The organism is Desulfofustis glycolicus DSM 9705, assembly GCF_900130015.1.
Classification (GTDB): Bacteria; Desulfobacterota; Desulfobulbia; order Desulfobulbales; family Desulfocapsaceae; genus Desulfofustis; species Desulfofustis glycolicus.
On sequence record NZ_FQXS01000021.1, the window covers coordinates 1 to 95121 of the forward strand.

The 95121-nt window shown below is 59.9% G+C and carries 79 protein-coding genes and 1 tRNA gene; 49 read left to right on the forward strand and 31 right to left on the reverse strand.

Annotation, left to right across the window (positions count from 1 at the left end; all coding sequences use genetic code 11):
* Window positions 1-332: 332 nt before the first annotated feature.
* Entirely contained in the window at window positions 333-2981 is a 2649-nt protein-coding gene (locus BUC26_RS15650) for a glycosyltransferase family 39 protein (RefSeq protein WP_073377514.1), read from the forward strand.
* A gap of 59 nt (window positions 2982-3040) precedes the next feature.
* Here the strand turns inward: BUC26_RS15650 and BUC26_RS15655 are convergent, their stop codons facing one another.
* The 3 genes from BUC26_RS15655 to BUC26_RS15665 form a co-directional block, all read right to left on the reverse strand.
* Entirely contained in the window at window positions 3041-5026 is a 1986-nt protein-coding gene (locus tag BUC26_RS15655; RefSeq protein ID WP_073377516.1) for a methyl-accepting chemotaxis protein, read from the reverse strand.
* Window positions 5027-5348: 322 nt separating this feature from the next.
* Window positions 5349-7301: a DUF2207 domain-containing protein gene (locus tag BUC26_RS15660; protein WP_073377518.1), complete on the reverse strand. Its 1953-nt coding sequence runs from the start codon at window positions 7299-7301 to the stop codon at window positions 5349-5351.
* Window positions 7302-7327: 26 nt separating this feature from the next.
* Complete coding sequence (locus BUC26_RS15665) at window positions 7328-8734, reverse strand: class II fumarate hydratase (protein WP_073377520.1); 1407 nt, start codon at window positions 8732-8734, stop codon at window positions 7328-7330.
* A gap of 455 nt (window positions 8735-9189) precedes the next feature.
* Here BUC26_RS15665 and BUC26_RS15670 point away from each other — a divergent pair, with 455 nt between their 5' ends.
* Entirely contained in the window at window positions 9190-9711 is a 522-nt protein-coding gene (locus BUC26_RS15670) for a DNA-deoxyinosine glycosylase (protein ID WP_073377521.1), read from the forward strand.
* An 82-nt stretch (window positions 9712-9793) separates the two neighbouring features.
* Here BUC26_RS15670 and BUC26_RS15675 read toward each other — a convergent pair whose 3' ends face one another.
* Window positions 9794-10168, reverse strand: coding sequence for a desulfoferrodoxin (locus BUC26_RS15675; protein ID WP_073377523.1), 375 nt, complete (start codon window positions 10166-10168; stop codon window positions 9794-9796).
* A 380-nt stretch (window positions 10169-10548) separates the two neighbouring features.
* Between BUC26_RS15675 and BUC26_RS15680 the strand changes: the two genes are divergently transcribed.
* The 8 genes from BUC26_RS15680 to BUC26_RS23450 all read left to right on the forward strand — a co-directional run bounded on the left by BUC26_RS15680 (window position 10549) and on the right by BUC26_RS23450 (window position 16337).
* Window positions 10549-11082 (forward strand): DOMON domain-containing protein, encoded by a 534-nt coding sequence (locus BUC26_RS15680; RefSeq protein WP_073377524.1) that lies wholly within the window; start codon window positions 10549-10551, stop codon window positions 11080-11082.
* Between the two features lie 21 nt (window positions 11083-11103).
* Window positions 11104-11892 (forward strand): SCO family protein, encoded by a 789-nt coding sequence (locus BUC26_RS15685; RefSeq protein ID WP_143166042.1) that lies wholly within the window; start codon window positions 11104-11106, stop codon window positions 11890-11892.
* A gap of 9 nt (window positions 11893-11901) precedes the next feature.
* A complete protein-coding gene (locus tag BUC26_RS15690; RefSeq protein ID WP_208609809.1) occupies window positions 11902-13569 on the forward strand; it encodes a cytochrome c oxidase subunit I in 1668 nt (555 codons plus the stop codon).
* Window positions 13570-13572: 3 nt separating this feature from the next.
* Window positions 13573-14169 (forward strand): cytochrome c oxidase subunit 3 family protein, encoded by a 597-nt coding sequence (locus BUC26_RS15695; protein WP_073377527.1) that lies wholly within the window; start codon window positions 13573-13575, stop codon window positions 14167-14169.
* 20 nt (window positions 14170-14189) lie between these two features.
* Window positions 14190-14474: a cytochrome C oxidase subunit IV family protein gene (locus tag BUC26_RS15700; RefSeq protein ID WP_073377529.1), complete on the forward strand. Its 285-nt coding sequence runs from the start codon at window positions 14190-14192 to the stop codon at window positions 14472-14474.
* 24 nt (window positions 14475-14498) lie between these two features.
* The gene (gene coxB, locus BUC26_RS15705; RefSeq protein ID WP_073377531.1) at window positions 14499-15092 is read left to right on the forward strand and encodes a cytochrome c oxidase subunit II; all 594 of its coding nucleotides are present in this window, start codon (window positions 14499-14501) and stop codon (window positions 15090-15092) included.
* Window positions 15089-15997 carry a UbiA family prenyltransferase gene (locus BUC26_RS15710; RefSeq protein WP_073377533.1) on the forward strand — a complete coding sequence of 303 codons (909 nt, stop codon included), beginning with the start codon at window positions 15089-15091 and terminating at the stop codon, window positions 15995-15997. The genes coxB and BUC26_RS15710 overlap by 4 nt, the downstream gene beginning before the upstream one ends.
* Before the next feature lie 169 nt (window positions 15998-16166).
* Window positions 16167-16337 carry a hypothetical protein gene (locus BUC26_RS23450; protein WP_153307088.1) on the forward strand — a complete coding sequence of 57 codons (171 nt, stop codon included), beginning with the start codon at window positions 16167-16169 and terminating at the stop codon, window positions 16335-16337.
* 4 nt (window positions 16338-16341) lie between these two features.
* On the opposite strand, the gene BUC26_RS15715 is transcribed toward BUC26_RS23450, so the two are convergent.
* The 7 genes from BUC26_RS15715 to mnmA form a co-directional block, all read right to left on the reverse strand.
* Complete coding sequence (locus BUC26_RS15715) at window positions 16342-17001, reverse strand: hypothetical protein (RefSeq protein ID WP_073377534.1); 660 nt, start codon at window positions 16999-17001, stop codon at window positions 16342-16344.
* Between the two features lie 260 nt (window positions 17002-17261).
* Entirely contained in the window at window positions 17262-17423 is a 162-nt protein-coding gene (locus BUC26_RS15720; protein ID WP_073377535.1) for a rubredoxin, read from the reverse strand.
* Window positions 17424-17575: 152 nt separating this feature from the next.
* On the reverse strand, window positions 17576-18976 hold the full coding sequence (locus tag BUC26_RS15725; RefSeq protein ID WP_073377537.1) for an NAD(P)/FAD-dependent oxidoreductase: 1401 nt from the start codon (window positions 18974-18976) through the stop codon (window positions 17576-17578).
* Window positions 18977-19257: 281 nt separating this feature from the next.
* Window positions 19258-20292 (reverse strand): recombinase RecA, encoded by a 1035-nt coding sequence (gene recA / locus BUC26_RS15730; protein WP_073377539.1) that lies wholly within the window; start codon window positions 20290-20292, stop codon window positions 19258-19260.
* 231 nt (window positions 20293-20523) lie between these two features.
* Window positions 20524-21798 carry a CinA family nicotinamide mononucleotide deamidase-related protein gene (locus BUC26_RS15735; protein ID WP_073377541.1) on the reverse strand — a complete coding sequence of 425 codons (1275 nt, stop codon included), beginning with the start codon at window positions 21796-21798 and terminating at the stop codon, window positions 20524-20526.
* Window positions 21795-23129: a tRNA (N(6)-L-threonylcarbamoyladenosine(37)-C(2))-methylthiotransferase MtaB gene (mtaB, locus tag BUC26_RS15740; RefSeq protein WP_073377542.1), complete on the reverse strand. Its 1335-nt coding sequence runs from the start codon at window positions 23127-23129 to the stop codon at window positions 21795-21797. The genes BUC26_RS15735 and mtaB overlap by 4 nt, the downstream gene beginning before the upstream one ends.
* On the reverse strand, window positions 23126-24193 hold the full coding sequence (gene mnmA, locus BUC26_RS15745) for a tRNA 2-thiouridine(34) synthase MnmA (protein WP_073377543.1): 1068 nt from the start codon (window positions 24191-24193) through the stop codon (window positions 23126-23128). Before mnmA ends, mtaB begins: the two co-directional genes overlap by 4 nt.
* Before the next feature lie 194 nt (window positions 24194-24387).
* Here mnmA and BUC26_RS15750 point away from each other — a divergent pair, with 194 nt between their 5' ends.
* Complete coding sequence (locus BUC26_RS15750; RefSeq protein ID WP_073377545.1) at window positions 24388-25683, forward strand: peptidase U32 family protein; 1296 nt, start codon at window positions 24388-24390, stop codon at window positions 25681-25683.
* Window positions 25684-25882: 199 nt separating this feature from the next.
* Here BUC26_RS15750 and BUC26_RS15755 read toward each other — a convergent pair whose 3' ends face one another.
* Together BUC26_RS15755 and BUC26_RS15760 are read right to left on the reverse strand one after the other, a co-directional pair.
* Window positions 25883-27397: a fumarate hydratase gene (locus BUC26_RS15755; protein ID WP_073377546.1), complete on the reverse strand. Its 1515-nt coding sequence runs from the start codon at window positions 27395-27397 to the stop codon at window positions 25883-25885.
* Between the two features lie 2 nt (window positions 27398-27399).
* Window positions 27400-28248: an LbetaH domain-containing protein gene (locus BUC26_RS15760; protein ID WP_073377547.1), complete on the reverse strand. Its 849-nt coding sequence runs from the start codon at window positions 28246-28248 to the stop codon at window positions 27400-27402.
* A gap of 376 nt (window positions 28249-28624) precedes the next feature.
* On the opposite strand from BUC26_RS15760, the gene lon reads away from it, so the two are divergent.
* The 5 genes from lon (at window position 28625) to hflX (ending at window position 37856) form a co-directional block, all read left to right on the forward strand.
* Window positions 28625-31024 carry an endopeptidase La gene (gene lon / locus BUC26_RS15765; protein WP_084540703.1) on the forward strand — a complete coding sequence of 800 codons (2400 nt, stop codon included), beginning with the start codon at window positions 28625-28627 and terminating at the stop codon, window positions 31022-31024.
* Between the two features lie 68 nt (window positions 31025-31092).
* Window positions 31093-32100, forward strand: coding sequence for an endolytic transglycosylase MltG (gene mltG, locus BUC26_RS15770; protein ID WP_073377549.1), 1008 nt, complete (start codon window positions 31093-31095; stop codon window positions 32098-32100).
* Window positions 32101-32692: 592 nt separating this feature from the next.
* Window positions 32693-34339, forward strand: a complete 1647-nt coding sequence (locus BUC26_RS15775) for an NAD+ synthase (protein WP_073377550.1) — start codon at window positions 32693-32695, stop codon at window positions 34337-34339.
* An 11-nt stretch (window positions 34340-34350) separates the two neighbouring features.
* Window positions 34351-36219 (forward strand): hypothetical protein, encoded by a 1869-nt coding sequence (locus tag BUC26_RS15780; protein ID WP_208609810.1) that lies wholly within the window; start codon window positions 34351-34353, stop codon window positions 36217-36219.
* A 26-nt stretch (window positions 36220-36245) separates the two neighbouring features.
* On the forward strand, window positions 36246-37856 hold the full coding sequence (hflX, locus tag BUC26_RS15785) for a GTPase HflX (protein ID WP_084540704.1): 1611 nt from the start codon (window positions 36246-36248) through the stop codon (window positions 37854-37856).
* 30 nt (window positions 37857-37886) lie between these two features.
* Here the strand turns inward: hflX and BUC26_RS15790 are convergent, their stop codons facing one another.
* From BUC26_RS15790 to pyrE, 3 genes are all read right to left on the reverse strand, one after another.
* The gene (locus tag BUC26_RS15790) at window positions 37887-38360 is read right to left on the reverse strand and encodes a PilZ domain-containing protein (protein WP_073377555.1); all 474 of its coding nucleotides are present in this window, start codon (window positions 38358-38360) and stop codon (window positions 37887-37889) included.
* A 134-nt stretch (window positions 38361-38494) separates the two neighbouring features.
* The gene (locus BUC26_RS23805) at window positions 38495-38665 is read right to left on the reverse strand and encodes a dual CXXC motif small (seleno)protein (RefSeq protein ID WP_167369266.1); all 171 of its coding nucleotides are present in this window, start codon (window positions 38663-38665) and stop codon (window positions 38495-38497) included.
* The gene (gene pyrE, locus BUC26_RS15795) at window positions 38662-39219 is read right to left on the reverse strand and encodes an orotate phosphoribosyltransferase (protein ID WP_073377556.1); all 558 of its coding nucleotides are present in this window, start codon (window positions 39217-39219) and stop codon (window positions 38662-38664) included. Before pyrE ends, BUC26_RS23805 begins: the two co-directional genes overlap by 4 nt.
* 199 nt (window positions 39220-39418) lie before the next feature.
* On the opposite strand from pyrE, the gene glmS reads away from it, so the two are divergent.
* From glmS to der, 8 genes are all read left to right on the forward strand, one after another.
* Window positions 39419-41260, forward strand: a complete 1842-nt coding sequence (glmS, locus tag BUC26_RS15800) for a glutamine--fructose-6-phosphate transaminase (isomerizing) (protein WP_073377557.1) — start codon at window positions 39419-39421, stop codon at window positions 41258-41260.
* A gap of 24 nt (window positions 41261-41284) precedes the next feature.
* Complete coding sequence (locus BUC26_RS15805) at window positions 41285-42454, forward strand: exo-beta-N-acetylmuramidase NamZ family protein (RefSeq protein ID WP_073377559.1); 1170 nt, start codon at window positions 41285-41287, stop codon at window positions 42452-42454.
* 20 nt (window positions 42455-42474) lie between these two features.
* Window positions 42475-43515, forward strand: a complete 1041-nt coding sequence (gene lpxD / locus BUC26_RS15810) for a UDP-3-O-(3-hydroxymyristoyl)glucosamine N-acyltransferase (protein WP_073377560.1) — start codon at window positions 42475-42477, stop codon at window positions 43513-43515.
* Window positions 43516-43764: 249 nt separating this feature from the next.
* The gene (gene fabZ / locus BUC26_RS15815) at window positions 43765-44217 is read left to right on the forward strand and encodes a 3-hydroxyacyl-ACP dehydratase FabZ (protein WP_073377562.1); all 453 of its coding nucleotides are present in this window, start codon (window positions 43765-43767) and stop codon (window positions 44215-44217) included.
* A gap of 63 nt (window positions 44218-44280) precedes the next feature.
* Complete coding sequence (lpxA, locus tag BUC26_RS15820) at window positions 44281-45078, forward strand: acyl-ACP--UDP-N-acetylglucosamine O-acyltransferase (RefSeq protein ID WP_073377563.1); 798 nt, start codon at window positions 44281-44283, stop codon at window positions 45076-45078.
* Between the two features lie 5 nt (window positions 45079-45083).
* Window positions 45084-45932 carry an LpxI family protein gene (locus BUC26_RS15825; RefSeq protein ID WP_073377614.1) on the forward strand — a complete coding sequence of 283 codons (849 nt, stop codon included), beginning with the start codon at window positions 45084-45086 and terminating at the stop codon, window positions 45930-45932.
* 45 nt (window positions 45933-45977) lie between these two features.
* Window positions 45978-47957: a sugar phosphate nucleotidyltransferase gene (locus BUC26_RS15830; protein WP_073377564.1), complete on the forward strand. Its 1980-nt coding sequence runs from the start codon at window positions 45978-45980 to the stop codon at window positions 47955-47957.
* A 48-nt stretch (window positions 47958-48005) separates the two neighbouring features.
* Complete coding sequence (der, locus tag BUC26_RS15835) at window positions 48006-49355, forward strand: ribosome biogenesis GTPase Der (RefSeq protein ID WP_073377566.1); 1350 nt, start codon at window positions 48006-48008, stop codon at window positions 49353-49355.
* 403 nt (window positions 49356-49758) lie between these two features.
* Here der and BUC26_RS15840 read toward each other — a convergent pair whose 3' ends face one another.
* The 3 genes from BUC26_RS15840 to ftsY all read right to left on the reverse strand — a co-directional run bounded on the left by BUC26_RS15840 (window position 49759) and on the right by ftsY (window position 53020).
* Window positions 49759-50943, reverse strand: a complete 1185-nt coding sequence (locus BUC26_RS15840; RefSeq protein ID WP_073377567.1) for a pyridoxal phosphate-dependent aminotransferase — start codon at window positions 50941-50943, stop codon at window positions 49759-49761.
* A gap of 62 nt (window positions 50944-51005) precedes the next feature.
* Window positions 51006-51842, reverse strand: a complete 837-nt coding sequence (locus BUC26_RS24440) for a J domain-containing protein (protein WP_279626306.1) — start codon at window positions 51840-51842, stop codon at window positions 51006-51008.
* Window positions 51839-53020: a signal recognition particle-docking protein FtsY gene (ftsY, locus tag BUC26_RS15850; RefSeq protein ID WP_073377569.1), complete on the reverse strand. Its 1182-nt coding sequence runs from the start codon at window positions 53018-53020 to the stop codon at window positions 51839-51841. The genes BUC26_RS24440 and ftsY overlap by 4 nt, the downstream gene beginning before the upstream one ends.
* Before the next feature lie 298 nt (window positions 53021-53318).
* Between ftsY and BUC26_RS15855 the strand changes: the two genes are divergently transcribed.
* The 3 genes from BUC26_RS15855 (at window position 53319) to selB (ending at window position 57080) form a co-directional block, all read left to right on the forward strand.
* The gene (locus BUC26_RS15855; RefSeq protein WP_073377570.1) at window positions 53319-54275 is read left to right on the forward strand and encodes an Mrp/NBP35 family ATP-binding protein; all 957 of its coding nucleotides are present in this window, start codon (window positions 53319-53321) and stop codon (window positions 54273-54275) included.
* A gap of 233 nt (window positions 54276-54508) precedes the next feature.
* Window positions 54509-55138 carry an MBL fold metallo-hydrolase gene (locus BUC26_RS15860; protein ID WP_073377571.1) on the forward strand — a complete coding sequence of 210 codons (630 nt, stop codon included), beginning with the start codon at window positions 54509-54511 and terminating at the stop codon, window positions 55136-55138.
* Between the two features lie 10 nt (window positions 55139-55148).
* A complete protein-coding gene (selB, locus tag BUC26_RS15865) occupies window positions 55149-57080 on the forward strand; it encodes a selenocysteine-specific translation elongation factor (protein WP_073377573.1) in 1932 nt (643 codons plus the stop codon).
* Window positions 57081-57105: 25 nt separating this feature from the next.
* Here selB and tilS read toward each other — a convergent pair whose 3' ends face one another.
* On the reverse strand, window positions 57106-58506 hold the full coding sequence (tilS, locus tag BUC26_RS15870) for a tRNA lysidine(34) synthetase TilS (protein WP_073377574.1): 1401 nt from the start codon (window positions 58504-58506) through the stop codon (window positions 57106-57108).
* Between the two features lie 147 nt (window positions 58507-58653).
* Between tilS and BUC26_RS15875 the strand changes: the two genes are divergently transcribed.
* Both BUC26_RS15875 and BUC26_RS15880 read left to right on the forward strand, forming a co-directional pair.
* Window positions 58654-59055, forward strand: coding sequence for a response regulator (locus BUC26_RS15875; RefSeq protein ID WP_084540705.1), 402 nt, complete (start codon window positions 58654-58656; stop codon window positions 59053-59055).
* A 3-nt stretch (window positions 59056-59058) separates the two neighbouring features.
* Window positions 59059-59391 carry an Hpt domain-containing protein gene (locus tag BUC26_RS15880; RefSeq protein WP_073377575.1) on the forward strand — a complete coding sequence of 111 codons (333 nt, stop codon included), beginning with the start codon at window positions 59059-59061 and terminating at the stop codon, window positions 59389-59391.
* A gap of 237 nt (window positions 59392-59628) precedes the next feature.
* Here the strand turns inward: BUC26_RS15880 and BUC26_RS15885 are convergent, their stop codons facing one another.
* Both BUC26_RS15885 and BUC26_RS15890 read right to left on the reverse strand, forming a co-directional pair.
* A complete protein-coding gene (locus BUC26_RS15885) occupies window positions 59629-61080 on the reverse strand; it encodes a UDP-N-acetylmuramate--L-alanine ligase (protein WP_279626307.1) in 1452 nt (483 codons plus the stop codon).
* Complete coding sequence (locus tag BUC26_RS15890; protein WP_073377577.1) at window positions 61073-61258, reverse strand: hypothetical protein; 186 nt, start codon at window positions 61256-61258, stop codon at window positions 61073-61075. The genes BUC26_RS15885 and BUC26_RS15890 overlap by 8 nt, the downstream gene beginning before the upstream one ends.
* 490 nt (window positions 61259-61748) lie before the next feature.
* Here BUC26_RS15890 and BUC26_RS15895 point away from each other — a divergent pair, with 490 nt between their 5' ends.
* The 7 genes from BUC26_RS15895 (at window position 61749) to BUC26_RS15925 (ending at window position 72393) form a co-directional block, all read left to right on the forward strand.
* Window positions 61749-62408, forward strand: coding sequence for a GntR family transcriptional regulator (locus tag BUC26_RS15895; RefSeq protein WP_073377578.1), 660 nt, complete (start codon window positions 61749-61751; stop codon window positions 62406-62408).
* Window positions 62409-62570: 162 nt separating this feature from the next.
* Window positions 62571-65045, forward strand: coding sequence for a PAS domain S-box protein (locus tag BUC26_RS15900; RefSeq protein ID WP_073377580.1), 2475 nt, complete (start codon window positions 62571-62573; stop codon window positions 65043-65045).
* 255 nt (window positions 65046-65300) lie between these two features.
* On the forward strand, window positions 65301-66500 hold the full coding sequence (locus BUC26_RS15905) for a TolC family protein (RefSeq protein WP_073377581.1): 1200 nt from the start codon (window positions 65301-65303) through the stop codon (window positions 66498-66500).
* A complete protein-coding gene (locus tag BUC26_RS15910) occupies window positions 66497-68005 on the forward strand; it encodes an efflux RND transporter periplasmic adaptor subunit (protein WP_073377583.1) in 1509 nt (502 codons plus the stop codon). Before BUC26_RS15905 ends, BUC26_RS15910 begins: the two co-directional genes overlap by 4 nt.
* Window positions 68002-71133, forward strand: coding sequence for an efflux RND transporter permease subunit (locus BUC26_RS15915; protein ID WP_073377584.1), 3132 nt, complete (start codon window positions 68002-68004; stop codon window positions 71131-71133). The genes BUC26_RS15910 and BUC26_RS15915 overlap by 4 nt, the downstream gene beginning before the upstream one ends.
* Window positions 71130-71504 (forward strand): copper-binding protein, encoded by a 375-nt coding sequence (locus tag BUC26_RS15920; protein WP_073377586.1) that lies wholly within the window; start codon window positions 71130-71132, stop codon window positions 71502-71504. The genes BUC26_RS15915 and BUC26_RS15920 overlap by 4 nt, the downstream gene beginning before the upstream one ends.
* Before the next feature lie 49 nt (window positions 71505-71553).
* Entirely contained in the window at window positions 71554-72393 is an 840-nt protein-coding gene (locus tag BUC26_RS15925; RefSeq protein WP_073377587.1) for an REP-associated tyrosine transposase, read from the forward strand.
* Here the strand turns inward: BUC26_RS15925 and BUC26_RS15930 are convergent.
* The 5 genes from BUC26_RS15930 to cysS form a co-directional block, all read right to left on the reverse strand.
* Window positions 72350-73990 carry a B12-binding domain-containing radical SAM protein gene (locus tag BUC26_RS15930; RefSeq protein ID WP_073377588.1) on the reverse strand — a complete coding sequence of 547 codons (1641 nt, stop codon included), beginning with the start codon at window positions 73988-73990 and terminating at the stop codon, window positions 72350-72352. The genes BUC26_RS15925 and BUC26_RS15930 overlap by 44 nt on opposite strands.
* Window positions 73991-74070: 80 nt before the next feature.
* The gene (locus BUC26_RS23455) at window positions 74071-74241 is read right to left on the reverse strand and encodes a hypothetical protein (protein WP_153307089.1); all 171 of its coding nucleotides are present in this window, start codon (window positions 74239-74241) and stop codon (window positions 74071-74073) included.
* 256 nt (window positions 74242-74497) lie between these two features.
* Window positions 74498-74571, reverse strand: a tRNA-Gln gene (locus BUC26_RS15935).
* 135 nt (window positions 74572-74706) lie between these two features.
* A complete protein-coding gene (gene amrB / locus BUC26_RS15940) occupies window positions 74707-75510 on the reverse strand; it encodes an AmmeMemoRadiSam system protein B (RefSeq protein ID WP_073377590.1) in 804 nt (267 codons plus the stop codon).
* A gap of 19 nt (window positions 75511-75529) precedes the next feature.
* Window positions 75530-77017 (reverse strand): cysteine--tRNA ligase, encoded by a 1488-nt coding sequence (gene cysS, locus BUC26_RS15945; protein ID WP_073377591.1) that lies wholly within the window; start codon window positions 77015-77017, stop codon window positions 75530-75532.
* Between the two features lie 142 nt (window positions 77018-77159).
* On the opposite strand from cysS, the gene BUC26_RS15950 reads away from it, so the two are divergent.
* Window positions 77160-78719, forward strand: a complete 1560-nt coding sequence (locus BUC26_RS15950; RefSeq protein WP_073377592.1) for an AmpG family muropeptide MFS transporter — start codon at window positions 77160-77162, stop codon at window positions 78717-78719.
* A gap of 50 nt (window positions 78720-78769) precedes the next feature.
* On the opposite strand, the gene BUC26_RS15955 is transcribed toward BUC26_RS15950, so the two are convergent.
* Both BUC26_RS15955 and BUC26_RS15960 read right to left on the reverse strand, forming a co-directional pair.
* Window positions 78770-79357 carry a nitroreductase family protein gene (locus BUC26_RS15955; protein WP_073377594.1) on the reverse strand — a complete coding sequence of 196 codons (588 nt, stop codon included), beginning with the start codon at window positions 79355-79357 and terminating at the stop codon, window positions 78770-78772.
* A gap of 50 nt (window positions 79358-79407) precedes the next feature.
* On the reverse strand, window positions 79408-83007 hold the full coding sequence (locus BUC26_RS15960) for a DUF748 domain-containing protein (protein WP_073377595.1): 3600 nt from the start codon (window positions 83005-83007) through the stop codon (window positions 79408-79410).
* A 355-nt stretch (window positions 83008-83362) separates the two neighbouring features.
* Here BUC26_RS15960 and cdaA point away from each other — a divergent pair, with 355 nt between their 5' ends.
* The 6 genes from cdaA to BUC26_RS15985 are packed head-to-tail and all read left to right on the forward strand — an operon-like array spanning window position 83363 to window position 87225.
* Window positions 83363-84157, forward strand: coding sequence for a diadenylate cyclase CdaA (gene cdaA / locus BUC26_RS15965; RefSeq protein ID WP_073377596.1), 795 nt, complete (start codon window positions 83363-83365; stop codon window positions 84155-84157).
* A complete protein-coding gene (locus tag BUC26_RS15970; protein ID WP_073377598.1) occupies window positions 84154-85188 on the forward strand; it encodes a CdaR family protein in 1035 nt (344 codons plus the stop codon). The genes cdaA and BUC26_RS15970 overlap by 4 nt, the downstream gene beginning before the upstream one ends.
* Window positions 85189-85203: 15 nt before the next feature.
* A complete protein-coding gene (glmM, locus tag BUC26_RS15975; protein ID WP_073377599.1) occupies window positions 85204-86556 on the forward strand; it encodes a phosphoglucosamine mutase in 1353 nt (450 codons plus the stop codon).
* Between the two features lie 5 nt (window positions 86557-86561).
* The gene (locus tag BUC26_RS15980; RefSeq protein ID WP_073377601.1) at window positions 86562-86867 is read left to right on the forward strand and encodes a nucleotidyltransferase family protein; all 306 of its coding nucleotides are present in this window, start codon (window positions 86562-86564) and stop codon (window positions 86865-86867) included.
* A complete protein-coding gene (locus BUC26_RS23905) occupies window positions 86864-87010 on the forward strand; it encodes a ribonuclease HepT family protein (protein WP_161949870.1) in 147 nt (48 codons plus the stop codon). The genes BUC26_RS15980 and BUC26_RS23905 overlap by 4 nt, the downstream gene beginning before the upstream one ends.
* A 20-nt stretch (window positions 87011-87030) precedes the next feature.
* The gene (locus BUC26_RS15985; protein WP_244155873.1) at window positions 87031-87225 is read left to right on the forward strand and encodes a HepT-like ribonuclease domain-containing protein; all 195 of its coding nucleotides are present in this window, start codon (window positions 87031-87033) and stop codon (window positions 87223-87225) included.
* Window positions 87226-87297: 72 nt separating this feature from the next.
* On the opposite strand, the gene BUC26_RS15990 is transcribed toward BUC26_RS15985, so the two are convergent.
* Window positions 87298-87624, reverse strand: coding sequence for a type II toxin-antitoxin system RelE/ParE family toxin (locus BUC26_RS15990; protein ID WP_073377602.1), 327 nt, complete (start codon window positions 87622-87624; stop codon window positions 87298-87300).
* Complete coding sequence (locus BUC26_RS15995; RefSeq protein ID WP_073377603.1) at window positions 87624-87899, reverse strand: type II toxin-antitoxin system Phd/YefM family antitoxin; 276 nt, start codon at window positions 87897-87899, stop codon at window positions 87624-87626. Before BUC26_RS15995 ends, BUC26_RS15990 begins: the two co-directional genes overlap by 1 nt.
* Before the next feature lie 83 nt (window positions 87900-87982).
* Between BUC26_RS15995 and BUC26_RS24550 the strand changes: the two genes are divergently transcribed.
* The 6 genes from BUC26_RS24550 to BUC26_RS16025 all read left to right on the forward strand — a co-directional run bounded on the left by BUC26_RS24550 (window position 87983) and on the right by BUC26_RS16025 (window position 94966).
* Window positions 87983-88183: a DUF4143 domain-containing protein gene (locus BUC26_RS24550; RefSeq protein ID WP_425267085.1), complete on the forward strand. Its 201-nt coding sequence runs from the start codon at window positions 87983-87985 to the stop codon at window positions 88181-88183.
* 202 nt (window positions 88184-88385) lie between these two features.
* Window positions 88386-88808, forward strand: coding sequence for a nucleotidyltransferase domain-containing protein (locus BUC26_RS16005; protein WP_073377605.1), 423 nt, complete (start codon window positions 88386-88388; stop codon window positions 88806-88808).
* Entirely contained in the window at window positions 88805-89221 is a 417-nt protein-coding gene (hepT, locus tag BUC26_RS16010; protein ID WP_073377606.1) for a type VII toxin-antitoxin system HepT family RNase toxin, read from the forward strand. Before BUC26_RS16005 ends, hepT begins: the two co-directional genes overlap by 4 nt.
* A gap of 35 nt (window positions 89222-89256) precedes the next feature.
* Window positions 89257-90414, forward strand: coding sequence for an efflux RND transporter periplasmic adaptor subunit (locus tag BUC26_RS16015; RefSeq protein ID WP_073377607.1), 1158 nt, complete (start codon window positions 89257-89259; stop codon window positions 90412-90414).
* A gap of 11 nt (window positions 90415-90425) precedes the next feature.
* Window positions 90426-93572, forward strand: a complete 3147-nt coding sequence (locus tag BUC26_RS16020; RefSeq protein WP_073377609.1) for an efflux RND transporter permease subunit — start codon at window positions 90426-90428, stop codon at window positions 93570-93572.
* Window positions 93566-94966 (forward strand): efflux transporter outer membrane subunit, encoded by a 1401-nt coding sequence (locus tag BUC26_RS16025; RefSeq protein ID WP_073377610.1) that lies wholly within the window; start codon window positions 93566-93568, stop codon window positions 94964-94966. The genes BUC26_RS16020 and BUC26_RS16025 overlap by 7 nt, the downstream gene beginning before the upstream one ends.
* Window positions 94967-95121 lie beyond the last annotated feature (155 nt).

Sequence of the window (95121 nt, forward strand, 5' to 3'; positions counted from 1 at the left end):
AACTTTCTCTTCTTTCCTTCACTCATCTTTTCCTGTTCCTCGGGATTGCGTCTAGCTTAAACTACTGTCTTAAAACTGGGGTCCACTATACTATGCTTGCGTCACGGCCGTCTTTCTGTTATTGAAGCTGGGTTCTGTTCATGTCTTTCGGGTGACATAGTTCGGACATTATGGCGGCGCCACGAGGGGCCGCCGCAAAATATTCAGGCTCCTGCGCAGCGCCGTATTGGCGAAACGTGCGGCAATCACTTTGTCGCCTGCAACGAATCATCCAGCTGTCGATGCGCGGTACGGGCCGAGACATCACGCGCACGTGAGATACTATATAAAAAATGGTCGGAATCTCCATCATCATTCCCACCAGGAATGAAGCAGACAATATCGACCCGCTGATGCAGCGGCTGCTCCGTGTCGTGCTGCCTGTCGATGTCGAGCGGGAAATCGTTTTTATCGACGACAGTTCGAGCGATGCGACCAGAGAGCGGATACGCGCCTGGAGCGGTCGGGCGGCGGTTCGCTTGATCTGCCGTGACAATGACGGTTGTCTTGCAAGTGCCGTGGTGGCTGGTGCCGGCGCGGCGGCCCATGAGCTGGCCGTGGTGATGGATGCCGACCTGAGCCACCCCCCAGAAAGCATCCCCGATCTGCTGCAACCGCTGCTGGACGGGACCCATGAGATGGTGATCGGCAGCCGCTATGTCGAGGGCGGCAGTATTCCGCAGTGGCCTCTGGCACGCAAGATCGCATCGCGGCTGGCCGGTCTGCCGGCCCGACTGTTTACCGCGGTCAATGACCCGATGGCCGGATTTTTTGCGGTCTCTCGCCAGCGTTTGGCCCGGACCAGGCCCGATGTGCCTGGCTTCAAGATCGGTTTCGAGCTGTTGGCCACCGCTGAAGACGAGGTTCGGGTCTGTGAGGTGCCGATCGTTTTTCGCGATCGCTTCGAGGGATTTTCCAAGATGAACAAACAGATCATCTTCGATTATCTCAAACAACTGGTGCACCTGGCGGGGGGTGGCACCCCGCGCTCCATGAGCTGGCGATTCGGCCTGACGGTCGGCTGTAGTGCCGCCCTCGACTGGCTGATCTTTGCCGTATTGCTCCATCTCGGCCTGAAACCGGAAACGGCACACCTGGTGGCGTTGGCCGGAGCCTCTGTGGCGACAATGACCGGATTGGCTCTACTTCGGGCCAACGGCAGTCATGTTGCTGTGTCGGCGGGGCGATGGCTGCCCGTCGCGCTGGTGTCTATGATCTGGGCGATCGGCATGCAGGGGGCGGTGTTCGAGCATGTCGAGCCCCGTATTTGGGCCGGCCCGCTTACCGCTTTTCTTCCGGCCGCGGTTATCGGCAGCATCTGTTTTGTGCTGCCGATGTCGATCGTCTGGTCAGCAGGGATTGGTCGGATGGCACAAGGGGTGCGCCTGCGGTTCGGCATTGTCGGCGCAGTGTCGGCAGTGCTTCTGTTGCGGCTCGTCTATCTCGGTCTGCCGGAACTGATGGAGCAGGAGGCCTACTATTGGGTTTACGCACAGCATCCGTCTCTGAGTTATCTTGATCACCCGCCTCTGGTCACCCTGCTGATCTGGCTGGGCACCGCGCTGTTCGGTACCTCGGAGTTCGGGGTGAGGATCGGAGCTTTTGTCTGCTGGTTTGTCACCGCGTTTTTCGTCCATCGTCTGACTTCGCGCATCTGCGGCAGAAGGGCCGCCCTCGGCGCCCTGCTGCTCGTCGGCATCCTGCCGTTTTATTTCGGCATCGGCTTGACGATGACGCCTGATGCACCGTTGCATGCGGCCTGGGCGGCACTGCTCTATTTCCTTTACCGGGTCCTTGTCGAAAACCGCTCTGATGCGTGGCTGGGCGTCGGTTTCAGTCTCGGCCTCGGACTATTGTCCAAATATACCGTCGTGTTGCTCGGACCGGCGGCCTGCTGCTTTATGCTCATCGATCGACGGGCCCGGCGCTGGTTCGTCCGGGGCGAACCGCTTGGTGCCTTGTTGCTCGCCCTCGTCCTTTTTCTGCCGGTTTTGCTGTGGAACTACCAGCACGACTGGGCGTCCTTCCTGTTCCAGAGCCACGACCGGCTGGCCGACAAACCGTTTTTCACCACCGACCGTCTGCTCGGTTATGTCGCGGTCAACTTGACCCCGGCCGGCTTGGTCGGGCTCTTTTTGTTCTGGACCAGGGGCAGGCTCCTGCTGGCTGCGGTCGATGAACCGGAAACTGCACGGTCGGACGGCCAGGGAGCGATGCGCAGCCGTTACCTGTTTCTCTGGCTTATGGTCACGCTGCCGTTTGTCGTCTTTCTCTTTTTCAGCTTGACCCGGGAGGTCAAGCTGAACTGGACTTCTCCGTTGTGGCTGGCCGTGCTCCCGTTGCTCGGGGCCATCGTTGCCGCCCCTTCGCCTGTAGGTGCCACTGGCCGCTTCATGACCGGTTTGCAGCGGCTCTGGCATTATACGGCGATGGTCTTGGTCGTGGTGTACGCGATTGGTTTGCACTACGTCGTTCTTGGTTTACCGTCACTACCGCACCCATCACGACCGTTTCTCAGCGGCTGGCAGGAATTCGCCCGCCAGATAGAAGAAATCGTTGATACGGTTGCAGCGGAAACCGGCAGAAGACCTTTAGTGGTCGGTATGGATCCCTATCAGATCAGTAGCGGTCTCGCTTTCTATCGCAGCAAAAACGCGGCGGGGACGACGGACAGCAGCCGAAGGCGGCTCGTTGAGGAGACGGTCGGCTGGCATCTATTTACCTGGGACGGGTTGATGTACGAATATTGGACCGATCCGCAGGAGGCGGTCGGTCGGGATATTCTGGTGGTGGCTTCGAGCCGGATCAGGGTTGAATTTCCCTATTTTCGCAACCGTATGGTCGGCATGGGAGCCATCCACGAACTGCCGGTAACCAAGGACGGGCAAGTTCTGCGTACCATGTATTACCGGCTGCTCCAGGGGTACCGTCTGGAGCTCTGAGGTTGCATCGTCGTGTCCGATGTGTTTGTCCGATCGACAGCGCCTGCTTGAACGGTTGATCAGACGGTAAAACGCTCGACCATCCGGGTAAGCCGCGCCGACAGTTGGCTCAGTTGCTCGGCACTTGTTTCGACCACTTCACACTGACTCGACATCATCTGGGATGCGTTGTTCACCTCGCTGATATCCTTTGTTATTTCAGCAGACACCTGAGAACTTTGGGCAACATGCTCGTTGATTTCGGAGATGCCGGCGGAGGTCTCCGCCACTTTGCCGGCGATCTCCGTAGTCGCTGCCTGCTGTTCGTTGACGGCGGTGCTGATCGTGTTGATGACGTCATTTATCTTGTGTATGATATCGGATATCTGAGAAATATCGGCAACGGTCTCACCGGTTGTCTGCTGCATGGTCTCGATTTGTCGCTTGATATCGACGGTTGCTGCAGCGGTCTGCCCGGCCAGTTCCTTGATCTCGTTGGCAACCACGGCAAATCCCTTGCCCGCCTCGCCGGCACGGGCGGCCTCGATGGTGGCGTTGAGTGCCAGCAGGTTGGTCTGCTCCGATATCTCGGTGATGGTTTCTGTTACCTTACCGATCTGAACGGCGGCGCTGTTGAGAGAATCCATCCGCCGGCTGGTCTGCTCGGCGGCGGCAACCGCAGTTTCGGCAATATCTCTGGCCGATTCGGCGTTATCGGAGATGTGCTGCACGGTACCGCTCAACTGTTCCGTTGCGGCGGCGACCAGATGGGTATTCTGGGCCGACTGCTCCATGGAACCGGCAACGGATTGCATATTGGTACTCATTTCTTCGGCGGCGGCGGCCACGGTACCTGCTTTTGCCGAGGTCTCCTCGGCGCCGCCGGTCAGCTGCCTGGCCGTTTCTTTAAGGCCCTCCGATGATTGAGCTAACACTCCGGTGTCATTGATGATATCGGTAAGCATGGTCCTCAGGTCAGCGACCATGGAGTTGAGCGCCTCGGCCATGGCACCGATTTCGTCGCGCTGCGCGATGGACAGCGATTGGGTGAAATCACCGGTGGCCATGGTCCCGGCAAAACGAGCGGTGCGCAGAATAGGTCCGGTTATCGCCTTGGTGAGCAGAAAGGCGCAGCCGGCACCGAAGATCAGCGCCGCTCCGGCGATCATCAGGACGGTCAAACGGGCTCGGCGGCCCTGGCTGAAGAGATTCCCGCCGAGTTCGTCCTGCCGTTTTGTTGCAGTGCTGCGGATATCATCGAGTTGACCACCAATGGCCGGAGTCAGCCTGCCGAGCAGATCGGCGACCAGGTCGTCGCGATGCTGGACGAGAGCAGCTACCTCGTCGAAGGCGGCGAGGTAGGCGGCGGCACGTTCCGTCACAGCACGGTTGCGGGCCAGCATCGACTCGTCAAATACCAGTTTACTGATCTTTCTTGTTTCTTCGGCAAGTTGGGCAAAGTGGTCGCGGCAGCTTTGGGCATCCTCGTCCCTGCTGTATTGAAGAAAATTCAGAGCGTCGATCTGGCCGTTGAGTAGGTTGCGCAGGGCCATGCCGGCCAGATAGGTGGCAACATCGTCACGGTCGCGGCGGCCCTGATCCATCATTGCGGCAAGGTTTTCCGCCATCTCCGGGCCGAGGACATGGAGACGGTCGTCGACCAGCTCGATGTAGCCGGCTCTCAGGGCAATCAGTTGGTCGGTAGTCTCACGATACTGGGCGGTATTTTGTTGCAGCGACTGCAACCGTTCACGTTCGGCCTGGTCCTGGGCTGACTGCAGGGCCCGGTCGAGGGCCGCAGTGATGGCCGTGGCCGCTTCCCGGTGCGCCTGCGTTGCCGTATCACTGCCGGAAATGATGAAATCCTTGATCGTTGCATCGGCCTGGCTCAATTCCTGGCGCAATTGCGCGGTCAGCGTCGTTTCCTCGGTAAAAAGCCGATATTGCTGAAGCCCGGAGAGAATCGAGGTCAGTCCCTGCCAGCTGGTGAAACTAACAACCACTAAGAGAAGCAGCACCAGGCCGAAACCGCCGCCGATCTTGACCACTAGACTGAGATTGTTCATGCCGTTAAACTCCCGTCAAAGACGACCGGCAGGCAAAATGATACCGGCAGTCGTTACCGTTGATGGAGAACGCATGGGTGCGCGTTTTCCGGGAAGGTCGCACAAAGTGATATGATTCTACGATTATTTTCCGGAAAAAGTCAAATCGGTTAGCGCCGGATAGCGTTGTTACGTCTTCTCGCTGAGGTTTCGGTGACGAGAATCACTTCCCCGGCGTTGGTCGGCTGAGGTGGAGGTGGGGACTGCGTCCGCAGGGTCGGTGGGGTGGAGATTCAGGCACTATAGGTGGCGGGCAGAAGGATCGCGCCCGGCCACCGGAGTGTTACCAGCCGCCGCCGCCACCGCCGCCTGATGAGCCGCCGCCACTGCCGCCACCGGAGGATGATGAGGATGCGCTGCCCAGAGCAGTGGCCGCCGCGGCCCAGGAACCACTCGCACCGGCGCCGCCGAAGCGGCCGCCGCCGCCGCTGAAGCCGGTGGCCGCTGATGCCGCATTGTCGGCCGCGGAAACCGTTGACGGCGCGGTTGCCGAGAATGATCTGACCCAACGATCGACCTCCGGGGCAAGCCCGAAGGCAACCAGGTACGGAAACCATTCATCGCGCAGCGCCGGTGCTGTTGTCCGCAGTTGGCGTTGAAAGAAGAGGCGCGCGGCGGCAAGGTTACGGCACAACTCGATGCCGTCGTGACTGTCCCGATTTCTGGCCATCAGCAGGACCATGTCGATCAGGCCGCCGTAGAGCAGTGCCAGGGCGACGGTCAGCAGACTGGAGATCGGTTGCCGGCCAAGCAGCAGATACGCGGCAGGCGGCAGCAGCAGCGTCGCGATGAGCAGCAGAGCCCGCCAGGGCAACCGGTCAGAGCGGTTGCGATAGGTTGTGGCCGCGGCCAGGCCGATAATTAGTGTGCCGACCCCGGCGACTGTCCCGATGACGGTGGTGCCAAGCTCGTTGCGATGTATGATTCCATTGACCAGGAGCAGCAGTAGTGCCGACAGCATCGCCGCCAGGGGAAGGAGCCAGCGGTAGCCGGACTGCTCTTTTCCGCTTTGGGTCAGCCGCTTGACCCGTTGTTCCAGCCGGTCGCGGATCGTTTCCACCGGTTTGAACGCCTGGCCCTGTTGCCGGTAATGGGCACGGATCTGCCGACTGTCCGTTTTGTCGCCGTTGATGAACAGGGAGTCGATCAAGGTCCGTTCGTAGCCGTGCAATGTCGATCGCGGCTGGAGCAACGTCAAGTGAAGCGTGTTCTGGCCGGGAATGCGCCAGCCAATAAGCGGCAGTCTGACCGGCTCCAGGCGGCTGCTCAGTTTGTTTGCCAGCACCAACCGGGCAAGTATGGCTGCCACTTCGGCGGTGGCGGTGCTCTTGTCCCAGGCTGCCCCGACAGTTTCCGGGAGCAGGTGGAAGACGTGGCGTTCGAGCCAGGCCTGATCGATTTTCGTTTGGTCGGGAAGCGGGGTGAAGCGATCCCTCGCTGATTCATGGCGGAGAAACGAACGGGTTGCGCCGGCCAGCAGGAGCAGCAGGAACAGAGTAGAGCCGAAGCGGAGCCAAGCCGGGGCGGGTGCAGCCGTGTCGGCATCGGGCCGGGAAGAGGTGGCCGGCCGAAAGGCCGCTGCTGGAGTGCCGGTGCGATAACGGAGTTCGGTGCGAACGATAACGCTCTGCCCGGGAGCCAGATCACGGCGGTTCATAACGAGCGGCAGTCCTTCTTGCTCCCAGCCGTCGTCTGCGTTGAGTTCCAGTGAAAATGTAACGATACGGCCGGAACGGTCGGAAAAAGCGTAATCATGGTTGAGCAGAAAACGACGATCTCCAGCTGCCATGATGACGCCGGATAGCGTGTAATCGATCAGGTAGGTCAGGCGTTGGCCGTTAAACGGCGGGTCGTCGGGTAATCTGCTGCGCCACCTGAGTCGCCGGTCGCCCTGCCAGTTGTAGTGGTTGACCCGGTCCAGGGAGCCTTTTTTGAGCGGGACGAGGGTACCCGTGGCGTCGAGTCGATAGAGCCCGTTGAGTTGCAAGCTTTGTCCGGGCCGCACCGCGAAGATACGTTCGCCTCCGTTCCAGTCACCGGTGAAGACCATCGTATGGGTCTCCCTGACATGCAACCGGCCGTCATTGTCGAGCCGGGCCCGGACCGTCAGATCCTGCCAAAAGAGCGATCCGTCCACGCCGGCAACCGGAAGGGATGTCAGTATCAGTCCGGCGGCGAGCAGGATGCCGGCCAGAAGACGGCAGAGTCTTTCGTTGCCGTTGTGGCAACGGGCCATTGGGCCTCTGTACCGGTTGCCCGGCATCATCTTTCGCGACGCTTCGCGCTGTCGTCGGTCGGCGGGGCGCCGCCGTCGGCGAGCAAGACCGGGTCGAGCAGCCGCTCGAGCAGTTCCGGGGCGAGGTCGGTCATTTCCCGGGCTACATCGAGGATGGTGCGCTGCTGCTGTCTGGCCGTTTTGGCAATGGCGGCTGCGGGCAGATAGCCGATATAGGGAGCCAGCGCGGTGACCAGGATCGGGTTTTTCGCCAGAGGTTCGAGAAGCCGCTCCTCCCGCACCGTTAAGTCGGCAATGGCCTTTTCACCGAGGTCGCGGGCCGCGCCGCCGATCAGTGCGACGCTTTCGAGTACATCGGCGGCGGCCAACGGCAACATGGTGTTGAGCTGAAAATTGCCGGACTGGGCGGCGATGGTGATTGAGGCGTCGTTGCCGATGACCCGGGCGGCGGCCATGCAGACCGCTTCGGCAATGACCGGGTTGACCTTGTCCGGCATGATCGATGAGCCGGGTTGCAGGGCCGGCAAAGAGATTTCACCGAGGCCGCTGCCGGGGCCGGAATTCATCCAACGCAGGTCATTGGCGATTTTCATCAGGGTTGCGGCGCAGGTCTTCAACTGGCCCGAGGTCTCCAGGACCGTGTCGAGGCAGCTCAGTCCCAGATAGTTCGATGTCATCGCCTGCACGTCGAGGCCGGTCAGGTGGGCGAGGTGAAAACGGGCCCGCTCGGCAAAGCGGGGATGGCAATTGACGCCGCTGCCGACGGCCGTCCCGCCGAGGGGCAGCCGTAGTAAATGCTGCAAAGATGCCTGCAGGCGGACGATGTTGTCGTCGATTTGTGCGGCCCAGCCGCCGAGTTCCTGCTCTAACCTGATCGGCAGCGCGTCCATCAGGTGGGTACGGCCGGTCTTGACGACGTGCTGGTATTGTCGGCCCTTGGCGCGGATGGTTGCGGCCAGCTCGGTCAATGCCGGCAGGGCCTGCTCGGTGATAGCCTGGGCGGCGGCGACGTGGAGTGTTGCCGGGATCACGTCGTTGGAACTCTGGCTCATGTTGATCTGATCGTTCGCGGAGCAGTCCCTGCCGCTGCGGCGGACGATGGTCGCGAGCACCTCGTTGGCGTTCATGTTACTGCTGGTGCCGGAGCCGGTTTGCAGGATCGGCACCGGGAAATGGGGTGTCAGGTCGCCGGCGAGCAGGGTCTCGACCGCGCCTATGATGGCGTCGGCCGTCTCTGCATCGAGCAGACCCAAGTCGCGATTGGCCGCTGCCGCGGCCTGCTTGATCCGCAGCAGGGCCCGGAGAAACCGGGGCGGCAGCGGCTTTGCGGATATCGTGAAATTGTTCAGCGCCCGCTGAGTCTGGGCACCATACAATGCGCCGGCCGGTACTTCGACCGATCCCATCGAATCGGTTTCCGTTCTGGTTTTCATGGTGTTCATCCGGATCGTTATAGATTGATTCTCGTCTCAACGAATCCCCATGACTGCCAGCCATGAGAGTTTTTTTATATGAAAACCAGTTCCACAGGCTGAACTCCCCGGGCTGGTTGATCCTCCCTCCGGCTGCTGCGCTAGGCCCTGATCGGCTGGGCTCCGAGACCGGCAGACAGGCCATGGATGGCCTGGCCGCCGGTGGCGGAGGTCCTGTCCGCCCCGCCGGGCTTTCACGAGGCAGCCTCCGAGAGAATCAACCAGCCCATCCGAACACTATGCCGATTTTCATGCTTCGTTGTGACTACGAGCCATGAAGGTTATATAATAACCAGAATCTGGCGATTTTCAGCGGACAATTCGCTGCAGACGGAAAAAGTGCGGAAGGAGCCCGGCCGTGGTGACAACCGCTCGCGGATGGTGGGGAGGTGTCGGTGTCGGCAGAAGCAGCGAGTGTGAACAAAAAGACCGAATCGCCGCGTTGCTTTCCACCGGTGGCCGATGAGCGCTCTCGGGTCTTGATTCTCGGATCGTTTCCCGGGGTACGTTCGCTGGCGCAGCAAGAGTATTACGCCCACCCGAGAAACGCGTTCTGGCCGATCATGGGTGACCTGCTCGGCTTTGATCCACACGCCCCTTATGGTGAGCGTCTGCAGGCGTTACTCGATCGAGGAGTGGCCTTGTGGGATGTGCTGCACTGCTGCGAGCGGGTCGGCAGCCTCGATGCGGCGATCGATCCGGCATCGGTTCGAGTCAATGATTTCGACGGTTTGTTTAAGACGCACCGTTTCTTGCATGCCGTATGTTTCAACGGCAGGCGGGCTGAGGTGGAATATGTCAAAGCGGTCAGGCCGATTCACTTGGCGCTGCCGTCGATTCCGGAACTGGTGTGTCTGCCGTCGACCAGTCCGGCCATGGCATCGCTACGCTATCACGACAAACGTGACGCCTGGCGGGTTATCTGCGATTATCTCTGATGTGCGGGGCAGGGGCAGGACGTGGGACGGGCCGTCAGGCGGGCGGCAGCGCTCGCCTGACGGGATATGGGAAAGATATGTATCAGCTCTTCCAGAGACCGTGCAGGTTACAGTATTCGCGTACGGTGACCGTGTCGGCTTCAACCGGGAAAAAGGCCTTCGGTTCCTGGCCGGGCTTGAGAAAGACTTTGTAGCTGGTACCGTTGGTGTTGAGTTCGATCCACTCGATATAATGCTTTTCTTCCATCGGATGCGGTACCGAGCCGACGACGACTTCCCAGCCGCCGGATACTTTGGTGGCCACCGGTACATGCTTTTCCTGCGCGGCATCGACGGTGTTTTCACTCATCAATACCATATCCTGGCCGCAGCAGACGAGAGCCCCGTCTCCACCGGTCATCACTTCGACGATATTGCCGCAGACTTTACACTTATAAACTTCGAGTCGTTTTGCCATGATGGTTCCTCCTTCATTGTTTACGATAACGAGCCACCCGACAGGTTACAACGACGGGTTGAATATGTATCGGGACCGTCGGTCGGCATGACTCACGGGAAATGGAACGGGATGCCTTGTCTGTAAGGCGAATGGTTATTATTACTCTTATTATTGTAGCAAATTAAAATTTTCTGTCAACAAGTTATTGAACTGATTGTGAAACAATGGTTATCTGAAGAGGGCAACAATTACTTGAATTACCAATAGGACGTTGATTTTCGACAGGATCCTCAGCGACTCGGCATTGACTTTGCTGCGGTCGTGTCTGATAGATTAGCACAATAGGGAATGCAGTGCCAAAGCCTGCACAAATCACAATTGTTACAGGAGGGATTACTATGTTGCACAAAAAACTGATGACGGCGTTGCTCGCCAGTTTCTTCCTCGTTGCCGCACCGCTCTACGCCGACGCGTATGACCATGAAGTTACGGCTCGGGGTATGAGTTTTTCCTGGACGGTTGACGGCGATACGCTTAAGGGCAAAATGTCAGCCAAAACCGGCGGCTGGGTAGCGGTGGGATTTAATCCGAGCAATAAAATGAAAGATGCCAACATCGTCATCGGTTACGTCAAGGATGGCACCGGTACCGTTGCCGATCATTTCGGCGACAAGGCGACGGGGCACTCCGACGATACGGACTTGGGCGGCACCAATGACGTTACCCTGGTCAGCGCCAGTGAGGAAGACGGCATGACGACCATCGAGTTCACGCTGCCGATGGCGTCCGGTGACGCTTATGACTCCGCTTTGACCGCCGATGGCGACACCGTGCTGCTGCTGGCCTACGGCCCGGATCGCGATAGTTTCCGGCCGCGACACAGCTATCGTGGAACGAAGACGGTCAACCTGGCCACCGGCGCCGAGAAATAGCCCGGGGGGATACCGATGTCGATGAGCCGGGCGAGATATCTGGTACTGGCACTGCTGCCGGCCCTGTTGCTACTGCCGGCGGTGGTTCCGGCTGCCGACTCGGCCGGCCCGCCGGAACCGCCCCGAACCATCAGCGTTGACGAGCAAACCGGGGCGACGCTGCCGCTGGAGTCCCGGTTTCTTGACGAGGACGGCGCCTCGGTGACCATTGGCAGCCTTATCGACAAGCCGACGATCCTGCTGCCGATCTATTTTACCTGCCCGAACAGCTGCAGCACCAATCTGGCCAACCTGGCAATCGCCATGGACCGGATGAAGCTGCAAGCCGGCCGTGACTATCGCGCTATCGCACTCAGTTTCGATGATGAGGAGACGCCGGAAACCGCCCGCAGTGCCAAGGCGAATTACCTCAATCTCCTTGACGATGATTTTCCCGCGGATCAATGGCGCTTTCTTACCGGTAGCCGGACCGCCATCGATGCGGTGCTTGACAGTGTCGGCTTTTCCTACAAAAAGCTGGCCGACGGTACTTTTATCCATCCGTCGATGCTGGTCGTTCTCGCCGACAGCGGCATGATTATCAAGTATGTCTACGGGACCTTCATCCCCGGCGATATCGAGATCGCGCTGACTGAGGCGCAGCGAGGGCGGCCGGCCACATCGATCAAACGATTCCTCGATTATTGCTTCAATTACGACCCGACCGCGACCAATGCGGTTTTCGAGACGGTCAAACTGCTGATCCTCGGAACGTTCATCCTTGGTCTGGCGTTCTTTTTCATTCGTATTCTGAGAAAAAAAAGGGGGTAGGTGAGCACCGTGACTGAACATCGTGATTCTCAACACTTTCCGGCTGAACACGCGTCATTTTTCGCTACGACGTCGCCTCCGGGGCAAAAAGGAATTTGGGCCTGGCTGCTGACCCACGACCATAAACGGCTCGCCCTGATGTATCTCTGGGCGGTCTTTTTCTGGCTGACGCTTGCCCTGCTGCTCGGTCTGGCATTGCGGGTGGAATTGATGGCCATCGGCGAGACGATCATGCCGGCCGACGTTTATAACGCGGTCTTTACGCTGCATGGCGTGATCATGATCTTTCTCTTCGTGATCCCGGCGATTCCGGCTATTTTTGGAAATTTCATGCTGCCCATCCAGATCGGCGCCGACGACGTGTTCTTCCCGCGGTTGAACCTGCTGTCCTGGTATCTGTATATGCTCGGCGGGGCGGTGGCCATCGTCTCGCTCTTTACCGGCGACGGTTTTGCCGATACCGGCTGGACTTTCTATGTGCCGTTCAGCGTCACCACCGAGACCAACGTTTCGCTGACCGTGTCCGCCGCGTTTATTCTCGGTATGTCGTCGCTGTTGACCGGACTCAATTTCGTGACCACGGTGCACCGCATGCGGGTCAAAGACATGGGATGGTTACAGATTCCGCTGTTCACCTGGTCGCTCTATGCCACCGCCTGGGTGCAGATTCTGGCCACGCCGGTGGTGTCGATCACACTGGTGCTTGTGGTACTGGAGCGCTTTCTCAATATCGGCCTGTTCGATCCGGACCGGGGCGGCGATCCGCTGCTCTACCAGCATTTGTTCTGGATGTATTCACACCCGGCGGTCTATATCATGATCCTGCCCGGTATGGGGGTGATTTCTGAAATTATCCCGGTATTCTCCCGTAAAGCGATTTTCGGCTACAAAGGGATCGTCGTCTCTTCACTGGCCATCGCCATTGCCGGATCACTTGTCTGGGCGCATCACATGTATACCAGCGGCATGAGCGACGTGTCGGTCTTCGTTTTCTCGCTGCTCACCTTCCTGGTGGCCATCCCGAGTGCGATCAAGGTGTTTTCCTGGGTGTCGACCATGTACAAGGGCTCCATTCTGATGACCCCGCCGCTGCTGCTCGCTCTGGTCTTCATCTATCTCTTTACGGTGGGTGGCCTGACCGGCCTGGTTATCGGCGCGGCCGGAACCAATATCCACGTTCATGACACGCATTTCATCGTGGCCCACTTCCATTTCACGATGTTCGGCGGTACCGGTTTCGCCTTCTTTGCCGCGTTGCACTTCTGGTGGCCGAAAATGTTCGGCCTGATGTATAACTTCAAGCGGGCCTATCTCGGCGCGATTCTGGCGACCGTCGGTTTTATCTTCCATTACGTGCCGATGTTCATCCTCGGGATGCAGGGAATGCCCCGGCGCTATTTCGATTACCTGCCGCAGTTCGAGACCGGCAACTTCCTGGCCGGTTTCGGCGGTATTCTGCTGGTGGCCGGCATCTTGCTGATGTTTGTCAACCTGTGGCTCAGCTTTGTCAGCCGGGAGCGGGCCGAGGGCGACCCATGGGGTGGCACGACGCTGGAATGGGCCGTGCCGTCTCCCCCGCCGGTCCATAACTTTATCGACGTACCGAGAATCCTCGATTATCCGTATGATTTCTCGGAGGTCCTGAGGCGCGCCGCAGAACGGGAAAAAGGGAATTGAGCCATGGAAAAGGCGATCGACAAAACCGGCGTGCGCATCGGCATGTGGATCTTTCTCTACTCGGAGATCATCCTTTTCGGCGGCCTCTTTGTCCTCTATGCCGTTTATTTTCATAATTTTCCGGAGGATTTTGCGACCGGCGGCAAAGAGCTCAACCGGATCATCGGTACCATCAACACCCTGGTCCTGCTGATCAGCAGTTTTACCGTGGCTGCCTCAATCACGGCCGTCCAGCGCCAAAAGACCGGTCAGGCCATCGCCTTGATTCTCTTCTCACTGGGATGCGGGTTGCTCTTTCTGGTCAACAAGTATTTTGAGTGGGGGGCCAAATTCGCGCACGGGCTCTATCCGAATTCCGATCGCCTGTATGAAGAGGGACCGGGCTTCAATATCTTTTTCGGTCTGTACTACACGATAACCGGACTACACGGTTTGCACGTCATTATCGGCATGATCCTGCTGTCAATCTCGCTGGTCCTGGTGATCAGGGGGCGGGTTACCGCCCAGCGCTTTGCGATGCTGGAGAACAGCGGGTTGTACTGGCACCTGGTCGATCTGATCTGGATATACGTCTTTCCCCTGTTTTACCTGGTGCTATGATGGTAACGAAGGAGCGGATAATGGAAGAAGAGCAAGAACACCAACTCAGTTACCGTTTTCTCGCACTCATTCTCGGCGGGCTGGTCGTCCTGACTGCAGTGACTGTCGGGGTCTCCTATGTCGACTGGGGTTTTTTGAATGTGCCGATCAGTCTCTTCGTTGCCTCCTGCAAGGCGACCCTGGTGCTGCTCTTTTTCATGCATATCAAGTACGAGGGGCTGGCGATCAAAGTATCTTTTATCAGTACGGTTATCTTCCTGGCCATCATGATCAGTTTTACCTTTTGGGATGTGGCGTTCCGGTAACCATCTTGGAGAGAGCGGGGGAGTATGGATCCTGTAAGAGGCGTTGACCTGGCGTTCTGGTATATTCTCGGTATCTCGATCATTCTGCTGATCGGCATCACCGTGGTGATGATTGTCTTCGTCATCAAATATCGGCGTAGTAAACACCCGGTGCCGGTCGATATCCGGGACAACCTGAACCTGGAAGTGGTCTGGACGGTATTGCCGACCCTGATCGCTTTGACCATGTTCTGGGTCGGCTGGCAGTCCTATCTTGGACTGCGCAATGTCCCGGAGGATGCCTTGGAGATCGATGTGGCCGGGCAGATGTTCTCCTGGATTTTTGTCTATCCCAATGACAAGGAGACCGAGAACCAGCTTGTTGTGCCACTCGGCCGAGCGGTCAAACTCAATATCTCTTCCTGGGACGTCCTGCACAGTTTCTATATCCCGTCCTATCGCATCAAGGTGGACGCCGTTCGCGGCATGGATACCTACGCCTGGTTTCGCGCCGACAAGGCCGGCGAGTATGACATTCTCTGCACCGAATTCTGCGGTCTCGGCCATTCCCAGATGGTTGCCAAGCTGCGAATCGTGCCGGAGGAGCAATATCTTGCCTGGCTCGAGGAAGACGAATGAATCGCTGTACTACAGCGCATGCCGGCACCGAGCGGCGCGCTGTCGGGACTGTGTCGATCCGGTTGATTCGAACTGCTAAGGCGCCGCTCTGCGTTGCCGTGGCAGCTTCAGCGATCTTCGGGTTGCTGCTGGCCCGGCCTGTACTGGATGGCAGGGCGATGGTGTTGTTTGCCTCGGTCTTTCTGCTGGCCTGTGGTGCCGCGTCACTCAACAGCTATCAGGACCACCGTTGGGACCGGCTGCTGCGGCGCACGCGCGACCGGCCGCTGGCCAGCGGCGAGTTGCCGCTGCGGGTGGCACTCTGGCAAGCAGTACTCCTGTTTGCTGCCGGGGTGCTCTTGCTATTGCTCCTGCCCGAGCCGCAGGCACCGTTGTTGGTGGCATTGACCGTTGTCCTGCTCTATAACGGTATCTACACGCCGCTCAAGCTTCGCACCAGTTGGGCGGTACTGCCCGGCGCAGTCTGTGGTGCGCTGCCCCCCTACCTTGGATGGCTGGCTGGCGGCGGGCCGTTCGCGACCGCCGAAATTTTCATTGCCATGTCGGTGTTGGCCCTCTGGCAGGTGCCCCATTTTTGGTTGGTCACGCTCAATTATCGAGATGATTATCGGCAGTTGTCGTTGCCGGCCCTGGTCAGAACAATGCCGGAGGACAAACTCCGTCTGATCGCGCTGATCTGGATATTGGCTCTGGTGTCGGCCGTGCACTCTCTGCTGCTTGTCCGGCCGTTGTCACCGGTATGGCTGCCGGTGCCGATCTCGGCTCTGTCGCTGGCACTGGCGGCGATTTCCGGCTATGCGCTGCTTGGATCCCGAACACCCGGTTACCGGGTGCTCTTTGCGCTGATGAACGGTTTTCTCCTGCTGGTAATGGCGTTGTTTTCCTTCGGCAGTCTTGGCCGGTGACATGAGGGGGACTTGAAAATGGGGAACATCGTTCACGATCGAGAAACGCAAGAACATTTGTCCGCAGGCACATATAAGATAGTCCGAGGATAAAATTTGATTGCGCACCGATGAGATGGGGTGGAATCCGAATTTTTCAAGCTTCCCATGATCATAACGAGGTGGTCGCATGGGTGATGGCAAAAAGAAATGTTGCGGCAAATACGAGAAGAAAGGAAAACATTGCGGCGGCTGTCCGTTAGTCGGGGACACGAAAAAGTGTAAACCCGACAAGGATTATTGCAAGGGTTGCAAAACCGGCGATAAGAAAAAGAAGAAGGGTAAAAAGAAAAAGAAGTGACCGCTCAGCGGCCGCTCGCAAGGCTTTTTCGCAGGCTCTCCCCGAGCGTTTTGCCCTGGGCCTTGGCCGACAGCAACTGCTGCCGGGTATGACCGAAGCGATGATAGCGGGAAGCAAGCAGGGCTATCTTCTCGGGCCTAAAGCCGGCCGATTTCAGGAAAACTCCAAGGGTGCTCCACGGTTCAGGGACCGGATGAGTGAAGACCAGCGCGTTTTCGACGCGGTCGGTGAATCGGTTCAGCATGTGTTTCAGGATCCACTGATGGTAACGGTAGTAACCGCGGCAGGATATCAATGGCAGCACCCGTTGCCCACTGAAGATGCGTTGACCATAGCGGTCGAGCAGACTGAGGATCGGGCCGCTCGGGTTGTATGACCAGGTCGGACCGGCCAGAACCACCATGTCATACGATCGGAAGCAAGCCTTTGAGACAGGCTGGATTGGGGTCCGCCGTCGCAAAAAGGTGACGAGCATCATCCACAATGTGCGGAGAATGGTGCCAAACGGCCAGCCGATCCGGCTTAGCGGCTGGAGCTGTTCGATAACGACGACAACTCCCTGGCTGCGCAGCCCGGCAGCAAAAAGATTGATCAGGCCGCGACTCTGGCCGCTGAGGCTGAAATAAACGATTAGGACCCGGGGCGGATCGACAGGGTGATACACGATTTGCTACTACTGGCAGATTGATTACCAAACGGTGGTGTCCGGAATATCACGCATGGTCTCGCCCACGGCCAGGCTCACGGGGGCGGGTAACAGCTACTGGTACCACGTTCTTAGGCTCGGAACAACATCTGTTGTGAGGAGAGGAGAAAAACAGGCGACAAACCGGTCGGCTCCGGTTGGCGGTGGTGGGGGGGGCTGCAGGAGATGATTCCCGCCGCTCCCGGACAACGGGAAGCGGCGGGGTGAGAGCGGCGGATTTAGCCGTCGTATTTCCAGAATGCGTCTTTTTCCGCACCGCAGACCGGACAGACCCAATCATCGGGCAGTTTTTCCCACGGGGTATCCGGATCGACACCGTTGGCAACGTCTCCCTCGGCCGGATCGTAAATATAACCGCACGGGCATTCCCATTTCTGCATAAGAGCCTCCATTGTTGAATTAATCGGGGGGTATTTATGTGAGAACAATTCTCTGTTGGGAATCAGTATAGCTTATTGTCTCGCACTGTCAATACCAACTCGCCCTTATCCGCCATCTTTTCTCATTGTTCGTTGCGGCCTCTCTCGTGGGGCTAGCCGAGGTTGCGTCGAATGATTTCCTTTGCCGGGATGAGCGCCGTCGCAGTGGCCGACACGATATTGCCGGCTACGCCCGGACCGTCACCGGCCATGAAGAGACCGCTGATCGCCGTTTCCAGATTGTTGTCCGTTTCAACCTGGGTGGCGAAAAATTTGATTTCCGGCGCATAGAGCATGGTCTCGTCGTTGGCGACACCGGGAACCACCTGGTTGAGTTGTTCCAGGCCGTCAATGATGTTTGACAGGATCCGCTCCGGCAGGGCCATCGCTATATCGCCGCACGTCACGTTCTTCAGGGTCGGGTCGATGTAGCTGTTGCGGATCCGGTTCCAGGTCGAGCGTCGGCCCCGTTTCAGATCCCCGTAGCGTTGCAGGATCGGTTTGCCGCCGCCGATCAGCGTCGCCAGTTTGCCGATCGACTCGCCGTAGGCCTGGTTGTCCTCCACCGGATCAGTCAGCACGACTTTCGAGAGAAAGGCGAAATTACTATTGTCGCTTTTTCGGTCGGTGTAGGCATGACCGTTGACGCAGACGAAATGCTGGTAGTTTTCCAGGGCGACGAAGCCGCCGAAATTGGTGCAGAAAGTCCGGGTCTGATCGTCGTAGCGGCTGGTCCTGATAAAAAAAGTCGGATCGTAGATGATCGAGCAGAGATCCTGCATGATCTCATTATGCACCTCGACCCGGACACCGACCTCGATGCCGCGCTGGGAAACGGCGATGCCGTTCTTTCTGGCCAGCATGCCGATCCATTCGGCGCCGACCCGGCCTGGCGCCATGATGATATACGGGGCGTAGTAGGTGGCTTGGTTGGTGACCAGCCCGGAGACCCGGCCGTTGTCAACGATGATATCGCAGGCTTCTTCGAGATGGTGGAAGACCACCCCGTGCGATTCGATATAGTCGGCCATCCCGGCGATATGGTTGGGCAGGTTGTTGCTGCCCAGATGTTTCTGTTTGATGATCAGCAGGTCGATACCGCGCTTCCGTGCCTCGAGCCTGATTCTGTGGGCCCTTTCCAGATCCGTGGGGAAGATCGGTCCGTCCATGCCGAAGCGGTTAAAAATCAATTCCGTCTCGTCGATCAGCGCACAGGCGGCGGCTTCGGGCAGAAACTGGGTAAGGTCGGTCTTGCCGAGTTTGTGAATGAAGTTGAGTTTGCCGTCGGAGAACAGGCCGGCACCGCCGATGCCACAGAGGATGTTGCAGGGTTGACAATGAATGCAGCCCTTGTCCTTGATCGGGCAGCTGCGGTTGTGCGGTGCCCGGCCCTTGTCGATCACCAGAACGCGGAGCTTCGAATGCTCCGCCAAATAATAGGCGCCGAATAGTCCGGCCGGTCCGCCGCCGACGATGATCACGTCGAAGGAGCGCTTATCCATAGATCGTTTCATGCTATCTCCAACGGCGGGACGCTTCCAACCTGTCCTTCGCTACCCTCTGTGACAGGAAGTCACAATGAACAATTAAAACCGGTGTCATGGTCGGTAGGACTGGTTGGTCCTCCCTTCGGCTGCTGTGCTGCGGCCTGATCGGCTGGCCTCCGAGAGAACCAACCAGCCCGGGGAGTTCAGCCTGTGGAACTGATTTTCATATAAAAAAATAATGGCTTCAAACTCCCAACGGCGAGCAGACGGCACCCTGTCCTCTGCAACATGTCAACAAGCTCCCAGGATTATTGAGCGAGTTTGTCTTCCACGGCGTTTTCGTTGACGGCGAGGCCGTAGCCGAGTCGAACCTTGTTTTCGATTTCCCGGATCATCTCCGGATGGTCGACGAGGAATTGTTTGGCGTTTTCCCGGCCTTGGCCGATCCGCTCGTCGAGATAGGAATACCAGGCGCCGCTCTTGTCGACGATTTCCTGCTCCACGGCAAGATCGAGGATGTCGCCGGCCCGGGAGATGCCCTCGCCGTAGATGATGTCGAATTCGCAGCTCTTGAAGGGTGGGGCGACTTTGTTTTTGACCACCTTGACCTTGGTACGGTTGCCGATCACTTCCTGGCCGTCCTTGATCTGACTGATCCTTCTGATATCCAGGCGCAGTGAGGAATAGAATTTCAGCGCATTGCCGCCGGTGGTCGTCTCCGGGTTGCCGAACATCACGCCGATTTTCATCCTGATCTGGTTGATGAAGACGAGAATGCAATGGCTGCGGTTAAGCACACCGGTAAATTTGCGCATGGCCTGTGACATCAGCCTGGCCTGCAAACCGACATGGGCGTCGCCGACGTTGCCGTCGATTTCAGCACGGGGCACCAGGGCGGCCACCGAATCGATGACGATAATTTCGACGCCGTTGGAACGGATCAGAATCTCGGCGATTTCCAGGGCCTGCTCGCCGAAATCCGGCTGGGAGACGAGCAGGTTGTCGATATCCACGCCGAGCCGTTGGGCGTAGTTGGTGTCAAGGGCGTGTTCGGCATCGATGAAGGCTGCCGTGCCGCCTCGTTTCTGTACTTCGGCAATGGCATGCAGGGCCAGTGTGGTCTTGCCGCTCGATTCCGGACCATAGATTTCGACGATTCTGCCTCGTGGCAAACCACCGACCCCGAGGGCAATGTCCAGGCTCAGCGAGCCGGTCGGCACGGCGGGGATGTTTTCGGTTTCCCGGGATCCCAGACGCATAATCGACCCTTTACCGTATTGCCGCTGGATCTGGCTCAGCGCGCTTTCAACGCTGCTCATTTTGTTTTTATTGTCCGCTGACATCGATTGCTCCTCGTGTCCATTAGTTGATTTCATTAGGGGAGCTTGAAAAATTCGAAATTTCGTTCAAAATCAAGGCGCGCAAGAAAATTTTACCGCAGGCATTTATTCGATATTCCAAGGATAAAATTTGATTGCGTAACAATGAGGTTGGGCGGAATGGCAATTTTTCAAGGTTCCCAAAAGAAAAATTGGTGTACCGGCCTGCTAGCATAAAAGGAAGTGAGATAAACATCAAGAGCGATCGGCGGTCGTCTCCGTTTCTCCTTCACTCGCCCCTTGCAGGTGCAACCGGAGCAGGTTCAGACCGGTATGTACGGCCAGATTCTGGATACGGTGACGATCGCCGCTGAAACGGCAGCGAGTAACCCGACAGTTGTCGCCATCGGCCATTCCGATAAAGACGGTGCCGATCGGCTTGGCGTCAGTGCCTCCGTCCGGGCCGGCAATGCCGGTGATGGCGACACCGATATCGGTGCGGCAGCGCTCCCTGATGCCGCTCGCCATAGCGGCGGCCACGTCGCTGCTGACGGCGCCGCACCGCTCGATCAGGTCCGGGTCAACGCCGAGCAGTTCGGACTTGAGGCGGTTGGCATAGACGACGGCACCGCCGACGAAATAGCTTGAGCTGCCGGCTACCCGGGTGACGCGATGGGCGAGCAGGCCGCCGCTGCACGATTCGGCGGTTGCCAGCCAGCGGCCGCTCTTTTTCAACAGTGCACCGACGATCGCTTCCAGTTCGTCGTTGTCGCGGCCATAGATGGCGCTGCCGAGTGCGGTCTCGACCCGGCGACAGGCTGTTTCGAAACGGGTGCGGGAGTCGTCCTTTTCGGTTGCTCGGATCAGGACACTGAGATGGACATCGGGAAAGACCGGATAGTAGCCGATCCGGATCGGCGGTGCCAGGTTCAGGGTGCTGATACAGCGGTTGACCTCCGACTCTGCGACGCCGAAGATCTTGTAGATTCGCTGACAGGTCACCAGACCGCTCTCCGGTTGCCAGGCGGCCAGCTTCGGCAGCACGATCCGGTTGAGCAGGTCGATCATCTCCTCGGGGACGCCGGGCAGAAAGAAAATCGGGGTGTCATCGTGTACGAGTTGGTAGCCGGCGATCGCTGCTGAAGGGTCGAACGCTTCAGCGCCGCTCGGCAACCAGGCGAGTTTTTCCAAAGGATCGTCAGGGGCGGCGCTGCGTCCGTGCAGGTGCGTTCTGATCTGGGCGAGGATGTCCAGGTTAGGCATGGTTGGCCGGTTTAACGCCCGGGAGACCGCTTCGTTGGTCAGATCGTCATCGGTGGAGCCGAGCCCGCCGGTGACGATGATGAAATCAACGCGGGTGATCGCCTGTAGCAGTGCCTCGCCGATCAGCGCCGGCGCGTCGCCGATGGTGCTCATGGCATGGATGGTGTGCCCCGCTTCGAACAGTTTGCGGGCCGCATAACCGCTGGTGGTGTTGAGAATTCTGCCGGATGTCAGTTCGTCGCCGATGGCGATGATCTCCCCGATCATGTCACGCTCCCGCCGAGGTGGGCCGTCACGCCGGACTCCGCAAGTTGTTCCAACTCGACGGTGACGACGGAATTGATGAGCGCATCGTCGCCCGCCAAGTGGATGGGGATGTAGTTGTCGGTATAGCCGCGTAGCAGTCCCTGATGGTCTCGCTCGGCCTCGATCACGGCGCTGCGGCGGGAACCGAGAAAACGGCTATAGAACGAGGCCTTCCGCTGCTCGCCAAAGGTGCGGACCAGTCGTACCCGGTGCTGCTTCTCGGTCTGTTCGACCTGGCCGGCGAAATCGGTCGCCCGTGTGCCCGGCCGTGGCGAATAGGGAAAGGCATGCAGGTAGGTGCAGTCGGTCTGTTCAAGCACGGCCATGGTATTGTTGAAGTGCGTCTCCTGTTCGCCGGGAAAACCGACCAGCACGTCGATGCCGATGGCGGCGTCGGGGACGATCTGGCGACAGAGGGCCAGCTTTTCGATGAACTGCTCTCTCGTGTAGTGCCGGTTCATTCGGGCCAGGATCTGGTTGTCGCCGCTTTGCAGCGGAATGTGCAGGTGCGGCATAAAGTTGTCCCTTTGCTGCATCAGCGTCAATAATTTCATGCTGATTTCCGTTGGTTCGATCGATGACAATCGGAATCTGAGCCGGGGAAATCTCTCGCAGAGAGCGGTCATTAAGTCTGCGATGTCGAGATCCGTGCCGAAATCCGTGCCGAAATCGGTGCCGTATTGGCCGACATGGATACCGGTCACGACTACCTCGTGGTGACCGTGGCCTGCGTAGCTGGCGGTTTGGGCGATTACCTCCTCAAGCGGCAGGCTGCGGCTGCGTCCGCGGGTCAGCGGCACGATGCAATAACTGCAAAAATTGTTGCAGCCGTCTTGAACCCTGAGCAGGGCACGGGTTCGCCCGGTGAACTGGCCGACGGCCAGCCGGCTGATCGTCCGAGTCTCGTTCATGTCGACCAGACGAGGATCGGCCTGATAGTGCCGGCGTGCGGTGAGCCGGGAGAGGAGCGAGTCCTTGGCGTCGTTGCCGATCAGCAGCAATCGATCGGAGTCCATGCCCGGCAGCCGGCGCAACTCGTCGGCACCGAATTGTGCCTGACAGCCGGTCACGACGAGCAGTGCGCCGGGGTTATTGCGGGCCAGCCGGCCTAGATCGCGGCGCGACTGTGAACTGGCCTTGGCGGTCACCGCGCAGGTGTTGATAACGATGACGTCGGCGTGCGCCGGATCAGCGGACACCGTGAATCCGGCGGCGATAAAATCGCTGGCGAAAGAGGCGGTCTCGAATTGATTGACCTTACAACCCAGGGTATGAAAATAGACACGTTTCATTGGAGCGTAGTGGGGTGGGCCGACGGTTGCGGGCAGATTTCTCCGGAGCCGATGACCCGTTCGCCATCATACAATACCGCGAACTGGCCGGGGGCCACGGCCCGCTGCGGCTCGCTGAAGCGCAGCGTGAACGAGTCGCCGTCAAGGTCGTCGATAACACCGTTACTGCCGCGGTGGGTGGAGCGGATACGGACCAGGAAGCGTTGTCCCGTCTGCGGCGGCGAGCCACTCAGCCAATTGGCCCGGCAGGCCAGCAGCCTGGTCTGCAGCAGGTCGTCGGCCTTGCCGACCACCAGTGTGTTGGTTGCCGGCTTGATGGCCGTCACATACCACGGCGACTGGTCCGGCAGGCCGATGCCCCGCCGCTGGCCGATAGTATAATGCAGCAGGCCGTGATGGCTGCCGATTCGCTCGCCGGTCGGGGTGACGATCGGACCGGGCCGGGCCGGGTGAATGCTGGTAGCTGCCAGATATTCGGAGATGGTCGTGTCGTGGAGAAAGCAGACGTCCTGGCTTTCGTTCCCGTGAAAACCATGAAAACCGTGCTGCTCGACAAAACGATAGGTGTCCTCCTTGGCCATCGAGCCGAGCGGGAACCTGATCTGCTCCAGTTGTTCCGGACGCAGTCGGGCCAGAAAATAAGACTGGTCCTTGGTTTGATCCAGGCCGCGCAGCAGGGCGATTTCTCCATCGATCCGGGCGATCCGGGCGTAATGTCCGGTGGCCATGACGGCGCAGCCGTCGGCGCGGATATGGTTCAGGAACAACCCGAACTTGACGCTCCGGTTGCAGATCATGCATGGGTTCGGGGTCATACCGGCGCGATAGGTGGAGGCAAAGTAATCGAGTACGAGTCGATTGAAGTCCTGCCTGAGATCGACGACCCGTAGATCGATGGCGAGGCGCCGGGCAATTGTTTCGACCTGCTCAAGCTGCCGATCAAAGCCCGGCTGGCCGATATTCATCAGAAAGCCCCGGACCCGGTGTTCCCGGCTCAGCAGCAGTGCAGCGGCGGTGGAATCGACACCGCCGCTGAGGGCAATGCCAATCGGCGTCTCGTTCATGGCGAAGCGCTTTGCCGGCGTATGGCCGGCCGCAGGTGCCGGTCGGAGGAGGGCGGTTGATATACGGGAATGGTGATCATCTGCGGGGCAGGGTGGATTATTCGGGTTGAGTGCTCGATGGTCGTGATACGCCTTGCCGATCGGCGCATCAATGGTGTAGAAACAAGGACCGTCAACCCTTACTTTACTGCAGCATGATAGAAAAACAAAGCAAGAAAGCTGGCCCGCCGGTGCTGCCGGAATTGCTGGCGCCGGCCGGCAGTCTGGAAAAATTGGTTATCGCCGGTCATTACGGCGCCGATGCCGTCTACCTTGGCGGACCCGATTATGGTCTGCGGGCCCGAGCCGGCACCTTCGACGAAGCGGGCCTGCGCCAGGCGGCCGCGTTGGCCCACCTGGCAGGGGTGGCGGTCTACGTGACCGTTAATATCATCGCTCATAACCGGGATTTTGCCGGATTACCCGACTATCTGCGCCTGTTGCAGGAAATCGGCGTCGATGCGGCCATCGTCGCCGATCCCGGTATCGTCGCGCTGGCCGCATCGGTGGCACCCGAGCTGCCCCTGCACCTGTCCACCCAGGCCAATGTCACCAACGCGGCGGCGGCCGAATTCTGGCAGAGCCAAGGTGTGCGCCGCATCAATCTGGCGCGGGAGCTGTCCCTTGCCGAGATCCGGTCGATCAGGCAGCGCTGCTCGGCCGAGATCGAGATCTTCGTCCACGGTGCACTCTGCATATCATATTCCGGACGCTGTCTGCTCTCGCACTACCTGACCGGCCGGGATGCCAACCGCGGGCAGTGTGCTCAGCCGTGCCGCTATCGCTATGCACTGATGGAAGAACAACGGCCCGGTCAGTGGTACCCGATAGAAGAAGATGAACGGGGGGCCTATATTTTTAACGCCAAGGATCTCTGCCTACTCGGACGTCTGCCGGAACTGGTTGCCGCCGGGGTCGATTCGTTGAAGATCGAGGGGCGGATGAAGTCGCTGTTTTATGTCGGTTCCGTGGTCCGGGCCTACCGGGCGGCGCTTGATTTTCTGCGGGGCCTTGACCCCGATGACTGGCGCCGGCCGGAGGAGATCGTGCTGCCCAAAGAGCTGCTGGACGAGATTGCGCTGACCGGCACGCGGGATCTGACCATGAATTTTATCGACGAGCCGCCCGGTGGTTCCGATATGCTTTACGACTCGTCTCGCTGTGTGGTGCAGAGCGAACCGGTGGCGGTGGTCAGGGCGGTGGCGTCGCTGCCCCTGGTGGAGATCAGAAATGCGCTCAGTGTCGGTGAGCGCATTGAATACATGCACCGCAACGGCCGAAACAGTCCGGCAACGGTCAGCGCTTTGTTCGACGAGCGGTGGCAGCCGCTGCAGCGGGCCAACCCGGGCAACCGGGTCTACCTGTCGCTGATCGAACCGGTGCCCGGTATAGCGGTGCACTCGCTGCTAAGGCGCCGGCTTACCGCCCCGGGCGAGCTAGCCACCACTTGAACATGATCTTCGTTGGAATCCGGTTCCCCGGGCTGGCCGGTCCTGCCGGAGGCTGCATCGCGAAGGCCCGGCGGGCCGGAGAATCAGGCCCGAAGGCCAGCCGATCAGGCCGCAGCGCAGCAGCCGGAGGCTGAATCGGCCAGCCCATCCGACCACCACGCCGATTTCCGCTGTTCGTTGTGACTCTAGTTTATTACGCTTAACGAGCGAGTTTGGCGATCTCCTGCTGCCAGAAAGCCGGTCCGGTCTTGTGCACCGCCTGGCCCGCAGCATCGACGGCGACGGTCACCGGCATATCTTTGACCTCGAATTCGTAGATCGCTTCCATTCCGAGATCACCAAAGGCGACGATACGCGAGGTTTTGATCGCCTTGGCCACCAGGTAGGCGGCGCCGCCGACGGCCATCAGGTAGACGGCGCCGTGTCGTTTGATCAGCTCGATGGTGGCGTCGCCTCGTTCGGCCTTGCCGATCATGCCGTAGAGACCGGTCTGGCCGAGCATCATGGAGGTGTATTTGTCCATCCTGGTCGAGGTGGTTGGCCCGGCCGGACCGACGACCTCGTCGCCGACCGGGTCGACCGGTCCGACGTAGTAGATGAAACGGCCGTTGAAGTCGACACCCTCCGGCAGCGGTTTACCGGCCTCGAGCAACTGCTGGATGCGGCGATGAGCGGCATCGCGGCCGGTCAGGATCTTACCGCTCAACAGCAGCGTTTCGCCGGCCTGCCAGGTAGCGATCTCTTTCTTGGTGATGGCATCGAGATTGACCCGGCGGGCGTCGCTGCCGCCGTCGCCGGTGATTTCCGGCCATTGGTCGAGATCGGGAGGGGCGAAGGTCGCCGGGCCGGAGCCGTCCAGGGTAAAATGGATGTGGCGGGTTGCCGCGCAATTGGGGATCATCGCCACCGGCAGGGAGGCGGCATGGGTCGGGTAGTCGAGAATCTTTACGTCGAGCACGGTGTGCAGGCCGCCGAGACCCTGGGCGCCGATACCGAGCGCGTTGGCCGCGTCGTAGATCTGCAGACGCAGTTCCTCGAGTCGGTTGGCCGGGCCGCGGGCCTGCAGGTCCTGGATGTCGATCGGGTCCATCAGGGACTGTTTGGCCAGACACATCGCCTTGTCGATGGTCCCGCCGATACCGATGCCGAGGATGCCGGGCGGGCACCAGCCGGCACCCATGGTCGGCAGGGTCTTGGTCACCCAGTCGACGATCGAATCGGTCGGAGTGAGCATTGCCATCTTGCTCTTGTTTTCCGAGCCGCCGCCCTTGGCGGCGATCTGCACCTCGACGTTCTCGCCGGGGACCATTTCGACGTGGACCACCGCCGGGGCATTGGTGCCGGTATTCTTCCGGCTGCCGGCCGGGTCGGCGACGATGGATTTACGCAGCGGGTTGCTCGGATCGCCATAGGCACGGGTGACGCCTTCGTCGATCATCTCCTGCAGCGTCATCGTGCTCTCGAAGCGGCAATTCATGCCGAGCCTGACGAAGACGGTGACGATCCCGGTATCCTGGCAGATCGGCCGCCGGCCGATGGCGCACATCTTCGAGTTCTGCAGAATCTGGCCGATGGCGTCGCGGGCTGCCTGGCTCTTCTCTTGCTCGTAGGCGCGGGCCATGGCCCGGATGAAGTCGACCGGGTGATAGTAGCTGATGTACTGCAAGCTGTCGGCGATCGAGCCGATGAAGTCCTCTGCTTTAATAGGTGCCATGATCACTCCTTGCTAAAATTGACATTGTGTGAAATGACGTTGCGCAGACCGGTGCGGATGCGTTGGCCTGCCGGATGAAAACCGGACGGGGCGGTGGTGTTGGGCATCAGGACGCTCTGCCGGCCGATGATGGTGCCGGGGTTGGTGACCGAATTGCAACCGGTCTGGGTTCTGTCCCCGAGGATGGCGCCGAGTTTGCGCAGGCCGGTATCGACCAGTTCGCTGTCCATCACCAGTTGGATGGTGCCCGGCAGGAACTTGAGATTGGCGCATTTGGTGCCGGCCCCGAGGTTGGTGTCGTTGCCGAGGATTGAGTCGCCGAGATAGGCGAAGTGACCGGCTTTGGCATCGTCGAGGAAGATGGAATGCTTGACCTCGGTGGCATGGCCGACGACGCAGCGGTCACCGATCAGGCAGTGGCCGCGCAGATAGGCGCCCTGGCGGACCTCGGTGCGGGCTCCGACAATGGTCGGCGACTTGATGGTCGCCCCGCCCTCGATCAGCGAGCCGGCCCCGACCTCGATCCGGTTGCCCAACAGGATGGCACCGGCCATGATTACTACCGCATCTTCGAGAACGGTGTCGCCGCGCCGGATGATCAGCCCGCCCTTGGTCGTGTCGCCCCAGTCGATGGCCAGTTGCGTCATCGGCAGAATATCTCCCTGGTGGACGACGACCGATACCGGTACCGGAACACCGGTGGTCAATTCGGCCGGCAGTCGCAGCGGATAGTGATAGTTCTCCATATAGGGACGCAAGCGCTTCAGGGCCGACCAGACCGGCTCGTCCGAGGTGAACAGAGCGGCATGGGCGAACGCGTGATAATCGAACAGGCTGGACGCGGTCAGCATGGTGGGGTCCTTTGCAAAATTTTGATGATCGCTGATACCACGCTACTATCGTAGAAATGATAGAATTGATCAAGATTTTTTGCGGCCGGTGCCACACCGTATGGAACCGTCTTGACTTCACGTTTTGCAGTGTTTAGCTTGTGGACGATTTGAATGAGGTGGACGATGCCGTGCCGGTCCCGTCTTTGCGGGGGGACTTGGCACGATTTCGTTTTGTTCGCCAGGCGGGGCCGCAACATGCTGAAATACCATGATCAAGTGATTTTTTTGCACATGGTTCCGCCAACCGTGCGCTATCGATTCCGGTACCCGGCACCAACCGTTCCGGGTATCTCTTTTCTTATATGGCCGCTGTCGCGTGGCCGTGGAGGTCTTTGTGGAATTTAACGATTCTCTGAGTATCGGCATGGACGATCTGTCCCGCAACGATGACTTGCAGATCCCCGACGAATTGCCGATGATGGCAGTCCGGGATGTTGTCGTCTTCAATTATATGATCATCCCGCTCTTCGTCGGTCGCCCCGGGTCGGTCGAGGCCGTCAACGAGGCGCTTGCTGCGGATAAGCTACTGATGCTCGTCACCCAGCGTGATGCAACCAAAGATGACCCGTCGCCCGATGACCTCTATTCGGTGGGCATGGTCTGCATGATCATGCGCACGCTGAAATTGCCCGACGGCCGCCTTAAAGTGCTCGTCCAGGCGATGTCCAAGGCGCGCATCAAAAAATATCTGCGGACCGAGCCGAGCTACCGGGTGTCGATTGCGGTGGTCGAGGACAAGGAACCCGGCGAGATCACCGTCGAAATCGAGGCGTTGATGCGCACGGTGCGGGAGCAGACGGAAAAGATCATGTCGCTGCGCGGCATCCTCTCCGCCGACCTGATGATGATCATCAACAACATCGAGGATCCCGGCCGTCTGGCCGATCTGATCGGCTCCAACCTGCGCCTGAAGATTCCCGAATCCCAGTCGATCCTCGAGGAGGTCAATCCGGTCAAGCGACTCCGCCTGGTCAACACCCTGCTCAGCAAGGAACTCGAGGTCTCCACCGTCCAGGCCAAGATCCAGAATGATGCCAAGGAGGAGATGAGCAAGTCCCAGCGCGAGTATATCCTCCGCGAGCAGTTGCACGCGCTGCAAAAAGAGCTGGGCGACAGCGACGAGCGGACCCAGGAGATCGAGGAGCTCGAGCACAAGATCCGCAAGATGAAGATGCCCAAATCGGTGCGCAAGGAGGCATTGAAACAGCTCAGCCGCATGGAGATGATGCATCCCGATTCATCCGAGGCGACCATCATCAGGACCTACATCGATTGGATCCTCGACGTGCCGTGGAAAAAGGGGACCAAGGACCAGCTCGACCTGATCGTCGCCAAGCAGGTGCTCGACGAGGATCACTACGGTCTGGAGCGGGTCAAGGAGCGGATCCTCGAGTTTCTCGCGGTCCGCAAACTCAATGACAGCACCAAGGGGCCGATCCTCTGTTTCGTCGGTCCCCCGGGCGTCGGCAAGACCTCACTCGGCCAGTCGATCGCCCGGGCCATGGGCCGCAAATTCCACCGCATGTCTCTGGGCGGCATGAAGGACGAGGCGGAGATCCGCGGTCATCGCCGCACCTATATCGGCGCGATGCCCGGCAGGATCATCCAGGGCCTGAAGTCGGTCAAGTCGAACAACCCGGTCTTCATGATGGACGAGATCGACAAGGTCGGCGCCGATTATCGCGGCGACCCCTCCTCGGCGCTGCTCGAGGTGCTCGATCCGGAACAGAATATCGAGTTCACCGATCATTATCTGAACATGCCGTTCGATCTGTCGCGGGTGATGTTCATCACCACCGCCAACATGTCGGATACCATCCCCGGTCCGCTGCTCGACCGGATGGAGGTGATCCGCCTGTCCGGTTACACGCTGGAGGAAAAGCTGGTGATCGCCAACCGCTACCTGCTGCCCCGGCAGATCAAGGAAAACGGGATCAAAAAGCAGCAGCTCAAGCTGAGCTCCGAAACGATTACCCGGATCATTACCCACTACACCAGCGAGGCGGGATTGCGTAACCTGGAGCGGGAGATCGGCAAGATCTGCCGCAAGGTGGCCCGCAAGATAGCCGAGGGCGGCAAGGGCCCGTACAGCGTATCGGTGCGTAATCTCGACAGCTACCTGGGGCCGCCGAAAAACATCCCGGAATCCGAGATGGAGAGCATCGACCAGCCGGGTCTGGTGACCGGTCTGGCCTGGACCGAGGTCGGCGGTGAGATCCTGCATATCGAGGTCAACCTGATGCCGGGCAAAGGCAAGCTGATCATGACCGGTCAGCTCGGTGATGTGATGAAGGAATCGGCGCAGGCGGCGCTGACCTATTGCCGTAGTCGTACCGAGGATCTCGGTGTCGAAGAGGGGTATTTCGACAAGACCGATATTCATATCCATGTCCCGGCCGGGGCCATTCCCAAAGACGGACCGTCGGCCGGCATCACCATCGCCACGGCCCTCTATTCGGCGATTTCCGGGAAAAAGGTCAACAAGAGTCTGGCGATGACCGGCGAGGTAACGCTGCGCGGCCGGGTCCTGCCCATCGGCGGCCTGAAGGAAAAGGCGCTGGCGGCCCTGCGGGCCAATATTTTCAACGTCATCATCCCGCATCTCAATTCCAAGGAGTTGGTCGAGATTCCGGAGGACATCAGGAAGAAGATGACCTTTCACCCGGTCAAGGATATGAGCGAGGTCATCGATCTGGCCTTCTCCCGGGTAGGTAAGGGGAAACGGCGGTCCTGAAAGACCGTTGCCGGTTGGGGGGCCTCCCCGCGTAGCAGCCGGCCGTCCCTCCTCCAGACCGTATCATTATGGTGAAACGTATCCTGCTCAGCCTGCTGGCTGGTGTGCTGCTGGCGACGGCGGCTGGGGCCGGCTGGTTGCTGATCTACGTCCTGGAGCCCGGACCGCCGAGCGAGGAGCCCACGGCGGTGGTTGTCATCGAACGCGGTTCTTCAGTGACTGAGATTGGCCATGTCCTGGCCGAGGCCGGCCTGCTGCATGAAGACTGGCGCTTCGCGGTGCTGACCAGGTTGCTGGGGGTGGCCCCCCGACTGCCGGCCGGAGAGTTTCTGCTGCCTACCGGGGTGCGCCCCGTCGATCTGATTCGCGAGTTGGCCGCCGCCCAGCCGCTCGAGTATACCATCACCATCCCCGAAGGGTTCAATCTCCAGGAGATTGCGTCTCTTTTAGTACCCGACGGTTGGATCGACCGGCAGCGGTTCCTTGAGATCGCCAGCGATCCGGCCATGGCCGAAGCGCTGGGCCTCGGTGCTGTGCCGACCCTGGAGGGGTACCTGTTTCCCGATACCTACCGGCTGACGCGACCACCGCCCGATGAGCGGCAGTTGATCGAGCGACTGGTCGGTCGTGCCCTGTCGGTATGGGAACGCTTGGCCGCAGAGAATGACCTGCCGGCTGATTTCGATCGGCACCAGCTCTTCACCCTGGCCTCCATCGTCGAAAAAGAAGCGGCCCGGGCCGACGAGCGGCCCCTGATCGCCGGCGTCTTTCTCAATCGTCTGGCCAGAGGCATGCGGCTGCAGTCCGATCCGACCGTGAGCTATGATCTGCCCAATTTCAGCGGCATCCTGACCCGCAGCGATCTGCGCACCCCGACGCCGTACAATACGTATGTCATAACCGGTTTGCCCCCGGGCCCGATCTGCAGCCCCGGCGAGGCCGCGCTGCAGTCGGTGCTGCGCCCCGAGGAAACCGACTATCTCTATTTCGTCGCCAAAAACGACGGATCCCATCATTTCTCCAAGAACCTCCGTGAACACAACCGGGCGGTGCGCCGTTATCAACGGGACAATTAGGGTAGCTCTGTCGCTTTGCACGTCCCTTTTCGCTGGAAAGTTTATATTAAATCAGTTCCACAGGCTGAACTCCCCGGGCTGGTTGGTTCTGCCGGAGGCTGCATCGCGAAGGCCCGGCGGGCAGCAGAATCAGGCCCGAAGGGCTGCGGACAGGACGTCCGCAGCGCAGCAGCCGGAGGCAGGACCGGTCAGCCCTTCCGACCATAACGCCGATTTTCATTGCTGGTAGTGAGCGGAGGACAGGTTAAAACCAGTCCCTCCGTTGCTTGAGAGTCAGCCGATCAGGCAGAAGAGCAGCAGCCGGAGGTACAGCTGACCAGCCCGGACCTGCCGTCTTTGAACAAAACAAGATAAAACAGGACGATATTTTAGCCGGAGTGTCCTGTTAAATCGCTACGGCGCGCGTAATGCACAGTATACCGGTAATAGCCAATAATATTGGCTTGCTGGAAGTATCTGGTCAAAGCGTTTGAGTGGTCGGTTTTACTAGGAGAAAAGCTGCAACTTTTTCTCAAGTCTGCTATGGTCATGGTGATGAACTACGGAACCATCCGCACCTATTAATCATCGCAGCGTCGGCGAACGCGATTTCATGAAGATAGCGCTTATTCAACTCAATCCGGTGATCGGCTCCTTTGCCGACAATTGCCGAAAAATTATCGATTACGCTGAGCAGGCCGCCGAGCGGGGCTGCTCCCTGGCGATTTTTCCGGAGATGGTCGTTTCCGGTTACCCACCACTGGATTTGTTGGAGCGGAGCTCCTTCGTCGCCGATCACGAGCAGGCGGTGCGTGAACTGGTCTGTGCGCTGCCGCCAATCGGCGTGCTCTTCGGTTGTTTCGAGCCGCGGCCGGAGCGGCCGGGCAAGCCGCTCTACAATAGCGTCGTACTCGCGAAAAACGGCGTCATCGTGCAGCGCTTCCGCAAACAATTGTTGCCCACCTACGACGTGTTTGACGAGACCCGGTATTTCGAGCCAGGCCCGCCTGGTGAGTTGCTGACCTTCGAAGGTCTGACCATCTCCGTCACCGTCTGTGAGGATATCTGGCATTACGCGGTCGACGATTATCGCGTCCAGCCGTTGGCACGTCTGTTCGAGCGAGCCGCGGCGGAACACCGGTCGGTCGACCTGATTGTCAACGTCTCGGCATCGCCGTACCACCGGGGCAAGGAATCGATCCGCCAAGCAATATTCAAACGGCTCTGCCACCAGTATCGTACGCCGTTTCTTTATGTCAACCAGGTCGGCGGCCAGGACTCGCTCCTTTTTGACGGCGGCTCGCTGGCTTGTGACCGTGATGGTGCAGTGGTTGCCCGGGCCAAGTCCTTTGCCGAGGACCTGGTAGTCGTCGACAGCGATCTGAGCCGGGGTGAGGTCCATCAACCGGGCCCGGTGTCAGAGGTGGCCGCAGTCCACGACGCACTGGTCATGGGCCTGCGTGATTACGTGCGCAAGTGCGGTTTTTCCCAGGTGGTGCTCGGACTGTCCGGGGGCATCGATTCGGCGCTGACCGCGGCGCTTGCCGTCGAGGCGCTCGGCGCCCGGCAGGTGCTCGGAGTGGCCTTGCCGTCCCCCTACTCTGCGGACGACTCGCTGCGCGATGCGGCCGAGCTTGCCCGGCGCTGCGGCTGCCGTTTCGAGGTGCTGCCGATCAGCGACTTGTTCGACGATTATCGTGCCGCGCTGGCACCGTTGTTCGGCGATCTGCCGGAAGACGTTACCGAGCAGAACATCCAGGCTCGGATCCGCGGCAACCTGTTGATGGCCCTGTCCAACAAGTTCAACCACCTGCTGCTGACCACCGGCAACAAGAGCGAGATGGCGGTCGGTTACTGCACCCTTTACGGCGATATGAGCGGCGGGCTGGCGGTCATCGCAGATGTGCCCAAGCAACTGGTCTACGATCTGGCCGGCTATATCAACCGCGATCGGGAGATCATTCCGGAATCCATCATTTCCCGGCCGCCGACCGCCGAATTGCGGCCCGACCAGCTGGACCAGGACGACCTGCCGCCGTATGCGATTCTCGACGCGATTCTCGAACTCTATCTCGAACAGGGCTATGGTCGAACGGAGATTATCGAGCGGGGCTACGAGGTGGCGGTGGTCGACGATATCGTCCGGCGGATCAGGCTCAACGAATACAAACGCAAGCAGGCGCCCATCGGACTGAAGGTCACTAGCAAGGCCTTCGGCTTCGGCAGACGGCTGCCCAATGTCCAGAACTACCGGGGGTGATGCGACCGGGTATGGCGATCGAGAAGAGAAAACCATCCTGGCGGCGCTGGGTCGGCTTCGGCGCCGTGGCCGTATTCCTGGTCGTGCTGGTGATCGGCATCTATCGCGAGCTGCAGGTCAAACGACCGAGCGAGATCGCTATTACCGCCTCGGGCCGGGTCGACATGTGTCTGTTCTGCCATACCACGGAAAAGCTCGATGCGGCCCACGACGGCAGCGTTATCGGCTGCACCCCCTGTCACCTCGGTGATCCGCTGGCCATCGACAAAGAACGGGCGCACCGGGGCATCGTCAACAATCCCGGTGATCTGCGTATTGTCGAGCGGACCTGCGGTGTAGAAGGGTGTCACCCGACCGACCCGAACAAGGTGGTCAACTCGCTGATGGCCACCAATCGCGGTATCCTCGGAACGCTGCTCTATTATTGGGGAGAAAGCGATTCCCAGGATACCGAACTGACCGTCGAGGATCTGCTCGACAGCGATCGCACCTCGCTTGCCATCGATTATTTTCGCAAGCTCTGCGCTACCTGCCACCTGTGGAAGCAGAAAAACGACCTGCCCGGCGTGGCCGGCTTTTTCAACGAGAAGGGCGGCGGCTGTTCGGCCTGTCATTTCATTATGCCGGCCGGACACGAACGGCCGTCGGTTACCGAGGCCGACGATTCGCTTGGCACCACCGGCGGTAACGGCGATGACGAGGAATATATCCACCCGCTGATAACCAATACGGTGCCCGACGACAACTGCATCCGCTGCCACAACCGATCCGGCCGGATCGGTTTGGCCTATATCGGCGTTTTCGAATCAGAAGGCTACGGGACCCCTTATGAAAAGGGAGGATTGTCGTCGCAGCGCATGCCCGGGGAACGATTTTACCTGGAGCTGGCCGACGATATCCACCATCGCCGGGACATGTCCTGCATCGATTGCCATACCCGCGACGAGGTCATGGGTGACGGTACCAGCTATGCCCACTATGAGCAGCAGCTGGAGATCTCCTGCGAGGTCTGCCACCGCGACGAGCCGGGATTGACCAGGAAGAACAACCTGCTGACCAATGTCGTAGAGCGTGACGGCGGCTATAAGCTGGTCGGCAAGAACAACGAGCGGCTCTACGAACTGCGCCGGCCGAATCGTCAGGCCTGCGAGTTGCCGGCCCACCGACGGGTGACCTGTGAGGCCTGCCATTCGACCTGGGTACCGCAATGTTACGGCTGCCATGTCCGCCGCGATGAGTCCAAGACGCACCTGGACAAACTGAGCCTGGAAGAGACCCCGGGCCGCTGGGAAGAAGGGCGGTCCTATATCCGCTACCAGAAACCGATGCTCGCCGTCTGGGGCGAGGAAGTGGTCATCGTGACGCCCGGTTGCCAGGATATCGTCAGCCTGTTCGACGAGGGCGGTGAGCTGACGGGCGGATTCAACCGTTTTACGATGGCGGCCATCAACCCGCATACCACCCAGGAGCAGGGGCGGAGCTGCGTCGACTGCCACGCTTCGACGAAAACCGTCGGGCTCGGCGAGGGGACCCTGGCTGTGGTCGACGGCCAGGTCCGCTTTACACCGCTCGATCAGGGCGTGCAGACCGTGTCCGGGGTGACCGTCGGCTTCGATGTCTTTGTCGAACTTGACGGCACGCCGCTGCAGCACGGTTCCCGGGCCGACCTGCGGCCGTTCAACGGTGATGAACTGCGCAAAATCCTGCGTGTCGGGCTTTGTGTCAGCTGTCATGACAGCTATGAAGATCCGCTCTGGCAGGATTATACCGACCAGACGATCTGCCCCCGCCCCGGGGCCGATAATGCCCTGGCCCGGGCCCGCTGGCCGGAGCCGGCCGAGAGCGGCAGTGGCCCGCTCAACCGGGAGGTTCGGCCATAAGCACGATCTGCGGACATATTGAAGGCTTGAAGAAGAGCCAGCGGCGCCTCCTCGAGCGGATCGGCAGCCGCCGGGTGCCCCGGGACCTGATCATCACTCCAGAGATGGCGCGGACGATCTGTGAACTCTCTTTTGAGCTCAATCGCCAGATCGGCGTTTTGATCCATCGGTCCGGCAAGATCGAGATGGTCATCGTCGGCGACCACAGTTCGCTGATGATCCCGGCCCTTTCCCAGGTGCGCGCCACCGAAGGGCGACTGCGTGGCCTGCGGCTGGTCCACACCCATCCCGGCGGCGAAGATATCACCGACGACGACCTGATGGATCTGCTCTTTCTGCGGCTCGATCTGGTGGCGGTGTTGAAGATCACCCGGGACGGTCTGCCCGAACGGCTCTACAGCGCCCATTTGGTGCCCGCCGGCGGGGACGAGAAGATGTGGCGCTTTCTCGAACCGGTTCACCCGGCGGCCCAGCAAGATTCGTTTGGTGATCTCGTCGAGGCGCTGGAACAGGAGTTCAGCCGCCGGCAGCACACCGCCGAAGTTGACCGCGGCCGGGATCGAGCGCTGCTGATCAGTGTCTCTACCGAGCCCCGGCACCAGGCCGAGGCGTCGTTGCACGAGCTTGCCGAACTGGCCCGCAGTGACGGAATTATCGTGCTCGACCAGATTCTGCAACGGCGCTCCCGGATCAACCCGCGGCTCATCCTCGGTAAAGGGCGCCTGAGCGATATTATTATTCAGGCCCTGCGGCTCGACGCCAACCTGCTGCTTTTCAACCAGGAACTCAACCCGTCGCAGATCCGTTCGATCACCGATTTTACCGATCTGCGGGTCATCGACCGTACCCAGCTGATCCTCGATATCTTCGCCCACCGGGCGATGAGCCGGGAAGGCAAGCTCCAGGTCGAGATGGCCCAGCTCAAATATCTGCTGCCGCGTCTCTCCTCCCGTGACGACGCATTGTCCCGGCTGACCGGTGGTATCGGCGCTCGCGGGCCGGGTGAGACGAAACTGGAGATCGACCGGCGGCGCATCAACGATCGGCTGGCCCGGCTCGCCAAGGAACTCAAGGCGGTCGGGCGGGAGCGCTATCGTCGCCGGGCTCGGCGACGCAAGAAAGACCTGCCGGTGATCTCGCTGGTCGGCTATACCAATGCCGGCAAGTCGACCCTGCTCAATACGCTGACCGACAGCGCCATCGTTGCCGAGGACAAACTCTTCGCCACCCTCGATCCGACCAGTCGAAGACTGCGGTTTCCGGAAGAGACGGAGGTCATTATCACCGATACCGTCGGCTTCATCGATAATCTGCCCGAAGACCTGCTGCAGGCCTTTAAGGCAACCCTGGAGGAACTGGCGGAGGCGGACCTGCTGGTCCATGTGATCGATTATTCCAATCCGGCCTACCGGAGGCAGATGGCGGTGGTGCAGAATCTGCTTTGTGAACTGGAACTCGATCAGCTGCCCTGTCTGCAGGTATTCAATAAAATCGACCGGGTATCGATGACCAAGGAGAAATGGGCACAGGTCAATGGTGAGGGGGTCGCGGTCAGCGCCCTGGATACGCGCACGCTGGCGCCGTTTCTGAGTGAGGCGCAGCGGCTGATGAAAAAGGCAATCGCCGGTCGTTCCTGACCGTGGTGACCACCATTTTGGACTAAATCTTCAGGGCTGCAGGTAAAAGCCGAGATCCTTCTCAAAGGCCTGGTGGCTGTTGAATTCGCAGCCGATCAGGTTGTTGTCCACCGAGCGGACGACCACCTCTTTCTGTAACCGGCTCTGTTTGCGATTATCCAGCGTGAAATCGATCAATGCCCGCTGGCCGATCTTGATCGAGTGGACGCCGGACACGGTAAAGCCGATGCCGCTTCTCGACAGATCTTTAATCGCAACCTGGCCGCCACCGCCGCCACTGGACAGGATGCGGTAGGTGCCCTTCAGGTCCGTCTGTTTCCGGTACATCCGTCGAAACTCGAGGTGGACCGGGAACGAGAGGCCACAGGAACAATTGACCTTGATGGTGTGTTTGCGGCCGCGATACTGGTCGACCCGTGCCTGTCGCGTCAATCCGCAATGGGGACAGGTTATGGTCGCCCGCCCGTCATCGGAGACGTAGTTTCTTTCTGAAATTTTTACCATAGAAGTGCTGACAGACAGAACGTTTTCCCCTGATTTTTATGTTTCTATCTATGATAGTGATTTTGGGCTGCAGGTCAAAGAAAATGCGCCTTAATTGTCTGTCAGGCCCATTATTGTCCAGGCCGGTCGGTCGATCAGTCGTAGATGCCGGCGTTGTATTTCTCGAGAATCAGCTCTGTTTCTTCGTCAAGCTGGTCGGCGACTTCGTGGAGGGCGTACTGCCGGCCGCAGAAGGTGCAGCGCATGCGGATCCGGCGACAGCTGCGCAGTACTTCAAGATCGGTCTGGCAGTGGGTGCATTTCATGGCAGGGCTTGCAACTCTTCCCTGGTAAACAGGGCTTTGAGCGGATAGCCGCGGGCCGCGAGCGTTTCGCCACCACCTTCCTGGCGATCGACGACGGTGACCACGAGGCCGACCGTAAACCCGGCCGCCTCGACCCGATCGATAACGGTCAGCAGGGTACCGCCGGTGGTCACCACGTCCTCGATCAGCGCGACGCGGCACCCGGCCGGCAGGTTTTTCAGGCCTTCGATGGATGAGCCGGTGCCGTGCCCCTTGGCTTCCTTGCGGACGATAAAGGCTGGTATCGGCATGTTTTCCAGATAACTGACGATGGAGACCGCGGTGACCAGCGGATCGGCGCCCAGCGTCATGCCGCCGACCGCACCAATCGGCTCATCACCACTGCGGATCAGGTCAAAGAGCAGGCGACCGCAGAGGTAGCCGCCCTCGGCACTGAGTGTCGTCTGCTTGCCGTCGATGTAAAAGTCGGACGTTTTGCCGGAGGTCAGTGTAAAGTTGCCCCGGCGATATGATTTTTCCAGCAGAATCGTTTGCAGCCGTTGTCTCTCGTCCATGCCTGTTTCCGGGTATTTGGTCTTTTTTTTCAGCGGGTTGACAAAACGTGATGGTACTCTTTTTTGCCGCGAAGGCAAAGAAAAAACTCGCCAAACAAAAAAAGCTAATGGTATCCTGAGCAGCCGGAAGGATCTCCACAACGGGGCGGCATTACGCCGGCGCCGTTGTCCATCTCAGCGCTTGATCGAGGGACAGACTATGTGCGGAATTGTTGGCTATACCGGAAAGCGGCGGGTCGTCCCGGTATTGATGGAAGGACTGAAGCGTCTCGAGTATCGCGGCTATGATTCGGCCGGCGTGGTCTACCTGCTCGACGGCAACCTGGTCAGATATCGCTGTCAGGGCAAGCTGTCCGGTCTGGAGACGGTGGTCGAGGCGGTTCTCGGGGTGGGATCCCATACCGGTCTCGGCCATACCCGCTGGGCCACTCACGGGGCGCCGACCGAGCAGAACGCCCATCCGCATACCGACTGCAGCGGTCGGTTGGTGGTGGTGCATAACGGCATCATCGAAAACTACCACTCGCTGCGCGAGGAGCTGCGCGAAAAGGGCCATGTCTTTACCTCGGAGACCGACACCGAGGTGCTTGCTCACCTGATCGAGCAACACCTGCACGACGACCTGGCCGAGGCGGTCAAGACCGCACTGCGCCGGGTCGAGGGATCCTATGCCATCGGTGTCATGTCCGCCGATCATCCCGGTATACTCGTTGCGGCCCGGAACCACAGCCCGCTGGTGCTCGGCGTCGACGAAGACGGCTCGTCCTTTATGGCCTCTGACATCCCGGCCCTGCTGCCCTATACGAAACAGGTCATCTTCCTCAATGACGAGGAGATGGCGGTTCTCACCGACGGCGGGCGGCGGCTCTATTCGCTGGCCAGCGGCCGGGAGATCGAGCGGGAGATCAGCGTCATCGACTGGAGTGCGGCGATGGCCGAAAAAGCCGGCTATAAGCATTTCATGCTCAAGGAGATCTTCGAGCAGCCGCAGGCCATCACCAATACGGTGCGCGGACGAATCAACCTGGAGACCGGCGAGGTGGTGCTGCCGGAGATCACACTCGGCGAAGAGGACCTGCGGGCCATCGAGCGAATCTACCTGGTCGCCTGCGGCACCTCCTGGCATGCCGCGCTGGTCGCCAAGTACTGGATCGAAAAGTATGCGGCGATTCCGGTCGAAGTCGATATCGCCTCTGAGTTCAGGTACCGGAGCTTGCTGGTCAACGAGCGGGTGTTGACGCTGGCCATCTCCCAGTCGGGTGAGACCGCCGATACGCTGGCCGGCATCCGGCGGGCGGCAAGACTCGGCTCGAAAGTGATCACCATCTGTAACGTGGTTGGTTCGACGATGACCCGGGAGGCGGACGGCACCATCTACACCCATGCCGGTCCCGAGATCGGGGTGGCCTCGACCAAGGCCTTTATCGCCCAGCTGGCCGCGCTGTTTCTCTTTACCCTCTATTTGTCGCAGTTGAAGCGCTCGATACCGGTGGAGCACCGGCGCCGGCTCGGCCAGCACTTGATCGATAGTGCCCGTGTCGTGCAGGAGCTGCTGCCGAAAATCCGGGAACAGATCGGGACGATGATCGAATCGTTCTACCAGTGCCGCGATTTTCTTTTTGTCGGTCGGGGGCTTAATTACCCGATCGCACTGGAGGGAGCGCTCAAACTCAAGGAGATTTCCTATATCCACGCCGAGGGCTATGCCGCCGGTGAACTGAAACACGGGCCGATCGCACTGATCGACAAGGATATGCCGGTGCTGGCCATTACCCCGAAAGATTCGGTCTATCAGAAAACGATCTCCAACATCGAAGAGATCAAGGCCCGTCAGGGGCGCTTGATCCTGATCGGCACCGAAGGGGACACGCAATTGGAGAAGATCACCGAGGATGTCATTTATCTGCCGGCGGTCCATGAAGATCTCAATCCGATCATCTATACCATACCGGCCCAGCTCCTCTCCTACGAGATCGCCGTGCGGCGGGGGTGCGACGTCGACCAGCCGCGCAATCTGGCCAAGAGCGTAACCGTTGAATAACCCGTTGACAGACGGCGCGAAGAGATGAACGTGCGCTTGGGCATAGATCGTCTGCTCGCCGAGGAGCCGCCCTGGCGGCGCGGCGCCCGGCTCGGCCTGCTCTGCAACCATGCCTCGGTCGGCGCGAGTCTGGAGCATTCGCGGCTGCTGCTGGCCGGCCGGTTCGGCGGCGAGATGCGGTGCCTGTTTTCTCCGCAGCACGGTTTTTTTGCCGAAAAACAGGACAACATGGTCGAATCGGAGCACCTGACCGACCCGGTCACCGGGTTGCCGATATTCAGCCTCTACGGCGAGACCCGGCGACCGACCGAGTCGATGTTCGAACGCATCGATGTGCTGCTGGTCGATCTGCAGGATGTCGGCACCCGGGTCTATACCTTTATCTACACCATGGCCTATTGCCTCGAGGCGGCGGCCCGCTGGGGCAAGAAGGTGGTGGTGCTGGACCGGCCCAACCCGATCGGCGGCGAGGCAATCGAGGGAAACCTGTTGACCGATCGATTCACCTCGTTTGTCGGCCTCTACCCGTTGCCGATGCGTCACGGCCTCACCATCGGGGAGTTGGCGCTGCTTGTCAACGGTGAGTTCGACATCGGCGCCGACGTGGCCGTGGTAACCATGCAGGGATGGCACCGCGCTCAGTATTTCGACGAAACCGGCCTGCACTGGGTCTTTCCGTCACCGAATATGCCCACTGTCCAGAGCGCCGTCGTCTACCCGGGTCAGGTGATCTGGGAGGGGACCAACGTTTCGGAAGGACGCGGTACGACGCTGCCGTTCGAGCTGGTCGGGGCGCCCTATTGGCGGTCCGGTGAGATACTGGCCGCAGTCAAGAAGACGGAGTTGCCGGGGTGTCTGCTGCGGCCGCTGGCCTTTGAGCCGACGTCCGGCAAGTGGGCGGGACAGAGCTGTTTCGGCTTTCAGCTGCACGTCACCGATCGCCGGCAATTTCTGCCGTACCGCACCTCGCTGGCCCTGCTCCAGGCGGTAATGCACCGCTATCCGGAAGACTTTGTCTACAAACAGCCGCCCTATGAATACGAGTACGACACCCTGCCGATGGACCTGATTCTCGGTGACGATCGGGTTCGCAGGCGCCTCGAGGCGGGCGAACCGATTGCTGCCATCGAGCGCGACTGGCAGGATGGACTGGCCGCCTTCGATGCATTGCGGCGCGGTTATTTTCTGTATTGATTCCAGGAAGGAGATACCTGATGAAGGAGAAACAGACAGTCGGCCGGCTGGCGGCGCTGGTCGACGGCGAGGTCGTCGGTGATGCGCAGCTGCCCATCTCCGGCTTCGGCCCGCTCGATGCGGCCGGTCCCGGCCAACTCAGTTTTCTGGCCAAGGCGGCCGGTCGCGCCCTTCTCGAGCAGTCGGCGGCGGCGGCTTTTATCGTGCCGGCCGACTTCACGGCGGCCGGCACGACCCTGATCAGGGTTGCCGACCCCTATCTGGCCGCGGCGATCATCCAGAATGCGTTGCTGCAGCGCCCGTTCGTCGCTGCCGGCATCCACGAGCGGGCGGTGATCGGGACCGATTGCCGAATTTCGCCCGAGGTCAGCGTCGATGCGCTGGCGGTGATCGGCGATCGGGTGAGAATCGGCGAGCGGGTCACCATCGGGGCCGGCGCGGTGATCGGCGACGACGTCAGTATCGGCGACGATTGCATGATCCGGCCGAACGTGACCATCGAACCGCGCTGCGAGATCGGCAGTCGGGTAACCATCCATCCCGGCACGGTGATCGGCAGCGACGGCTACGGCTATGCCACCGATCGCCGGGGATGCCATGTCAAACGACCGCAGCTCGGTATCGTGCGCATCGGTGACGATGTCGAGATCGGTGCCAACACTTGTGTCGATCGGGCGACCTTCGGGGTGACCTGGATCAAGTCTGGCACAAAAATCGATAATCTGGTACAGATTGCCCACAACGTTATCGTCGGTGAAAACAGCCTGCTCGTCTCTCAGGTCGGCCTGGCAGGTTCGACCACCCTCGGCCGCAATGTGGTCTTTGGCGGCAAGGCTGGTGCGGCGGGGCACCAGCACATCGGCGATCGCTCCATGGTAGCCGGCAAGGCCGCGGTCCACGGCGATCATCCGCCCGATTCGCAGCTGGCCGGGACACCAGCCATCCCCGCCAAACAATGGTTCAAGGCCGCCAGCGCGTTTGGTAGGTTGCCGGAGATCGTCAGGGATATCAGGCAGCTGAAAAAACAGCTGGCCCGATTGCAAGAAAACGAGCACCGATAAACGCGCAAAACACGGTCGCTTCGTGAGGTCATGGCAGTCGACCCGGCGTCATCCGGGCCGGTTTATTCGATGCCGTTAAAGGGGAGCTTGAAAAACTCAAAATTTCGTTCAAAATCGAGGCGCAAGAAAATTTTACCGCAGTCATATGCTTGATATTCAGAGGATAAAATTTGATTGCGAAACGATGAGGTTGGACGGAATGACAATTTTTCAAGGTTCCCTAAAGATCATCGTCATGAGGAAAAGTTGATGGAAGATATCGCTGTGAAAGAACCCATAGATATCATGGGCATCATGCGCCTGCTGCCGCATCGTTATCCGTTTCTGCTGGTGGACCGTATCACCTCGTTGGTGCCCGGCAAGACGGTGACCGGCATCAAGAATGTGACGATGAACGAGCCGTTTTTCCAGGGGCATTTCCCGTCGAGACCGGTAATGCCGGGGGTGCTCATCCTGGAGGGGATGGCCCAGGTCGGCGGTTGCATGGCCTATCATTCGCTGCCCGACACTATCGGTGAGAAACTGATCTATTTTGCCGGCATCGACCAGGCGCGGTTCCGCCGGCCGGTCGTTCCCGGTGATCAGGTAGTCTTTCAGCTCGAGCTGATAAAGATGAAGCGTATGGTTATGGTTATGGACGGGCAGGCTTTTGTCGATGGACAGCTCGTTGCCGAGGCGCGGTTGATGGCCAGTTTTGGCTAGACGGCTGGAATACGGTGGCAACCCGAAAGATAAATTACGAGATATAAACGGAATACACGTTCTATGAGCATCCACGAAACAGCGGTTGTCGATCCGACGGCCGAGCTTGATTCCTCGGTGATCGTCGGCCCCTATGCAGTAATCGGGGCCGACGTCAAAATCGGGGCCGGCACGCGCATTGAACCCCATGCGGTGGTCAGCGGCCCGAGCACCATCGGCGAGCGTAACATGATCGGTTCCTTTGCCACCGTCGGCGGCGCCCCACAGGACATGAGCTACCGGGGTGAGCCGACCGAACTGATCGTCGGCAATGACAACCAGATCAGGGAATACGCCTCGATCCACCGGGGCACTCCCGGCGGCCGGGGCAAGACGGAGATCGGCAACAATTGCTTGCTGATGGCTTATATCCATATCGCCCATGACTGCCGGATCGGCGACAATGTGATCATGGCCAACGTCGCCACGCTGGCCGGCCACGTCCAGGTCGGCGAACGGGCTTCGATAGGCGGCCTGGTCGCCGTGCACCAGTTTTGCCGGATCGGCGCCTACTCCTATATCGGCGGGGTTTCCGGCCTCAGTCTCGATGTGCCACCATACGTGATCGTCGCCGGTATCCGCGACCGGACCAGGGTCTCCGGCATCAACAAGGTCGGTCTGCGGCGCAACGGCTTCAGCCGGGAGACCATCGGCAATCTCGAAGCGGTCTTTCGCATCATCTACCGCTCCCCGAACCTGCTGCTGAAAGACGCCCTGGAACTGGCCCGTAAAGACTTTCCAACGTGTCCAGAGGTAGCTCGGATGGTCGAGTTCTTCGAGACCTCCAAACGCGGCGTGGTGCGACGCACGGAAGAGGATTGAGCGCGGTGACGGGTCAGCATGCAGGTGAGCCGATCGGCATTATCGCCGGTGGCGGCCAATTCCCGCTGCTTTTCATCGAGGCCGCCCGGGCCGCCGGACGGCAGGTGTTTGTCGCCGCCCATCGTAGCGAAACCGACGAGTCGGTAGCCGATGCGGCCGACCGAGCCTGCTGGGTTAAACTCGGACAGCTCGGTAAAATCATCTCCTTTTTCAAGGAGCATGGGGTCAGCGAGACCGTGTTTCTCGGCACGATCACCAAGACCCGGATCTTTCGAGACGTCCTGCCGGACTTGAAAGGGTTGACGCTGTGGAACAAGATCGACAGCAGGCAGGACGATGCGATTCTCCGGGCGGTGGCCGATGCGCTCGAAAAAGAGCAGATTCGGGTGCTTGAATCGACACTGTTCCTGCGTCATCTGCTGTTCCCGAAAGGGGTGCTGACCAGGAAAAAGCCGTCGGCCGGGCAGCGCCGAGATATCGAGTTCGGCTGGCGCAACGCCCGGTCCATCGGTGAACTCGATATCGGCCAATGCGTTGTCGTGCGCGACTGCTCGGTGATGGCGGTGGAAGCGATAGAAGGGACTGATGCCGCGATTCTGCGTGGCGGCGCGCTGGCGCGGGAGCAGGCGGTGGTAGTTAAGCTGCGCAAGCCGCGCCAGGACTTCCGCTTCGACCTGCCGGCCACCGGGGTCGGAACCATAACCTCGATGCGTCAGGTGCGCGCCGCGGTGCTCGCCGTCGAGGCCGGTCAATCCCTGCTCTTCGATCGCGACCAGATGATCGATGCCGCCGATGCGGCCGGTATCGTCGTCGTCGGCGTTGAAGAACGTGCCGACGGGACGCTCGATTATTAACCGCGGCGTTACTATCTTGATTGCCGCAGGAAAGGTGGCTATCCGATGCAGGCGATGATTCTTGCGGCCGGGTTTGGTACCCGGCTGCAGCCCTATAGCCTGGTCAGGCCTAAACCGTTGTTCCCGGTCCTGAACCGGCCGCTGCTGCTGGCCACTATCGAGCGGCTGCAGGCTGCCGGCTGTCGCCGGATCGTCGTCAACTGCCATCATCTCGGCGAGCAGATCGCCGCGGCGGTTGCCGGTCTGGAAGGGGTCGAGTTGCAGCTTGAGCCGGCCATCCTCGGCACCGGCGGCAGTCTGGCCGAGGCCGCCGAGCGACTGGCAGACGAGCCGCTGCTGGTGAGCAACGGCGATATCTACCACACCATCGATTTTCGGCAGCTCTACGAATATCATGTCCGCCAGGACCACCTGGTCACCATGGCCTTGCATGACTGCCCGCGCTTCAACACGGTGCAGACCCGGGGGGATCGGGTGACTGGTTTCGGCACAGCGACAGCGATCGGCACGCCGGGCGCGCTCGCCTTTACCGGGGTGCAGGTGATCGATCCGCGGGTCCTAGCCACTATGGACGAGCGGCGACCGCTATGCATCATCGAGCATTACCGGAGCTTGATCGGTGCCGGAACCGCGATCAATTGTCTGGTCTTCTCCGATCCCCAGTGGACCGATATCGGTACCGTCGAGGAGTATCTGCGACTGCATGGCGATCTGCTGACCGGTCGTACACCGCTCTGGCCGGAACTGGTTCACCCGACCGGCGACGGGGTGTTGATCGATACCGCTGCCGAGCTTCATCCGGACTGCCGGATCGAGCCGTGGGCCTGCATCGGTGCGGCCCGCATCGAATCCGGGACGGTTATTGCCCGGTCGGTGGTATGGGACGGCGCCGTCGTTACCGATGACCGTCCGCTGATCGATTGTCTGGTGGCGCCGCCATTACTGGGCACACCGCACGGCGTCCCCGGCCGAGCGATGACCACCACGCTGCGCGGCGAGATCGGCCGGCTGCTGATCAACAGCGGTCTGGTTGAATGTTCGGCGAACGGCGACCGGGAAGTGGCGCTGCAGCCGCTGCACGGTGACGGCTCCAGCCGCCGCTTCTTCCGGGTCTTTTGCGGTGCTCGGCCGCTGTGTCTGGCGGTGTTGCCGGCCGGCAACAGCGAACGCGAGCTGGCCGAATCTCGTTCTGCGGCAACCCTTGCCGACCATCTTGATCAGGCCGGGGTGCCGGTGCCGCGGCTGCTCGGTGTCGATGAGCAGCGCACCATTCTGCTCTTCGAGGACCTCGGAGACTGCCGGCTGCACGATCTGCTGCTGCGCGATCGATCGGCGGCCCTGGCCTGGTATCCGGAGGTCGTCCGGCACCTGGCCCGGATGCAGGTGCGGGGTGCGGCGGGTTTCCGGGCTGATTGGTGTTTCGATGCACCGGTGTATGATGAGCAGGTGATGATCGAACGGGAGTCGCTCTATTTTGCCACCGCCTTCTGGCGCGATACGCTCTTTGGCGATGAGGTGACGGGGCTTCGCGAGGAATTCGCGGAGCTGGCCAGGCGAGCTGCCGCCGATTTCGAATTGCTGTTTCTGCACCGGGATTTTCAGAGCCGTAATATCATGATCAGCGACGGCAGGGTGCGTATTATCGATTTTCAGGCCGGGCGACTCGGTCCGCCCGGCTACGATGTCGCTTCCTTGCTCATCGACCCGTACGCGGCGTTGTCCGGGACCCTCCAGGACGAACTGCTGGAGGGCTATCTGGCGGAAATGAGGCAACTCGGCGGCGTCGATGTGGACAAGATAAGCGCCTCCTATCCGCTGCTGGCGGTGCAACGCAACCTGCAGATCATCGGCGCGTTTGCCTATCTGTCGGGGCGGCGCAAGAAACCTTTTTTCCGTCGCTATATCATGCCGTCGCTGATCATGCTGCAAAACCGGCTGACCGAGCAGATGTTTGAAGATTTTGTGCTGCTGCGCCGCACCGTCTCGGCGGCTATTTCCGGCTATCGACAATCGATCAGGGGTTGAATTCCCCTTGCCGACACCCTTTCACTACGCGCGCGGAGAAACGAAATCATGGACCATCAAGCACCTGCAATTGTCGCTTTGATCGGCAGACCCAATGTCGGCAAGTCGACTCTGTTTAACCGGATCACCCGATCGCGCAAAGCCATTGTCGACCCGACGCCGGGCGTCACCAGGGACCGTCACTATGAACGGGTCCTATGGAAGGACCGGCCCTTTATCCTGGTCGATACCGGCGGTATCGATGACAACCCGAACGACGAGATGGTCACCACCATCCGCGGACAGGCGCTGGCCGCCATCGACGAGGCCGATGTCATTCTCTTCCTGATGGACGGCAAGCAGGGGTTGCTACCGGCCGATTTCGAGGTGATCGAACTGCTGCGCCGGGTCAGCAAAAAAGTCCTTTATGTGATCAATAAGATCGACGGGCCGGAGCAGGAGCAGGAATTGCTGGCCCCGTTTTACGAGCTTGGAGTGGAGCCGCTCTGGGTCGTTTCGGCGGAGCACAAATATGGTTTTCCGACCCTGATGGATGGTCTGGTGGACGCCCTGCCGGAGGAGACTGCCCCCCTCGACTTGCCGGAAAACACCATTCGGCTCGCCTTTCTCGGGCGGCCCAATGTCGGAAAATCGTCAATGATCAACCTGCTGCTCGGCGAGGATCGGATGGTCGTGTCGCCCGTTTCCGGTACCACCCGCGATTCGGTGGACACCCTGCTCAGCCACAAGGAGAGAAACTACCTGTTGATCGATACAGCCGGAATCAGAAGAAAAGGCAAGACTACCGAGAAACTGGAAAAATTCAGCATCCTGAAGGCGCTGGCGGCCCTTGGCCGATGCGATATCGCGGTGGTGCTGTTGGACGCGGAGGAGGGGATTACCGAGCAGGATGCCAAGATCATCGGCTATACCCAGGACCATGGCCGGGCACTCATCCTGCTGCTCAATAAATGGGACCTGGTGGCGGACGACCGGAAACGGCAGCAGCAGATGCTCGAAGAGATCGGCCGAGCCGTACCCTTTGTCGGCTTTGCCCCGCTGCTCAGCGTCTCGGCCAAAACCGGTTACGGTTTCAAGCGTCTGTTTCCGACGGCTGGTTCGGTGCACCGGCAGTTTACCGCCACCTTTCCGACTGCGGCACTGAACCGGCTGCTCGGCGATGCAGTCGAGCACCATTCGCCGCCGATCTACAAAAACAAGCGGCTTAAGTTTTATTACACCACCCAAATCGGCACAGCCCCGCCGACATTCGTCATCATGAGCAATAGCTCCAAGGGCGTGCATTTTTCCTACGAGCGGTACTTGACGAATCGCTTCCGGGAAGGGCTCGGACTCGACCGAGTGCCGATCCGCCTGATCTTCAAAGATAAATCGCAACAGCGCAGCCGGCGGTCTTAACCAACGGCGGGACAAATCTCAACCATCGGCGGGACAGGTTTTAACCTGTCCTCCGCTAACTTCTGTCCTTCGCCAACTCTTGCCTACCGCTAACTTCTAAACTCCTCTCCTGCGCTGTAGTTCAGCCAGCAAGCAGCCAGGGCGTAACTCTGTTTTATAGACTGGTCGCCCTGCGCATGGTTCCCATTACCTCCGGCTGCTGCGCTGCGGCCTGATCGGCTGGCTTCCGAGGCCGGCAGACAGGCCATCCATGGCCTGGCCGCCGGCTGCGGACGTCCTGTCCGCAGCCCTACGGGCCTGATTCTCCAGCCCGCCGGGCCTCCGCGATGCATCCTCCGGCAATGCGAACCATGCGGTTGTATCCTGCGGCTGCCGGGTCGAATCTGAATTGGTTGATCTGATCTTACTCGCGGGCCCGGTCGAAGGCTGTCTTGAAGCCGGCTGCCGAGCGGGCGATGACCTGGTCGTCGGTGCAGAAGGCGAGTCGCATATGGCCGGGTGAGCCGAAGCCCCGCCCCGGTACGGCCAGGATTTTTTCCTCCTGCAGCAGCGCACAGAAGCGGACGTCATCGTCGATCGGCGTTTTCGGGAAGAGATAAAAGGCGCCTTTGGGCGCGAGAAACTGGTAGCCGATATCGGCCAGCAGCGAGCAGAATAGTTCTCGCCGCCGGGCGTAAATCGATGTGTCGCTGGAAACATCCTGCAATTCGGCGACCACCCGCTGCATGAAAGCGGGTGCATTGACGAAGCCGAGGATCCTGGTGGCCAGGGTCATCGCGTCGAGCAGTGCGGTTTTATCGTCGGCCTGTGGGTGAACGGCCAGATAGCCGATTCGCTCGCCGGGCAGGGACAGGTCTTTGGAGAAAGAGGACAACACGATACTGTTACGAACAAGCTGAAAAATCGGCGGCACCACGCAACCATCGAAGACGATCTTGCGATACGGTTCATCGGAGATCAGGTAGATGGTCGAGCCGAAACGGTTGCCGACTTCCTCGAGCAGATCGCCGAGCGCGCTGATCGCCGCACCATCATAGACTTGGCCGGTGGGGTTGTTCGGCGAGTTGATGATGATCGCCCGGGTCTTCTCGGTGATGGCCGCGGCAATGGCCGGGAGATCGAGGTTGAACTCCCCGTCAGTGTGGACGACCACGGCCGAGCCGCCGTGATTGTCGATATAAAACCCGTATTCGACAAAATAGGGCGCCAGCACGATGACTTCCTCACCGGGGTTGAGCAGGGCCTTCATCACCACATTAAGGGCGCCGGCGGCGCCGCAGGCCATCAGCAAGTCGCCGTGATCGATGGTGACACCCTGTTCGGTCGACATCCGGGCGGCGATGGCCTCCCGGACCCAGGGCAGACCGCCGTTGGGCATATAGCTGTGCTGACCGGGCGTGGTATCCCGGGCTGTCTCCTGCAAGATCTCGCGAAACTGCGGCGGCGGCGGGACGTCGGGGTTGCCGAGGCTGAAGTCGCAGACTTGGTCGGCGCCGTACTGGATCTTGAGCTTGGCGCCCTCTTCAAACATCTTCCTTATCCACGAGGATTGCGCGGAGAACTGCTTCATTTTTTCGGATATGGCCATGATTCCCTCACTGGTTGTCTGGCGCTGTCCCTGCGGCGGCTGGTATCGGGGGCGCCGTCTGGTCAGGCGAATTTTTTCTTGAAATAATCGTACGCACTGTTGATTTCCTTCATTTTTTCTTCCGCCACGGAGCGGAATTCATCCCCGAGGTGGGACACCTTGTCGGGATGGTATTTCATGCTGAGTCGGCGATAGGCCTTTTTTATGGTCTCCATGTCGGCGCCCGGTTCGAGACCGAGGACCGCGTAATACTGGCTGTCGCTTTCCCGGGCGGTGGCGGTCTGCTGCTGCCGGCGATAGGTGTACTTGGCCTCGATGGTGCGCAGGTCGTAGTCAGCGATCCCGAGAAAGACAGCAATACGCCGGGCGGTCTGCAATTCGTTGTCCGGCGGTGGATCCTTGGTGAAGATGATCTGATAGATCAGTTCAAGCAGGATCAGACGCGGCTCGTAGGCGAAGGTGGAGCGAAATTCCTGGAGCAGCATCTCGAGGGATTCGGTGGCACCGGTCGCTTCCTTGATCAGGTTTTTAACCCAGGCCATCTGGGTCTGGTTGTAGCGCAGGTTGACCTGGAAGAAGCGCTGGATGGTCTGGACTTCGTCCCGGGAGACGTGCCCGTCGAGCTGAGCGATCTTGACTAGAATTCTAACCAGCAGCCAGACGAAACGGTTGTGACTTTCGGTCTGCGACGCTTCGTAGGTGGCGATGCGGTTTCGCGCCCAATAGGAAAAGCCCCAGAACAGGGCGATAAAGAGCAGGACCGCAAAAAAGCCGGAGAAAAAGAGAAAGCCGAGCAGGTTGATCAACGCCGGGGCGCCGCCGGTGACAAACACGATGAGCAGCAGAATCAGCAGGCAGCCGCCGCAGCCGGGCGGTTGCCGTTGTTGGTAACGCATCATGACTCAGAAGTGTGGAGCTGGTCGGAAGAATGGTCGTCGTCGCTTTCGGTCGCGAACAACGCCTCGATGAATTCGTCGGCATCGAAGTCGCGCAGGTCGTCGATCTTCTCACCGACGCCGATGAAGCGGATCGGCAGTTGCAACTCCCGGGTGATATTGGCGACGATGCCGCCTTTGGCGGTTCCGTCCAGTTTGGTCAGAGCGATCCCGGTTACCCCGATCGCCTCGTTGAACAGGGTGGCTTGGGAAATGCCGTTTTGGCCGGTGGTCGCGTCGATCACCAGCAGCACCTCGTGCGGTGCGTCTGGCAATTGTTTGGTGATGACGCGTTTGATCTTTTTCAATTCATCCATCAGGTTGGCGCGGGTGTGCAGGCGGCCGGCGGTGTCGATCAGGACCACGTCATAGCCCTTGCTGACGGCCATGGCCATTGCATCGAAGACCACCGAGGAGGGGTCCGCGCCCTCATGCTGGGCGATGACTCGGGCGTCGTTGCGCTCGCCCCAGATCTTCAACTGGGAGATGGCCGCCGCCCGAAAGGTGTCGGCGGCAACGAGCAGCACGGATCTGCCGGCGGCGTGGAATTTGGCCCCGATTTTGCCGATGGTGGTGGTTTTACCGACGCCGTTGACGCCGACGACCATCATCACGAACGGTCCCTGTTGCGGCATAACCAGTTCGGCAGGGCGGTTGGTGGCGGTGAGATAGGATTTCAGAGCGTCCTTGATAATATGCTTGAGCTGCTGCGGGTCGGATAGGTTGTCACGCTTGACCTGCCTGCGTGCCGTTTCCAGCAGTTCCATCGTCGTGGCGATGCCGAGGTCGGCGGTGACGAGGATCTCTTCGAGTTCGTCGAAAAGGGCGGCGTCAATCTGTTTTTTGCCGAGAAACAATTCATCGATGCGCTGGGTAAACGACTCCCTGGTTCGGGCTAGCCGCTCCGAGAGTTTTTTGAAGATGGACGGGGACGATTTTTCGGGCTTTTCCGGGGGGACAACAGCAGCGGGAGGCTTGGTCGGAGGCGCGGTTTGCGCCACCGCCGGGTCGGTTATTTCCGGTTCTTCGATGGTTGCGTCCGGTTCTTCTCCGGGTGCGTCAGCCGGTTGCTGTCGCGAAGCATCATCTTCGGGACTGTCGGGGAAAGGGCTCTTTTTTTTCTTACGAAACCAGCCGAGCATACATGTTATCCTGTAGAGGTTGATTGCCGGTCGCCTCTGTGTCGGTGCTGGAGGCACCGGACAGGCGGAACGGGCATCTCTGTCGATACCAAGTCAACACTGTATATTACGGGCTTGGCGTGCAGAACGCAACAAAAAGAGCGCGTTTGCTCGTCGTGTCGCACCATGGCGCAGAAGGCGATCAGATTTGCATTTACACAAAATGAGTTGCTTTTCAGGTGAGCGGCATTAATGTAGAGTCGCCGTTTCAGATTGAATCGGCATTCATACACTATTCTTTGTTTCAGGAGGAAGCAGCATGTCTCAATCATGTGATAGTAGCGGTTCGTGTGCTACCAAAGCAACCAAGGAATCGCAACAGGCGGCACTGGCCCAGCAGGATAACGCCATCACCCGGTCGCTGGGAAAGATCAAAAACAAGATCCTGGTGATGAGCGGCAAGGGCGGCGTCGGTAAGTCCACGGTTTCCGTCAATCTGGCACTCAGTCTTGCCCAGCAGGGCTATCAGGTCGGCCTTATGGATGTCGACATCCACGGACCCGACGTAGTGCGGATGCTCAACCTGCAGGGGACTCTCGAAGCACCGTCCGCTCCCGACGCACTGGTCCCGCCGCTGCGCTACAATGACAACCTCAAGGTCGTGTCCCTGGAATACATGATGCGCGATCGGGACGAGGCGATCATCTGGCGTGGTCCTCTCAAGATTCAAGCGATCCGACAGTTTATCGCCGACATGGATTGGGGCGAGCTCGATTACCTGATTATCGATGCCCCTCCCGGCACCGGCGACGAGCCGTTGACGGTGGCGCAGACGATTCCGCTGGTCAAGGCGATTGTGGTGACGACGCCGCAGAAAGTGGCCTTGGCCGATGTCCGCAAATCAATCAATTTCTGCCGCTCGGTCAATGTCGAGATCGTCGGTGTGGTCGAGAACATGTCCGGCTTCGTCTGTCCGCACTGCAATCAGACTGTCGATATCTTCAAGTCCGGCGGCGGCGAGGAAGTGGCCCGAGAGTTCGATCTGCCGTTTCTCGGCCGGGTGCCGATGGATCCGAAGGTCGTTGCTGCCGGGGATGATGGTGTGCCGTACCTCTCTACGACCACGGACAGTCCGGCGGTGCAGGCGTTTGGTGAGATCGTTGCCGCCATCGAACGGCGCCTGCCGCCGGTGGCCGCCCCATCCCCGCTGAAGATGGCCGGTGCCGGAGCCTGTGCTTGTTCATCGGGTGGTTGCGGTTCGCAGAAAGGTTCGTGAGGGACTTTCCTTTTTTCGCCGGAGATGGCATGATAGATGCCACACTGCGATGGGTGTCAACCTGCAAACCAATGGGGAGCTTGGAAACATCGGAATTTCGACCAAAATCGAGGCGCGCAAGATAATTTCTACCGCAGGCATAGATGATATTCCGAGGATAAAATTTGATTGCGCAACGATGAGACCGGGCGGAATGGCAATTTTCAAGGTTCCCCAATGATGATCGGATTATTATGAAAGTGGAACAGCATATTGTCGGAATGATGGGGGTCTGCTGTTATGTGCTCAGCTGTGAGAAAACCGGCAAAGCGGCCATTGTCGATCCCGGCGGCGACGAGGACCGGGTGCTGGCCGCGGTCGACCGGGCCGGGCTCGAGGTCGTGTCGATCATTGCCACCCACGGTCACCCCGATCATGTCTGCGGCAATCGCCGGATCAAAGAGGCGACCGGCGCCCAAATCATCATGCACGCGGCCGACGACGATTTCTTCAATCAGCCCAATATCAAGAATTATTTCTCGATGCTCGGGCTCGAGGAATCGCCGCAGGCCGATCGGCGTGTCACCGACGGCGATGTGATCACCATCGGTGAAGAATCCCTGCAGGTTATCCACACGCCGGGCCACACCCCCGGCGGTATGTGTCTCTATAACCCGCCCGATCTGCTCACCGGTGACACGCTCTTTGTCGGCGGCATCGGGCGGACCGATTTTCCCGGCGGCTCGCATAACGAACTGATCGCTTCCATCGTCGAAAAATTGCTCGTCCTGCCCCCCGAGACCGTTGTCTGGCCGGGCCACGGTTACGGCGGTAGCCGTTCGACCATCGTGGAAGAACACCGCTCCAACCCCTACCTCAGATAACCGCTTTTCCATGCGTGAAATTGTTCTCGGGACCGCCGGCCATGTCGACCACGGTAAAACCAGTTTCATCCGTGCGCTGACCGGCATCGAGACCGATCGGCTGAAAGAGGAGAAGAAGCGGGGCATCACCATCGAACTGGGCTTTGCCTACCTTGATCTGCCGTGCGGACACCGTATCGGTATCGTCGATGTGCCGGGCCACGAGCGTTTTGTCAAAAACATGGTGGCCGGGGTTACCGGCATGGACCTGCTCGCCTTTGTCATTGCGGCCGATGAAGGGATCATGCCGCAGACCCGGGAGCATTTCGATATCTGCCGGCTGCTCGGGGTTGATGAAGGATTCGTGGTGATCACCAAAAAGGATCTGGTCGACGAGGACTGGCTGGAGATGGTCATCGAGGAGGTTGACGATTTCTGCCGCGGCAGTTTTCTTGAAGGGGCGCCGATTGTCACGGTCTCATCGGTCAGTGGCGAAGGGCTCGATCAGGTGATCGACATTATCGATCAGTTTGTCCGGCAGCACCAGTTCACCGAGGCCTTCGGGCCGTTTCGGCTACCCATCGACCGGGTTTTTGCGATGAAGGGCTTTGGCGCCGTCGTAACCGGCACGTCGATTTCCGGCCGCACCGCGCTCGGCGACGAACTGCGCCTCTATCCCGGCGACCGTAGCGCCAAGGTGCGCGGTATCCAGGTGCATTCCCGGACGGTGGACGTGGTCGAGGCGGGGCATCGCACGGCGATCAACCTCCAGGGAACCGAACTGGAAGAGATCAGTCGCGGCATGGTGCTGGCCACGCCGGGGTGTCTCGAAGCAAATTTCATGCTCGACTGCTCATTGTTCTATCTGCCGGCCAACCAGAAACCGCTCAAGCATCGCACCCGGGTACGCGTCCACCTCGGTACCGCCGAGCTGACCGGCCGGGTTTCCCTGCTGACCGCCGATGAAATTAAGCCCGGCGAGGAGCTGCCGGTGCAACTCCTGCTGGAGGAACCGGTCGCAGTCTGGCCGGGCGATCGCTACGTTATCCGCAGCTATTCGCCGGTGGTGACCATCGGCGGCGGCGAGGTGCTCGGCAGTCAGGCGCCGAAAAAACGCAAGCGGTTGGCGGAAAAAGACCGTGCCTACAATGAATCGGTGTTTCAGATCCTGCAGCACGGCAGCGTTGAGGACAGGCTGCTGCTCTTTCTGAAAGAGGCCTGGACCATCGGACTGACGTTTGACCAATTGGCGGTCCGGCTCGGGATATTCGGCAAGCAGCTGACGAAACTGCTCGGCGTGCCGTTGTCGGCCAAACGCATCGTTGTCGTCGATTCGGCGGCGCAGCGCTACCTGGCAAAGGAAGCCGCGGACGATGTGACCGCGACCATCGTCTCTTCGCTGACCGCCTACCACCAGTCCCATCCGTTGAAAAACGGCCTCTCCAAGGAAGAGGTGCGCTCCGGGTTCAAGAGCCATGTCAACCCGAAGGTGTTCAACTATTGTTTAAACGAGCTGTTGCGCAAAAATGTGGTGGTGCAGGAAGAATCGGTGATTCGCCTGGCCGGCCACCAGGTGGCGCTGAAGGCCGACGAGAAACAGCTGCGGAGCGACCTGCAGGCCTGGTACCGCCAACGCGGCCTGATGACCCCGACCGTCAAGGAAACGTACGAGCGCTTCGCCGACTACCCGGCCGAGCTGGTCAAGAGTGTGATCGATCTGTTGCTCAAGGACGGCACCCTGATGAAGGTCAGCGAGGCGCTGTACTTCGATGCCGCCCAGTTGCAGGATCTGCAGGAGAAGGTAACGGCCCATCTGCGGGAACACGGAGAGATCGACGCCCCCGGCTTCAAGGAGCTGAGCGGCCTGACCAGAAAGTTCTCCATCCCGATCCTCGAGTACCTGGATCGGATCAAATTGACCATCAGGATCGGCGATAAGCGGGTCCTGCGCAAGAAGGGCTGATTCGGCCATCAAGCAGCAGTGCCGTTTACGATTCTTCGTTTCGCCACACGATGGCCAACACTCGTCTGGTCTGCTCGCTTATCCTGACTCGATCACTAATGACCAACCCGGGGATGGCGACGATGTCCGGGCCGCAGGCGAGGACCGGATAGCGGTGCCGCCGGTGGCGCGGTATCTTGCGGTCGCTGAGCAAACGATTGACCTTCTTGCTGCCCGGCGCTCCGATCGGCACGAATCGTTCGCCGGCGGCCGGGGCCCGGAGAACCAGCGGAAACGGGGCAAGATCACCATCGATCAGCAGCGTTCCACCATCGGGTGTCCCCGGCGCTGGTGCCAGCGCCAGTTCGATCGAGGCGGCGTGGTGGGGGAGCGGGTAGATACCCGGGCCGTCAAGTGTCAGCACCGCTCCGAAGCTGTCAGGGTGACCGTGTCCCGGTTGCCTGGTGTGTGTTGAAAAGACCATGGTCTGTCCAATTTTTCGGGCACGGATGGTACCGGGCAGGTCGAGGCGGGCGCCGTCTTTTCCCGAGGCAATGCACTGCAGCAGATCCTCGATGTGTCGGAAACTCGGCCTGCTGCCGCTCTGCCAGCAGATCTTTTCCAGCAGCCGTCGCTGCAGGGCCCGGTGCAGGTCGTTGAAGGGTGCCAGCGAAAGAGTGAATCCGGCGGCAGCTGTCCCGGATACCAGATCACCATAGTGGCTGTCGACAATGAGGCGCAGATAATCGTCATCACCGGAACAAATCGCCGCCATGCTGCGCAGGGTTTTCCTGATTGCGCTGTTGTACCCCCGTTCCAGCAACGGCAACAGCTCGAGGCGCACCCGGTTACGCAGAAAGCGTGTCGAGAGGTTGCTGCTGTCGACGGTTGAAGCGATGCCGCGTGCATGTAGATAGCTCGCCAGTTCCTGTTTGCTGACGCCGAGCAGCGGGCGAATGATGCGGCCGTTTTTCCAGGCCATGCCGGCCAGTCCCTGGAGGCCGGTGCCCCTGATCAATCTGATCAACACTTCCTCGGCCTGATCGTCGCTGGTATGACCGACGGCAATCGATTCGGCGTCGCAGGCTGATCGCACCTGTTCCAGGGCCCGGTAGCGAAGTCGCCGGCCACAGGCCTCGAGGGATTCGCCGCTGCGCTGCCGCTCCTTTCTCACGTCGATCGCGACAATGCGGCAATCCTGCGCCAGCCACCGGCAGTGGTCTTCGACCAGCCGCTGCTCATGGATTGTTTCTTCCGGACGTAGACCGTGGTCGACATAGACTGCCGTCAACCGGCAGCCGGGCAACAGGTCGGCGAGCAGGTGGAGCAGGGCGACCGAGTCGCTGCCGCCGGAAACACCAACGACCAGGTGCGCATCGGCGGTGACCAGCCGGTGGTGACTGATCGCTTGCCGGACAGCGGCGTGGAGGGGCGTGCTTGTCGTCATGGCGTTGATGGCATCAAAAAGTCCGATTTGGTGAGCTTTTTGTTTGCTTTGCGAAATCTTTGGTATACCATACGGAAAAGGTGCCGCTGGCGCAACAGACCTTTTCGTCCGCCTCAGCGTGGTTGGTTTGTCACGGGATCGTCAGTCATGTTGAAGATACTGGTCGTTGAAGACGAATTTATCAGCCGCACCCTGCTCATCGAGATGATGGCCACTTACGGGATCTGTCACGTTGCGGTCGATGGCCGGGAGGCGATGGATGTGCTGCGCCGGTCGTTCGAGCATGGCGAACGCTACGATCTGGTCTGCCTCGATATTATGATGCCCGAGATGGACGGACAGGAAGTCCTCACCGAAATCAGGACGATGGAGCGGCAGCTTGGTCTGTCCGGCCGTCAAGCCACCAAGGTGATCATGACGACGGCGCTGACCGATTCGCAGAGCATCATGAAGGCCTTTGCCGAAGGGCATTGTGAAGCCTATCTGACCAAACCGATCGATCGCTCCAAGCTGATCGCCACGCTGCGTGACCTGAACCTTATCGAATGAGCCATGACCGACAGATTCAGACAGGAACGGATCAAGAACTATCTGCTCAACCAGTTCAATCTTCCCGCCGAACAGATCGAAACCATGATTCCCGGCTTTATCACCTCGCTGGCGGACCATCTGGCAAAGCTCGAGGAGGCCTTTCACGGCGGAGATCTAGAAAAACTCGGTAGAGCCGGGCACACTATCAAGGGCGCCCTGCTCAATCTCGGCCTCCACGAGTGTGCCGATCTTGCCTACGAGATCGAAAAGAAAGGCAAGAAGCAGCAGGGCGACAGCGAGCTGGAACGACTCTTCGTGACGCTGCGCGATACCCTGCAGCCCTATCTCCAGTAACTTCCTTGGTCGGGATTCGCAACGAACAAAAAAATCGGTGCCTGTGGACGGATGGACTGGTCGGTCCTGCCTCCGGCTGCTGCGCTGCGGCCTGATTCTCCGGCCCGCCGGGCCTACGCGATGCAGCCTCCGGCAGCACCGACCAGCCCGGGCAACTTCATTCTTTTTAAAAACAGCTCTGCGAATTACCCTCGATTGATCCGCCGAACTGGCGATAGCGATGCTGTACTCTCTTCGCTACCGCTCGGCCAGCACGGCCAGCAATCTTCGGTGGATATCGTCGAAGCCGCCGTTCGATAGAATAGCAATCACGTCGCCCGGTCGGGCGATCTCCCCGAGCCGAGTCAGGATCGCATCGGTGTCGGCGCAGGCGACGGCCTTACCGCCGTTCCGGTCGATCTCGTCGGCGAGGAGCGCCGCGGAGAGTCGGTCCAACCGGTCGGTTTCCTTGAGGATCGGCGGTTCTTTGATAATCGCCAGGTGGGCTGCGCCAAACGAGGCCGCGTACGCTTGTTGAAAGAGTGAGCGCCGCGATGAGTTGGAGCGCGGCTCAAATACCGCGATCAGGCGGCGGTCACCATAGGCTTGTCGCAACGCGATCAGGGTCTCTCGGACGGCCGTCGGGTGATGGGCAAAGTCGTCGATAACGATGATATCGTCGACGACGCCGCGGATTTCCTGGCGCCGTCTGACTCCTTTGAAGGCGTTGCAGCCGGCGAGCAGCGCGGTCCGGTCGAGGCCGAGGTGGGACATAACCGCCACCGCAGCAGTCGCGTTGAGGCAATTGTGCAGGCCCGGTTGGTGGATGGTCATGTCGGCGAACAGTGCATCTCCTCGGTAGAGTTGGAAGCTCGTTTTTTCCGGCTTCTGATCGATGACGCCGATCCGCCAGTCACGACCTACTTGCCGGCCGTAGCTCTGCACCGGGCAGCGGGCCGAGGCAGCGATCTCGGCGACTACCGGGTCGTCAAGATTGGCCACCAGCAAACCGTGTTGCGGCAGCAGGGAGACGAAGCGGTGAAATGAGTGCTTGATCGCCTCGAGGTCGGCAAAGATGTCGGCATGATCGAATTCGATTGAGGTGATCACCGCCACTTCCGGACGGTAGTGGAGAAACTTTGATCCTTTATCGAAAAAAGCAGTGTCGTATTCATCACCTTCGATGACGAAAACCGGCCCCCCGCCTAACCGGTAATTTGACCCAAAGTCCTGAACGATGCCGCCGATCAAAAATCCGGGATCGGCGCCGGCCGTATGCAGCGCTGCGGCGAGCAGTGAAGCGGTCGTCGTCTTGCCGTGGGTGCCGGCGATCACCAGCGGCCGCCGGGAGGCGAGAAACAGCGTGGCGACGGCCTGCGGCATGGACAGATAGGGCAGGCCGGCATCAGCCAGTGCTCGGGCTTCCGGATTGTCCCGGCTGATCACGTTGCCGACGACGACCAGGTCCGGACGGTGGCTGAGGTTTTCCGGTTGGTAGCCGGCAGCTACTTCGATGTCGAGCCGGTCGAGCAAGTCCGACATCGGCGGGTAGAGCGGATTATCCGATCCGCTGACCCGATAGCCCCGTTCGCTCAGCATGCCGGCCAAAGCGGCCATGGCGGTGCCGCCGATGCCCATCAGGTGGATCGATTGCACCGTTGCCGGCAACCGGTTCAACGCCGGGTCGAGCAGGTGCGTTGTTTCAGTCACCTTTGCCCACCGTTTCGGCGATGGTGGTGTGGATGGCCTTGAAGGTCTCGTCGAAGGTGGCCGGGGTCAAGCGGCCGACCTCGATAAACTTGACGGCGATCTCCTTGGCGATCTTGAGCACGGTGTCGTCCGATACCGGCGCGTCTCGCCGGTCCTGACGTTCTTTTTTCGGATCCATGGCTGCCTCCACGGGCGTTCTGATACAAAGCGTGGTTATTCGCGGGCGGGGGACCACTATGCCGGCTGTCCATCCGCCGTTATGCCGGCAAAAGCGCCTCTGCTGCCGGAAGAAGGCCAATTCGTCACAGAGCAGCAGAGGCGTGGGCCGACGGAAAGAACCGGTCAAGCCCTCCCCGCTCGGAGTCGTCAGAGGAGCTTGAAAAATTAGGAATTTCGTTCAAAATCAAGGCGCGCAAGAAAATTTTACCGCGGGCATGTGTATAATATTCCAAGGAAAAATGTGACTGCGTAACGATGATATTGGGCGGAATAACAATTTTTCAAGGTTTCCATCAATTGTCGTAGAGGCAGGTTATAATCGAGCCATGGCGCCGATGCAATGAGATCCTCGATCGCCGGTGCGTTTGGTGCCGTCTGGTCGTCCAGAGGTCGCTTGCATCTTTTCACCCGTTGTCCTATATTATCGATAATTTTTCTGCGGAGGTGTTATGGCCACCACAAAAGTGGTTCGCAAGAGTCTGAAAGATCAGGTCAAGAAAATCCTCATCGAGCGCATCGTCGAGGGGACCCTGGTGCCGGGAGACCGCATCAAGGAGCTGCAGGTCGCAAAAGAGCTGGGCACCAGTCAGGCGCCGGTGCGGGAGGCTATCCGGTGCCTGGAAACTCTGGGCTACATCGATCATATTCCCCATGTCGGGGCGATGGTCAAAAATTTCAATCGCCGGGAGCTGGAAGAGGCTTACCAGGTCCGTGAGGCTGTTGAAGTGTTTGCCGTTGCCGGCCTGGAGGAGACGTGCGACGAGGAGGCGTGCGCCCCGCTGCTCGCCGTATTGGAACGGTGTCTTACCGACATGCAAACAGCCGTTGCGCAGCGTGAGATTCAGTTGTTGACCAAGGCCGACAACCGGTTTCACCGGGCAATTGTCGAATTTTCCGGCAACACGACCATGGTTTCGGTGTGGGATTCGCTGAAAATCCAGGTCCAGGTGGTCGGTACCCTGGTTGAAGCGGCCATGCCGCTGCAAACCATCTACGAACTGCACCCGCCGATCGTTGGCGCCCTCCGGCAGCAGCGCAGCCGCGATGCTGCCGCCTTGCTGACGGACCACTATCGCACCATCAAGACATTCTGGGGCAGGAGCGACTGAGCCGGAAACGAACGTGTCTGCCGGTGCCCACAGGTGTGCTTTCCCCTTGCCCTGGCTGCGTGCCTGTGATACACGGGAAGATGAGTGCTGCGATGTGTCAATGTTCCAAGGTAGTTACCTGGTCCTCTTGAAAACGGCTCGCATCCTGACAATCATGTTGCCATGATCCTTGATCTGATCAAAAATATCGCCCTGCTTGTCACCCTGGCCGTCGGGTTACGGTTTCTCGGCTACCGTTTCGAGCAGCGCCGTGCCGTTTTCCTGGTCATGGCCGGCGGCCTCTTCGGCCTGGTCGGCGTTGTTGGCATGATGACACCGCTGCAGTTTGCGCACGGTATCATCTATGACGGCCGATCAATCGTGCTGAGTCTGGCCGGGTTGTTCGGTGGTCCGGTGGTGGCGGCGATAGCGGCGCCGATCTGCGCGGCGTATCGTTTCTATCTCGGCGGTCCTGGAGCGATTCCCGGTATTGCGGTGATCGTGGAAGCGGCCGCCCTGGGCGTCGCTCTCTTCTACCTGCGCCGACGTGATGACCGCTGGGTGAGCCCGTTGCCCCTGCTGCTCTTCGGGGGCGTGGTGCATGCGGTGATGCTTGGTCTGCAGCTGCTCATCCCCGGAGTGGGCCCTGAGATCGTCAGGCGGATCGGTCCGAGTGTCATGATCTTTTTTCCGCTCGCCTTTTTGCTGATCGCCCAGATTTTTCTCGAAGTTGAGCGCCGGCGGCAGGCCGAGAAAGGGCTCAGGGAGAGCGAAGCGTATTATCGCAGCCTGTTCGAGTACAACCAGGTGCCGATGCTTATTATCGATCCGGACCGGTTGACCATCGTCGATGCCAACCCGGCCGCCGTCGATTTCTATGGCTGGCCGCGGGAACAGCTGTGCGGTATGCCGGTTGCCCATATCGACACCCTCTCCGAGGATCGGATCAAGACCGGCTTTGACGCGGCCAGGCAGAGCCAGCGATACCATGCAATGCTGCAGCACAGACTGGCCGACGGTTCGCTCCGTGATGTCGATTTGTATAGCGGTCCGATCCGCGTCGGCGGGCGCGACCTACTCTATGCCCTGATCTACGATATTTCCGAGCGCATCCTAGCCGAAGAGCAGGTACGGCAGCGTGAGGCATACCTGCGGGCGCTGATCCAGGCCTCACCGATGGCGGTTATCGGGCTGAACACCGAGGGTACGGTTTTGTCCTGGAACAGCGGTGCCGAGACAGTGTTCGGCTGGCGGGAAGACGATGTGGTCGGTAGACCTGTTCCCTTTATCGCGCCGGGGCAGGAAGATGAGTTTGCTGAGATGCGGCGTCGGATCCTTGCCGGCGAGACCATTTCCCGGCTGGAAGCGTCGCATCGTCGCAAAGACGGCTCACCGGCCGAGGTAAGCCTGTCCGCGGCACCGGTTGTCGGTGGTGACGGCAGCATTGTCTCGATTGTCGGGCTCATCGAAGATATCTCCCAACGCAAGCAGGCCGAGCGGGAGCACGAACTGCTCGAGCGACAATTGCTGCAGGCCCGGAAGATGGAGGCAATCGGCCAGTTGGCCGGGGGCGTTGCCCACGACTTCAATAACCTGTTGCAGGTTATCAGCGGCCACGGCGAGATGATGACCGAGAAACTGGGGCCGAACACCGGCCTGCAGAAGGATCTGGCGCAGATGATGACCGCCGCGGAACGGGCGGCGACACTAATTCGCCAGTTACTCGCGTTCAGTCGGCGCCAGGTCCTCGACATGAAGGATGTCGATCTCAACGTCGTTCTCACCGATTGTATGAGTATGCTGCGTCGCTTGATCGGTGAGCACATCTCTCTCAGTTTGCTCAACGGGCATCGGTTGGCCACGGTTCGGGCCGATGTCAACCAACTCGAACAAGTCGTCATCAACCTCTGCATCAATGCCCGCGATGCCATGCCTGAAGGCGGTTTGATCACCATCGAGACCGAGAACGTGCGGATCGACGAATCATTCCGGGACGACCACCCCTGGGCCCGGCCCGGACGCTACGTGCTGCTCAGCGTCACCGATACCGGCTGCGGCATGGATGACGAGACGCGGACCAGGGTCTTTGAACCGTTTTTCACCACCAAGGCTATGGGGCATGGGACCGGACTTGGTCTGGCTACCGTCTACGGTCTGGTGAAACAGCACGAAGGCATGGTCCATGTCTACAGTGAAGTCGGCAAAGGCACCACCTTCAAGATCTATCTGCCGGCTGTCGAGCGCGCCGCGATCCAGATCGGCGACAAGATCGAAGGGGCGGTGATTGGGGGCGGTGAGACGGTCCTGGTGGCCGAGGATGAGGACATGGTCCTGAGGCTGACAGTGACCATTCTCGAGGGCGCCGGTTACCGCGTCCTGTCCTGTTGTGATGGCGAAGAGGCCGTGCAACGTTTTCGGGACCATGCCGACGTCATCGACCTGGTTCTGCTTGACGTGGTGATGCCGAAGTTGGGCGGATTCAGCGTCTATGAGCAGATCAAGGCCATCCGTCCCGAGGTCCGGGCCATTTTCTCCAGCGGCTACAGCGTCAATGCGATCCACGCCGATTTCGTGCTGCACGAAGGGGTGCAACTGCTCCAGAAACCGTGTGGCCGAGACGACCTGTTGCGCAAAGTCCGCTCGGTGCTCGACCAATGATGCTCAGCCGACCCTGAACCGTATCTCGGTTCCGCTACCCCCACACTTCCCGTCGACACCTCCGACCGCTTCTCCGGTTTCGGTCGATTTCTCCTTTTTGTCGTTTCCACCCGCTATGGACCTTCGAGCCCGCTTGCTATTTGCTGGTGGAGGATCTATTGTTGCTACCACAACGTAGTAACTATAGGCCAAGGAGGAGCCATATTGATCTATTTCGCTGAACGACGACGCAGGCGCAGACGGCTGCCAGCTGTAATGCTAACAACTGCCATCCTCTTTATCGCATGCCAGCTGCCTCGCGGTATCGCGACGGCAGCGGTGCTTGAACTTGCCGAGGCGGAAGAGCTCGGCGTGGCACGGGATCTGCCGCTGCAGGCCGCCGCGCTTCAGGCCGCCCGGTATCGAGAGCAGGCCGCCGGTGACGCGCAGTTTGCCGATCCGCAGCTCATCGTCGGCTACGAAGACGGGTATACGATGAAGGAATACACGGTCGGCCTTCGCCAGCAGATACCGCGCTTGAACAATCTCGATCTGCGCCGATCGATCGGTCAGTCCCTGGCGGCGGGGGAAGAGTATCGTTCGCACCTGGCGGCCCGGGCGGTACTGCGCGAGGTTCGGCTGGCCTGGTTTGATCTCTGGTACCGGATCCGGGCCGTACAAGTCTCCCGGCACCATGGTGCCGTTCTTGGCGAGCTGGCAGCGGCCGCCGAAGAACGCTACGCGGCGGGTTCTCTGTCGCAACAGCAACTGCTCGTGCTCGAACTGGAGCAGCGGATGCAGCAGGATCGGTTGCTTGCAGCACGGGAGCGGGAGGAAACTGCTCGTGCCGAGCTGGCCCGCCTGATCGGTGACCTCCCGGCAGCCCGGCCGCTGCCCGAAGAGCTGCCGGAACTGCCGGCGCTGCCGTCGCGCCAGGAACTGTTGGCGTCGTTGCCGCACCATCCGGTCGTGCGGGTTGTCCACTCCCGGGTGCAGGCGGCTCAGGAGCAGGCCGAATTGGCCGGTCAATACTATTCCGGCTTCATGGTCGATCTGCTCTACCGGCGCAATGACCAGGAGGAAGATCGGCTCGGCGTCATGTTCACGGTGCCGTTGCCGGTCGGGCCTGGGGAGCGCCAGGATCGCCGGCAGGCTGCCGGCCGTCTGCAGGCCGAAGCGACAGTGCTGGAGCGCGACAATATCCTGCGCACGCTGGTCGGCGAAGTGGACAGTGCTTTCAAACGGTTTGACCGTTTGTCCGAGCGGCTTCAGCTGTATCGCCAGTCCATCATGCCGCAGAGCCGCCTGGCCGCCGAGGCGACGGCAACCGGCTACCAGCACAATACCGAAGATTTCCTCAACGTGATGCGGGCCATCGTCATGGAGCTGGAAAACGAGCTGAACCAGGCGCAGCTGCAGGCTGACCTGGCCGCAACCCATGCCGCGCTGCTCTATTATCAGGAGTCTGAATTATGAAATTATTCGTCTGGCTGACCCTTGCCTTCGTCGCCGGCGCGGCAGGCAGCTGGCTGCTGCTGCAGGCGCCGGCCGACGGGGAATCGGCCGATCAACCGGCGCTTGCGGCCGCCGGTCAGGACGAGCGGCGCGTTATCTACTATCGGCACCCGCACAGCCCGCGCATCACCTCCGACAAACCGATAAAAGACGAGATGGGGATGGACTATATTCCCATCTATGCCGACGCCGATGAAGCAGGCGGCAGCGACCTGCGCATCGCTCCGGAAGTGGTGCAGAACCTCGGGGTACGCACCGCCACGGCGAAGACCGCAACGGTGACTCCGACCATCGAGGCCTTTGCAGTCGCTGCTTATGATGAGCGGCTGCTCGCCCATGTCCATGTCCGTGCCGAGGGATGGGTGGAACGATTGGCGGTGCGCTCTCTCGGCGAGCGCGTCCGGCGCGACGATCTGCTGTTCGAGTGGTATTCGCCGCAATTGGTCAACGCCCAGGAAGAGTACCTGCGTGCCGCCGGTATCGGCCGGCCCGGGGTCCGGCAGGTGGCACTGGACCGTCTCTCGGCGTTGGGCCTTGCCGCCACTACCATCGAGACGCTGACGGCCAGCGGTCGGCCGTTGCAGACGATTCCGGTCTATGCTCCGGCCGACGGTGTCGTCACCCAGATCGGCGTGCGTGACGGTATGTACATTACCCCGGCCGTCGACCTGCTGACCCTTGCCGATCTCTCCAGTGCCTGGGTCTATGTCGATCTCTTCGAGCATCAGGCACCCCTGGTGACCGTCGGCCAGCCGGCTACTCTGACCCTGGCCAGTTATCCGAACGAGCCGCTGCAGGGTAGCGTCGAATTCCTCGAACCGCAACTCGATCCGCAGACCCGCACCGTCCGCGCCCGGCTGCGTTTCGACAATCCGGACGAGCGGATCAAACCCAATATGTACGGCCGGGCGCAAATCATGCTGTCGCCGCGCCAAGATGTGCTGCTCATCCCGCGCCAGGCACTGATCCGCAGCGGCGATGAGCAGCGGGTGATATTGGCCCGTGAGGGTGGACGCTTTGCTGTCGCCTTTGTGGAGAGCGGTCCGGAGTTCGGTGACGAGGTGGAAATCATCTCCGGTCTCAGTGACGGTGACACGGTGGTCGTTTCGGCACAGTTTCTACTCGATTCGGAAAGCAGCCTGAGGGCCGCCTTCACCCGGATGGAGCCGCTGGCCGAAGAAGGGCACGAAGCACAAGAAGAGCAGGGTGCGGCAGGAGTCCTGGCCGTCTGGAGCAGCGGCACCTATCACGGGCCGGGCAACAAAGAGGGGACCATTTCGCTTTCCCACGAACCGATCACCGAATTCGGCTGGCCGGCGATGAAGATGGATCTGCCGTTGGCGCCGGATGTCTCGGTCGGTGAGTTGGCGCCGGACACAGCGATCAGTTTTCAGCTCGAACGGCTCGATGACATCACCTACCGGATTCTTGCCGTTCAGCCGCAGCCGGGCGGAGAGCAGCAATGATTGCTGCGGTGATCCGTTGGTCGATTGCCAACCGGGTGCTGGTGGTGATCGGCGCCGTCCTGCTCACCGTCTGGGGGATCTATGCACTGCAGCGCACCCCGCTGGATGCCATTCCCGATCTCTCAGACGTCCAGGTGATCATCAAGACCAGCTATCCCGGCCAGGCGCCGCAGGTGGTCGAGCAACAGGTGACCTATCCGTTGTCCAGCGCCTTGCTGGCCGTGCCCAAGGCGGTGGCGGTGCGCGGTTATTCGATGTTCGGCGATTCCTTTATTTACGTTATTTTCGAAGAAGATACCGATCTCTACTGGGCCCGGTCGCGGGTCCTCGAATACCTCAGCCAGGTATCGGCCGGCCTGCCGGCAGGGGCGACGCCGTCGCTCGGCCCGGATGCGACCGGGGTCGGCTGGATCTATCAATACGCCCTGGTCGATCGCAGCGGGCGGCACGATCTTGGCCAGCTGCGGGCCTTGCAGGACTGGTTTCTGAAATTCGAACTGCAGACGGTGGCCGGCGTTTCAGAAGTGGCGACCGTCGGCGGCATGGTGCGGCAATACCAAATTGTCGTTTCACCGGAGAAGATGCGGGCCTATGGCATCACTGCCGGGCAGATCGCCGAGGCGGTACGCAGGGCCAACCAGGAGTCGGGCGGCTCATCGATTGAGATGGCCGAAGCGGAGTACATGATTCGGGCCAAGGGCTATCTGCAGAGCGCTGACCAGCTACGGCAGGTACCGGTGAAATTGGGGGCGGACGGCGTGCCGGTGTTGCTCGGCGATGTGGCCGAGATCGGCCGGGGACCGCAGATGCGGCGAGGTATCGCGGAACTCGACGGGGAAGGGGAGGTCACCGGCGGTATCGTCGTCATGCGTTCCGGTGAAAACGCGTTGGCGGTGATCGAGCGGGTCAAGGCCAAACTCGATGAATTGCGGCCCGGTCTGCCGGATGGTGTCGAGCTGGTGGAAACGTATGACCGGTCCGGCGTGATCGAGCGGGCCGTGACCAACTTGCGGGACACGGTGGTCAAGGAACTGCTCGTGGTGGTGCTCGTCTGCGCCTTGTTTTTGCTTCACCTGCGCTCTTCACTGGTGATTGCCATCAGCCTGCCGCTGGGGGTGCTCATCTCGTTTATCATCATGGAGCGGCAGGGGATCAATGCCAACATCATGTCGCTCGGCGGCATCGCACTGGCCATCGGCGCCATGGTCGATGCGTCGATCGTCATGGTAGAGAACGTGCACAAGCATCTGGAGCGGCAGCAGATGACCCCGGCCAACCGTTGGCAGATTATCTCCGCGGCCTCGGTGGAGGTGGGCCCGCCGCTCTTTTTCGCGCTGCTGATCATCACCGTCAGTTTCCTGCCGGTCTTCACGCTGGAGGCCCAGGAGGGGCGGCTCTTCGCTCCGCTTGCCTACACCAAGACCTACGCGATGGCCGCTGCCGCCGGGTTAGCGGTGACCCTGGTGCCGGTGCTGATGGGGTATTTCATCAGGGGCAAGATCGCCGCCGAACAGAAAAACCCCATCAATCGCGGCCTGATTGCCATCTATCGGCCGCTGGTTATTGGTGCGCTGCGGTTTCCGAAAACCATTATCGTGTTGGCGCTGGTCGCTGCGGCAAGTATCTGGTATCCGCTGGGTCGGATCGGCTCCGAGTTCATGCCGGAACTGGACGAGGGCGACCTGCTCTATATGCCGACCACGCTGCCGGGCATCGCTCCGGGCAAGGTTGCCGAACTGCTGATGCAGACCGATCGCCTCATCCTGACGGTGCCCGAGGTCAAAAGGGTCTTCGGCAAGGCCGGCCGAGCCGAGACGGCCACCGATCCGGCACCGCTGACCATGCTGGAGACTACCATTCAACTCCATCCCCGCGAGCAATGGCGACCCGGCATGACCACCGCCGGGATTATCGAGGAACTTGATCGCATCGTCAAGCTGCCCGGAGTGACCAATGCCTGGGTGATGCCGATCAGGACCCGCATCGACATGCTGGCCACCGGTATCCGTACCCCGGTGGGTATCAAGGTGGCCGGCCCGGACCTGGCGGTGATCGAGCAGATCGGCGCAGCGGTGGAACAGGCCGTCCGGAACCTGCCGGGTACCCTGTCGGCCTATTCCGAGCGGGTGACCGGCGGGCGCTATATCGATATCGATGTCGATCGCCGTGCCGCCGCCCGCTATGGGATGAATATCGCCGACGTGCATGAGGTGGTGCGTACCGCTATCGGCGGCATGAATATCGACCAGACCATCGAAGGGCTGGAGCGTTATCCGATCAATCTGCGCTATCCCTCCGACTGGCGTGATTCGCCGGACAAGCTGCGCCTCCTGCCGCTGTCGACCCCGAGCGGGGTCTGGGTCAGTCTGGGCCAGGTGGCCCGGGTCTCGGTCGTCGACGGTCCGCCGATGATCCGCAGCGAGAATGCCCGTCTCAGCGGCTGGACCTACGTCGACATCCAGGGGCGCGATCTCGGCGGCTATGTCCGTCAGGCGCGTGATGCGGTGCAGCGCTATGTGGACCTGCCGCCGGGGTATTCGATCAGCTGGTCGGGGCAATACGAGTATCTGGAACGGGCCAGCCAGCGGCTGCAACTGGTCGTGCCGCTGACGCTGGCCATCATCATCGTGTTGCTCTACCTCAGCTTTCGCCGGATCGGCGAAACCCTGCTGATCCTGCTGACGCTACCGCTGTCGCTGGTCGGTGGATTCTGGTATTTGCATTGGCTCGGCTACAACTTGTCGGTGGCCACCGGGGTCGGTTTTATCGCACTGGCCGGGGTGGCCGCGGAAACCGGTATCGTCATGCTCGTCTATCTCGATCAGGCTCTGCAGAAGCGGCTCGACGCCGCCCATAAGGGTGCCCGCAGGGTAACCGTCCTCGAATTGCGCGAGGCGCTGATCGAAGGGGCGCTGTTGCGCGTTCGGCCGAAGATCATGACCGTCGGCACCGTTATCGTCGGCCTGCTGCCGATCATGTTCAGCGAAGGGACCGGCGCCGAGGTGATGCGCCGGATCGCCGCTCCGATGCTGGGCGGCATGGTCAGTGCCACGGTGCTGACCCTCGTCATCATTCCGGCGATCTATTTCGTCTGGAAAAAACAAACCATCAAGGAGAAACGATTATGAACCGATGTCAAACCCTCGCCGCCACGATCATCGCCTCTACGGCACTGCTCTTGTTTGTCGCCGGTACCGCGGTCGCAGCAAGCCACGGTCATAGCGCCCACACCGGCGGTGAAGCGACCGCCGGCGGCAGCCACCAGCAGATGATGAAGCAGGTGGACACCAAAGCTCAGGTAATGGCCGTCGCCGCCGACGGAAAATCCGTGGAAATCGATCACCAGCCGATCCCCGAACTGGGTTGGCCGGCCATGCAGATGAGCCTCGACCTGGAATCCCCGGAACTGGCCACGGGCATTGGAGCCGGCGATCAGGTCACCGTCACCATCAAGCAGCTATCGGCCACCCAATACGTCATCACCAACATCAAGAAGTAAAAGCGGGGTCAGGCTTGACAAGTTGACTTATTCCCGGTAAGCAGGCTCCATGGCGCGCAAACCACGGATCCATTTTCCAGGAGCCTGCTACCACGTCATCGTGCGGGGGAATGCCGGGCAAGATCTTTTTTGTGCCGATCACGATCGGCAACGGTTCCTACAACTCCTGGGAAAGGGTATCGCCCGGTTTCAGCACCGGATTCATGCTTTTTGCCTGATGACCAACCATGTCCACCTGCTTGTCCAGGTAGGTGAGGCACCGTTGTCGCGGATAGTGCAGAATCTCAGCTTCCGCTACACCCGCTATATCAACAGCACGAGAAATCGTACCGGCCATCTGTTTCAAGGACGCTATAAGGCGATCCTCGTCGATGCCGACCATTATTTGCTCGAACTGGTTCGCTATATTCATAACAACCCGGTTCGTGCCGGGCTGGTCACTCGGCCGGAAGAGTACCCCTGGAGCAGTCACCGCGCTTATCTCGGGGAAGCGACGCTGTCCTGGCTAACCACCGACTGGGTGTTGGCCCAATTTGCCGGGCAATCTAAACGGGCCGTGGCTCTCTATAGAAATTTTCTTCAGGCCGACACCGCTGCGAGCATGGAAACGACGCTCCGGGAAGGGCTGTTTGACGGCCGGATTCTCGGTAGCGACGTTTTTGTCGAGAAGGCGCTGGCCAAAGCGGAAGAGAAGGATCGGCAGACGTTGACCGTCGAGCAGGTATTGACGCAGGTCTGCGTGTTTTACAGCCTTGACCGGCAGGCCGTGTCGAGTACCAGGCGGGACCGCGCCGTCGCCCGGGTTCGGGCTGTGGCCGCCTATCTCATCAGAGAGTCCGGCTACCTCAGTCTGACCCCGCTTTTGCCAGCACGTCAAGGTAGTAATTAATAACACCTATCTGTCCGTAATAAGCGGGATCGTGCGCCGCGCCGATGGCCTGTTTCAGGTCTTCGGCGGCCTGCCGCGCTGTTTCGAGGGCGCCATGATTGGCCGCTTGACGGAAAAGATAATCGAAGGCTGCGGCCTTGTCCGGCAGCTCCAGTGATAGATAGGTCCGGAGCGCTTCGGCAAAACGGTCACGGTCGGCCAGATAGGAAACGGCCAGCCGCGCCCGGCGAGTCTCGGATATCTCATTGGCAAAGCGCATCGGTGAGGGGAGTCGGGCATCGACATAACGTTTCAGCTCCAGAGGCGCGACAGGCGTACAGAAAAAGCACGGCTCGAGCAGCTCCGGTGTCAAACGCCCATATACAGCAATATTTCCGGATGATGAACGCACCATCTCTGCCAGCGCGGTGCCTGGGTAGATGCGCGCTCCGACGGTGTATTCGTAGCGGCGTCGGCCGTTTTCCGGATAGCCGTTCATTGCCGAGATGGTTTCCTCGACCGACCCCCAGGTTTCACTGGGCAGCCCGAAAATCAGATCGATGGTGATATCGATGTCATGCCGGGCACAGCAATCGATGGCGGCGATAATATCGCGGCGGCGATAGGAGGTTCCTGCGGCCTCGAGCACCTCGTCGGCGAAACTGGTTGCCGTCAAGATCACCGACATCCCCGCTTTTGCAAGCAGTGCAGCAAAAGCATCGGTAAACGGGCGCGGCAGGAATTGCGAGGCAAAGCGAAAGCGTTTCTCAAGACCGGCGGCGAGCAGGTATTCCAATAGCTGCGTGGCGTAGCTCAAATCCGGAACGTTGAATTCGGTATCGACGAAAAAGATGGTGCGGACCTGGTCCTGGGCGGCGCAGTCCTGCAATTCGCCGATCACGTCGACGGGATCGCGGTAGGTGAAGCGCTTTCCTTCGATGATCGGCTCGACGCAGAAGATGCACGCCTGGTTGCAGCCCCGTTTGACCCGAACCGGCAGACCGGCTGATTCGAAAGCATGGCCGAACCCCGCGTCGCGCTCTGAGTGTGCTGGTGCCGGGAAGACGAAGGGCTGTCGCCCCGTTTCTTGAAAGCCGTTCTCGGTGCGAATGATCAGGCCCGGGATCTGCTGAAGCCTGCTGCGGTGGGGCCAATGCTGCACGAAAGCAGCCAGAGCCGCCTCCCCTTCACCGATTATGCCATAGTCGATAGCCAGGTAGTCGAGGATATCTTGAGGCGCTATGGTGAATCCGCCGCCACCACAGATGACGGGAACATCGGGCAGCAGTTGTCGGACTGCATCGGCAACCTCTCGGATCTGCGGCAGGAAGAAAAACGAACGATAGCCGTCACCGGCCAGCTGGCCATACTCCTCGCAGGCCATGCAGGTATCGAGGTTGCGGATACCAATGCCAACCAAGTCAGGCCGGAATTCGCCCGTCACCTGCGTCAGATTGGTCAGCGCCTCGGCGCCGGGCAGGAATGCAGGTTCGATCCTGGTCTCGATTCCCTCACGTCGCAGCCGCGTTGCCAGGAGATCGAGGCCGTACGGGTAGATCTGCTTGACCAGGTAATACGGGTCGCTATAGATCAGCAGGACTCGCCCGATTGGTGTCATCGTCTCTCCATCATGGGCGGTGAGCCCCGGGGTGTTCCATTTGCCTGCGCATTACCGGCCAGGCGCTGTGCACCGTCGGCCTACTTGGTTATCATCTTGCAGAGCGTAGCCGTCCCGGAATCAAGGATCGCCTTTATCACCCCAGGTTTCCCGAGTTTCACCAGCCTCTCGATACAGGTAACGGCAACGAGATAGAGCAGGTCGCTGTTGCCCTCATGCTCTATGTAGTGGATGATTTCTTTCTTGGGCATGGTCTTCGTCCGTGAGCGTTGAATTGTCGCCGCTGTCCGGCATGTGTTACGAAAGCGCCTGTTGAAAACGGGTCTTGCGGGAGTATAAAGAATTCGGGGTGCACGACTCCAGCTAACGTATTGTACAGATGGCCCGACGATGGTTCAAGAGCAAATGGTCTGATTGAAATGTGATGAGGTTACCAGTAGACTTGCCGTAGGCATCTGAAACGACGAAAGGGTTGAGGGAAAAATTCCCTCAACCCTTTCTTGTCTATGGCTGGGGGACAGGGATTCGAACCCCGATAAGCGGAGTCAGAGTCCGCCGTCTTACCATTAGACCATCCCCCAGCAGCATGGGCGTTTTGATGAGCTTCAGATATATATTAGAATGACTTGGCAGTGTCAAGGGGAAAAGCGGGGTCAGGCTTGACAAGTTGACTTGTTGTGCGCAACAAGTCAACTTGTCAAGCCTGACCCCGCTTTTTATCTGATGACCAGGCCGGCGTAGCCGACTACTTGGTCGGTATCGCCGGAGGCCTCGCCGGAATCGGTATAGCCGATCAGTTCCGCTGTGGTGGCGCCGAGTTGTTTGGCGGCCAGCATGGTGATGGTGACCGGGATAAAACCGCACATCGAGATTTTCTCGCTGACGACGGTGCGGTAGAGGCCTTCCGCGTCCAGGTTGAGGATCCGGTCCAGGGCCCGATGATCTTTGACCGAGGCGGCCCGACGCGACTCATAGTGACTCATATCGGTTGATGCGAGTAGCAGGACCCGGTTCTGCCGGGCCGAAATCGCTGCTGCCAGTGCGGCGGCCACCTCGCGGCAGCTGTCGAAGCTGATTTGGCTGAGAGCAATCGCCACCAGCGACAGATTCGGCTGCATGGCTTGCAGGAAGGGGACCTGAACTTCGAGCGAGTGTTCGTGCAGATGGGCCTGCTCGTCGGCGGTAAGCAGCGGTGATGCCGCCAATATCGACTCGGCCAGCGCAGTGTCGCAGGGGACGATGCCGCCGGGCAGCTGCCAGGAACTGGTCGATACGGCTATGCCGGCACCCCGGCCATGGTGGTTGGGGCCGAGGACAACGGTTGTTTTCGGTACTTTTATCGAGCCGATGGTCGCTGCCGCCAGTTTGCCGGAGTAGATGTAGCCCGCATGGGGGGCGATCGCGGCGATGGCCTCTTTTCTGTCTGTGCGCTGTACCGGCAACAGCTGCGCGACAACGCGGCGCAGCTCGTCCGGCGAGCCGGGGTAGAATCGGTTGGCGACTGCCGGTTGGCGGATCATGGTCTCCTCCGCTGTTGAATCAATCCCTCTTTACCGACCAGGTGGTGCCGTCGGGTCCGTCCTTGAGTTCGACGGACTTGGCCAGCAGCTCATCGCGGATCGCGTCGCTGAGCTTCCAGTCCTTGTTTTTACGAGCCTCGTTGCGCCGGGCGATCAATGTCTCGATGGCCGCCGGATCGATGACGGCATCCCGGATGGTTTCCCGCTTGCGCCGCTCCAGGAAGACCTGGGCCGGTTCGTTGAGGATGCCGATTACACGGCCCTGGCGAATGATGGCCTCGCGGGCCTGGTCGAGCCGGGCCAGATCGGCGGGGGCCTGCTCTTCCGGGAGCTTGCGCAGGATCTTGTTGACCGTCTTGGCGGCGTCGAAGAGCTGGCCGATGGCCTGGGCGGTGTTGAAATCGTTGTCCATCGCCTGCCGGAAGCGCTCCTCGAGGCTGTCGATCTTGTCGGCTTCCTTGTCCGTGATGACCGTGCCGGCGATGTCTGCGGGCTTTCGCTTGATCGCGTCGATGCCGGCGATGCTCTCATAAAGCCGGGTTAGTCCGGTTTCGGCATCGAGCATGGCCTGCTCCGAATATTCGAGCGGGTTGCGGTATTGCGTCGAGAAGATGAACAGCTTGAGGATTTCCGGGTGATATTTCTCTGAAAGCTCCCTGATGGTCAGGAAATTCCCGAGCGATTTCGACATTTTTTCGTTTTCGGCGGTTGCCTCGTTGCGGACGGTGACAAATCCGTGATGCACCCACATGTTGACGAATGGCTTGTCGTTGGCCGCTTCGCTCTGAGCTATCTCGTTTTCATGATGGGGAAAGATCAGGTCCTTGCCGCCGCCGTGGATATCAAACGTGTCGCCGAGATACTTCTTGCTCATCGCCGAGCATTCTATATGCCAGCCGGGTCGGCCCGGTCCCCAGGGGCTGTCCCAGGCCGGTTCGCCGGCCTTGGAATGCTTCCACAGCGCAAAATCCATCGGGTGGCGTTTTTTCTCGTTGATGGTGATGCGTGCCCCAGCCTGCATGTCCTCGAGCCGGCGGCGGGACAGCTTGCCGTAGGCAGGAAAATGCTCGACGGCGAAATAGACGTCGCCGTCGACCGCGTAGGCCTGATCCTTGGCAATCAGGGTCTCGATCAAACCAATCATATCGTCGATGTGTTCGGTCGCTTTTGGTTCGATGTCCGGCCGCTGGAGGCCGAGATAGTCCATGTCGCGATAGAACTCATCGATAAACCGGGCGGCCAGTTGGCTCGGCGGCGTGCCCTGCTCGTTGGCGCGGTTGATGATCTTGTCATCGATATCGGTGAAGTTCCTGACAAAGGTAACCTTGTAGCCGCAATAACGCAGGTACTTGACGATCATGTCGAAGACCAGCGAGGAGCGGGCATGGCCGATGTGACAATAATCATACGAGGTGATACCGCAGACATAGAGTTTGACATGCCCCGGTTCCAACGGGTTTAATGGTTCTTTTTTCTGGGTGAGGGTGTTATAGATGCGAACGCTCATGGTATGCACAAATAGCTGAGAAAGAAATGCGCAGATCCGGGCAACGCCGAGGCGAGACCGGAAGCGACTGCACAGGGAGATACAGCGTGCCTTGGATTGTGGTGAATATTCAGAATAATCTTATTGGCCGGAAAAGACAACAATGAGTGAGACCGCACCGCTAAGGAGCTGGTCTGAGACGCTGCGTTCCTGGCTCCATCCCCGCGTCGTCACCATGCTTTTTCTCGGTTTTTCCGCAGGCTTGCCGCTGCTGCTCATCTTCGGCACCCTATCTGCCTGGTTGACCGAGGCCGGCGTCCAGCGTTCCGCGGTAACCTTTTTCAGCTGGGCGGCGCTCGGCTACAGCTTCAAGTTCATCTGGGCGCCGTTGATCGATCGCATGCCGCTCCCCTGGCTAACGCGTTTGCTCGGTCGGCGCCGGGCCTGGATGGCGACGGCCCAAGTGCTGATCATGACGGCCATCTTGATAATGGCTTTTGTCGATCCGGCCGGTTACCACGGTCACCCCGGCCACTTGGTCGCCATGGCCTGGGCGGCGGTGCTGCTCGGATTTTCGGCGGCTACTCAGGATATCGTCATCGATGCCTACCGCATCGAATGTGCCGAGCAGGAACTGCAGGCGATGCTGTCCGCCTCCTACATCGCCGGCTACCGGATCGGCATGCTCGTCGCCGGGGCCGGCAGCCTGGCCCTGGCCGCCCACTTGGGCTCTTCGGTGGCGGACTATTCCTATACGGCCTGGCGCCTTACCTATATCGCCGTTGCGTCCTGCATGCTGGTCGGCCTGCTGACCACGCTGAGCATCCCCGAGCCGGCGCCGAACCGGTCGGCTGCGGTGCAGTTGCAGTATACGTCCGGTCAGTACCTGCGCTTTTTTCTGCTCTTTCTCTGCGGCGCCTCGGTCTTTGTGCTGGTTTTCTTCTTCAGTGGCCCCCTGGCCGCCGCGCTCAAGGAGCAGCTGCACCAGATGCTGCCGCTGCTCGGCATCGTCGTCGGCTTTCTGGTCGAGACAGTGCGGCTGGCGGTTTCGCTGCTGGTGGGGTTGGCCGCAGCCCGCGCTCTGGTGGGACTCGGTCTGGTCAGCGGTGCGATGCTGACCGACACCTATATCGCTCCGGTCAAGGATTTCTTCACCCGCTACAGCACCAAGATGGTGCTCAGTCTGCTGCTGCTGATTGGTTTCTACCGTGTCTCGGACATCGTACTCGGCGTGATTTCCACGGTCTTTTATCTCGATCTTGGCTTTTCCAAGATGGAGATCGCCGCCATCGTCCAGACCTTTGGCCTGCTGATGACCATCACTGGCGGTTTTCTCGGCGGCATGCTGACGGTGCGCTACGGGGTGGTAAAGATGCTTTTCGTCGGCGGGGTGCTGGCGGCGGCCACTAACGTCCTGTTCATGGTGTTGGCCAATGTGGGCCCCGATCCGCTGCTGCTGAAAATCGTCGTCGGTGCCGACAACCTGGCGGCGGGCATGGCCTCGGCGGCCTTTGTCGCCTTTCTCTCCAGCCTGACCTCGATCTCGTTTACCGCCGTGCAGTACGCGGTCTTTTCCTCGCTGATGACCCTGTTTCCCAAACTGATCGGCGGTTATTCAGGCACCATCGTCACGTCCATCGGCTATCCACACTTCTTCCTGCTCACCGCGCTGCTCGGGCTGCCGGTACTGCTGCTCATCTGGCTGGTCCGAAAGGTTCGCTGAGACGGCCACCGTTCGGTCTCGCCTGAATCATTTTTTCCGGCGGGTACCGCTCAGGAGCGCCAGGGCAGGTCGACCAGCACATCGGTGCGGCTGCGTTTCGGCACGTGATGAACGCCTGTTTCGTCGCGCCAATAGCGGATATTATCACCTTCGACCGGTTCGATCACCACGCTCTCTGCCGGGTAACCAAGGGCAATCACCAGTCCCACCTCCAAGTGCTCGGGCATCTCGAAAAGATCGGCGAGTTTTGGCGAAAAGGCGCCGATGCGGCATCCGCCGATACCCTCGGCCATTGCACCGAGCAGCAGGTTCTGGCTGGCGATGCCAAGGTCGAAGTGCGCCTCGCGCTCATTTCCTTTGAGGCGGGAGCGGTTGAGCAGGCAGAGGACGTAGGCGCTCGGCTGCTCGCCCGGTTCCGGTCCACGCCAGTCAGTGAGATAGCCGGCCCAGGCGAGAAACGGGAAAATCGCCCGGCAGCGGCCGCCATCGGTTACCGGCATGAACTGCCAAGGCTGGCAATTCCTGGCCGATCCGCCGAGCCGGGCCAGATCGATGAGTGTGGCCATGGTCTGCTCGGAGATAAGACGGTCCTGCTGAAAGCGTCGATAGGTCCTGGTTTTTTTGATCAGGTCTTCCATGGTACGGTCTCCCGGTAGGCTGAGAGGTTACGGCCGCTTTTCGATGCGGTCTATGGTGTTTGTTGTCCGGAGGCGGCAACAACCTGCAGATCGACTCTGGTCCCGGTACCGTCTTCGATAATACGCCGTTTGTCAGGATCGCCGCCGGTCACGCGGCCGGGGGCGATGCCGAACTCGTCGAGCAGATAGGTCAACACCGTTTGTTCCCGGTCGACGGCCAGTGTGGCCAGCATATCGTCATGAACCGAGACCGGTTGGGGGGCCAGCGGCGTGAACGGTTCATCGGACGGTTCGATATCCGTCTCCTGGACCGATTGGCTCGGATCGGTTTGCTGCTGCTGTTGACGGGCGGCCTGCTTTTCCTCCTGCTCGCGGCGCCATTGCTCGGCCAACCGCCGATTCTCTTTGTCGATACGGAGCTGTTCCTGCCGGGTCAACTCCGCCAGTACTGCCGGAACATCGGCGTTGCGATCGGCAAAGCCGACCAGCTTCAGGCCGATCAGCGGGTGGGCCGCCAGCAATTCGCTGTAGCGGTTGAGGCGCTCGCGCCCGGCCCCGGTCAGCTGAGTCGTGCCCGGCTGAAAGAGGACATCGTACTGGCCGACCAGATCTTTGAATTCTTCGCTGGCGAGCAGCAGCGGATCGATGGCCGCCTTGATCGACAGGGTCGCGTAATGGGCGATGACCTCCGCCAGCACGCCGCTACCGGATAAATCGCTGCTGTCAACAGAAAAGCCGGTTTGCCCGTCACGATCGCTGATCAATGCGAGTGCCACCGCAGCCGGAGTGCCCGGCCGGGTCGGCGCCAGGCCGGTGATGACGATGTCGGCCTGCTCTCGGCCGTTCGTCCCCTGCCAGGAGGCGGAAAAAGAGAGACGCGCCGTCGCTTCGTCGATGGCCAGATCGCTGATCCGCTGGCTGATCTGGGGGCCAAACAGCTTCAGCGGCAGAGACGGGATGATGACCCCGGCGGTGACGGTGGCCGGCTTTTGCAACAGCCGGCCCTCGCCTTCAACGGTCCACGGATGGCCGGCGAGCATGCCCTGCAGCCGGAAGGCGCCATTTTGTTCGGCGGCAGGGTAGACCAGTTTTTCGAGCAGGCTGGTGACACCGGTCAACTCGAGTTGCAGCGGCGGCGAGATCCTCTCGTCCTGATAGGAGATGATCCCGTCCTGCCAGCTGACGGTGTCGATGGTCAGGGAAAAGCTGTCGCCAGGTGCGCTGTTGCCACCCGCGTCGCTCTTCTGCTCGGGCAGTAAAAGGCGGCGGAGGAAGACGGCCGCCTGTTCCGCAGGATTGTCATTGCCTGCACGGCGCTGCCATGTCCACTCCGGCCGGGACAACCGGATCTCGCCGATCGCCAGCCGCCGTTTGTCGGCCGACCAGCTAAACTCGGAGAAGCCGGCGTCGGCTGCCCGCCATGGCGGCGCCTCGCCGCCGTCGATGGCCACATCCTGGGCGCTGAGTTCACCGCTGAATGCCTGCTCCGGATAGCGAAAGGTTCCTTTGGCTGAGAGCGTAGCGGCGCCGTTGAGCAGCGTTTCCGAATCGGTAAACCAGGACAGCAGCTGCCGGGGGCGGACCCCGTCAGCGGCGAGTTGCGCGGAGATGGTCACCGGGGCAATGCGCAGGACCCCCTTGGCCTTGATTGTGCCGGCATCACCCTGCCGGGCGGAAAAGACGAAATTGTCGTCTTTCACCTCTTTTTGTTCGAGCTTGTTGGCCTGCAGGAGTACGTCCTTGAGATCGAGAATGGTATTTTTTTCAGTATCGTCGAGCACCTTGACCGTGCCGGAGAAATCAAAACCGTGCAGGATGAACTGGTCCGGCCGGCTGGCAAACAGGCCGAACAGGTGGGGAACCTGCCGTCGGTCCATGACCACGGTGCTGTTGGGCAGAAAGACGTTGCCGAAATCGGTGACGCCGTCGATCCTGCTGACCGGCTCGCAGCGCAGGGTTGGGGTACGCAACCAGACTACGCCCCGTTCCTTGACCTGCAGCTCCTTGATGGTCAGTGTCGTTTCTTCGAGGGAGTAGGCCAGGACCTGGTCTTTCTGCTCCGAAAGGGAGAGACTCAGGCGGCCGTTAATGTCGATGGCGCCGGCGATGTCGTTTGGCGTTCGGCCGAGAAACGGGGCGATGCGGGCGGCCGGCATATCGCCGAGCTGTAGGGTGCCGCCGGGCTGGTTGCCGTCAAAGAAGCCGCCCTGCCAGGTAAAGGAGGCCGGCGACCGGCTGTCTTGGCCACTGATTCGAAAACTGCCGGCGGCGCCGTCGCCGGCAGGCGTCTCGTTGGCGAAGTCGCGGATACTCAGTTGGATGTCCTGCCAGGCCACCACCGGTTTTTCTTTTCCCGGCTCGGCGACGGCATAGCTGGCATCATCGGCGATCAACAGTTTGATGCGCAGCGCCGGGATGGCTTGATAGAGCGTGCTGTCAGCGGCCGGGCGCCTGGTCATCGGCACCAATGCCGCCAGGGTTTCCCGCGACAGGGTGCCGCTGCTGATTACCGCCGGTTCCCGGAGCAATACGCTGCTCAGCAGCAGTGAGCGTGACAGCGGCTCGAAGGCGCCTTCAAGCCGAGCCGACGGGATGTGCACGGCCAGTTTGTCGTCCCGGGATTGGACCTTCAGGTCGCTGGCGGTCAGATCGAAGCCGACCTGGAGCCGGTTGCCCTGCTGATCCGTTTCGGCAAAGGAGATGAGCAGGGTGCCGTTGGCCGTGCCGTCGCTGAAGCGAATCGGCAGTTCGACCGGCAGGTAGTCGGAGTAGCGGGGAATATCGATATCGTTGAGGTCGACGCTGATTTCGGTAGCGCCGTCAGGATCACTGCCGTCCAGTCCGGTATCACCGGTCAGAGTGATCGAACTGCCGTTGATCACCGCCGAAAAGCGGGGCTGGAGATAGGTTTTGGCCTGATAGGAAAAATTGGACAGGGCCGGCAGGGTCAGCGTGATCTGATCGATCAGGTGCTCGCTGCCGGCGTGGTGGTCTTCGACGGTGACCCGAGAATCGCTGACGCTGATATTGTTGAGTGCAAAGAAAAACGGTAGTTCGGCAAAGTCGATGATGTCCGAGGGATCCGGGGCCTTGGCGCCATGCAGCAGCGGGGCGATATTGTAGGTCTTGTCTTGCCGGCGGACGATACTCAGATGGAGTCGCTCGACGGTCAACGAGCCGCAGACCAGATCGCCGCGGAGCAGTGAGATCGGCGCCAACTCGGCGCTGACTCGGTCTATGCCGAGGAGACGTTCGGCCGGCTGCTCGTCGGCCCCTTCGTGCAGCGCTATGCCGGCGAGGTCGAGGCGGAAGGTGAAGGGGTTGAAACGGACCTGCTCAAGGGTCAGCACCGTTCCGGTCTGCTCATTGAGGTATCCCGGCAGCAGGCTGCGCAGCAGCCAGGGGGCCAGCAGAAAACCGGCACCGCTGTAGAGTGCCAGACCGATAACGAGCGCCGCAAACCACCATCGCAGACCGCGCCCCGCGTCCGGTCGCTGTTTCTGCCGCGGGGCAGAGGGTGGTGTTTTGACCTGCCGGGAAGAACGCTTTGCTTTGCGGGAGCGTTCCTCGGTGCCGGAGGGCGCCGGTTTATGCTCGTCGTCGCCGGCGATGGTGATGGAGCCGAAGAGATCCTTAGGTTGCTGAGACATGGAAAACAGATCGGTTGCAAGAGGGTGAGCGGTTGATGACTGGTTGCTGCTCGTCTTTTTCAGTACCGTTACATGTATGAAATTATCGGGGAAATGTCCACACTTGATCAGTCTTCCGCGATCAGATTCTGCCACTACCGGCCGCGGCCGCGGCCGCGATTCGTCGAAAAAAGACCGATAGCAAAAATATTTGTTTGTAAATACGGTTGTTTGCCGGTAAGCTGTAAGAGTCGGCGGTGGTTCCGGTGCCCGGGGAAACAACGTGGCAACGGTTGATCAAGATTCCGATGGACGGCCCACCTGTATCCCATCGCCGCCATAACGGCCACCCGGTTAACCCAAAGTATCAGACTACATGTTCGATTTCGTGCAACTTTTCCGCTGGCAGGATGGATTGGACATCCTGGTGGTGGCCTTTGTCTTCTACCAGCTGATCTCGATCATCCGAGGCACCCGGTCGGTGCAGATGGTGATCGGCCTCGGCGTGCTGGTCGCCGGGTATTTTCTCGCCCGGGTCCTGGAGCTGGCAACGCTTCTCTGGCTGCTGCAGACCTTTCTCTCCTCGTTGTTTCTGATCGTCATCATCGTCTTTCAGGACGATATCCGCCGAGCCCTGACCCAGGTCGGCCAGTCGCCGTTCCAGAAATCGACGGGTATGATGGAAAAGGAGTTGGAAGAGATCATCCGCACCGTCTTCTACCTGTCCAAACGGCGTATCGGCGCGTTGATCGTCATCGAGCGGGAAATGGGGCTGCGCGATTACGTAGAGTCGGGCTTTCTGATCGACGCCCGGTTGACCAAGGAACTGCTCATCTCGATCTTCATGCCGGTCTCGCCGCTGCACGACGGCGGCGTGATCATCAGTAAAGGGCGAATCCATACCGCTGGTTCGATCCTGCCGCTGACCCAGAATCCTTATATCGATAAACGCTACGGCACCCGGCACCGAGCGGCCATCGGCCTGTCCGAGGAGACCGATGCGGTGATCCTGGTGGTGTCCGAGGAGACCCAGAATATCTCGCTGGTGCAGCATGGCGCGATGACCGCGGTCAATGACGAGATCTCGCTGACCAACAGCCTGCGGGCGATCTTTATCGGCAGCAAGGAAGTACAGAAATCCAGCTGGAAAAATTGGTTCGTACGATCATGAAACCTCTCAGCGCCTCATACTGGCGACGCCTGGTGACCAAGGAGTGGCTGCCGATCCTCATTTCCCTGATCATGTCGGCGGTGCTCTGGTACAACGTCGGCGGCGAGAAAACGGTGGACACCAGTGTCATGATTCCGGTCGAGGTGCTCAACCTGCCGCGCGACCTGGTTATCTCCAACCAGTTCAAACGCCAGCTCGAGGTCACCGTCAACGGCCCGCGCTCGCTGATCCTCGGCATCGACCAGCGGGAGATCAGCCGGCGCATCGATCTGGCCAACGCTACGCCGGGCACGACGGTGATCACCAACGACGTTGAATCTATCACCGTGCCGCGCGGTATCACCGTGTTGCGCGTGCAGCCATCGACCATCATCCTGTCGCTCGACAAGCTGATCAGCAGGCAATTTCCGATCAACCCAGTGACCATCGGCTCCCTGCTACCGGGCTACGTGCTCGAGAGCCTGCGCATGGAGCCGAGCGTGATCACCATCACCGGTCCCGAATCGGTATTGGCCAAGCACGAGGTGCTGCGGACCCGCGAGATCGATCTGAGCAATATCAACAAATCGATGCAGGTGCAGGCGCCGCTCGATCTCGATCCGGCCATCGTCGATCTGATCGGCGAGACGACGATTACCGCCGAGATTGTCGTGCGGCTCGACAAGGAGCAACACGAATACTCCCTGCCGCTCGATGCGGACGGGCTTGAAGTGCCGGTCAAGCGGGTCAAGGTGCTCGCCGATGTACCGAAACTGCTGCTCGACCAGGACATCAAACTGACCGACATGCTCTCCGCCCGGCTGGCCATCGATGAGGTCAACGGTATCGGTATCGTCCGTATCATCCAGGCCCCGGATCTGAGCCACCCGGTGGAGGTCATCCGGGTCGAGCCGGCGGTGGTTGAGCTGCCGAAAGTGCAGATCCCGCAACCTCAGACCAGGCCGCCTGCCGGTGAAGCGAAACCGGCTGCCCCGGCGCCGACCGGGACACCCCAGGCGCCCGGCAAAGCCAAACCACCCGAGAACCCCTAACCGGCAGCACTACCCATGAGAAGACTCTTTGGAACCGACGGCATCCGCGGCGAGGCCAACACCCACCCGATGACAACCGAGATCGCCATGCAGGTGGGCCGGGCCATCGCCTTTATCGTCAAGGACCGCTCGCGCGGCCACGGCATTGTTATCGGCAAGGACACCCGGCTCTCCTGCTATATGCTGGAAAATGCGCTGGCTGCCGGTATCTGTTCGATGGGTGTCGACGTGATGCTGGTCGGTCCGCTGCCGACCCCGGGCATCTCCTTTATCACCACCTCGATGCGTGCCGATGCCGGCGTGGTGATCTCCGCCTCCCACAACCCGTTTCAGGACAACGGCATCAAGATCTTCACCCACGACGGCTTCAAACTACCAGACGACGTGGAAGAAGAGATCGAGGACCTGATCTTCTCCCAGAAGATGGAGGCGCTGCGCCCCGTTGCTGCCGAGGTTGGTAAGGCCGAGCGCATCGATGACGCCAAAGGCCGCTATATCGTCTTTCTGAAAAGCACCTTCCCGAAGCAATACGTGCTCGATGACTTTCACATCGTGCTCGATTGCGCTAACGGCGCCACTTATGGCGTTGCTCCCCATGTCTTCGAGGAACTCGGCGCCAAGGTTACTGCCCTGGCCGTCAAGCCGGACGGCACCAATATCAACCGCCGCTGCGGCGCGCTGCACCCGGAGCTGATGGCTGAGGCGGTGCGCGCCGAAAAGGCAGATATCGGCCTGGCCTTCGACGGCGACGGCGACCGCCTCATCGTCTGCGACGAGCGTGGCCAGATCGTCGATGGCGACCACATCATGGCGATCTGTGCCAAGGATCTGCTCAAGCAGCGCAAGCTGAAAAAGAAGACGCTGGTGGCCACCGTCATGTCCAACCTCGGTCTGGAAGTGGCCATTGAGGGTATGGGCGGCACCCTGGTGCGCACCGCGGTCGGCGACCGCTACGTGGTCGAGTGCATGCGCCAGAACGGATACAGCTTCGGCGGCGAGCAATCCGGCCACCTGATCTTTCTCGACGACATCACCACCGGCGACGGCATCCTGGCCGGCCTGCAACTCCTGTCGGTGATGAAGAAACAGGATCGCCCCCTCTCCGAGCTAGCCACCGTCATGGAGAGCTTCCCCCAGGTCCTGAAAAACGTCCGCACCAAAACCCGCATGAGCATCGACGAGATCCCGCACTTCACCTCAACACTCAGAAAACTCGAAGAAAAGCTCAATACCACCGGCCGCATCCTGGTCCGCCCGTCGGGCACCGAACCGGTCATCCGTGTCATGGTCGAAGGCCAGGATGAAGAGCTGATCAACGACATGGCCGACGAACTCTGTGAACTGGTCAGCAACGCCGACCGGATGTGACAACCATGAAGCGAAAGCACCTCGATCTCCAGGAAGCAATCGCCAGACTCCGATCGGAAATGCCGAGGCTGAGCAGAGATTACGGCGTTCAGTCCCTGTCGTTGTTCGGATCCTATGTGCGGGGAGAACAAAGCCCAAAAAGCGATCTTGATATTCTCGTAGAGTTTTCAAAAACTCCGGGAATGCTGAAGTTCATGGACCTCGAACACGATCTTTCGAAGTTGCTCGGCGTGCCAGTCGATTTGGTTCACAAAAAGGCGCTGAAACCAGCTATCGGAAAAAGAGTCCTTCAGCATGCCGTGCCGATATGAAGAAAAATCTTCTCAGCAGTGATTATGTTCAGGACATTATAGATGCAATGGACAGGGCTGAAGAGTTTATCGGAAATTCAGGATATGATGAATTTGCCCGGGATTTGAAAAGTGTCTTGCAGTTGTCCGTTGCCTGGAAATAATCGGTGAGGCGGCCAAGAAAATTCTATCGGAACACCGGAAACGATACAAATCCATCCCATGGCGTAGTTTGGCGGGGATGAGAGATAAATTGATTCACGACTATGCCGGCGTAAGTGTGGACATCGTTTGGCAGACTACAAAGGATGATATTCCAACCATTAAACCCTTGCTGGTGAAAATGCTTAAAGACCTGCGTCTCGAAGAGATCGAGTAATAGACAGCGTCGATTTTCCTACATCGGTGCAAGCGAAATGACCGACGAACTTCGCGAACCGGTCACTATGAGCTATGCTTGCAATAGACGCCGTTGCAGCAAAGCCTGCATGTCGCGGCGACCGTCGGCAATCACCATGACATAGACATTTTCGGCCATGACCCGGTAGATGATGCGGTAGGGTTTGAAAAATATCTCACGGTACTCGCGAAGGCCGACGGCCAGCAGTTCCTTCGGATAGGCCCCTCGTTCCGGGTTTTCAGAGAGGCTTGAAAAGACATTCTCTACTTGATCGAGAACGTAATCCGCTTTTCCCGGCACGTCGTGAGACTCGATATAGTCGTATAACTCCTCGAGATCGCGGGACGCATCGTCGGTCAGAAATACCTGGAAAGCCATCAGCGAATCTTGTTCCGCTCTCGAAGTCTCTGTACGACATCACCGGCGGGCTGGACCTTGCCTTCCTCGATCTGACGCATACCGAGCGCAAGAATCTTCAGAAGAGCCATGGTCTCATGGGTCTGCTCATAACTTTCGATGTCCTGCACAACGACCTTGGCTTCGCCATTCTGGGTGATAATCAGGGGATCGCTTTGCCCCGACAGGTTACGCACGATTTCTGCGGCATGGGCCTTCAGGTAACTGATCGGTTTGATCTGACTCGATAGCTTCATATCCGTCCTCCTTTGATGACTAAATATAGTCCTTAAACAGGTCAACCGTCAATCTGAATCGCTTCGGTTCGACACAGCGTGAAATTTATGGCAAAACAGGCAACCTTGAACCGGGTTCCGAGCTATACGGGAAGGCGTTTGAAAGCTGGTGTTTTCATGAGCGGTGCGCGTATAATTCATATCGGGAATGTTTCGCTGATCTCAGCTATTGGCGATTGGCCGGTGGAACAGAAATGGATTTCATCATCAATGATATGGTAATTGCCATCGAGGCTAATATTTAGACCTCTCGGCCAAACATTTCAGAGTCCTCCTTTGGCAAGGCAGGATCTTCCGATAGTTCCGAAGCCGTCTGAACCAACGCGGACAAACCTCTTTTCCTCTGTTGTTATGCCCTGAAATAGAATAGAATTGTCTTGTTTGAATAACCGACAGTTGGCTAACAGCCACGTCCCAAAACCAGACCTCCTTGCGCAAGGGCCGTTGATGGATCGACCGCTTCACCGGGCAGATGCCGCCACGAAACAGCAGTTGTGCACCACGATCACTGATGCCATCAATGGTGACCCACAGGTACTCTTTGCTTTCCTTCACGGCAGTTTCCTCGAGACGGACCTGCCATTTCACGATATCGATCTGGGCGTTTTTCTTTATGAGCCGGACAAACTGCAACGGGTCGATTACGCCGCCCGTTTATCCCAATTACTCAGCGCCAAAACGGCTCTTCCCGTTGATGTTAAAGTTCTCAATGACGCCCCGTTGACGTTTTGCTATCACGTCATCAGAGGCACGTTGCTTGACAACAAAGACGATGAACTCTGCTGCCGTTTTATGGAAGATACGATGAGAGCGTATTTCGACATTAAACCAATCCTTGATCGTGCCGCCAGAGAGGCGTTTGCCCCATGAGTCTGAACAAGGATCTGCTCCGCACTCGTTGTCAGGAAATCATCGAATCATGCGACCGCCTCGACAAGATTGCTCGGCTTTCAAAAGACGCGTTTCTCAGCGATCAGGATGCCAAAGACATTGCCAGTTATCGTCTGTTGCTCGCAATTGAGGGCGCTCTCAATATCTGCTACCATATATGTTCGAAAAAATTAAAGAAAGTTCCTGAAAACTACGCTGATTGTTTTCGTCTTCTCGGTGAGTCAGCTCTCATCCCTCCCGATTTAGCCGATAAGCTGCAAAAGATGGCCCGATTTCGTAACCTCCTGGTTCATGTTTACTGGGAAGTTGACGAGGATTTGATTTACACGATTCTCCTTTCGCATGTGCAAGATCTTCGTGAATTTGTCGGCAAGGTCGCGTACCTTGGGTAAATAATTTTTTCACCTTTTCCGGCCGTGGAGTCTTCATGTCACGCTTACACCTGATCGCTCTCTTCTCTCTCTGTTTTCTGTGGATGCAGACACTGCAGCCTGTCACCGTAGCCGGGGCCAACAACGATCCTGCTGCGCCGCCGGCCCCGGAGGTGCGGGTAGTGGAGATCACCCCCAAGCCGGTCTCCTTGTCGACCGACATCGTCGGTGAGATCAGGGCCTATCGGGAAGTCGATCTCCGGGCCCGGGTGACCGGCAATCTCACCGAGATCCGGTTTCAGCCGGGACAGAAGGTAAAAAAGGGTGACGTGCTGTTTGTCATCGATCCCGGCGCCTACGAAACGGCGCTCGCGTCCTCCCGGGCCGCCCTCGCGCAGGCGTCCGCCTCGCTGGCCCGGGTCAGGCAGGACGTCGAGCGCTACAAGCTACTGCTACCGGACAACGCCATCCCGCGCCAGGTCTATGACCAGACGGTGTCGCAGGCCGAGCAGGAGGAGGCGGTGGTGGCCATCCGCCAGTCCGAGGTGGAGCGGGCGCAGCTCGAACTGGAATATACCACGGTACGCGCCCCGTTTGATGGGCGGATCGGCCTGCAGAAAATCGAGGTCGGCGGGCTCGTTTCCGCCGGCCAAACCTCGCTGGCCACTGTTTCCACACTTGATCCGGTTGCGGTTCATTTCGCACTGGCCGAGAACGACTACCTGCAGCACGTCAGACGAATGAGTGGTCCGGATGCGCAGCGGGGGCAGGAACGGGAAACCGGTGATCTGCCGTTGCAGCTCATCCTCGCCGACGGGGGTATCTACCGGGAAGAGGGTGCCATCGACTATATCGACCCGGAAATCAACCCAACATCCGGCACCCTCGGTGTTCGGGCCATCTTCCCCAACCCGGACGGACTGCTGCGGCCCGGTATGAACAGCCGGGTGCGAATCTACTACGCGCAACTCGAGCAGGCCATTGTTATACCGCAGCGAGCGGTTACGGAAACGCTGGGCAACTATTTCGTCACGGTGATCGATGGGGAGCAGGTGGCGGCCCGGCGTCCGGTCCGCCTTGGCCCCCGGATGGGCGATCAATGGTTGGTTGAAGAAGGGCTTGCCGCCGGGGAGATCATCGTCGTTGACGGTGTTCAGAAGGCGCGGCCTGGCGCCAAAGTCAACCCGGTCCTGCTGCCGGCCGCCACCAACTGACGGAGGCGATCGTGGCAAAATTTTTCATCAACCGGCCGGTCTTTGCCATCGTCACCTCGCTGATTCTCCTGCTCGCCGGCGGTATCGCCGGGTTGACCCTACCGATCGCGCAGTTTCCCCAGATAACTCTGCCGACCATCCAGGTATCGGCCATCTATCCCGGAGCCGATGCCGGCGTCGTGGAAGAGAGTGTCGCACTGCCCATCGAAACCCAGATCAACGGGGTCGAGGGCATGTCCTATATGTCGTCGACCGCTTCCGGCAGCGGCTATTACAGCCTCAACGTGACGTTCGGACTGGAAGCCGATCCGGATATTGCCTCGGTCCAGGTGCAGAACCGCGTGGCCCAGGCCAACGCGCAACTGCCCTCCGATGTCCTCGCCAGTGGGGTGACCACCAAGAAGACGACGCCGGACACTCTGATGTACATCGCTCTGTACTCGCCGCAGCAGACCTACGACGAACTATTCCTGGCAAATTATACGGCCATCAATATCGTCGAGAGCATCAAGCGGGTCAAGGGGGTTGGCAATGTCCAGCTCTTCGGCGCGGAATTCGGCATGCGGGTCTGGCTGCACCCGGAGCGCATGGCCACCCGGGGGTTGACGCCGGGCGATATCTACCAGGCGATCAAGGAACAGAACGCCCAGGCGCCGGCAGGCAAGGTCGGTCAGTTGCCGGCACCCGATGAGCAGCAGTTTCAGTACAGCGTCCAGGTTCGGGGCAGGCTGTCGGACCCGGAAGAGTTCGAAAACATCATCGTCCGCGCCCAGGCCGACGGCTCGGCGATCCGCATTAAGGATGTCGCTCGGGTCGAACTCGGTGCCAAGGACTACAATTATGCCGCCCGCTACAACGGCAAACCGGCGGTGGCCTTTTCTATCAACCTGACGCCGGACGGTAGCGCCATCGAGACGTCGCAGTTGATCAGAAAGAAGCTCGATGAACTTGCCATATCCTTTCCCGATGATGTCGACTACGAGATCGTCAACGACAACACGGTCTTTATCAAGGCTTCGCTGGAGTCGGTGGCCCACACCTTTTTCGAGGCGCTGCTGCTCGTTCTGCTCGTCGTCTTTCTCTTTCTCCAGAGTTTTCGGGCAACATTGATCCCGATGCTGGCTGTACCTGTCTCCCTCGTCGGCACGTTTGCCGCCTTCGTGCTGCTCGGCTTTACCATCAACACCATGACCATGTTCGCCATGGTGCTGGCCATCGGCATCGTCGTCGACGACGCGATCATCGTCGTAGAGGCCGTTGAGCACCACATGGCCCACGGCCTCACCCCGCGCCAGGCAACGGTGCAGGCGATGGAGGAGGTGAGTGGACCGGTCATCGCCACGGCCCTGATCCTAGCTGCGGTCTTTGTTCCGGTCGCGTTTCTCGGCGGCATGGCCGGCGTCATGTACAAACAGTTTGCGGTGACCGTTGCCGTCTCCACTCTGCTCTCCGCCTTCGTCGCCCTGACGCTGACCCCGGCCCTCTGCTCACTGCTGCTACGGCCCGCGGACCCGAGCAAACGGGGGCGGGGATTCAACCGGTTTTTCGGTCTCTTCAACCGGCTGTTCGACGCGATGACCGTCAGGTACGGCCGAACGGTGCAGGTGGCGATCAAGCGGATCGTTATCAGTTGTACCATGCTGGCTATTATTATCCTGGCCGCATTCGCCATCATGCGCCAGGTGCCGGGTGCCTTTGTACCGGCCGAAGACCAGGGGTATTTCATCGGTTCGGTGATCATGCCCGATGCCTCATCACTCAACCGCACCATCGGTGTCGGCGACCAGGTCCAACAGGTGCTTATGGCCCAACCGGCCATCGCCCGTTCCCTGGTGATCAGCGGTTTCAGTATCCTGACCGGTTCCATCCAGTCAGATGCTGCTCTTTTTGTCGCCGTTCTCAAACCGTGGGCGGAGCGGAAGCAGCCGGAGCTGGGACTTGCTGCCACCATGCAGGCGGTGTTGGCCGAAGCGGGCGCGATTCCAGAGGCGGTGATCCTTGCCTTCAACCCGCCGCCGATTCCGGGACTCGGTGCCACTGGCGGCTTTTCCTTCAAATTACAGGACCAGACCGGAGCAAGCCCGATGGAGTTGGCAACCGTTGCCGGGCAATTGGTAGCCGAAGCAAAGAAACGACCGGAAATCGGCCAGGTGTACAGTAAATTCAATCCCGGCACCCCGGCCTATCGCCTGGAACTCGACCGAGACCGGGCGAAAAAACTCGGTGTCGCCATCAGTGACATCACGCTCGCCTTGCAGACCTTCCTTGGCGGTTTGAATGTCAACGACTTCACCCGCTTTGGCCGCACCTACAAAGTTACCCTCCAGGCCGAACCGCAATTTCGTAGTGACATCGATGGCATCCGGCTCTTTCATGTCCGTAATGCGAACGGCGAGATGATTCCGCTGTCCAACCTGGTCGTACCGGTATCGATCGCCGCGGCCAATACCCTCGAGCGCTATAACATGTTCCGCTCCGCCGAGCTCAGCGGCGAACCGGCCCCGGGATTCAGCTCCGGCGAGGCCATCAAGGCCATGGAAGAGACAGCCGCCCAGGTATTGCCGCAGGGCTACGGCTACGAATGGTCGGGCATCAGTCTGCAGGAAAAAGAATCGGCAGGGCAGGCGCCGATCATTTTTGCCCTGGCCCTCGTCTTTGTCTTCCTTTTCCTAGCCGCGCTTTACGAGAGCTGGTCGATCCCCTTTGCCGTACTCCTGGCTGTACCGATCGGCGTCTTCGGCGCCATGTCCGGATTGTGGCTGACCGGCCAGACCAACAGCATCTACGCCCAGATCGGCCTGATCCTGCTCATCGGCCTTGCGGCCAAGAACGCCATCCTGATCGTCGAATTCGCCAAAATGAAACACGATGAGGGGCAGTCACCGGAAGCCGCCGCGCTGGAGGCGAGCAAACTGCGGCTGCGGCCGATCATCATGACCTCCATGGCCTTTCTGCTCGGGGTCGTCCCGCTGATTATCAAAGGCGGCGCCGGTGCCGCCGCCCAAAAGGCCATGGGCATCACCGTCTTTTCCGGGATGCTGACCGCCACCTTTATCGCCGTTTTTCTGGTGCCGGTGCTGTTTGTGGCCATCAGCCGACTGACCGGGGGCCGAAAAAAACAAGAACCTGCCCCACCTCCCAGCGAGGCGCCATGCTGACAAACCCGCCAACCATACTCAGATGTCTCCTCCTGCTGCTGGCCACAGCGATACTCTCCGGCTGCAGCTTCGGGCCTGACTATGTACGCCCGGACCTCGAGCTGCCGGCAACCTTTCGCGGCAGCGACGTCTCCCTGTCCGACACCTCCTTTGGTGATCGGAACTGGCGCACCGTTTACTCGGACCCGACCCTGCAAGCGTTGATCGAGGAAGCACTCACCGCTGCCCCTGATCTGCTATTAGCCGAAGCCAGGATCCGGGAAGCCGAAGCGGTAGCCGGGATCACCCACGCCGATCGCCTGCCGCAACTCAGCCTCAGTTTTGCCACCAGCCCCACGGCCCGGCAACCCGGCGATGATCTCACCTCCACCTTTCTCGGCGGTGCCGCCATCAGCTGGGAAATCGATCTATGGGGCAGGATGCGCCGCGCCGACGAAGCCGCCCGGGCCGATCTGCTGGCCAGGGAAGAAACCGGCCGGGGAGTCTATATCACGCTTATCTCCCAGGTGGCTACCGGTTATTACCGGTTGCTCGCCGAACACGACCTGCTGGCCGTTGCCACCCGAACCGCCACTAACCAGCGAGAGTCCCTGCGCCTGATCGAGCGGCTGTCAACAGCCGGTATCGCCACCGATGCGGAAATCCGCCAGCAGGAAGTCGCCCTGGCAGTGACAGAAGCCACCATCCCCGCACAAAAACGGCGCATCGCCAACGCTGAGAATGCCCTGTCCATCCTGCTTGGCCGCTCCCCCGGTTCGGTCCTGATCAAAACCGGCACCGAGCCAGACCTGCCGGCCGATATCCCCGCCGGCCTGCCCAGTCAGCTACTCGAAAAACGCCCCGATATCATGGCCGCCGAACAGCAACTGATCGCCGCCAACGCACGAATCGGCGAGGCCAAGGCCCGGTTTTTCCCATCCTTGTCGCTGACCGGCCTTTTCGGCCAGGTCAGCACGTCCGCCAGCGACGTGCTGACCGGCAGCGCCGCCTCGGTCGCCTCGCTGGGCGCCGATGCCCTGCAGCCGCTGTTTGCCGGTAAACGACTACTCTACAACCACGAGGCAACCCGCACCCGGCTCGACCAATCCGTGATAACGTATCGCAAAACCATCCTCACAGCCCTTGCCGAAGTAGCCAACGCGCTGACCAATTACCGCTATTCTGGCGATATCCTCACCATCCAACAGCAACGTACCGCCTCAGCCCGGGAGGCCCTCAGGCTTGCAGAATCCCGCTACCAGGCCGGCGTAATCAGCTATATCGAAGTACTCGACGCCCAGCGCCAGCTCTTTGCCGCCGAAACGGACCTGGTGCAGGCGAGACTGGACCGCCGGCTGACCCTTATCTCCCTCTATCTGTCGCTGGGTGGTGGCTGGGAGGAACCGGCAACCTGATCCTCTTACAAAGCACTCAATCCTTCTCGGAAAGAGTTATGCTCAAAAGTGGTGTTTGAAGGAGACATAAAAAAGAAATGACGTATCCTGTTGGAATCAGTTCGCCAAAACAAAATTCCAACAATAAGAGGATACGTCATGATGAACAATAAAGT

What these genes read in the sequence shown, in the direction of transcription:
- BUC26_RS15650 (WP_073377514.1), top strand. Translation starts at nt 333, where the DNA reads ATGGTCGGAATCTCCATCATCATTCCCACCAGGAATGAAGCAGACAAT.
- BUC26_RS15655 (WP_073377516.1), bottom strand. Translation starts at nt 5,026, where the DNA reads ATGAACAATCTCAGTCTAGTGGTCAAGATCGGCGGCGGTTTCGGCCTG.
- BUC26_RS15660 (WP_073377518.1), bottom strand. Translation starts at nt 7,301, where the DNA reads ATGGCCCGTTGCCACAACGGCAACGAAAGACTCTGCCGTCTTCTGGCC.
- BUC26_RS15665 (WP_073377520.1), bottom strand. Translation starts at nt 8,734, where the DNA reads ATGAAAACCAGAACGGAAACCGATTCGATGGGATCGGTCGAAGTACCG.
- BUC26_RS15675 (WP_073377523.1), bottom strand. Translation starts at nt 10,168, where the DNA reads ATGGCAAAACGACTCGAAGTTTATAAGTGTAAAGTCTGCGGCAATATC.
- BUC26_RS15680 (WP_073377524.1), top strand. Translation starts at nt 10,549, where the DNA reads ATGTTGCACAAAAAACTGATGACGGCGTTGCTCGCCAGTTTCTTCCTC.
- BUC26_RS15685 (WP_143166042.1), top strand. Translation starts at nt 11,104, where the DNA reads ATGAGCCGGGCGAGATATCTGGTACTGGCACTGCTGCCGGCCCTGTTG.
- BUC26_RS15695 (WP_073377527.1), top strand. Translation starts at nt 13,573, where the DNA reads ATGGAAAAGGCGATCGACAAAACCGGCGTGCGCATCGGCATGTGGATC.
- BUC26_RS15700 (WP_073377529.1), top strand. Translation starts at nt 14,190, where the DNA reads ATGGAAGAAGAGCAAGAACACCAACTCAGTTACCGTTTTCTCGCACTC.
- coxB (WP_073377531.1), top strand. Translation starts at nt 14,499, where the DNA reads ATGGATCCTGTAAGAGGCGTTGACCTGGCGTTCTGGTATATTCTCGGT.
- BUC26_RS15710 (WP_073377533.1), top strand. Translation starts at nt 15,089, where the DNA reads ATGAATCGCTGTACTACAGCGCATGCCGGCACCGAGCGGCGCGCTGTC.
- BUC26_RS23450 (WP_153307088.1), top strand. Translation starts at nt 16,167, where the DNA reads ATGGGTGATGGCAAAAAGAAATGTTGCGGCAAATACGAGAAGAAAGGA.
- BUC26_RS15720 (WP_073377535.1), bottom strand. Translation starts at nt 17,423, where the DNA reads ATGCAGAAATGGGAATGCCCGTGCGGTTATATTTACGATCCGGCCGAG.
- BUC26_RS15725 (WP_073377537.1), bottom strand. Translation starts at nt 18,976, where the DNA reads ATGAAACGATCTATGGATAAGCGCTCCTTCGACGTGATCATCGTCGGC.
- recA (WP_073377539.1), bottom strand. Translation starts at nt 20,292, where the DNA reads ATGTCAGCGGACAATAAAAACAAAATGAGCAGCGTTGAAAGCGCGCTG.
- BUC26_RS15735 (WP_073377541.1), bottom strand. Translation starts at nt 21,798, where the DNA reads ATGATCGGGGAGATCATCGCCATCGGCGACGAACTGACATCCGGCAGA.
- mtaB (WP_073377542.1), bottom strand. Translation starts at nt 23,129, where the DNA reads ATGAAACGTGTCTATTTTCATACCCTGGGTTGTAAGGTCAATCAATTC.
- mnmA (WP_073377543.1), bottom strand. Translation starts at nt 24,193, where the DNA reads ATGAACGAGACGCCGATTGGCATTGCCCTCAGCGGCGGTGTCGATTCC.
- BUC26_RS15750 (WP_073377545.1), top strand. Translation starts at nt 24,388, where the DNA reads ATGATAGAAAAACAAAGCAAGAAAGCTGGCCCGCCGGTGCTGCCGGAA.
- BUC26_RS15755 (WP_073377546.1), bottom strand. Translation starts at nt 27,397, where the DNA reads ATGGCACCTATTAAAGCAGAGGACTTCATCGGCTCGATCGCCGACAGC.
- BUC26_RS15760 (WP_073377547.1), bottom strand. Translation starts at nt 28,248, where the DNA reads ATGCTGACCGCGTCCAGCCTGTTCGATTATCACGCGTTCGCCCATGCC.
- mltG (WP_073377549.1), top strand. Translation starts at nt 31,093, where the DNA reads ATGGTGAAACGTATCCTGCTCAGCCTGCTGGCTGGTGTGCTGCTGGCG.
- BUC26_RS15775 (WP_073377550.1), top strand. Translation starts at nt 32,693, where the DNA reads ATGAAGATAGCGCTTATTCAACTCAATCCGGTGATCGGCTCCTTTGCC.
- BUC26_RS15780 (WP_208609810.1), top strand. Translation starts at nt 34,351, where the DNA reads ATGGCGATCGAGAAGAGAAAACCATCCTGGCGGCGCTGGGTCGGCTTC.
- BUC26_RS15790 (WP_073377555.1), bottom strand. Translation starts at nt 38,360, where the DNA reads ATGGTAAAAATTTCAGAAAGAAACTACGTCTCCGATGACGGGCGGGCG.
- BUC26_RS23805 (WP_167369266.1), bottom strand. Translation starts at nt 38,665, where the DNA reads ATGAAATGCACCCACTGCCAGACCGATCTTGAAGTACTGCGCAGCTGT.
- pyrE (WP_073377556.1), bottom strand. Translation starts at nt 39,219, where the DNA reads ATGGACGAGAGACAACGGCTGCAAACGATTCTGCTGGAAAAATCATAT.
- glmS (WP_073377557.1), top strand. Translation starts at nt 39,419, where the DNA reads ATGTGCGGAATTGTTGGCTATACCGGAAAGCGGCGGGTCGTCCCGGTA.
- BUC26_RS15805 (WP_073377559.1), top strand. Translation starts at nt 41,285, where the DNA reads ATGAACGTGCGCTTGGGCATAGATCGTCTGCTCGCCGAGGAGCCGCCC.
- lpxD (WP_073377560.1), top strand. Translation starts at nt 42,475, where the DNA reads ATGAAGGAGAAACAGACAGTCGGCCGGCTGGCGGCGCTGGTCGACGGC.
- fabZ (WP_073377562.1), top strand. Translation starts at nt 43,765, where the DNA reads ATGGAAGATATCGCTGTGAAAGAACCCATAGATATCATGGGCATCATG.
- lpxA (WP_073377563.1), top strand. Translation starts at nt 44,281, where the DNA reads ATGAGCATCCACGAAACAGCGGTTGTCGATCCGACGGCCGAGCTTGAT.
- BUC26_RS15830 (WP_073377564.1), top strand. Translation starts at nt 45,978, where the DNA reads ATGCAGGCGATGATTCTTGCGGCCGGGTTTGGTACCCGGCTGCAGCCC.
- der (WP_073377566.1), top strand. Translation starts at nt 48,006, where the DNA reads ATGGACCATCAAGCACCTGCAATTGTCGCTTTGATCGGCAGACCCAAT.
- BUC26_RS15840 (WP_073377567.1), bottom strand. Translation starts at nt 50,943, where the DNA reads ATGGCCATATCCGAAAAAATGAAGCAGTTCTCCGCGCAATCCTCGTGG.
- BUC26_RS24440 (WP_279626306.1), bottom strand. Translation starts at nt 51,842, where the DNA reads ATGATGCGTTACCAACAACGGCAACCGCCCGGCTGCGGCGGCTGCCTG.
- ftsY (WP_073377569.1), bottom strand. Translation starts at nt 53,020, where the DNA reads ATGCTCGGCTGGTTTCGTAAGAAAAAAAAGAGCCCTTTCCCCGACAGT.
- BUC26_RS15855 (WP_073377570.1), top strand. Translation starts at nt 53,319, where the DNA reads ATGTCTCAATCATGTGATAGTAGCGGTTCGTGTGCTACCAAAGCAACC.
- BUC26_RS15860 (WP_073377571.1), top strand. Translation starts at nt 54,509, where the DNA reads ATGAAAGTGGAACAGCATATTGTCGGAATGATGGGGGTCTGCTGTTAT.
- selB (WP_073377573.1), top strand. Translation starts at nt 55,149, where the DNA reads ATGCGTGAAATTGTTCTCGGGACCGCCGGCCATGTCGACCACGGTAAA.
- tilS (WP_073377574.1), bottom strand. Translation starts at nt 58,506, where the DNA reads ATGACGACAAGCACGCCCCTCCACGCCGCTGTCCGGCAAGCGATCAGT.
- BUC26_RS15875 (WP_084540705.1), top strand. Translation starts at nt 58,654, where the DNA reads ATGTTGAAGATACTGGTCGTTGAAGACGAATTTATCAGCCGCACCCTG.
- BUC26_RS15880 (WP_073377575.1), top strand. Translation starts at nt 59,059, where the DNA reads ATGACCGACAGATTCAGACAGGAACGGATCAAGAACTATCTGCTCAAC.
- BUC26_RS15890 (WP_073377577.1), bottom strand. Translation starts at nt 61,258, where the DNA reads ATGGATCCGAAAAAAGAACGTCAGGACCGGCGAGACGCGCCGGTATCG.
- BUC26_RS15895 (WP_073377578.1), top strand. Translation starts at nt 61,749, where the DNA reads ATGGCCACCACAAAAGTGGTTCGCAAGAGTCTGAAAGATCAGGTCAAG.
- BUC26_RS15900 (WP_073377580.1), top strand. Translation starts at nt 62,571, where the DNA reads ATGATCCTTGATCTGATCAAAAATATCGCCCTGCTTGTCACCCTGGCC.
- BUC26_RS15905 (WP_073377581.1), top strand. Translation starts at nt 65,301, where the DNA reads ATGCTAACAACTGCCATCCTCTTTATCGCATGCCAGCTGCCTCGCGGT.
- BUC26_RS15910 (WP_073377583.1), top strand. Translation starts at nt 66,497, where the DNA reads ATGAAATTATTCGTCTGGCTGACCCTTGCCTTCGTCGCCGGCGCGGCA.
- BUC26_RS15915 (WP_073377584.1), top strand. Translation starts at nt 68,002, where the DNA reads ATGATTGCTGCGGTGATCCGTTGGTCGATTGCCAACCGGGTGCTGGTG.
- BUC26_RS15920 (WP_073377586.1), top strand. Translation starts at nt 71,130, where the DNA reads ATGAACCGATGTCAAACCCTCGCCGCCACGATCATCGCCTCTACGGCA.
- BUC26_RS15925 (WP_073377587.1), top strand. Translation starts at nt 71,554, where the DNA reads ATGGCGCGCAAACCACGGATCCATTTTCCAGGAGCCTGCTACCACGTC.
- BUC26_RS15930 (WP_073377588.1), bottom strand. Translation starts at nt 73,990, where the DNA reads ATGACACCAATCGGGCGAGTCCTGCTGATCTATAGCGACCCGTATTAC.
- BUC26_RS23455 (WP_153307089.1), bottom strand. Translation starts at nt 74,241, where the DNA reads ATGCCCAAGAAAGAAATCATCCACTACATAGAGCATGAGGGCAACAGC.
- amrB (WP_073377590.1), bottom strand. Translation starts at nt 75,510, where the DNA reads ATGATCCGCCAACCGGCAGTCGCCAACCGATTCTACCCCGGCTCGCCG.
- cysS (WP_073377591.1), bottom strand. Translation starts at nt 77,017, where the DNA reads ATGAGCGTTCGCATCTATAACACCCTCACCCAGAAAAAAGAACCATTA.
- BUC26_RS15950 (WP_073377592.1), top strand. Translation starts at nt 77,160, where the DNA reads ATGAGTGAGACCGCACCGCTAAGGAGCTGGTCTGAGACGCTGCGTTCC.
- BUC26_RS15955 (WP_073377594.1), bottom strand. Translation starts at nt 79,357, where the DNA reads ATGGAAGACCTGATCAAAAAAACCAGGACCTATCGACGCTTTCAGCAG.
- BUC26_RS15960 (WP_073377595.1), bottom strand. Translation starts at nt 83,007, where the DNA reads ATGTCTCAGCAACCTAAGGATCTCTTCGGCTCCATCACCATCGCCGGC.
- cdaA (WP_073377596.1), top strand. Translation starts at nt 83,363, where the DNA reads ATGTTCGATTTCGTGCAACTTTTCCGCTGGCAGGATGGATTGGACATC.
- BUC26_RS15970 (WP_073377598.1), top strand. Translation starts at nt 84,154, where the DNA reads ATGAAACCTCTCAGCGCCTCATACTGGCGACGCCTGGTGACCAAGGAG.
- glmM (WP_073377599.1), top strand. Translation starts at nt 85,204, where the DNA reads ATGAGAAGACTCTTTGGAACCGACGGCATCCGCGGCGAGGCCAACACC.
- BUC26_RS15980 (WP_073377601.1), top strand. Translation starts at nt 86,562, where the DNA reads ATGAAGCGAAAGCACCTCGATCTCCAGGAAGCAATCGCCAGACTCCGA.
- BUC26_RS23905 (WP_161949870.1), top strand. Translation starts at nt 86,864, where the DNA reads ATGAAGAAAAATCTTCTCAGCAGTGATTATGTTCAGGACATTATAGAT.
- BUC26_RS15990 (WP_073377602.1), bottom strand. Translation starts at nt 87,624, where the DNA reads ATGGCTTTCCAGGTATTTCTGACCGACGATGCGTCCCGCGATCTCGAG.
- BUC26_RS15995 (WP_073377603.1), bottom strand. Translation starts at nt 87,899, where the DNA reads ATGAAGCTATCGAGTCAGATCAAACCGATCAGTTACCTGAAGGCCCAT.
- BUC26_RS16005 (WP_073377605.1), top strand. Translation starts at nt 88,386, where the DNA reads ATGGATCGACCGCTTCACCGGGCAGATGCCGCCACGAAACAGCAGTTG.
- hepT (WP_073377606.1), top strand. Translation starts at nt 88,805, where the DNA reads ATGAGTCTGAACAAGGATCTGCTCCGCACTCGTTGTCAGGAAATCATC.
- BUC26_RS16015 (WP_073377607.1), top strand. Translation starts at nt 89,257, where the DNA reads ATGTCACGCTTACACCTGATCGCTCTCTTCTCTCTCTGTTTTCTGTGG.
- BUC26_RS16025 (WP_073377610.1), top strand. Translation starts at nt 93,566, where the DNA reads ATGCTGACAAACCCGCCAACCATACTCAGATGTCTCCTCCTGCTGCTG.